This is a genomic window from Microvirga calopogonii (assembly GCF_003347665.1).
Lineage (GTDB): Bacteria > Pseudomonadota > Alphaproteobacteria > Rhizobiales > Beijerinckiaceae > Microvirga > Microvirga calopogonii.
This window is the reverse complement of record NZ_QDGA01000007.1, coordinates 1-115343: the sequence shown is the minus strand read 5'-3', so window position 1 is coordinate 115343 and position 115343 is coordinate 1. Positions and strand designations below refer to the sequence as shown.

Genomic DNA, 115343 nt, shown 5'->3' with positions numbered 1-115343 from the left:
TCGCCGGCGTGGGATATTCCACGAGATGATGATGGAGCGCGACGATCCAGCCGGCGCGTGGATAAAGCGCCATCGCGGCGGCCAGATCCTTCGCATGGAGGGCCGATATCAGGCCGAGCGCATTCGTGAAGGAGAAATGCGACTCAGCATTCGAGTTGAGAAGCAACACGCCCATCCCGTCATCGGTCGCCGGCGGAAGGATCATGGGGAACACGTCGTCCCAGATCCGCGTCAGCCGCATGGACCGGCGGATGCCGCCGTCGTCCGCAAAGGCCGCGATGTCGTCCCGATACGGCGCGAGCGTTTCGCTCAGGGTGAGGCCGAGGCGGCCGGTCCCGGTGTCGAAGCAGAAGACCCGGTCGCCTTGCAGGGCCTCCATGACGGAGAGCGTGCGCAGCTGGCGAAGGCGCTTGCCGGGGCTCGTCGGCAGCTCGAGCCGCGCCGGATTGGCGCGGTCGACAACGTTCACGTCATGGTTGCCCGGAAGGATCAGCAGACGCTCGGCCAGGGCAGGACGGGCCGCAACGGCGTCCATGAAGTCCGCCCATTCGCCGGATCGGCCGGCGTCCGTCATGTCTCCGGTGACCAGAACCAGATCCAAGGGTTGCCGTGCATGCAGCGCGTCCAGCCTGTCGAGAACCTGGCGCATCCGGTCGTTGCCCTGTGGTCCCGTGCGGCCGCTCTCGATCCGGAATCCGTAGCGCTCTCCGACCGCATGGAGATCCGACAGGTGTGCAATGCGCCAGATCCGGGTCCCTGACGGCAGGTCGTCGAATGCCATGAGATCGGCCGGTCGCCCCAGTGCCGCGTCGGTCCAGGACCACACCAGCGCGGCCCCGGTGACATAGCCTCCGACGATGACGACCGCGTTGGCGAGGGCTGGGACGATCAGGTGGAGCGGTGTCAGGATGTCCCTCGCGTCGCCGACCCAGCGCGACGCAGGCCAGGCGAGGACGACCAACCAGCACGACAGGGCGCTCACCAGAAGGCCGCCACCGATGGCGGCGATCGCGTAGAGACGGCTCCGCCGGTCCGGTCGGCTATCGGGGGCAAGTCTGCCGGCGATGTGCCGCAACCCTTCGCGGAACAGAGTGTAGATCGGCTGGACCGCCAGGGCATTGAGCGACCAGAAGCTCCGTTCGGCTGCGCGCAGCACCGGCTTGCCACCGATCCATGCAAGGACGGCGAGGCCGGCAAGGATCACCAGCGGCCAGAAGCCTGCCAGCGCGGTGGCCACCTGCCCGGAGAGAGTGGCCGCCCATCCCAGAACGAGAAGGGGTGCGAGCCCCAGGAGAAGGGCAGGGAGGCCGATCAGCATGATCCAGGCCAGGATGAGCTTCGGAATGCTGATTTCCGCCAGAAGCCGCCCGCCGATGGCCAAGAGGGACCGGCTCTTGGTGCTCGCGATATCGTCCTCCACGTCGCCGCGACGAGGATCGATCAGGAACGGCATCGAAGGGAGCGAGGTCGGCTCCTGCGACTTCCCTGTTGGCTGGGTGAGCTGAGACTTGATCGCCATGGCCGTCTCCCGCCGCCTGACGAGGGCTGCACGGCCATCATAAAGACTGCCTGCGGACAGGACTATGGCGCTTGGCCGATCACGGGCTCCATGTGACGCAGCGGTCGCGGCCTTCCTGTTTGGCCCGGTAGAGGGCCGCGTCGGCGCGAGCCACCAGAGCATCGGCGCTGTCCACGTCCTCAGGGCCGACGGTGGCGAGCCCGATGCTTGCCGTCAGGCGCCCGCCGATGCCGCCGGGGTGCGTGATCTTGGCCGACGCGAGCGCATCCTTGACCGTGCGGGCAACCGCCAAGGCACCGGCGGCGGCGGTATCCGGCAGGACCAGGGCGAATTCCTCGCCGCCATAGCGTGCCGCGAAATCGTCCGGCCGGCTGGTCGTTTCCGACAGGATCCGGCCAAATTGCCGAAGCGCCTCGTCACCGGCCGGATGTCCGGCGCGGTCGTTGAGGATCTTGAAGAAGTCGAGGTCCAGCAACAGGAGGGACAGGGGCTCTCGCGTGCGCTGGAGCCGCCGCCACGCCAGGTCGAGCGCCGTATCGAAGGCGCGCCGGTTCGCCAGGCCGGTCAAGCCGTCGGTCGTGGAGGCCCGTTCGAGTTCCCGGTTGAGCCGCCAGAGTTCGAGCTCATCCATGGCAATCGCCCCGAGATCCTCCAGGGGAGACAGGTTGAACCCGTCGGCGGCTTGCGGCTCGCGCTTGAGGATGCACAGCGAAGCGACCGCGGCACCTTCATCCGTCACGAGCGGCACACCGGCGTAGAACCGAAAGGGCAGGAGGGGAACGACCGGATGCCCCTCGAGCCGTGAATCGGCCTGCATGTCTCCGATGACGAGAGGTTTTCCCGACGAGATCACGATCTGGCAGACCGACCGATCCCGCTCGATCCAGGGACCCACGCCTTCCCCTTGGATGGACTTCATCCATTGATAGCGATCGTCGATGAAGCCGATGAACGCAGCATCTGCTTGATAGAACTGGGCGGCCAGGCGCGTGATGCGGTCGAAGCGCTCGTCGGGAGACGTGTCGAGGATCCCGCAGGAAAAGAGGAAGTCGAGCCGTTCGGCTTCGTTGGACGGTGGCTGGGGCACGGCAAACACTTCAAAGTTCCTGTCAGGTCGCAAGGCAAACCAAGCTGCCGTCTCCTACCTCAGCAATGCACGAGCGGCTACTGCGGCTCTGACGGATTCCGCGAAAAATCGGTTGCATGGTCGGCGCGGTGCGTCAGACGCGATGGCATGATGGCATCGAAACGATACGATACAAAATTATACTTTAAGAGGTTCAGCCTTCAGGTCGTCCGAGGCGCCCGTCGCGATGCAACCCGCCTGAGCCGCATGTGTTGAACGGGTGATCCCAGACAGGAGCCCGTTATGGCAGAGACAGTGGCCGATTTCATATGGCAGCGCTTGCAGGAGTGGGGCGTACGCCGGGTCTACGGCTATCCGGGCGACGGCATCGGCGGCTTGATCGCGGCACTGGCGCGCGTGGAGGATGCTGTCGAGTTCGTCCAGGCGCGGCATGAGGAAATGGCCGGGCTGATGGCCTGCGCCGAGGCGAAGTTCACGGGCGAGGTCGGGGTCTGTATCGCGACCTCGGGGCCCGGGGCCATCCATCTCCTGAACGGTCTCTACGATGCCAAGCTCGATCACCAGCCGGTCCTGGCCCTCGTCGGGCAGCAGGCCCGCACGGCCCTTGGGGCGCATTACCAGCAGGATCTCGATCTGCAGGCGCTCTTCAAGGACGTGGCCGGCGCCTTTGTCGAGACGGCCTCGACGCCCGAGCAGGTGCGCCATCTGATCGACCGGGCCTACCGGATCGCCAAAGCCGAGAGGCGGGTCACGTGCGTGATCCTTCCCAACGACCTCCAGGCCGAGCCGATGGTTCACCCCACGCGCGAGCACGGGATGACGCATTCGGGTGTCGGGATCGAGATGTCGCCCGTCGTTCCGAACGCGGCGGCGCTCGGCCGGGCGGCGGAGGTGCTGAATGCGGGCAAGCGGATCGCCATCCTGGTCGGAGCCGGAGCGCTTGGGGCGACGGACGAAGTCATCGCCGTCGCGGAGCGCCTGGGCGCGGGCGTCGCCAAGGCGCTTCTCGGCAAAGCCGCGGTGCCGGACGACCTTCCATTCTGCACCGGGTCCATCGGCCTGCTCGGCACGAAGGCCAGTTGGGACCTGATGACGGAATGCGATACCTTGCTGATGGTCGGGTCGAGCTTTCCCTACACGGAGTTCCTGCCGAAGGAAGGCCAGGCCCGGGGCGTTCAGATCGATCTCGATGCCGGCATGCTGGGCCTGCGCTATCCCATGGAGGTCAACCTCGTGGGCGATGCGGCCGCCACCTTGGCGGCCCTGCTGCCGCTCCTCGACGAGAAGTCCGACCGGTCCTGGCGCGAGACCATCGAGACGAACATCGAGGACTCGCGCAAGCAGCTCGCCGGCATGGCCGCGGCGGCCGCTCAACCGATCAATCCTCAGCAGGTCGCGACGGAGCTGTCGCCGCGTCTGCCCGACCGCTGCATCGTGACCGCCGACAGCGGCACGACCACCGTGTGGTATGCGCGCGACCTCGCGTTCCGGCGCGGCATGATGGGCTCCGTCTCCGGAACCCTGGCGACCATGGGATGCGCGGTGCCCTATGCCATCGCGGCGAAGTTCGCCCATCCGGACCGGCCGGTGATCGCGCTCGTCGGCGACGGCGCCATGCAGATGAACGGCCTTGCCGAACTCATCACCATCGCGAAGTACCGCGACCGGTGGACCGATCCGCGCTTCGTCGTCATGGTCCTGAACAATCGCGACCTCGCCTACGTCACCTGGGAGGAGAGGGTGCAATCGGGTGACCCCAAATGGGAATCCTCGCAGGCGCTGCCCGACGTGCCTTATGCCCAGTTCGCGAAGTCCATCGGCCTCGACGGGCTACGCGTCGAGGATCCGGAGCAGATCGGCCCGGCGTGGGACAGGGCGCTCGCGGCGGACCGGCCCTTCGTGCTCGACATGGTGACCGACCCCAACGTGCCGCCTCTTCCGCCTCACATCACCCTGAAGCAGGCGCGCCACTTCATGGGAGCGCTCGTCAAGGGCGATCCCGATACCGGAAGCGTGCTGGCGAACACGGCGCGCGAGATCGTCGGATCGATCCTGCCGTCGAAAGACAAGTCTTAAAGCCGCCGGTCGCATCATCCGTTTTGGTCGGGTGCCCGGGAGGTATCTTCCCGGGCGCCTGCGCTTGTCTTACGCAACGGCGCGACCTAACATGCTAGTTGGTCCAGGTTCGCGACAGACGAACCAGATCCGGGAAGAACGCCATCCTAGGAGGATCATATGGCACGCGCTGCTCGCCTGTCTGTACTCGCATTTTCCGGCCTGTTGCTTTCGTCCGTTGCGTCCCTTGCCGCGCCGAAGAACGTTTCGGGCCCGGGGCCCGATCCGGGCTGCTTCAAGCCGTGGAATGCCCAGACCAAGTACATGCAATGGGATAAGAAGCCGGGTCCCTATCGCATCGCAGTGGTGAACGGCTTCGTCGGCAATACCTGGCGCATCCAGATGATCCAGACCGCCAAGGCCTACGCCGAGCAGCCTGGCATGAAGGACAAGATCAAGGAGCTGAAGGTCGTTTCGACCGGCACAGACGTCGCCGCGCAGCTCGGCGCCATCGAGGATTTCATCAACCAGGGCTACGACGCCATCATCACCATCGCGGTGGCGCCTGAGGGCTTCGACCGCGTGATCCGTCTGGCGGATCGCAACAACGTGGTGATCGTGCCCTTCGACAACGTGCTCGACACCGACAAGGTCATGCAGGTGAACGAGGACCAGCTCGAGATCGGTCGTCTCTCGGCGCGGCATCTCCTGAAAGAGCTGGGGCAGAAGCGCGACGGCAAGATCCTCGAGGTGCGGGGCCTGCCCGGCAACTCGGTGGACCGCGACCGCCATCTCGGATTCCGCGAGGTGATGGAGAAGGAAGGGAAGTTCCAGATCGTCGAGGTGGTGGGCAACTGGGACGACGGCACGGCCCAGAAGGCGACCGCCGACGCGCTCGCCGTGCACGGCAAGTTCGAAGCCGTGTTCACGCAGGGCGGGTCGACGGGATCCGTGCGCGCCATGATGGACGCGAAGCATCCCTTCGTGCCCATGGCGGGCGAGGGCGAGAACGGCTACCGCAAGCTCATCGCGCAGCATGCGGGCGAGGGGCTGAAGGGCTTCTCCTACAGCCAGTCGCCGGGTCTCGTGGCCATCTCCATGAAGGCTGCGCTCTCGGCGCTCGAAGGCAACCCGATGCCTCAGCTCATCTCGGTGCCGATTCCCGCTGTCGACTACACGACCCTCAAGGACAACGTGAACTACTGGTCGAACCTCTCCGACAATTTCTTCGCCGCCAATGAATTCCCGGCCTGCGGCGTGAACGTGACGGCGCCTGAGATCATGTCGAAGGACGCCAAGAACACGCAGTAGGAGGCATGCGGTCAAAGCACCCTGGGTCCTGTCCGGACGAACGTTCGGGCAGGACGCTCCTCTGATTGTCGAAGAGGCCCCATGCCCGCACCAGCGCCTTTCTTCGCCCTCGAGAACATCTCCAAACGCTATGGCGGCGTCCATGCCTTGCGGGATGTGGATTTCGCCTGCAGCCGCGGATCGATCCACGCCGTCCTGGGTGAGAACGGGGCCGGGAAGTCGACCCTGATGAAGATCATGGCGGGCGTCGTCCAGCCGGACGAAGGCCGCATGATGCTCGAGGGCGCCCCCGTCTCGTTTCCGAACCCGTCGGCGGCGAACCGGGCCGGGATCGTGTGCATCTTCCAGGAGCTCTCTCTCATGCCGGAGCTCACGGTCGCCGACAACATCACCCTGTCGAGCCCGCCGCGCCGGTTCGGGTTCATCGACGGCCGCGCGCAGCGCCGGCGATCGGAGGAACTGCTCGCCCGCGTCGGCTGCGAGGACATCAACCCCTTGAGCCGCGTGTCGGACCTGCCGCTCTCCCGGCGACAGATGGTCGAGATCGCGAAGGCGCTCGGCCGCGATCCGAAGCTTCTCATCCTCGACGAGGCGACCTCGGCCCTGACCTCCGCCGACGTGGACCGGGTCTATCGCATGCTGTTCGAGCTGAAGGCGCGGAACTTAAGCATCCTCTACATCTCCCATCGCATGCACGAGATCGACGCGCTGGCGGATCGCTGCTCCGTGTTTCGCAACGGGCGGCACATCGAAACCTTCGCCAAGGGTGCCCGAAGTCCCGACGAGATCATCGGCCTCATGATCGGGCGCGAGATCGAAGGGCAGTTTCCGCCAAAGCCCAGGCGGCCGCGTCCGCCGCCCCTCGTGACGATCCGGGATCTATCGTGGGAGAACCGCCTCAACGGCGTCGGACTCGAGGCGGGGCGCGGCGAGATCGTGGGGCTGGGCGGTCTCGACGGGCAGGGTCAGAAGGAACTGCTGCTCGCTCTCTTCGGCGTCCTGCGCGGCGTCCGGGGCACGGTGACCCTCGAAGGCGAGCCCATGGCCGCGACATCGCCGAAGGCCGCCAAGAGCGGACGGGCCCGGATGGCGCTCGTGCCGGAGGACCGCAAAAGCGAAGGGCTCATTCTCTCCATGTCGATCGCCGACAACATCGCCATGGCCTCGCTCGATCGTCTCTCGCACGGAATGTTCATCGATGCGGGCCGCACCCGGCGTGCCGTGGAGCGGGCCATCGAACAGCTGCGGATCAAGATCGGCAATGCGGGCGATCCGGTTTCGACCCTGTCGGGCGGGAACCAGCAGAAGGTGGTGCTCGCCAAGTGGCTCGCGACGGAGCCCGACGTGATCCTGCTCAACGACCCGACCCGCGGCATCGACGTCGGAACGAAGCAGGAGATTTACCGGCTCATGCGTGAGCTCGCGGAGGAGGGCGCCTGCATCCTGTTCTACTCGACCGATTACGAGGAACTGATCGGCTGCTGCGACCGGGTCGCCGTCATGTATGACGGCCGCATCATCCGCGAACTGGAAGGCGAGGACATCACGGAGCGCAACCTGATCGCCAGCGCGCTCAACATCGCCGAGCGGCGGGAGCCGGCTCATGTCTGACACGGTGCTCACTCCCGCCGCAGCAGAACCGCAGGAGAAGGCCCGCCGGTGGGGTGCCGACCTGGGTCTGAGGTGGCGGCAGCACGCCGGCATCCTCGGTGCGCTTGCGCTCTTCCTCGTGCTCTACCTGTTCTACCAGGTGAGCCATCCCCGCGGTTTCACGGGGCAGATCCTGATCCAGAACGCCAACGAGGTCTTCGCCCTGGCGCTCGTGTCCATGGCGCAGACGGTGCCCGTGCTGATGGCGGGCCTCGATCTTTCGGTCGGCGCCGTGATGACCCTCGTGGGCTGCATCGCCAGCCACCTCGTCGACGGCAGCCCGGCCGAGATCGCGCTCGGCATCGCGGCCTGCATCGCATCAGGCGCCGCATGCGGCTTCGTGAACGGATGCGTGGTCGTCTATGGACGCATCCAGCCCATCATCGCGACGCTCGCCACGAGCGCGATCTATATGGGGCTCGCCCTCATCCTGCGGCCGACACCCGGCGGCAAGGTGCAGGAGGACCTGTCCTGGGCCGTAACGAGCGACGTACGCGAGTTCGCGTCAACCTTCGGGCTCTTCGACGGCGGCGAGGTCGCCTGGCTGCAGCCCTTCGCGTGGATCCCGGTGCCGCTCGTCCTGCTCGCGCTGATCGTGCTCGTGATCTGGGTGCCGTTCACCCGTTCCGTCACGGGGCGCACGGTCTATGCAATCGGATCCTCCGAGAGCGCCGCCTACATGTCGGGCCTGCCGATCAACCGGGCGAAGCTCGCGGCCTTCACGTTGGCCGGCCTCTTCGCCGGTCTCGGCGGCCTGTTCCTTGCGCTCCAGACCTCGTCGGGCAACGCCGACATTCCCCAGGCCGGAGCCTATACGCTGAATTCCATCGCGGCCGTGGTCATCGGCGGCACCTCGCTTCTCGGGGGCACCGGCAGCGCCGTCGGGTCCATGATCGGCGCGATGGTGCTGCGCACGATCTCCTTCAACTTCCGCATCTTCGACGTGGCCCCCCTTCTGCAGCCTCTCTTCGAGGGGCTCGTGCTTCTCGCCGCCGTGAGCCTCGGTGGCCTGAAGCTGCTGCGTCTCAAGAACAAGCTCGAGGTGTTCCGGTGAGTAGAGCCGCCGACATGACCATCGCGCCGAGGAGCCTGCGCCTCGGGCCCGACGACAAGCCCGTGGTCTTCGCGGCCGGCTTCGTCCTGCTCATCCTGCTCGTCGGGACAGGCTACACGCTCTACACGCAGGGCAGCGCGCCGCTCCTTCAGCCGCAATATCTACTGCAGCAGCTGCAGGTGGGGTCCTTTCTCGGCATCGTGGCGGCAGGTCTCATGGTCGTCATCCTGCTCGGCCATATCGACCTTTCGGTGCCCTGGACCCTGACCGCCGCCGCCATGATGGCAACCGCCTTCGGCGGTCCCTGGGCGATTCCCGCTGGTATCGGCGTCGGCCTCCTCGTCGGCATCGTCAACGGGCTCGGCGTCGCGTATCTGCGCGTGCCCTCCATGATCTTCACGCTCGGCATGAATGCCGTGATGCGCGGCCTCATGGTGGCGCATACCGGCGGCTTCGCCCCGCAGACGGCAGCGACGGACCTGATGCAATATCTTGCGGTCGCCCGCGTCGGCGGCGTGATCCCGATGGCGCTCCTCGTGTGGCTCGCCGTCTCCGTGGTGGTCGTGGCGATCCTGACGCGCACGACTCTCGGCCGTTCCATCTATGCCATCGGCAATCGTGAGCGAGCCGCCTTTCTCTCGGGCATCGACACGAACCGCGTGATCCTCATCGCCTTCGCACTTTCGGGCGCGGCAGCGGGCCTTGCCGGCGTGCTGCTGGCCGGGTACTCGACCAAGGCCTACCAGGGCATGGGCGATGCCTATCTGCTGCCGGCGATCGCGGCCGTGGTCATCGGCGGCACCAACATCCTGGGCGGACGAGGACGCTATCTCGGCACCCTCGTGGGCGTCATCCTGATCGTGCTGTTGAACTCGGTCCTCTCCATCATGCAGATGCCCGAGGCCGGACGCCAGATCATCTATGGGAGCGTCATCATCGCCATGCTGCTCGTCTACGGGCGTGGCGCCCGCGTCACGGGGTAGGTCCGCCACGTTGCGCGGAGTGCCGAGATCAACGCTCTACAGCGCACTCAAATCCCGCTGGAGCTGAGCGGGGTCGATGGCCACTTTCAGGACCGTTCCGCCGAAATCCAGGACGAGCACGGGCTTCTCGCCGCCATGCTCGATGCGCGTGCTCAAGGGCTGCACCGGCACGCTCTTGAAATGGTTCGGCCCGGCATTCGGGGCGAACTCCCTCGGCGGCTTGCCCCGGTGTGTCCGCACCATCTCGCCGAGCAGGTCCGTCACGATGGGCGTGGAATCCACCGCGCTGAGGAGAACCTCGTATTCCCGGTCCGTCTCGGTGCGGACCCCTAAGCCGATGATCGCGCCGTCGTCCGACACCTGGACCCGCCAGGCCTTTGAGCCGATTTTCTTGACCAAACCCGTTCCTCCCGAAGCACTGCCATCCGGCGCGCCAACCGATAGCCTGCACCACCGGCTCCCTGTCAATCCCGATGGGGCGGGCGTCGAGCACCTCGCAGCCCCAAAGTTCAGGTGGCGGTTCACCTCTCCTTGAGGGAGAGGTGAGGGCGCCGCGTCCCTCTGAGCCCATCTCCAAAACAGGAACAATGCCTAAGAAAAAATGGCCAAACGGGGCGCAATTTAAGATCTTTTTAGGCATGCTGTGGGATCCAGAGCCTCCTTGTCAGGAGACTTTCATGCCTCTCGGTTTGCGTCCGTTCAACTCAACCCATGCGAAGGTTCGGGCGCTCGACACGACGTTTGCGACAATCACATTCGACCCGGCCGGCAATATCATTGAGGCAAACGACGGTTTTCTGTCACTCGTCGGGTATCGCCTGGAGGAGATCCGCGGCCGGCATCACCGCATCTTCGTCGATCCGGCCGAAGCTGAAGCTCCCGCCTATGCGATGTTCTGGCAGGATCTGCGTCGAGGACATCATCAATCGGCCGAGTTTCGCCGCCTCGGAAAGGACGGACGCGAAATCTGGCTGCGGGCGAGCTACGTGCCCATCCTCAATCGAAAGGGCACGGTCGCGCAGATCATCAAACTTGCCACGGACATCACGGCCGAGCGGCTTCGTCAGGCAGATTTCGACGGCCAGATCGCCGCGATCAACCGTTCGCAGGCCGTGATCCATTTCGCTCTCGACGGAACGATCACGGACGCGAACGAACTCTTTCTGCAGACGATGGGCTATGAGCTCGATGCCGTGAAGGGCAAGCATCACCGCATGTTCGTTCCGGCGGAATACGCTGCGAGTTCCGAATACCAAGAGCTGTGGCAGAAGCTCAATCGAGGCGAGTACCTGTCCGGCGAGTTCAAGCGCGTGGCGAGGAACGGCCGGGAGGTGTGGCTTCAAGCGAGCTACAATCCGATCTTCGACGGCAATGGCCGTCTGTTCAAGGTCGTGAAATACGCGTCGGACATCACGGTGGCGAAGCGGCGGGCTGCCGAGGCGGCCGCTCAGGTCGCCGCGATGAGCCGGTCACAGGCGGTCATTCACTTCGACATGAATGGCGTGATCCTCGACGCGAACCAGAACTTCCTCAACACGATGGGCTACACGCTGGAGGAGATCCGCGGGCAGCATCATCGCATGTTCGTCTCAAACGCCTATGCGGCAAGCCCTGAATATGCGGGTCTCTGGGAGTCCCTGCGCGCCGGCCGGTATTCGGCGGCCGTCTACCAGCGCGTCGCCAAGGGCGGGCGCGAGGTCTGGATCCAGGGCAACTACAACCCCGTCCTCGATGCGGAAGGGCGGCCCTTCAAGGTGGTCAAGTTCGCGACCGACATCACCCGGAGCATGAATGTCCGGGGCGAGGCGATCCAGACGGCCGAGCAGACGCTCGGCAACGTCCAGGCGATCGCGACGGCAGCCGAGGGCATGAACGTCACGGCGGGGGCGATCTCGGGGCGTATGCAGGAATCGCGCAGCGCCGTCGACGAGATCCATGTCAGGACGCAGGGCGCCGACGCATCGACGACCAAGCTGCGCGACGCCGCGCAGTCCATGGACGGCGTCGTTCAGGCGATCACAATCATCGCCGAGAAGATCAACCTTCTGGCCTTGAACGCCACCATCGAGGCGGCCCGCGCGGGCGATGCGGGCCGGGGTTTCGCGGTCGTGGCGAGCGAAGTGAAGAACCTCGCCAATCAGGCCGCGCAGGCGACCGCGCGCATCTCGGGCGAGATCCTGTCGATGCAGACCGTCTCGGGAGACGTGGAGCAGGCGCTCGCCTCGATCAGCGCGGCCGTCACGGAGGTGAGGGGCTTCATCGTCGAAACCGCCGATGCCATCGAAAGGCAGAGCGCCGTGACGACCGAGGTCTCGCGCAACATCAAGATCGCCGCCGGCGGCGTGGCGGGGATTGCGCGCAGCCTCGACGAGTGGGTCGTGGGCGTGGAGGAGCGCCGTTCGAGCGAGCGCACGCGCGTGAGCCGCCCGGCGCGGATCAGGCTCTCAGCTCTCTCGGGCAAGGCTCAGGAGATCGAATGCATGGTGCTGAACATGTCCGAGAGCGGCGCGAAGATCAGCGTCGCGACGGTCGATGTTCCGGATCGCTTCGTTCTCAAGATCGACGGTGAGGATGTGCCGCGGACCTGTGAGGTGGTGCGACGGAGCGAGCAGGAACTCGGCGTCCGGTATCTTTAATCCGTATTCCGTTCCGGCGCGACGCATGGTGCCAGGTTGCACCATGCATCGGCAGGGATGATCGTTATCGCTCGGCCGACCTGCGCGCGCCGCCGTCGATCTGCTGGCCGATCAGCGCGATGGCCTGCTGGTAGACCGATGCGGCGTTCCAGGCCTGGATCGCCCGGAAGTTGGGCTCGCCCGGCTGGTATCCGGCGCCGGCGCGCCAGCCGTGGGCCTTGAGGAAGTTGGCGGTCGCCTCGAGGGCGTCGGCGGTGTTGTCGAGATTGCCGCCCCGGCCGTATTGCAGGATGTTCTTGGGCATGAACTGGGTCTGGCCGATCTCGCCATGCATGGACCCGCGCGTGCTGCCGGAGAGGACGCCGCGGTCGATCAGCTCAAGGGCCGCATAGAGCTGGTCGGTGAAGAATTCCGACCGGCGGCAATCGTACGCGAGGGTCGCCACGGCCGAGAGCGTGTTCTGGTTGCCGCGCTGGGTTCCGAAGGCCGTCTCCATGCCCCAGATGGCGATCAGCGGGCCGGGCGGGACGCCGTAGCGCTGCTCGAGCGATGCGAAGAGAGACGCGTTCGACTGCTTGAGCGAACGCCCGCGCGAGACGATCACCGACGCGCCGCGCTTGGCCATGAACTGGTCGAGCGTAAGCCGGAAGCTCTTCTGGCCCCGGTCGGCCCGGATGGTGGCCGTCGCGTAATCCGTGTTCATGAGCGCGGAAATCGCCGTCTGGCCGACGCCGTTGGCTTTCGCTTCCTGCGAGAATTCCCGTTTCCAGTTCTCGAAGCCGGCCGCGCTGTTGCCGCATTGCGCGGCCTGTGCCGTGTGGGTCATCCCGACGAGCGACGCCAAGGCGGTGAAAGCGGCGATCCTGTACTGCCAGCCCCTGATCATTCGTTTTCCCTTCCGGATCGGTTGCGCCGGACCGATGCTGTCGCATCATCCCGGCCAAGTTGAGGCATAATGGTCAAGCTTCGTAACGCTTAGTCAAGGTTGACGGTTCCCAGGCCGAAGCCGGTCTTGTCGGGCGTGATCCAGACCGCTCCCCCTCCGACCACCATGCCCCTGTCCCGCACGAACACGCTCTCGAAGGTGGACTTGGCGACCGCCTCGCGCACGGCGGCGTTCAGGACCGTCTCCTTCGCGGCGACCAGTTGCGCGCGGTTGCGCAGGGTGCGCCTGACCCTGCCGGTGACGGCGAGGGGATAATGGGTCACGCGGGCGAGAAGTTCGATATCGCCCGACCGGAAGGCGGCCTTCACGCGCCTGAAGCCGTAATAAGCCTCGTAGGGATCGAACTTCTGGGCGCGGTAGCTCGCCTCGATGTCCGGATTGAGCTTCGGCCGCGAGAAGCCGGATTCCGGCGTCCTGACCGGCAGGTCGAGGGAGCGGCGCAATTCCCGCGCGAGGAGGTTCAGGGCCCGGTAGCGGTCGTAGACGGCCTGGAGGTCCGGGGAGCGGCCCGGGCCGGTTCCTGATGCGAGCGAATTCGTGATCTCCTGCTTGGCGGCTTTGGTGTCCGATGACGCATTGCGCCCGCCGCGGGACTTGGCCGCGTCCTCCAGCTTCGCGTCGAGCTGGTTGCTGGCGATCCAGAGCCGTTCCTCGACCTCGGCCAGAACCTCTTCGTGCGAGGGCCGGACGGCGGGACCCTTCGCCAGATCGGCCGGAAGGGCCTTCATGGCATCCTGGGGATCGGGGCCCTTCTCATCCGACGGGTAGTGGGGATCGATCTTGTAGGTCCGCCCGTAGACCTTGACGAAGAAGGGATCGGCCCGGGCCGGAAGCACGACGGACAGCGCGAGCCAACAGCAGAGCGCTCCAAGGATCCGGGCCGAGACGCCGTTCATGACCGTGCTGGCTCCATGGAAGGTGCTCGCAACATGATACGATGCGTGGGGCGAAGAAGGAATGAGGAGAGGGGGTATGGCCAGGGTTACGGCGACTGCAGCCAGGTTATTTTGCGCAGTGCCAAACACCCTGAGCCCTCATCCTGAGGAGCCGCTGCAAGCGGCGTCTCGAAGGACGAGGGCGTCTCCAGTGCTCTCTGAACGATCCTTCGAGACGGTGCTTCGCACCTCCTCAGGATGAGGTAGGTGAGTGAGCAAATGGTTGGGTCACCAGCGCGTGGTCGTTATGCTTCCCTACCGCCCCTTGCGCCGCGTGCTCCGGGACGGCGCGCGCAGGCTGTAGCGCTGCAGGTCGTTCCGGTCGCGATTGGCGATCTTGTCCTGGCGCTCGCCGGACAGGACGGCGACGATGTCGTCCCGCACGGCCGGAAAGATCCGGTAATAATTATGGCTCTCGAAATCCTGGCTCGGATCGATGGCGTCGCTCACGTCCACGGCCGTGACCTTGTCGCTGATGGCCGCCATGTTCTCCGGTCCGTTCACGCCTAAGCGCGGCCCGTTGAACTTGGTCACCGAACTCAAGGTGGAGAGGATCCAGTCCTTCCGGGTGTGGTACACGGTGACGCGGTTGCCGAGGCGGGGCAGGTAGCGCAGCTCCTTGACGTCCTCCAGTGCATCCTCGTCCTCGTCGGCGGCGGCCAGGACGATCTGGTCGAAGGTCTGGCGCAGGCGGTTGGGATCGGGCGCCTCGGTCGGCAGGGCGACGAGGGCCGGGACGGGGCGCTCCTCCACATCCGGCGCCGGCAGGTCGGCCGTGCGGACATATTCGCGCGGCTCGCCCTGGGGCACCTGCATCAGGGCCTGCACGGCATAACGGAACGCGTAGTTCCCCATGCTGTGGCAGATGAGGTGCAGCGGCTGGCGGCAGACCGCCCGGCGGGGCAGATTGTCGATGAAGTCGTAGAGAATGCGCATGGTGCGGGCAATCGCCACGCCGGAGCCGCGCGCGGTGCCGCGGTCATGGAAGTAATCGGTGTAGGGCAGGGGCGTCGGCAGGGGCGTTCCAATGGACGGCCAGGTGAACGAGAACACGTTGGCGTCGATGCCGTAGAAAGTGAGAATGCCGGCGGCCCGCTCGATGGCGTCCTCGAAGGTGTTCGAGAAGCCGTGGATCACCACGAGGGTCGGACGTCCGCCATCCTGCATGTCCTGCCGCAACTTCTCGAAGATGTCGCGGCTGCCCCGCTGGATGTTCGGCCCGATCAGCTGCTCCGGCGCCACATAGAGCGAGCCCGGCACGAAGCTGGACTTCGTGCCCGTGACGCTCGCCTGCGCGGACCCGAACCGCACCGCCGTGCCGTCGATGGGGCCGGGCTCCGAACCGAAACCGACGATCGTCTCCCCCCTCCCGTCGGTGAGCGGCATGCGGTTGGTTGCGAAATAGACCGTCACGTTCTGCGCCATGGCCCGTCTCTCCAGCCGGAGCAGTGTGTCATGCGGGAGGTGCGGTGTCAGCGACAACGGCGGGGTATGGGATCGACGCCAACCCTTGTTTTCCATCGGCGATCCCGGATAACTCTGGGATGAGCGGCAGGAAGGCAGGCGCATGCGTGTTCGGATCGGCTATCAACCCTCGATCACCGCGCTTTTCGTGGCGGTGGTTCTGGCTGTCGGCCTGTCCCTGGTTTACCTGAGCTTCGAGCGGGCCCGGTCGATCACCCGCTCGGCCGCGTTGTCCTTCATCGACCGCGTCGCCGATCAAACGACCGACCGGGTGGACGGACAGTTCAAGGACGTCCTCGATATCCTGGCCGTGCTGCGTCAGCTCAAGCCTGTCGAGGCCGGCGCGATCCAGGACAATCCGGAACTTTACGCGATCCTGGCCGCGCTCCTGCGCCAGCACGAACAGCTTTACAATCTCTATGTCGGATATGCCGACGGCGGCCTTGTCGAACTCGATGTCCTTGATCGCGCCGGACCGGGATTGCGCGCCCGGCTCAAGCCTCCGGCGGGGACGGTGTTCCGGCTCACGATCATCGATACGCCGAAGGACGGGACGTCGAGAAGACGCTTCACGTCTTACCTGTCTTCCAACCTCGAGATTCTCGCCCAGGAGCAGCGGGAGGCGGATTACGATCCGCGCGAGCGGCCCTGGTATCGGGATGCGTTCGAGCCGGGCGCCGGTGCCGTCACGGAGCCTTACGTCTTCGAAATCGCCAACCTGATCGGCTATACGGTGCGTGCGCCGTTCACGCAGGGACGGGGCGGGATCGCCGCCGGGGATATCCTGCTCGTCGATGCCGAAGCCTTTCTTCGATCCCAGAAGCTCGGGACCTCCGGTGTCGTGTTTCTCTTCGACGACAGCGGCAAGGTCGTCGCACATCCGCGCATGTCGGAATTCCTGTCCACCCAAGGGGCGAATGTTCCGCTCGACCTGCCGCCCCTCGACCGGATGCTGGGCGTCGACATCACTCAGCCCTTGGATGCATGGCAGCGGGGCGGCTCGGCGCAGCAGATCTTCGACGATGCCGACGGGCGAACCTATGTGGCGGCCTTCCGGCCGATCAAGACCTCCGGCTCCTCCGGTCTCCGGCTTGCCGTCGTGGCGCCGCTCGACGAGTTCTTCGCGGAAATCGAGGAGAGCCGGCGCAGCCTTGTTCTCCTGGCGCTCGGCTTCGTTCTCGCGTCCCTCCCGATCATCGCGGGAATCGGCTTGCTGCTCTCCCGATCCATGAAGGCGCTCGCGGCCGAAACGGATCGCATCCAGAGATTCGACACCAACGGTCCGGCCACGGATGTGCGTTCGATCATCCGCGAGATCGACGATCTCGGGCGGTCGGTCTCCACCATGCGAACCGTGGTGCGGACCTTCGCGACCTTCGTTCCGAAGCGCCTGGTCCAGCAGCTCCTCGCGACGGGCGATGCCCTCCGGCTCGGCGGCTCGCGACGCGAGGTCACGATCCTGTTCACCGACATCGCCGGCTTCACGCAGATCACCGAGAAGGCCGATCCCGAGCAGGTGATGCTCCGCACGTCGCATTATCTCGCGGCTCTCTCGGCGGTGATCATGGAGCATGGCGGCACGGTGGACAAATTCGTCGGCGATGCGGTCATGGCCATCTGGAACGCCCCGGCGGACGATCCCGATCATGTCGCCCGTGCCTGCGCAGCCGTGCTGGCCTGCCGCGAGGCCAATCGGAAGCTCAACGAGGAATTCGAAAAGGAAGGGTGGCCCGCTTATCGGACGCGCTACGGCCTCCATACCGGAGAAGCGGTCGTCGGCACCATCGGATCCTCCGACCGCATGGCCTACACGGTCCTCGGCGCGGCGGTGAACCTGGCCGCGCGGCTGGAGCCGCTCAACAAGGATTACGGCACCGAAATCCTGGTCAGCGACGCCGTCCGCGAGCGCGCCGCCGACCTATTCGCGTTCCGGATGGTGGATACGATCCAGCCGAAAGGGTTCGAGGCCACGGTGCGCGTGTACGAACTCTGCGGCGCGTTGGAGGAGAGGGTTGGGGATGGCCGGGAGTGATTCCATTCATTGTCATTCCGGGGCGAGCGTTAGCGAGAACCCGGAACCCATAGCCACGACATAGAAGGAAAGAGCGATCAACGTCACGCCGCTTACTGCACTGTCAGCGGTTATGGGTTCCGGGTTCGGCTCTTGCGAGCCGCCCCGGAATGACAGGTGCGTTGAACGAAGAATATCAGGGCTCATGCTGCGCGCCGCTGTCATCCTCAGGCCGAGCGAATTGAGGGAGGGGGATCCATGGCGTTGTGCTTGGTCGTGGATTCCCTTCCCCTCCGCTGATGCTCCGGCCGGGAATGACACCGATGGTGCTCTCCCAATCGACATCACCGGCACAAGGCCGGTGATGACGTGGCGTGTTATGGAGTGGGCTCGATCTGCCCCCCTAATTCACCTTCCGCAGCACGGCGTTGCCGTCGTCGAGAAGATGCTGGGCTGCGTCGGCGATCGACATCTGACCGAAGGCGACCTGGTCGGCCACTTTGCGCATGACGTTGTTGTCGAACTCGACGGCCCCGACCGGGACGGGCGGCGGGTAGTCGCTCACCTTGTCGGCCAGAAGGTTGACGTAATCGACCGTCGCGCGCTCGACCTCGTTCAGGTTCGGCAGGATGGCCTCGCGGACCTTGGGCGACATGGGCACGCCGCGCTCGACGCCGAGGATCTTGCCGGCTTCCACGTCGTTGACGAAGAAGCTGATGAAGGCCGCTGCCTTGTCCGGGTTCTTGCTCGTCGCGCCGATGCTCCAGATCAGGGCCGGGCGATAGTAGTGGCCGGATTTCGTGCCGGGGCCGTTCGTCGGCACCATGGTGATCCCGAGCTTGTTCTTGGTGAGGAGCTGGTAGCCGATGAGCTGGTTCGAGTAGGTGAGGCCCATGGCCGACTTGCCGAGCGCAAGCGCGTTGCGCTCGATCTGAGACTGGTCGAGGGTCTGCACGTCCGCCGGGACGCAGCCGTTTCGTTTGCGCAGGTCTTCCCAGTAGCTGAACCACTCCTTCGCATCGTCCACGGTGAAACCGAGCTTGGCGTCTTCCGTGAACAGGCGCTTGTCGCGCTGGCGCAGCCATACGTCGAACACGTAGTGATAGCGGGCCCCGTAGGGAGCGCCCCAGTAATCGGGCCGGCCTACCGCCTTGGTGAGATCGACCGCCGTGTCGGCAAACTGCTTCCAGGTCGTCTCGTGGGTCGGCGGCTTGATGCCGGCCTTCTCGAACACCGTCTGGTCGTAGAACAGCGAGAACGAGTTGAGGCCGAGCGCGACGCCCCAGAGCTTGCCGTTTGCCCGGCAGAGATCGACCATCTTGTCGCCGAAGGTGGAAATGTCGAGCTGCTTGCCGACATACTCGTCCATGGGCTTCGCCGCGCCGCGTCCGGCATAATCGGCAAGGCTGTTCGGCTCGAGCTGGAACACGTCGGCGATGTTGCGCCCGGCCATCTGCGTGCCGATCTTCGTCCAGTAGTCGGCACCGACGGGTTCGCCGGCGATCTCGATTCCGGTGCGCTCGGTGAAGAGCTTGCCGACCTCAGTGGTGCGCTTCGCCCGGTCCGGCGATCCCCACCAGGTGGCGCGCAGCCTTCCGCCTTCCGCCTGCGCCCAGCTCATGCCGGGAGCATTGACGGCCGCGGCACCGCCGAGGGCAAGGGCCGATTTCAGCAAGGTACGACGATTCAGATCAGTCTTCATGGCTTCCTCCCAATCGCTTCTCAAGTCATTCTTCGGCGAGGGAGCGAGAAGCACGCTCCTCGACGAGTGTCGTTATAGAGATCGGGCCGCGCCGGACGGGCGGTTCTCGATCTCTTCCAACATTTGATGAAACACGGCGGCGTCGGCGCGGAACTGCTCGGGGCTGTCGTCGCGCACGAATTCCAGCATGGCGAAACGGTCTCCCGGCCAGCGTGACGCCGGGGCGTTGGACAGGATATCGATCCAGTATGCTTTCTGGTCCGACAGCGGATAGCGCGCCTTGTCTTTATCCCACGCGAAGACATGCACATGCGATGTCTCGCGACCGACGGCGCGCAACTCGCCGAGCGCTTCGGCAAGCGGCAGGCCGGGGCGCGGCTGCCAGTAGAGAAACACGTTCGGGTCGTCGATCTCCGCCATGAGCCGTTGCGCCGAGGCAAGACCGTCCGTGAGGGAATTGGGGTGGTACTCGAGGCCGAGCGTGACGGATGCGTCCGCCGCCTGCCTCGCCATGCGCCGGATCAGCGATGCGGAGTGCCGACGCTCTTCACTGGTATAGGTCGCGGAATCGCGGTTGCGCGTTCCTGGCCAGATGCGGATGTTCGGCGCGCCGAGCGCCTGCGCGGTCTCCAGCACGACCGCGAAGGCTTCTTCACCGTCGCTCGGCGGCGCGACGTATGAGCCGTACGAGACGACTGCGAGACCGGCGCTCTCGGTCAGCCGTCGAACATGGCGAGCAAGATCGGGTTGACCGGGAGGAACATGTACATCGCCCGCCCATTCGATCCCTTCGATGCCACATTCGGCAGCGAGCCTGACGATGGTCCTAGGCGCGAGCTTGCGGAACGTGACGGAGCACAGGCCTGGGCGGAACGACGTCATGCCATCGTCTCCAACGCAGCCGCGGTAATGGCGGAGCGAAGCGGACGGCCCTCGACGAACCGCTCGATCTCCTCGACGATGTACTCGCCGAGAAGCTCGCGCTCGTTGCCGATGGCGCCGGCGATATGAGGCGTGAGAAACACGTTCGGCAGGTCGTAGAGCGCGGAGGATTCCTCCGGGACTTCCGGATAGGTGACGTCGATGATCGCATCGATGCGGCCCGTGCGCAGTTCGTCGATGAGATCGTCCTGTTTGACGATGATGCCGCGCGCCGTGTTGATGAACGTGGCCCCATCGCGCATGAGCGCCAGATGCCTGCGCGTGATCATGCCCTGCGTCGAGGGAAGGGCGGGCGCGTGGAGGGAAACCACGTCCGAGCGCCGCATCAGCTCGTCCAGAGACACACTCTCCATGCCGAGCGCCGCTGCATCCTGCGTGCTTACATAGGGATCGTGGAGCAGGACGCGGAAAGCGAAGGGCTTCAGGAATTCGATGACGCGCCGTCCGATACGCGAAGCGCCGATGATGCCGATCGTGCGCTTGAAGTTTCCGAGCGGATGCGAGGTCATCGGGAATGTGCGTGAGCGGTTGCGGTCCGCGCAGTAGATGTCGCGGAAGCGGAAGACCTGCTTGTTGGCGAAGAGGATCGCTGCCAGCGTGAACTCGGCCACCGGGATGGCGTTGGCCTCGGCCGCATGCGTGACCGCGATCCCGGCGTCGATCACGTCCGCCGACAGGAACCCTTTGACCGTGCCGGCCGCATGGGCGATCAGCCGCAGGTTCGGCGCCAGCTCCAGAATGTCCCGCCCGATGGCCGGGCTTCCCCAGCCGGTGATCAGGATCTCAGTCTGCCGGAGCACGTCCGGAGCCTGTCCTTGCGTAAACGACTGGAGAGGCTCCGGCGCCAGGATCGTGCATGAGCGGGCCAGCCGGTCGAGCAGGTGCCGGGTCAGGACACCTTCCGTACGGACAGGGTCCATGGCGAGTGCAATTTTTTGCGGACGGGTCATGAGCCCATTCTCCAGGCCAGAGCGCCGACCCTTCGGCCGTCCTGCCTAATGAGAGCTTCCAGCTCGTCGATTGCCGGTGCCGGTGGAATGTCCTTCCAGACATCTGCCACTCGGGCCGTACCGGGCAGGGCGACGGCCGCCGTCAGCAAAACCGTTTCGCCACTTGGGATGTCGCCGCGGAGCTGCGGGACGAAAGTCTTGGCATAGAGAAGGTTCGTATTGGGAGGAGCTTTCAGCGCGATACCACGCCGCTCAATCGTGGAACCGAGATCCGCGATGCCGCTGAAATCCTCCGCGCCGATCACCAGGGCGGTCCCGTTACGTTCGTCGATCCGCTCCAGCTTCCGGTACGCATCCGCACGCGGAATCGCGAAGCCCCCCTCGGCGGTGCTCAAGGGACGCGGCGTCCTGATCCGGTGGACCCGGACATGCCATCGGGAGGCGGGCAGAAGCCAGGTCTCCACCTCCACGTCGGACCAGGGGCGCCAGCGGGCATAGAGAACATTTCCGGCCATGCGGGCGTCCTCGTTGGTCTCGCGCACCCGGAAATGCCGGCCGTCGTCGCTGAAGGCGAGCATCCCGTCCAGGGCCGCGCCCTCGAAGATCCGCTCGTCGCTCTCGACGCTGAAGGCATAGCGGGACGAATAGGCGAACTTGGCATATTTCTCGCTGCCGAACCGCATCTGGAGGTTTTCCTGACCGGACGAAAGCGCGATCACGTTCCCGGGCGTGTGCATCATCACCATGCCGGGCTGTGGCTGAGGAGCCGGTTCGGAGAACACGGGAGCCGGCGCCTCCTCGGCCGTCCAGAACGGGTGCGAAGCCGGCAGCGCGAGGGGCAGGAAGGCCTTGAAGGCCCAGTAGGGCGAGCCCGCCGAGTTGTAGTTTTCCGACATGAGCAGGTTGGCATAGCCGAACCCGACCGTGAGAACGCCGCTCCTGTCGGTGATGGGAAGCTTCGCCCACCAGCGCAGGTGCCGGAGATAATAGCCCTTCACCTCGCCCCAGGGCAGCGCCTCCTCGTCGGCGAAGGCCAATGCGGCCCAGAAACCCGCGCAGGCAAAGCGGTACGTCATGCTGCGACCGAAGACGAGCGCGCCGCCATCCTCCGCGAACCAGTGCCGGATGTTCGGGGCGAACTGGCGCGCCCAGTCCCGGAACCGGCGCTTGCGCTCCTCGTCGGACGCCGCCAGGGCTGCATAGATCAGCCCGTAGAAATGCATGGCGAAGGGGATGTAATGGTCGACGCGAGGTACATTGCCGTCGCGGTACCATCCGTCCCCGAGATAGAAAGACTCGAGTTCCTGGAGATATTGCTCGGTGATGGTCCGGTTGAACGTGACCCCGGCCTGTTCCAGGCCGAGATCGATCATGACCCGGAAGAATTTCCAGTTGTTGTCGGCGAATTCGTGCGGCCGGGCCTCCAGCAGGTACGTCGCGACGTTCCTCTTCGCCCGCTCGTCCAGGGGCTCCCAGAGATGCTGGGGGACGAGGCGCAGCGCAAAGCCCAAAGCCGCCAACTCGACCATCCTCTGGTCGCGGTCGGTGACCTTGCCCCAGTACTCGGGATGCTCCGGATCCGTTCCGTTGGCGAGACCCTTCGCGTAAAGCGGCCAATAGGGGAAGTCTCCACCGCCCGCTGCGTAGGGCGCCAAGCCCCAAAGCGGCCGCGCGAAGCCTTCCAGATCCGCCGCCGCCTGATCAAAATGGGCTGCCGTCGCGCTGAGGCTCACCCGGGCGCCGCCTTCGGAAAAGGCGGGCAGGAGCGGCGCGAAGAGATCGAGGAGCGCCTTCTCGACGTCGGCTCGGGTTTTAAGCGGATTGCCGGTCAGGGGATTGGCGTAAACGGCCGCATAGGTCATGCCGGGATCTCTCCACTTTCGGGCTGGTGGTGGCGGGCCTGCACGGTCGCCCCCTCGACGAGCCTGACGGCCAGTTCCACCTTGCGGGGATCGGCGCTCGGGTCGGCAATCCGCCGCTGCATGAGGTGATAGGCTTCCTGACCGATCGCCTCCCGGTCCACATGCATGGTGGTCAGGCGGGGCATGGTCATGGCCGCGCAGGGAAGGTCGTCGAAGCCCATGACGGCGAAGACCTGGGGGATGGACAGGTGATGGTTGGTGATCGCCTCCATGACGCCGACCGCCATCATGTCGTTCATGCAGAGGGCGGCGGTAAAGCCTTGATCCTCGAGGAGGATCGCCTCCATGGCCTCGCACGCCTCGGTGCTGGTCCGGGATGCGGAGGGGAGCTGGACGATCCGCGTGGTCACGCCGTTCTTCGCAGCCGCCGCCTCGAAGCCCCGGACGCGCTCGCGGATGGTGTGGCGGTGGGACATGGTGAAATGGAGGATCCGCCGATGGCCGGCATCGATGAGATGCTGGGTCGCGAGCCGGGCTCCGTAGAAATTGGCCGGAGACACGCAGTCGAATTGAAGGTTCGGGTCGTTGCCGTTGACCCAGACGGTCGGGAGCTTGGATTCGAGCAGCCAGCCGCACAGATCCTCCGGCGGATCGATGCCGACCAGGAAAACCCCCGTGGCGTCTGTCTCCGACAGGGTCTGCTTGAGATCGGAGAATCTGAGGGAGGAGGAGCGGACCAGTCGCGGCAGGAGAGTACCGCCCGACCGGGCCGCCGCGCCCCGCAGGCCGCTGAGGATACCCTCATAGAAGACCCCAAGACCGCCGGTCGCATGATCGACCGGGATGAGCGCCACCGCCCGCTGGTTCTGGGGCTGGACCGCCGGAACTGGGCGTATGCTGTAGCCGAGTTCGGACGCGATCCGGATCACCTGGTCCCGCACATTCGTGCTGATGCCGGGTTCATTCGCAAGAACGCGGGAAACGGTGCTCACCGAGACGCCGGCGAAGCGGGCAATGTCCGTCTGGCGCGGACGTCGGCTGAGGCTCACTCTCGTCATATCCTCCCACCTTTTCTCGTTGCATGAATTTGTTGCGCAGAGGCGCGTGAGTTGCAATCCTCACGCAAATGCAAATTTTTGCGTTACTAGGCGCTGGAATTGCGCGAGCCAAAGCTGGCCGAGGGCCGGATTCTGCAGGTGGTTGAGGGTTTCAGCGTCGCGCAACGGCGACCTGAGTACCCATGAAGGCCGCCAGGATGATCACCAAGCCGCCCACGATGAGAGACAGGGTCGGGACGATGCCGAAATAGAGATAATCGGCGATCGAGGAGAACACGATCACCACGTAGCTGAGCGGGGCTAGGATGCTCGCTTCTGCCAGCTGGTGGGAGCGCAGGAAGCAGAATTGGCCAACTTGAGCGAGCGCCCCGATGACGAGGAAGGCGGGCAGGTCGCTCAAGTGGGGCGGAACCCAGATAAAAGCCGCCGGAACGGCCGTCAGGACGGCAAGGCCGATGGTGTAGAAGACCATCAGGACGACGGCGTGTTCGCCGGTAAGGCGCCGGGTCTGGATGACGCTGAAGGAGCCGAACAAAACCATTCCCAAAGCCGCCAGAAGACCCCAATCCCAGCTTATCGAGCCCGGCTTCACGATGAACAGCACGCTGGCGAAGCAGATGACGGACGATATCCAGTGCCGTCTCAGAATGCGCTCGCCCAATATGACGGCGGCAAATCCCAGGATCACGAACGGACGGGTGAAGCCGATCACGGTAACGAGTGTCAAAGGCAGCGCGGCCGTGGCGGCGTAGTTGCAACTCAGGGCCATGGTGCTGCAAAGCACCCGCCCGATATGCCCTTTCATTTGCCGGCTGTTGAAGACGTCGGATCGATAGCGCCAGATGAGCGGTGCGATGAGCAGAAGCCCGACGAGGGCACGAAAGAAGACCAGCTGAATCGCGGGAAAGGTCGCTCCAGCCTGCTTGATGATGCCCATCGAGATGACGACGAGCACCATGTCGGCCAAGGCAAAGACCGCCCCCTGTCGATTGGCGACATGCCGGTCTTTCACATCGGTTGGAGGCATCATGGGGAGGGCCCGACCTTGGCAGGCTCATCGTGAAGCCGGCCGGTCCGACAAGTCTCGACCGATGCCCTTAATATTGCATTAGCGTTGTCGACAAGAGGCCCTGACGGCCAGGTGCTCTCCAGGTGCTCTCCGGACCCATACCTTGGCGGGAGATTACGGGTCGCGCCGCTCGACGATCGTATATTCCGCGTCGATGATGCCATCCTGTGGGCGAGGAGGCTGAGCGGGCCGCACCCTGCGGCGGAGATAGAAGTACAAGGCCGCGCCGCCAGCGAGCACGAGAGGAAGTACGACGAAGATGCCGACGAGCAAAATCGCCAGCATGGCGATGCCTGCTGCCGCCACGGCCAGCAGCCTCACCAGAAGTGACAGGAAGCCGCCGCCCCGGGAAGCTGTCGTTTGGGTGCGAAAAACTACGTAGTCCACGATGGATCCTCCAATGCGGGAGCGCTCGTCGGCGCAAGAGCAAAATGAGGTGTCCGACATCGCGAGCGGCGCCCCCGCCCGCCAGAGGGGCCCGGACCCCTAGTCCACGCTAATGTGGGTGGAGAAATGGGCGGATACAAGACGAAGGATACAATACGGTGGCGCTCGCCGGACTTTCCGTGAAGGAGAAGCTGCATCCGCACCTTGTAGAATAGCGACGGTCAGCGTGATCGATCTGAAACAATATATCTATCGATTTTCGAAGTGTTCGGATGTTTTGACACCCCCTTTCGCATTGAGTCCCGGAACTGACCGGATGAAAATCTCGAAATACCGAAACAATGTACAGGATGAAGTGAGGCTGTTCTGTTGAAGCGGTTCATCAAGGCCCCGGTGACACCTGATGCGCGGCTTGCAATCTCTCGGCGATATCTCGTTTAATAGCGCAACGTTGCGATGGTGAGACGGTGCGGGACTGAAGGGCTGGCAATGAATTGTCCACACTGTGCACAACCTGCTCCGGCCGACGCGGTTCTGCAGCCAGTGTGGAGCGCCTCTCGCCCCGAATGTGCCCACGATGGGCATTCCCGCGACGGAACCGGGCAGTACCGAGGAGTTCAAGCCGGTCACGATCCTGTTTGCGGACATCGTCGCTTCTACGGAGCTGGTCTCGAAACTTGATCCTGAGCAGGCGATGAGGCGTCTGGCACCGGCTATCATGCTGATGCGGCGAGCAGCGGAACGCTTCGGCGGAACCCTCATCCACAGTCTGGGCGATGGTATCATGGCCCTTTTCGGCGCGCCGCATGTCCAGGAGGGGCATGCCTTGCTGGCGTGCCAAGCTGCCCTGGCCATCCAGGCTGAGATCAAGAGCGTGCTAGGGGCAATGGCCGTCCGAATTGGCCTGCACTCGGGACTCATCGTTTCCGAGACGAGATTTGCCGGGCCGGTCAACGAACGGGAGGCGTACGGAGTTGCCATCCACATCGCAAGTCGGGTGCAGTCCTTGGCGGAGCCGGGGACGATCTATCTCAGTGAGGATTGCTACCATCTCGTCGAGCGGTTCTGCTCTGCCAAGCAGATCGGGCGCCGCTCTATCCGGGGACTGCAGGACGAGATAACCGTTTATGAACTTTTAGGCTTTCAGCTCCCGTCACCCGGAACGCTTTTCTCGGATCCAAACCTCACGCTCTTCCAAGCCCGCGAGCGCGAGATGATGGACCTGGAAGCTTCCTTCCAGGCCGCTTTGCGCGGCGAAAGCCATATCGTGGGGATATGCGGCGCAGCGGGAAGCGGAAAGTCACGGCTTTGCTTCGAATTTGCCCAACGATGTCGGAGAGATCGGATCCCGGTTATCGAGGTCAGGACTCAACCCTATGGCAAGGCTGCGCCGATTCAGACCATTCTCGAAGTCGTGCGGCTTCTGCTCGGGGTTGCCGCGAGTGACGAACCCGCCGTGGCCCGTAGGCTTGTCCAGAATTACTTGGAAAGGCTTGGTTCTCCTCCCGAGGACGCACTGCCGATCCTGTACGACTTTCTAGGCATCACTGACGGCGCTCCGGCGCAGACCGTGACTCCGAAGATGCGTCATGCCGCGCTTCTGGACATCATCTCCTGGCTGGTCCGTAGCCGTTCCTCTGAACCGTGTGCCATCATTTTGGAAGATCTCCATTGGCTGGACGAAGCGAGCGAGAGCTTCCTGGAGGTCCTTTGCGCCTCGATCGTGGGATCTCACGCCCTGATGGTCGTCAATTACAGGCCTTCGTATCAAGCCTCCTGGATGCAGCGGGATGACTTTCATCTCCTGGAGCTGAAAGAATTCGATCGTAGTCAGATAAATCAGTTCATTTCTTCCGTCGTTGGGGACCATGCGGACGTGGTCGAGATACGAGACCGCATTTCCGAGCGGTCGGGCGGCAATCCGTTTTTCGCCGAAGAGATCATCCGCTCATTGATCGAAAGCGGGGTCCTGATCGGCAAACCCGGAGATTACCGTCTTGGGAGCAAGATCAAGGACAATCCGCTTCCAGTGACGCTCCAAGCCGTCATAGGCGAGCGCATCGATAGGCTTTCCCCGTCCGATCGAGCGATCCTGCAGATGGCTTCCGTCATCGGAAAAGAGGTGCCGTACGCGGTCTTGGAAGCCGTCAGTGCGCAGGAACTCGCCGCTGATATCAAGCCAGCGCTTCTCCGACTATGCGCGGTCGAACTGCTGCATGATCAGGACAGACCGGATGGGCGCTACTATTCCTTTCGCCATCCCCTCATTCAGGAGGTGGCTTATTCAAGCCAGCTGAAATCCCGCCGGAGCCGGCTTCATGCATTCGTTGCGCCTGCCTTGGCAGGCTACTATGCGGAAAGACAGGACGAGGTGGCGGGTCTCATCAGCTTTCACTATGAGGCGGCGGGCATTCTTTCGAAAGCTGCGGAATATGCCCGTAAGGCGGCTGAATGGATCGGGTCTATGCATCCTGCTCAGGCGATCAGGCAATGGCAGGTCGTGCATCGCCTCGTCCACACCCAGGGACCAGCCGTGCGAGACAATGCCTTGCTCATCCTTTCGAGCGCTCAAATCGCATGGCTTGGATGGCGCGAGGGCATGGGGGCTAAGGATGCCGCTCCCTATATCCAAGAAGCGTTGACTGTCGCAAAGGATACGGACGATACGATGGTTCCTTTGCTTCTCTTCGTCGAAGCCAGGATAAGCGGCGCTAGCGGAGGGGCAGCGGATCATTATGTCGCTCGTGTCACGGATGCATTGGCGGTGCTGGATGATGCGGCTCATCAAAGCCGGGCCGCGACGCTCTATGCCTCTCTCAGCCAAGCCTATGGCTGGGCCGGTCTCTTCAACGAGGCGCTCGAGGCCAATGATCGCGCTCTTGCCCTGCTGCAACATGTACAGGACTTCGAAAACCGTTTCCTGGGATATAGCGTCGAGCATTGGGCACTCAGCCTGCGAGCGAGGATCCTGATCCATCTCAACCGGATCGACGAGGGAAGGGCATGGCTCGACCACATGCTTGCGATTGAAGACGGCCGGATCGATCCGACTGTGCAATTCATCAGCCATCTTGGATATGTGGATCTCGCCTGGTTTTCAGGCGATGCGGATCTCGCTCTACGGCACGCGAAGCGCGTAAGCCAACTCGCGGAGCGCCACGGCACTCCCTACCTAAGGGTCTTCGCATATGCGTGCATGGCAATTGCTAAAGGACTGGCGGGAGATGCGCAGGAAGCTATCCGGGAACTTGAGGAGGGGCTGGATTTCATGCACTCCGCAAGGGCTGCCCTCGACTATGAACCGGACATGATGGCCATATTGGCCGAATGCCAGGCTCAAGCCGGCCAATATGGGGAGGCTCTACTGACAGCCGAACGTACGATCATCTTATCCCGGGATCGGGCGACCCGTCTCCCTGAATGCCGCGCCTTGATCGTCGCCGGGGAAGCCATGGTCGCACGCCGCGGAAAGGATGCCGTTCATCTCCTCCAACAAGCCGAGGCACTGATTCAAGTGACCGGAGCAACTGTTCTAGAACCTCGGCTACGGGCCGCTCAGGAGAAGCTGTTGATCAGGAGTTCCTGAAAAGCGAGCCGCTTTCGCGAGCCTCTGCCGGAGGTCGCTCAGCAGCTGCGAGGCTCGACGAGCAGCGTAAACTCGCTCATGCCATAGTCATCGATGACGCGGACATGGGAGCGCAAATGCGTTCTGCAGAATTCGCGCCATCGCTCTGGCTCCGTGCAATAGAGCCCCATCCTGGTTCGTTTCCCGGATGCTGGCGCATGAACGAAGTTCACGGAAAAGCCCTTCCGGCTCGTCCTCCGGAGATGAGCCAAAGTCTTCTCGATGAGTTGCTCCCAAAGCAGGATCGGCTGATCGAGCATGACGTTGAAGATTCCGCTCGCGATGCTGTAATCCGCTGAACGCGGGCTCTCGACGCCTCGGTGAAACCGGATCGTCTCTCCGGCCCAGCGCCTGTTTGCGCTGCGGACCATTGCCGGCGACAGGTCGATTCCAAGATAATCGACAGGGGTTTGTGGATGATACAGCGCCAGATAATCAAGAAGGGCGCCATACCCGCATCCTAAATCGTTGAGCGAGAACGGGTTCGCGAAATCGCAGAGCGTGAGAAGTTTTCGAAAACGAAGAGCTTGCGTCGGCACGCAGCTCCAATCGACGCCTAAGGGGCTGGGGCCGTAACGACGGAGCTTCTGCGTGTAATACTGCTCGACTTGCCGATAGGCCTCGTCGAGTTCGGCTGAGTGAAGGCTGACCATCCGGGTCGAGGGCTTACCGTCCTCGTGGAGCCTTTCGCGCGGTCTTGGACACTGACTTGGCTGCCTTGGTCGGAGCCTTACGGGCTGTTTTCGAGGCTTGGCGGGCCATCCGGGGAGCCGTTTTCGGAAGCATCGGCAGCGACACGATAATGTAGGGTTGCTCCATATAGAAGAAACCGGTTCTGGAATCCCTCACGACGACCCTGCGCCCGTCTTCGCTACGGGAATCATGAGCCTGGAATAGAACCGGAAGAGGGCGGCCCGATTCAAAATTTTCCACCATCATGTTCATGATGCGGTCATTGCCGTTCACGCCGGGCTCGTCGGAATCGTATTTGTCCAGTTCGCCGATGAGTTTGAGCCATCTGTTCCTCGCTCGTGCGTTCCAGAAGCCCCCGAGATTGAGGAGGGCGACGCAATCCCGAAAAGAGCGCCCTCTTTGAAAAATCTGAAACTCTTTTTGCAGGCTGCTCATCTCATCGATGCCGCCGAATGCCTCTCCGGGGCCTTGTGACGGACCGAAGCGAAGGTTCATGAGGTCGAACAATCCCGAAATGAAGATATCGTCCTCTTTCATGATGCGGCCCATCACACCCTCCACTGTCGTAATACGAAGATATTCCGTGGGGCAAATCGCATCAGCCGGTCTAATAAATGTCAAGCTTACCTCATTGGTTACTTTGGGGTATGAGAGTATTAGCGCACAGAGAAATGCGTTTCTGCCTCCCTCGCATGCTGCTCTGGACAGACGGCGCACATTATCGGCTGGGCTGTTCTAAAAAGGTCCCTTGATTCGTACGACGACAGGAGGAGAAAGATGGCCTTCCATTATTGCGCTGACGAAGGGTTAGGATTAAATATCGATGCCGTGATCTGAAATTTTGTTGCATTTCATTCTGTAGATCCTTTTCTCCTAAGTGGAGGGCAGGCGAAGCGCGTCTCCTCTCTCCAGTCGGGACTTTGTCCGGCACATATCTGAAAGTCTCCGGTAACCGGCTATGGCTGTCGTCACGTTCACTAACTACATGCGGCCTGGGCTCCGACTGCAGGACTTCCTTACCGTAATTGTGGGCTCGATCTCCTACGGAGCGGACGGCGGGCTCGAAACGGCGACGTTCAAAGTCGATGTCGATCACATGATCCTCGACATCGTCTATCGAGGTCTGACCCTGGACAGGACTTCCGGGCAGGTCTCATCGATGGAAGTGCGGCGCGGTGGTGAACTATGGCTAACCTACGCGAGTGACGCGTTCCTATTCGACTATGATGGGGGCCTCGCGAGTTTCCATGAGAGAGGAGCCGTGGCTGCGGCTTCGATCATGCAAGGGAGCGACCATCTCACCGGCACCTCTCAAGGCGACTATCTCGAAGGTTATACCGGGGACGATCATCTCGATGGCGGGCAGGGGGCGGATACGCTCGATGGTGGAGCCGGCAACGATACCTACATCGTGGACAACCGAGACGATCGGGTCTTCGAGACTGTTAGCGCAGGTTACGACGTCGTTTACACCAGCGTCAGTTTCGCCATGGCGGCCGATGCCGAGATCGAGGAACTGAGAGCCGCCGCAGGAGCGAGTTCTCTGTCCCTGATCGGCAACGACTTGTCGAATTTCATTGTTGGTACGTCAGGAAACGACGAGCTCGATGGCAAGGGAGGGGGCGATACCCTGATCGGCGGTGCCGGCGACGATCTCTATTACGTCGATTCCTCCTTCGATGTCGTCGTGGAGGATGCAGGACAAGGGCGTGACACGGTCATCGCCTATGCCTCATTCGCGCTGAGCGAAAATGTCGAAGTCCTGAAGGCGGCTGGCGGCTACCTCTCCATCAGCCTGACGGGAAATGCGCTCTCGAATGAAATTTTCGGCAATTTGGGCGCGAACACGATCGACGGCCGCGACGGAGATGATTTCCTCTACGGCGACGGTGGCAATGATGTCATCTACGGCGGAAACGGGCAGGATGTCCTCTATGGAGGGATCGGAGAAGATTTCCTGTCCGGTGGAGATGGAGATGATTATCTCTACGGAGACGTCGGCAACGACACGCTCGACGGCGGTGCGGGCCATGACGTCCTCTACGGCGGAACCGGACGAAACCGACTGCTCGGGCAGGGCGGCAACGATACGCTTTATGGAGGAATGAACGCCGATACCCTGTTGGGCGGCGACGGCAATGACAGGCTCTACGGCGACGCCGGAAATGATTCGCTTGATGGCGGAGCGGGCAATGACACCCTGTCTGGCGGCTGGGGACGCGACATCTTCACGTTCAAGGACAAGCTGAACGCCAAAACCAATATCGACACGATCACGGATTTCAACGTCAAGGACGATACGATCCGCCTGGAAAACAGCATCTTCAAGAGGCTTGGTAAGGCTGGACAGCTGAAACCTGACTTCTTCACCATCGGCAGCAAGGCGCAGGACAGCAACGATTACCTGATCTACAACAAGAAGACAGGGCACTTGTATTACGACGCGGACGGGTCCGGATCCAAGTCAAAGGCCACTCTCTTCATCAAGCTGAAGCCTGGTCTCGCCCTGACCGATAAGGATTTTTACGTCATTTAGGCCACGGGATCGAAACCCTCCTACTTCGAGCATGCCCGTTGGACGGGCATCTGTGGTGCTATTGGCAAACATCGACCCAATCGGCGCCCACAAGTTCGGCCATACGCTGAGGATGGATGCGAACGGCCGTATGAATCGAGCCTGCCGCCGGAACCACCTCGTCGAAGGCCTTCAGGGATATGTCGCAATAGACTGGAAGCGGTGTTGCCAATCCAAAGGGGCATACGCCGCCGACAGGATGTCCCGTGAGCGCCTGAACCTGTTCCGCGTCCAGCATCGAGGCCTTGCCGCCGAAGGTCGCCTTGACCTTGCGGTTGTCGAGGCGCGCGGTACCGCTCGTCACCACCAGGAAGCTTTTCTCGCCCACGCGCAATGACAGCGTCTTGGCAATTCTTTCAGGCCCGACACCGTGTGCCTCCGCCGCCTGGGTTACAGTAGCGGTGCTGGTCTGCATCTCGATGATCTCGATATCCGGTGCGTTTTGGGCGAGGAAGGCGCGAACGGACTCAAGGCTCATTGTCGAGAAGCTCCTGTGGTGGAAGGCGAGGCAAGCGACATACCATGACTGAGCCGCCTGATGCGATACTGTCAGGATAGCAGCTGCCTCGTTGATTGGGTCAATTGTGGCCTTAGCGTTCGCTTTCGGGATAATCGGCTCCACGGCTCGTCTCGGCCCAGGCCTCGACTTCCGCGAGAGTCTCTTTCAATTTTTCCCGGACTCCGTCGAGCGCAATGGCGCCGAGAACCAGATGCTTGGGCGGATCTTTCGCCTCGACGGCCTTGATGATGGCTTCCGCCGCGCGGACAGGATCGCCCGGCTGCTTGCCACTGTAATTCGCGGTGGTTTCCAGCCGCGCGCCGACCGTATCCTGATAATCGGAAATCGTCGGACGCCGCTGCTGAAGGGAACGGCCTGCCCAATCGGTGCGAAAGGGGCCGGGCTCGACGCAGGTCACCTTGATCCCGAGCGGGGCGACCTCCTTGGCGAGCGCGTCCGACAGACCCTCCACCGCATGTTTGGTCGCCGCATAATATCCGGAGCCCGGATAGCCGATGAAGCCCGCCTGCGACGAGATATTGACGATGTGTCCGTGCCGACGAGCGCGCATGCCGGGAAGCACCGCGCGGGTCATGGCGGCGAGGCCAAAGACGTTCGTCTCGAACTGCGCGCGGATCTCCGCATCGTCGCCCTCCTCGATGGAGGCCTGATAGCCATAACCGGCGTTGTTCACGAGAACATCGATTGCACCGAAGCGCTCTTCGGCCGCATTGACGGCGGCAGCGATCTCGTCATTCCTGGTGACGTCGAGCGATAGGGCAAGCGCCCTGTCCTCGTATCCACGGGTCAGGTCCTGGACCCGGCCCGCATCGCGGGCGGTCACGACGGCACGCCAGCCTCGCTGAAGGACGAGCTGGGCGAGTTCCCGCCCGAATCCTGTGGAGCAGCCCGTAATGAACCAGACGGGATTCTCATTGAGCGGCATGGGACATTCCTCTTAGCGGCAGGTTCGCGACGGGTGGGATATAGGCGCTTCCCAAGGCAGGGGAATAGCCCCAGGGAAACGGGCGCCATCGCGCCGTTCCCGCCGCGTCGGGGTTTTCGTCACTGTCAGATTCGTCCGAAGTCGACGAGAGGCTCGTCGTAGATCGCCGTGAGCAACCTTCCGTCGCCCTTGACCATGCCGCGATACATGCCCGAGCAGTTGAAGGGCAGAGAGACGTTGCCCGCATGGTCGACCGCGACGATTCCGCCGGACCCTCCGGCCGGTGCGAGCATGTCGATCACCACGGCGCGCGACGCTTCTTCCAGGGACTGGCCCGCATAGCGCATGCGTGAGGCAATCTCATGAGCCGCCGCATAGCGGATGAAGATCTCGCCGTGGCCCGTTGCCGAAATGGCGCAGGTCTCGTTGTCCGCCCAGGTTCCGGCGCCGATCACGGGGCTGTCACCGACGCGTCCCGGAGCCTTCGCGGTCATTCCTCCGGTGGAGGTCGCTGCAGCGAGATCCCCGTGGCGGTCGCGGGCGACTGCACCGACCGTGCCGTGCTTGCGCGACTCGTCCTGGTCGTCGGCGCCGCTCTTGCGCATGGCGAGCGTCTCTTGCAGCGCATTCCAGCGCTGTTCGGTGTAGAAATAGGAATCTTCCTCAAAGGCAAGGCCCTGCTTGCGGCAGAATTCCAGGGCGCTTTCGCCGATGAGAAGCACGTGGCCGGAATGTTCCATCACGGCGCGGGCGGCCAGAACCGGGTTGCGCGGGCCGCAGATGCCGGCGACCGCGCCGGCCGAGCGGTCACGGCCGTCCATGACGGCAGCGTCCATCTCCTGCTTGCCGGCCGAGGTATAGACCGCGCCGCGCCCGGCGTTGAAAAGAGGCTCGTCCTCGAGCGCCATAACCGCGGCCGATACGGCATCGAGCGCAGCGCCGCCATCGGCCAAGACGGTGCGACCGGCGTCCAAGGCCCGGCGCAGGCCCGCATGGTAGGCGGCTTCCCGCTCGGGCGTCATCTTGCTGCGAAGGATCGTGCCTGCCCCGCCATGGATCGCGAGGGCGAAATCGTTATCGGAGGTTGTGCTGCCGGTCATGGTGTTCACGCTTCAGGTGAGAGGGATTTCAGAGTGTCAAACAGGCCCGGACGATGATGGCCCGAGCGACCGGTCATGGAACCTGCGGCGATGAGCGCGTCGAGTACGGCCTCCTGCGTTGCATCGGCCATGGCCTCGAAGAGGAGATCGATGCGATTCTCGTTGAGAACCTGGAGACCGACAAGAGCCGCCTTCTCGTCGTGAGACAGGACGTTGGCGGTGGTGAAGCCGAGCGCGATGTCCCCACTGCCATGCCCCCAGAAGGATCCCAGGCGCGCCAACCCGACGCCGGAGCGGCGGATGATGCGCTTGATCTGCCGATCGCTCAGCGGAATATCAGTGGCGGCAATGATGATGATCGAGCCCTTCTCCGTCACTGTCCTGTCGAGGGCGCCTGAAGGCGAAACGATCCTGCCATCTGGCAGACGAAGGTCTCCGGGGCGTCCGAAGTTCGACAGCACGAGAACACCGAGGTGATAGCTCCCGTCGTCGAGGTCCAGACGGCGGGATGAGGTACCGATTCCACCCTTGAACCCGAAGGTGCTCATCCCGCAGCCGGCTCCTACGGAGCCGACATCGAATCGTGATGAAGCGCTCTCCAAAGCCGCGTAGGCGTCCGCTTCCGTGACCGCCAGAGCCTGAATGTCGTTCAGGTAGCCGTCATTGCACTCGAATACGACCGGGTTCACCGTGGCGGTCTCCCGGCCGATATCCGGGTTCTGCGCGATGGCATGGCGTACGAGGGCGGTGCAGCATGTGCCGACCGAAAGAGTGTTGGTGAGGAGGATGGGCGTCTCGAGCGTACCCAACTCCTCCACCTGCACGAGGCCCGCGCTCTTGCCGAAACCGTTCAGGACATGAACGGCCGCAACCGGCTTCCTCCGATAGAGGTTGTCGGCATGCGGCACGATTGCAGTCACACCGGTTCGGATGTCGCCGTCGATCAGCGTCCGATGCCCGACACGCACACCCGGGACATCGGAAATGCTGTTGAGCGCGCCAGCCGGCAGGTTGCCGCAGACGAAGCCGAAGTCCCGGGCGCGGGCAGGGCGGCTCATCAGGCGCATTCCGCTTTTACGAAGGCAGCGATCTCCGCATGCGTGGCGATCCACACATCCGAGCGGCGGGTAATCTCCTCAAGGAGCTTTTCGAGGATCCAGATACGTGAACGATAGCCGGTCACATGCGGATGCATGGTGAGCAGAAAGAGGCCGCCTTCCTCGTACGCCCGCTCGAACTCACGGAAGAAGATGTCGTAGACGGCGGTTGGCGGCGTGTGCGGACGCAGTCCATTGAAACGGTGCATGTTGAAATACACAGCATCGTCGCGGATCCATTCCACAGGCAGTTCCACGATGCCCGTGGGCTCTCCCTGTTCCACCAGCTCGTAAGGATCGTCGTCGGCCATGAGCGACGAATCGTAGAGGAGGCCGAGCTCCCGCTCGATGCGCAGCGTGGTGGGGCTGAAATCCCAGGACGGCGTCCGCAGGCCCACGGGCCGCACGCCGGTGATCCGTTCCAGGGTATCCGCCGCGCGGAACATCAGGTCACGCTCGATCTCGTAAGGCAGCTGGCTGTTGAGTTCGTGAATCCAGCCGTGAATGCCGATTTCGTGGCCTTCCGCGACGACACGGCGCTGCTCGTCCTCGTAGAGGAGAGCCGCGACGGCCGGGACGAAGAAGGTCGCCTTGGCGTCGTACTTCGCAAGCGCATTGAGAATGCGCGGCACACCCTGGCGATTGCCGTATTGCCCCTGAGACATGCGGCCGATGGACTTGCCGCCATCGCGCAGCTCGTTCGTCTCATGGTCCGAATCGAAAGAAAATGCGACGGCGCAGCGAGCACCGTTCTTCCACTTGGCGGGCTTCATGGAGCGGCCGGCGCGCACATGGTCCACCTTGCCGCGCCATGTCCGCTCGTCCCAACGCCAGGGTTGGCTGCTGATATCGTCCATCGTTCTTCCTTAAATTTCTTCGTTCAAAATCTGTCCGCGTGGTTCAGTCTCAGGAGCGGCCGCCATCGGCCGAGATGATCTGTCCCGATATCCACGACGCTGCATCCGAGACCAGGAACATGACCGCATTGGCGATGTCCTGCGGGTATCCCAGGCGTCGTGTATGGATGCTCTCCACCAGGCGAGCCTGCCCTTCGGGGCCGTAGCTTTCCCATTGGCGCTGCGTTGCCGGGTTCGACAGCACGAAGCCGGGAGCTACGCTGTTGACGGTGATGCCATAGGGGCCGAGTTCGAAACTGAGTTGCTTCGTCAACCCGACAAGCGCGTGCTTAGAGGCCGTGTAGGCCTGGATGCCGGTCAGGCTCGGGCGCAGGCCGGCGCCGGACGAGATATTGACGATGCGGCCGAACTTCTGTCGCTTCATATGCGGGGCCACAGCCTGGGAGCACCAGAACGCGCCGTGCACGTTGGCTTCGAAGAGGACGAGCCAGTCTTGCTCGCTGACGTCTTCGATCGGCTTCGCCACCTGTCCGCGAACGCCGCCGGCGCAGTTGACGAGAATGTCGATGCCGCCGAGGTCTTCCGCCATTTCGTCGAAGACACGAACGACTGCAGCGCGATCGGCAAGATCGAGCGTGCGGGTCGCTTTGGCTCCGGCTTCCGCGGCAACGCGCAGCCCGGCCTCGTCCATGTCGAGAGCCCAGACATGGGCACCCTCGGCCGCGAGGCACTGGACGATGCTTCGCCCAATCCCCTGGGCGGCACCGGTCACTGCAACCCGTCGATCGGTAAAATCCAGATTCATGGCGTCAGCATCTCGTCGAGTGTGGACCAGGATTGTTCGCGCCGGCCATCCTCGATGTCGTGGATGAGCTCGACCAGCCTGCCGATGGCAGGCGTGGGAATGCCGGCCTCCTTCCCGAGGGTCGCGATGATCGCGATCTGGGCATCGACTTCGGTCTTGCGCTTGCGCACCGCGAGGTCGCGCCAGATACCGGAATGGGTCTTTGCCGTATGGCGGTTGAACTCGGCCATGTCGGCGACGGAGCGTCGCGCGGCTGCTTCATCTGCTCCCGGCATGAAGGCGTCGGGATCGAACCCGTTGAAGCCCAACGGCTTCACCCCGCGTGCCTTCGCGACCGCCATGACCTCCTGGCCGAGGTGGTGGTAGACCGGGAAGTGACGCTCGGAGGCGAGGTTTTCCGACATCGAGGCATTAGTCAAAGCCGTGGCGAAAAGCAGCGAGCCATAGCCGAGCTTCCCCCACAGATAGCCCCAGATGTTGTCCGTGAGCACCGCCTTCGGCTCGAAGATCGACAGCAGGCGATGGTAATCGCGCACCGCATCCGTCACTTGCCCATCGAGCCCGCCGACTGCCACCGCGGCGCGGTTGCCGAAGAGAATGCGGCCAGGCTCAAGCCAGTCCGCTCCGAAATTGACGAAACAGCCGATGGTGCGCTCCGCGCCGATTTCGTCGGCGATGACAATCTCGTTCAGGCCGTTTTGCGCCGAAAGTACCGTGCCGTTCTCGGCAAGGTGCGGCTTCAGGGCCCGCACGGCATCGCGGGTATGATGTGCCTTGACGGCCAGGATGATGCGCTTGAACTGTCCTTCGACTTGGCTGGGAAGAACGGCTTTCACGGATTGCCGAAAGGTCTCGACGGGCCCTTCGATGAAGAGGCCGTCCCGGTTCATGGCGTCCACGTGAGGCTCGACGATATCGACGAGCAGAACGTCCTCGCCGGCACGCGCGAGGTAGGCGCCGAGCGTTCCGCCGATGGCGCCGGCACCCCAGATCAGAATGGTGTTCTCGTTCATGACCAGTTCTCGATCAGCGTGCGGGTCTCTTCGATGGCGACAGCCCAGATTGCGTTCATGTCTTCGTCCGACCGCTGAAAGTAGCCACCGAAATTGCCGTCCTGGAGGATTTCACGGACGCCTTCCGGGCCGAAGGTGCGCATGCGCTCCAGATCGACCATCGGCTTCTGGTGGGACGGCTGCTCGATGCCGGGCAGTCGGGTCCAGGGGAAGTTCTCCATCCAGGAGGCGTGGGAGGCGACCGGGTCGATCTGCTTCACCTTCTCGAAGGTGCGCGGAGCATTCCACCAATTGTGGAACTTCACGCGGCAATCGGGGTTCGCGCCCATCCATTCGATGGCGGCTGTCTGGCCGGGCGTGTTGCCGCCATGGCCGTTGACGAAGAGAATCCGGCGGAAGCCCGTGCGCTTCAAGGACTCCAGAATGTCGGTGATGATGCTCAGATAGGTATCTGCTTTCAGCGAAATCGTGCCTGGATAGGCCATGAAATAGGGCGTGATCCCATAGGCCTGCACGGGGAAGACCGGCACGCCCGTCGGGGCGGCAGCTTCGGACGCCACGCGCTCGGCGAGAATGCTGTCGACGGATAGGCTCAAATAGGCGTGCTGCTCCGTGCAGCCGAGCGGAATAACGGCGCGATCATCCGTCTTCAGGTATTCTTCCACCTGAAGCCAGTTCATCTCACTGATTTTCATGAAGGATCTTCCTCTTGCGTAACGATGGACGAGCGCAGTCGCTCTAAAACGGGGAGCAGGGTGGCCCGGATCGCATGGGGGTCCGGCACGTAGCGGAACTCCATGGCCTGACTATTCTTCGGCAGCATCTTTTTGACGGTTGCTTCGGCACCGCTGGCGTAGATCGCCACGTCGACCCGGGACAGAAAGGATTCCAGATCGGGTGCCGTGATCAGGCGCACATCCACATCGGAGACATGGGGTGCAAAGCGGAGCACGCCGGGCTTCATCAGGGCGGTGAACTCGGGGAAGATCGACACGATGCCAATGCGGGCCATGGGGTCGATCATGGCGAGCTGTGTCCGCGTCTCTTCCGCCGGGATGAAGCTGAGACCAACGACGGGAATGCCGGTGGGGACGAGATGCTCGACCTCGCCGCGCCGATGAGCGAGCGTAACGCAGACGTCGCAGGGCAGGGGAAAGGTCTCGCCCGCATGCAGCGCATCGACTGTCGTAACGGTGATGGTGTCGCCCGTGCCGAGATATTCCTGAATCCTATTGGCATATTGCCGTGTCGTCTCGACGAAGTTGCCCACCATGACGAGCCGCAGCGGGCGCGACGGCGTCGGGCCTCGCGCAGCGCGGGCGTTCACCAGCGAAGAAACCACGGAGGGCGCTAGCCCGAATTGCTCGGCCTCATTGAAAAGCGCTTCGATTCGGTTCTGGATCTTACGGATCGCGGAAGAGCGCAGGCCGTCGCTGCTGTGTCCGTCGCCCACATAGGTGCCGGCCCCGGGCTTCGCCTCGATGAGACCGGCTTCGCGCAGTTCGCGATAAACCGTTGCGACCGTCATGTGCGCGATACCCGCTCGTTCGGCCAGTTCGCGCACCGAAGGCAGACGTTGGCCCGTGGGTAATTCACCCAGTGCAATGCCGAACTCGATCAGGCCGCGCAGTTGGATACCGAGCGGGACCGGGAGAGAACGGTCGAGCGCTGCCGCGAGATTGGCAAGAATGCGCTCATCTGGCGTCTGTTCCGTTTCTTTATAACGGATGCCTTCATAAGCGTCAGATGTTGGTTCAGGTTTGGGCACGGCGCTGTTGACTTTTCGTAACCGAGTGACCTACCGTTCTAATCGATAAGAACACCTTGGACGAAAAGCCAGGGTCTTAGCAAGAGGGGAAGTGAAGTGAAACAAAACTTCAAACTTGGTGGATCGCTCGTTGCGGCTCTCGTTCTCGGCACGGTTCTCTGCGGGTCCGTTTCAGCGCAAACGCTGACCATGGGATTGCGCGCCGGACCCGACTCGATCGATCCGCATTGGTCGACGCTCGGCAGTCAGGCGGAAGCCCTGCGCCACATCTTCGATACGCTCGTGATGTCGGATGAGAATCTGGGACTGAAGCCCGGTCTCGCTACGTCCTGGAAGCCGATCGATGACACGACCTGGGAGTTCAAGATCCGGGAAGGCGTGAAATTCCACGACGGATCGGAGCTGACCGCAGAGGACGTGAAGTTCTCGATCGATCGTATTCCGGTCGTCACCGGCCCCATGAGCATGACCATCTACACGAAGCAGGTCGCGGAGACGAAGGTCGCCGACAAGTACACCCTGCACGTGAAGACCAAGGCGCCTGCGCCGACCCTGCCGAACGATTTCATCCGTCTCTTCGTCGTATCGAAGAATGTCGGCATGGAGGCTCGCAACGAGCAGTTCAACTCCGGAAAGGCCGCCATCGGCACCGGCCCCTACAAGTTCGTGTCCTGGGAACCGAAGGGTGATCTCGTCCTCGAGCGCAACGACGATTACTGGGGCGGAAAGCAGCCGTGGCAGAAGGTGATCCGCAAGGAAATTCCGAGTGATCCGGCCCGCATGGCGGCGCTGAAGTCCGGCCAGGTCGATCTCGTCAACTACGTGCCGGCCACCGACTACGCGGCGATGCAGAAGGACAAGTCGGTCGACACGTTCGTGGCCGACTCTGTGTACTTCCTGAACATCACGCCGAACGTGAAGGAGACCCTTCCGAAGAAGGTGAAGGTCGACGGAAAGGAAATCGACGCGAACCCGCTGCGCGACCCGAAGGTGCGCGAAGCCCTGGATCTCTCCATCGACCGCAAGACTCTCGTTCGGGTCGTGCTCGAAGGTCTGGGGCGCCCGGCCAACCAGCTGATGCCGTCCAACTTCTTCGGCGGCAACAAGAACCTGCCCGAGAAGCCCTACGATCTGGCCAAGGCGAAGCAACTGCTCGCCGATGCCGGCTACCCGAAAGGCTTCGAGATTGACTTCCACTGCACCAACAACCGCCTGCCGGGCGATGGCGCGGTGTGCGAAGCGCTCTCGCAGATGTGGGCCCGCGCCGGCCTGAAGGTGAACGCCAACGCGCTCAACGGCACGGTGTTCTTCCCGGCTCAGCAGAAGGGCGAGTTCTCGCTTTGGATGAGCGGTTGGGGCACGCTGACCGGCGAAGCGAGCTATACCTACGGATCGCTCGTGCATACGGCGGATCCGTCGATCGGCCTCGGCGCCTTCAACAAGCAGGGCTACTCCAATCCGGAAGTGGACAAGCTGCTCCAGGAAGGTGCCCGCACCATGGACGATCCGAAGCGTCGCGCTCTCTTCGAGAAGGTGACGGAGGTCTCCATGAATGACCGTGCGCTGATCCCGACTGTTCAGATCCAGACGGTCTGGGCCGCTAAGAAGGGCATGCTCACGATCCCGGCTCGCGTCGACCAGGAAACCCTGGCCTACGAGATCAAGCCGAAGAGCTGATCGTATCGATGGCTGGCCGGGCGTTTGGGCCCGGCCCGTTCTCTCCCGGAGGGAAGCTCCTTTCCCTCCGGTTTTCTGATTGATGGATGCCCGGGAGCATTGGCGCGCATGTTCCTCATTCCCTGGCATTTCGACACCATGCACGAGACAGCATGATTGGTTTTCTCATTCAGCGCGTTCTGCAGGCGCTCATGGTCGTCATTGCGATGTCGATCATCGTGTTCCTCGGCGTCTATGCCATCGGGAATCCCATCGACGTGATGATCGACCCCGCGTCCGATCAGGCGTTGCGCGAGGCCCTGATCCATCGCTACGGGCTCGATCGCCCTCTCTACGAGCAGTATTTCGTGTTCATGAACAACATGCTGCACGGAGACCTCGGCGAGTCGTTCATCTATCGTCTGCCGGTGTTGAACCTGATCTGGTCGCGCTTCCCGGCGACCCTGGAGCTTGCGCTGACGGCCATGCTGATCGCTACGGGCCTCGGCATTCCGCTCGGATTATGGGCCGGATACAAGCCGGAATCGTTCTCGGCCAAGGCGATCATGGCGTTCTCCGTTCTTGGCTTCAGCGTTCCGAGTTTCTGGGTCGGTCTTCTGCTCATCATGGCCTTCGCGGTCGAACTCGGCTGGCTGCCGTCGGGCGGGCGCGGTCCAACCACTCAGGTGCTTGGCATGAACCTGTCGATCACCTCGTTGGAGGGCTGGAGCTACATCATCCTGCCGGCGTTCAATCTCGCGCTCTTCAAGCTCGGTTTGCTGATCCGACTGACGCGCGCGGGCACAGCCGAGGTGATGAGTTCCGATTACGTGCGCTTCGCCCGCGCCCAGGGGCTCTCCGAAAGCAAGGTTGTCGGCCTGCATGTGCTCAAGAACATCTCGATTCCGATCGTAACCGTCTTCGGTCTGGAGCTCGGCTCGACTCTGGCCTTCGCGGTGGTGACGGAAACGGTCTTCAACTGGCCTGGCATGGGCAAGCTCATCATCGATTCCATCACCGTGCTCGACCGTCCCGTGATGGTCGCCTACCTCATCCTCGTGGTCTTCCTCTTCGTTATGATCAATCTCATCGTCGATCTGGTCTATGGCCAGCTTGATCCACGCATTCGCGTGAAGGCGGCATCATGAGCAGTTCTCCCGCTCTCCCCCTGCCGGCAGAGACCCGCTGGAGCCGGCTCTCCAATTTTTGGGCAGATTTTCGCCAAAGCCCGGTTGCCGTTGCGGCGCTGGTCGTCGTCGCGGTCGTGGTCCTCATGGCCGTCTTCGCGCCGTTCGTTGCCCCACAGGATCCCTATAACCAGGAAGCGCTCGATCTGTTCGATGCCCGCCTCGAGCCCGGTGAGGTCGGCTCCGGTGGGTACGTCCATTGGCTCGGCACCGACGCGGCCGGACGCGACATTTTCTCGGCCATTCTTTATGGACTGCGCACGAGCCTGATCGTCGGCGTCATGGCGGGCAGCCTGGCGCTCGTGCTCGGCACGACGGTCGGGCTCATCGCGGCCTATTATGGCGGCCGCGTCGAGGCGCTCATCATGCGCATCATCGACCTGCAGCTCTCCCTGCCGGCAATCCTGCTCGCACTCGTCCTCGTGGCGATGCTGGGGCAGGGGCTGATGCAGCTCGTCGCCGCCCTCGTCGCCGCGCAATATGCCTACTTCGCCCGCACGACACACGGCGCGGCCAGTGCGGAACGGCGCAAGGACTATATCGAGGCGGCACTCTCGACGCCTCTGCCCGCGCGCCACGTGCTGTTTCGGCATCTCCTTCCCAATGCGCTGCCGCCGCTGATTGTGGTGGCAACCGTGCAGGTGGCGAACTCCATCGCGCTGGAAGCAACGCTGTCGTTCCTGGGGCTCGGACTTCCCATCACACAGCCTTCGCTGGGGTCGCTCATTTCCAACGGCTTCCAGTTCCTGCTGTCCGGCCGTTACTGGATCTCGATCTATCCTGGCATCGCCCTGATGCTGACGGTCGTCGCCATCAACCTCGTGGGCGATCAGGTCCGCAACGTTCTGAACCCGAGGCGCAGCCGATGAGCGAAGCGGTTCTTCGTGTCAAAGACCTCCAGACGCAGTTCCAGACCAGGGCAGGCGTTCTGAAGGCAGTCGACGGCGTCAGCTTCGAGGTCGGTCGCGGCCGTATCCTGGGTCTCGTCGGCGAGTCCGGTTCCGGCAAGAGCGTGACGGGTTATTCCATTCTCGGCCTGATCGAGGCGCCCGGCAAGATCGCCGGCGGTCAGGTGCTGCTCGACGGCAAGGATATTACTCGTCTGAAAGGCGAGGCCATGCGGAAGGTCCGCGGTGCCCAGATCGCCATGGTGTTTCAGGATCCGATGATGACCCTCAACCCGGTCCTCAAGATCGGGACGCAGATGATCGCGGCCGTGCGGGCGCATGACAATGTCTCCCGCAAGGTGGCCCGTGCCAGGGCGCGCGACGCGCTCGCCAAAGTGGGTATTCCGAGCCCCGAGGAGCGGCTCGACGCCTATCCGCATCAGCTCTCGGGCGGTATGCGTCAGCGCGTGGCGATTGCCATCGCTCTGCTGCACAGCCCCGCCGTCATCATCGCGGACGAGCCGACGACCGCGCTCGACGTCTCCATCCAAGGCCAGATCCTGGCCGAAGTGCGCCGGCTGGCTGACGAGACCGGGACGGCCTTCGTATGGGTGACGCACGACCTCGCCGTGGTTTCGAGCCTCGCGGACGATATCTGCGTCATGTATGCGGGCAGGGTCGTGGAAAGCGGCCCGGCTGCGGATGTAATCGCATCGCCGCGCCATCCCTACACCGCAGGCCTTCTCGCATCCGTCCCGGCCGAGCACGAGCCCGGGACGAAGCTTCCGCAGGTTCCGGGATCGACGCCGTCCCTGGCCAACCTCCCACCGGGCTGCGCCTTCGCGCCCCGCTGCGCCAAGGCGGGACCCGCCTGCACCACGACGCCGCCCATCCGGACCTTCGAGGACGGACGCACCGCCCTATGCCATTACCCGATCGAGCCCGTTTCATGCCAGCCGCTCTCCTTGACATCGACCACGTATCGAAGCGCTTCGTAAAGCAGCCGAATCTCGGGGAGCGCATCGCCGGTCTCCTGGGGGCTGGGCCGAAGGCCGAGACCGTGCGCGCTGTGACCGATGTCAGCCTCTCGGTCGCCAAGGGCGAGGTCGTGGGCCTCGTTGGCGAATCCGGCTGCGGGAAGTCGACGCTCGGGCGCATGATCGCGGGCATCTACACGCCGAGCGACGGCAAGATCCTGTTCGACAAGGTCCCCGTGGCCAAGTCGCAGGGACGGCGGACGCAGAAGCTGACGACCCGCGTGCAGATGATCCACCAGGATCCGTTTGCCAGCCTCAACCCGCGCATCCGCATCGGCGACACGGTGGCCGAGGGGCCGGTGACGCATAACGTCGTCAAGGGGCGCGATGCGGATTCCTATGTGGCGGATCTGCTCGGGCGCGTCGGGCTCGACCCGAGCTACCGCAGGCGCTTCCCCCACCAGTTCTCCGGCGGCCAGCGCCAGCGCATCGCCATCGCCCGCGCTCTCGCCATGAAGCCCGACCTTCTGGTCCTTGACGAGCCGGTCGCGTCCCTCGACGTGTCGATCCAGGCGCAGGTGCTCAACCTGTTCATGGATCTGCGCCAGGACCTCGATCTCACCGGCATCTTCATCAGCCACGATCTCGGCGTGGTGCGGCATGTCTCCGACCGGGTCGCGATCATGTATCTCGGCCGCATCGTCGAATTGGCGCCCACGTCCGAGCTCTACGCCAATCCGAATCATCCCTATACGCGCGCGCTGTTCGAGAGCGTCCCGCGCATCGGTGTGGGCAAGAAGAGCTTTCGCCCGATCGCCGGCGAGATCCCGTCGCCGCTTCATCCGCCGAGCGGATGCCATTTCCATCCGCGGTGCCCCTTCGCAGGTCCGCGCTGCAAGCGGGAAACGCCTTCGCTCACCGGCATCGGCCCCGGCCGCTTCTCCGCCTGCCATCTCAACACGGGCGGCACGGACTAATCGAGACGACTGACAGAATGACCCAGCAAGCCTCTCTCGTGGCGCTCCGTGAGCGCATCGCCGCCGTCAATGACGTGCTTAATGCAACCTCCGTGCTGACATGGGATTCGCGCACCATGATGCCCGCAGGCGGAGCGGAGACCCGAGGGCATCAGATCGCGACTTTGACCCGGGTCGCACGCGATCTGCTGCTCGCGCCGGAAACCGAAAGTGCGCTCGAGGAGGCCGAACGGGCGGTCGAGGGACTTGCCAACGATTCCGCCGAGCGGCGCATGGTGGAGCAGACGCGGCATGCGCTTGATCACCACAAACGGGTGCCGGCTTCACTGATCCAGGAACGTGCGGCTCTCCGCACGGTCGCTCAGGCGGCTTGGATCGAGGCACGCGCGAAGAGCGAGTTTTCTGTTTTCTCGCCCCACCTTGCCAAGACCGTCGAATTGTCTCGCGCCTATGCCGATTGCATCGGCTGGAGCGATCATCCCTATGACGCCATGGTGTCGATCTACGAGCCGGGCGAAACGGCCGCGAGCCTCAAGGGACTTTTCAAGGAGCTGCGGGCTGGGCTTCTGCCGATCCTGGACGTCGCGCGGTCCCGACCGAGCCCCCGTTCCGACTTCCTGTTCCGCGACTATCCGGAGGCGGGGCAGCGTGCCTTTGGACTGAGCCTCGCAGAAAAACTCGGATATGATCTCCAGCGCGGACGCCTGGACACGACGGTCCATCCGTTCGAGGTTTCGTTCACACGCAACGATGTCCGCATCACCACCCGCTACACCCGCAACTACCTTCCGGCCTCCATGTTCGGCACCGCCCACGAGGTCGGGCATGGACTCTATGAGCAGGGCGTCGACCCTGCCTATACCCGTACGACCCTCGCGACCGATCTCGTGGGGCTCTATGCGGTTGGCGGGACCAGCTTCGGTGCCCATGAGTCTCAGTCGCGCCTGTGGGAAAACCACGTGGTCCGCAGCCGCACCTTCTGGCAGCTGCACTTCCCCGATCTGCAGAAGCACTTCCCTGATCAGCTCGGCGATGTGAGCGCGGAGGAGTTCTATCGGGCCGTAACACGCGTCGAGCCCGGATTCATCCGCGTCGAAGCGGATGAGCTGACCTACGACTTCCACATCATGCTGCGGGCGGATATCGAATGTGCGCTCATGGAAGGCTCGCTGACCATCGCCGAGCTGCCCGAAGCCTGGAACGCGGCGGTGAAGCGCGATCTCGATCTCATCGTGCCGAACGATGCGAAAGGCGTCTTGCAGGATGTGCATTGGTCGACGGGCTATATCGGCTCCTTCCCGACCTATACCGTCGGCAACGTCATGGGTGCCCAGGTGATGGACACCCTGCGCCGACAGAACCCCTCGCTCGATGCCGCCATCCAGGCTGGCGAGTATTCGACCCTGGCGGAAGAGCTGCGCACCCGGATCTGGCAGCACGGTCGTCGGTTCAGGCGTGACGAGCTGCTGGAGCGGGAATCAGGACGAGGCCTCGATCCTTCACCGTACCTTGCCTATCTGCGCGGCAAGTATGCAGTATGACAAACCGGCTCACTCCGTTTCCTTGTTCTAAATGTCTTGACTATAGTCCTATAATCGGAATGGAGAATGGTGAATATACATATAACTCGGTAGGGCTGGATTAACTATTCCGGCAGTATTGTGGAGGAATTCATAATACAAGCTGGGGCTCTATAGTGTTGAAGAGGGTTACATTGCCTGTGAAGATCATGGCGTTGGTCGCCATCGTTATCTTCTCGACGGCTGGAACCATGTGGTTGGCAGCGTCGCGCCAGATCTGGTCCGATCTGGAGGCACAGCAGCAGAAAAAGGCAGAGCAGTATCTGCGCAGTCTCTCGCTCGTCTATGCGGCACGCATGTCGGGCGCCGAGGCGAGGATCGAGGGTGGACGGGTCGCACGCGTCATGAGTCCCTCGCTGGCAGATTACAAGGACTTTTCCGTCGTCGACGATTCCGTGTCCTATGTAGGCGGCAACGCCACGATCTTCACCTTCGATGCGGCTCAGGACAAGTTCATCCGTCGTGTCACGACTGTCAAAAAGGAGAACGGAGAGCGAGCGGTCGGTACGGCGCTTGCACCCGACAGCCCGGCTCAGACCTATATCCGTCGCGGCGAGGCGTATTACGGTCCAACCATCCTGTTCGGTACACAGTTCTACACGGCCTATCAGCCGACCTTCGACAGTGCCGGGAAGGTAAACGGCGTCCTCTATGTGGGCGTGCCTGTCGCGGACCTGCATGGAGCCTATTCGTCGACTATGACGATGCTGACCATCGCAGCCGCTGCAATTGCCGTTCTCGCCTGCATCGGTGCCATGCTGATCGCCACGCGTCTGTTTCGTCCGCTGCGAGCGATAACCGTCCGTGTCGAGAGACTGGCTGAAGGTGACCTTGAAAGCTCTATCGGCTACCAAGACAGAAGCGATGAAATCGGCGCTGTGGCCAAGTCTCTGCAGATCTTCAGGGATGCCTTGATAGCTCAGAGAACGGCAGGCGAAGCGGTTGCCGTCGAGCAGGAGGCGAAGGCACGCCGTGCCCAGATGCTGGACAAACTTGCGCAGCACTTCGAAGCCAAGGTGTCGACGCTCACGCATAGCCTAACCGTTGCGGCATCGGATCTGGAAGCAACCGCACAGTCCATGACGTCGGTGGCCGACAAGGCGACGCACCAATCCGTCGGTGTCGCTTCAGCCTCGCAGCAGACTTCCGCCAATGTGCAGACCGTCGCGGCTGCCACGGAGGAGTTGTCCATCTCGATTCGCGAGATCTCGTCCCAGATTGCTCAATCGTCCAGCATCGCCGAGCGGGCCGTCGTCGATGCAGAGCGCACGAACGGCATTGTGCAGATGCTGGCAGGTTCTGCCGGGAAGATCGGTCACGTAGTGCAACTCATCAGCAGCATCGCTTCTCAGACCAACCTGCTGGCGTTGAATGCCACCATCGAAGCCGCTCGGGCCGGTGAAGCTGGCAAGGGCTTTGCGGTAGTCGCCTCGGAAGTCAAGGAACTCGCCAATCAGACGTCGCGCGCAACCGATGAAATCTCGGCGCAGATCGCCAACGTGCAACATGTCACGGCCGAGGCCGTGCAGGCCATCCAGGCGATCGCCGGGACCATCGGTGAGATGTCCCAGATCTCGGTAACGATTGCGGCCGCGATAGAAGAGCAAGGTGCGGCCACAGCCGAAATTTCCCGCAATGTGCAGGAAGCGGCTCGCGGCACCGAGGTCGTGACGGGAAGCATCGGGGAGGTTCGCCAGGCGGCCGGCGACACAGGCGTAGCGGCATCCCGGGTGCTCTCGTCAGCGCAGGAGCTGGCGCGACATTCGGTCAGCCTCGGACAGGAGGTCGGTCACTTCCTTTCCGGCGTCAAAGCCGCCTAATTTCGATCATCGACTGAAACGAACAAACCGCAGCGGATCGATCCGCTGCGGTTTGCCTTTAATGCTCGACTTTATCGGCCGAATGGCCCGTACGCCAATAGGCGACGACCTGATGCTCCGAGGTCGGGACCTTCCATTCCTTGCGCAGGAGCCGCTTCAGGCAACGGCAGCTTTTCTGCTCGCAGCCGGCCCAGATGAAGCGGCGCGCTTCGTTCGACGGCACGCCAACCTCGCGAACGGCGTTCTCGAGCAGGGATGTCGTTCCCGCCGGAGCGCCGTTCCGATGCATCCAGCGGATATCCAGCGCGGCAGCCGAACGAAGAGGTTGCTCCTCGCTTGCATCGGCAACTTCCAGAAGGACCGTGGCTCGACAATTGGCCGGAAGTTCCGCCAGGATCCGGCTGATGGCCGGAAGCGCCGTTTCATCACCGGCAAAGAGGTACCAGTCTGCCTCCGGAAGTTCGCCTCCCGCTGGTCCCATGGCCCCCACGATGTCTCCCGGAGATGCTTGCCGGGCCCAAGTCGCGCCGGGCGTCTCGTCACCTTCGTGCAGGACGAAATCGATGTCGATCTCGCCCCGCTCTACGTCGATTTCGCGGATCGTATAGATTCGCATCACCAGCCGGCTGTCTCCGCTCGGCCAGACGGGCCGCCCGTCTTCACCCGTTACCGGCCATTGCGGAGCGATGTCGGGTTTCGGGGGAAACAGGAGCCGGACATGCATGCCGCCAGTGGCGAAGCGTGCTAGATCCGGGCCCTGCAGGCGCACACGGCGCATGCGCGGCGTCACGTTGGTGGTGCTGACGACACGCATCTCACGGAAGTAAGGCAAGGGTGATCCGGCAGCCCCATCGCCGGTCCAGGAGATACGAGGCGTCTCACCCTCGGCAAAGCCGAGGATATGCTCCGCGAGGCTCCACTTCACATAAGCGAGGCCGGTTGGGTCAGCTCCTTCGGCGCGAACAACGAGACTCCCGTCGTCCGCTTCGACGGCTGCGCTGCCGTACACGAAGTCCAAACGGGCGGAGCGCTCGAAACGTTCCACTCGGCCGTGTTCGACGAAGTGCCCGCAGAGTTTGTCCATGACCTGGATCGCCCCGGCCAGTGCAACTCTGGCCTCGGCGCGAAGGAAGGATGATGTCATCGTTCGTTCCATGACAATGGCGCTCCAACTATCGGTTTCGACGTAGGAGCCAGATCAGATACGGCCCGCCGATGAGCGACGCGAAAAGACCCAGCGGGAGTTGGTAGGGGAAGGAGACGACCCGGGAGAGCCAATCGGCTCCGGTCATCAGCCCGGCGCCGATCAGAATCGCGGCCGTGAGCTGATGATGGGCTCGGCTGAAGCCGACAAGGCGCGCCATGTGGGGTGCGACGAGCCCGACGAAGCTCAAAGGACCGACAATGAGCGAGGCCGCAGCCGTCAGGCCCGCGGCGAACAGGGTGAGTGTCATGCGGCTCGTTTGAAGTGGGAGGCCGACCGCGCGCGCTTGGCTGGAGCCAAGTGGGAGGATTTCGAGCCAGCGGGCCGTGAGAGGCAGAGGACCCAGCAGGACAATGGCGGCCGTCATGGCGATCGACGCCTCCGTCCAAGTGACCTGTCCGGTCGAGCCGCTGATCCATGCCAGGAGCTGGAAGGCGCGGGCGTCTCCCGTGATCATGGCGGCATTGACGAGGGCGTTGCAGAAGGCTCCGGCGGCAAGGCCTCCGAGCAGGAGGCGTTCTGCGTTGCTCTCCTGGCGCCTGGCGACCGAGAGCAAGCCGATCAGGGCAGCGAAGACGCCGATCATTGCGCCGATCAGTCTTGCACTCATGGTCGGCGCGGGAATTGTAAAGAGAACGGCGGCCAAGCCGACGCCGGCACCGGCGCTGATGCCGAGCACTTCCGGGCTCGCCAGGGGATTGCCGGTCATCCGCTGCAAAATCATGCCGGCCGCAGCCAGCATGGCCCCGGCCGCAGCTGCGGCCGCTATGCGTGGCGCACGGAAAGGGAGGAGGTCATGGAGAAGCTGCCCCGTGGCGAGGTTCCAGCCGTCAGGCCCGCGCCCGATGAGGAGCGCCACGGCGACCATGCCCAGGACCAGGAACAGGATCGCAAACAGAGGAGCGAGCGGCTTGCCAATCCGCCGAGCCGGTCGGGGAGGGGCGAACGTGGAAGCATGGTGGGCGAGCCGTAGGCGCGGAAGCAGATAGAGGAGCAGCGGGCCTCCGAGCAGCGCCGTGGCTGCCCCCGTCGGCACCGTCTCGGCCGATCCGCCGGCCGCGAGCTGAACGAGGCCGTCCGTGAGCCAGAGGATAGCAGCCCCGATGAGCGGTGCGGATACAAGGATTTCGCGCTGCGTGCGTGCGCCGCATAGCCGGGCGAAAGTTGGTGCCGCGAGCCCGACGAACCCGATGACGCCGACCTCCGCCGTGACGGTCGTCGCGAGCCAAACGGCGACGGCGAGAGCCAGGAGACGCAGGAGCAGGAGGTTGATGCCTAGGCCGCGTGCGCTCGCATCATCAAGGCCGAGGATCTCCAGCGGCCGGACCATCAGGAAGGCTGCGATCAGGCAAAGGGCGAACGTGAGCGCAATGGTCTGAGCATGGTCCCAACCCTGCTGCGTGAGCGAGCCGCTGCCCCAGATGAGCAGGGACATCATGTACTCGCCGTTCGCGAGGATCAACGTCGCGCTCAGGGCCATGGCGATCAGAGACATCACCATTCCGGCGAGGACGACCGTGATCGGTTCGAGCCCGCGCTTCCAGGTCAGGAACATGATAATCGCAACGATGGCCACTCCACCGACGAGCGCGACCGCCTCGCGCGCGGTGTCCATCAGGGCGGGCGCAAACAGGGTGGCAGCCGTCATGGTGAATTGCGCGCCCCCCGAGATTCCGAGCGTCGATGGATCCGCAATGGGATTGCGCAGCACCTGCTGTAACAGGGCTCCGGAGAGTCCGAGCGCGGCACCGGACAGCAATGCCACCGCTGCACGGGGGAGAACGCTGTTGATGAGGAGAATGCGATTGAGATCGAAGCCCTGGCCGCCCGACAAGGGAAGCAGGCTCAGGATCTGATACGCGCACAGGTCCAAGGCAAGGAAAGCCATCAAAAGCCATGCGAACGCGGAGGGGGCCTTTGCCATGGTCCTAGCCATGTGTGATCTCGCGGTTCGATAGCGCTTCGCTGAGGACCCTTGCGAAACGCCGTGCGGCGGGGAGCGCGCCGAATGGATTGACGGGCGGCAGCGTCACCACGCGACCTTCGCTAACGGCCGGAAGAGCCCGCCACAAAGGACTGTTGTCAAGCGTGCTGCGGGCGTCCGGAGGAACCGGCGGTATGACCACAATCGATGCCTCAGGCACCTCTGCGAGAGCCTCAAGAGGCATGGGAGCCGCTGCCGCATAGCTGGTAGGCTTGGGCCACGCATTCCTGAGGCCGAGGCGCTGAAGCACGTCGCCGAACATGCTGTCGGGACCGAAGACTCTGAAGTGGCGCGCGTCGCCGAGATTGATCAGGAAGACGGGATGCGTCTTATCGGCAATGCGCTGGTTCGCTTGGGTGATCTCAAGGTTCGATGCAGCCACATAGGCTTCTGCCTGCGGGCTTCGTCCGAGATATTCGCCAAGTGCCAGTGTGACCTGCTCCGCTGGTGCATAGGGAGGACGGCCAGGTTCGTAAACCGAATAGGACGCGACAGGAGCGATCCGTTCCAGGTTGTCCTGCACCCATGTGAACCAGCCCGAGCTGACGATCAGATCGGGATTCGCGAGGCGCAGCATTTCGAAATTCGGCGAGCCTCGAAGACCGAGATCGGCCACTTGCGGCGGCACGGCCGGCTCGACTGAAATCTTTTGAAACTGCACGAGTTCGGTTGCCGCGACTGGCACGATATCCAATGCGAGCAAAGTCTCGAACATGGCCCAATCGAGAACGGCAATCCGCCGGAATGTTCTCGCCCGCGCCTTGACGACGAAGAGGGAGCCGATCGCGGCTCCAAGAATGCTGCGGCGGGGCAGCGCGAATGCATTTTGTGCGGAATCGGGCTGCATTGGCATTTGGCGTACCGGGAGCATTCCTTGATATTCTGTGGTTTGTATCAATACTTATAAGTACATAGATATTACTGCGTGGCCTGGGCGTGGAGACGAGGTTAGCTTTCCTATTGCTACTATCCTTTGCCTGGGTCCAGTGAGCCGGTCTCAAGGCTCGCTCGACACCGGGTTGATGGACTGGGAGCCCGGAGGCGTCAATAGATTTTTCGATAAACCATAATTATTGCAGAAACTTAGAAAATTTCTAAATAACCCGCTCCTCATGGGCGAGAGCAGCATCACCTATGTGAATTGGCTCCTCACGTCGCGGCGCAATGGGTCATGGCCGACGTTTCCGGATGATTCCAGGCACCCGTCGTCTGGTGGAGTTCACGAGTGTAAGCCGCAGTTTATAACAGCTGTAAAGAGTGTATCGGCTGATTAAAACTTTTCTAAGTTGCAGTTTAGAGTAATTGAAAAACATAATTCTTGATTCGACTTTTCGGAAACCATAGTGGGGAGGCGGAGCCGCAATCCGGTGATTGCGCATGCACGGGGCCGAAAGGATCTCCCTGTGATCGAAAGCCTTGGGGGCATTCATGAATGGTCGTTATGCGTTGAACATGGGGGTGAGCCTTGTCTCGCTTGCCGTGATGGTGGCATCGAGTGGGTCCTCCCTGGCCCAGACACGGCCCGCGCCCGGCGAAATCGCCTTGGAAACGGTCACCGTCGAAGGGCAGGTCGGTAGTGGGACCGGGCCGGTGAACGGTTATGTCCCCAACCGCACCACGACAGGTTCCAAGACCGATACGCCCATCGAGGAGATTCCGCAGTCGGTATCGGTGATCGGTCGCGAGGAGATCGAAGATCGCCAGGCGCAGAAGGTCGACGAGGCTCTGCGCTACACCTCCGGCGTCTTCGCGCAGCCTTATGGGCTCGATTCGGACACCGACTGGTTCTTCATCCGCGGCTTCGATGCGGGACAGACCGGCGTCTTCCTGAACAGCCTGCCGCTTTACCAATATGGATTCGGCGGGTTCTACATCGATCCGTTCGTCCTGGAGCGTATCGAAGTGCTCAAGGGGCCGTCTGCGGCTCTCTATGGCGGCTCGTCCATCGGCGGTCTCGTCAATCTCGTGAGCAAGCGTCCGACGACCGAGCCGCTGCGCTATGTCGAGACAGGCATCAACTCGTGGGGCAACGGCTATGCGGCGTTCGATTTCGGCGGCGCGCTCGACAAGGATCGGATCTGGTCCTACCGCCTGACCGGAAAGGTCTCCGGCGGCGGCTGGGAGACGGAGAAGGCGGACGATTTTCGCGGCGTGATCGCGCCTGCTCTCACGTTCCGGCCCGATGCCGGTACTGAGCTTACCGTGCTGGCGTCCTACCAGAATATGGACCTCATGCACACGGGCGGCTTCCTGCCCTATGTAGGCACGGTCGTTCCCGCACCTTACGGCCGCATCTCTCGCCGCTTTTACTACAGCGAACCCGACATCGATCTCTACCGCCGCGATCAGTCGATGATCGGTTATGAATTCGAGCATGCGATCAACGACGTGTGGACGCTCAAGCAGAATTTCCGCTACGCGCACACGGATTCGAAGGAGCGCGGTCCCTATCCCTACGGCTATCTCGACCCGGCGACCGGCTTCCCGGTCGCGGCGCCTGTTTCGCCCGAGTTCCTGCTCTATCGCATCGGGTTCAACCACCACACGGTGGTGAACACCCTCTCCATCGATAACCAGGCGGAGGCGAAGTTCGTCACGGGGCCGCTCGATCACACGCTGCTTCTCGGGCTGGATTACAAGTACTACAACATCGATCATATCCAGGCGTCCGGCGGCGGCACGCCGATAAGCCCCATCAATCCGATCTATGGCGTGCCTCAAGGGCCGTCGGTTCCCTATCTCGATCAGAACCTGACCATGAACCAGGTCGGCTTCTATGCCCAGGATCAGATCCGCCATGGGGGCTGGATCGCAACCCTCAACGGGCGATACGATCACGTGTCCACGAAGAGCACCGACAGGGTGGGCGCGGCCAATTTCAGCGAGGAGGCCGGCGAGTTCAGCGGCCGCCTCGGATTGGGCTACGAGTTCGCCAACGGCGTGGCGCCCTATATCGCGGTGTCGCGCTCGTTCAATCCGGTCATCGGGGCCGATTTCTTCGGTCAGGGATTCGAGCCCGAGATCGGCCGGCAATTCGAAGTCGGCGTCAAGTACAAGCCAACTTTCTTCGACGGCCTGATCACCGCCTCGCTGTTCGATCTCACCCGCCAGAACGTCCTCACGTCCGATCCCGAGCATCTCTTCTTCGAGGCGCAGCTGGGCGAGGTTCGCTCGCGCGGATTCGAATTCGAGGCGCAGGCCAACATCACGGCGGGCCTCAAGGCCGTTGCCGCCTTCACGGCCTACGACATCGAGATCACCGAGGATTCCAATCCCCTGCTGATCGGCAAGCGCCCCAATGTGGTGCCGGAGATCCTGGCGTCGGGCTGGCTCGACTACACGATCCAGGAGGGTGCATTCCAAGGTCTCGGGTTCGGCGCAGGCGTTCGCTATGTCGGCTTCTCCTATGTCGACAACGAGAACACCCTGAAGGTGCCCGCCGCGACCGTGTTCGATGCCGCCATCCGCTACACGCGCGAGAACTTCACGGTTGCACTCAACGTCAACAACCTGTTCGACAACGAGTATGTCTCGTCCTGCGATACCCAGTACACGTGCAATTATGGTGCCGGTCGCGTCGCAACCCTGAAGGCGAGCTACAAATGGTAACGTCCGGGGCGCCGTCTCGCGGCGGCGCCCTCACGCTTGTGTCGAAGTCCATGATCAGCGGTTCTCGTCCCACATCCGACACCGAGGCTCCGCGGTTCGAGCTGACGGATGCCAGTTTCGCGATTCCAGAACGTACGTTGCTGCATCCGCTCAGCCTGACTTTGCCGGGTCGGCGTGTGATCGGGCTGATCGGCCACAACGGTTCGGGAAAATCGACGCTGATCAAGCTGCTGGCCCGCCAGCAGTCGGCGACCGGCGGCACGGTGGCGTTCGAAGGAAGGGCTCTGGCCGAGTGGGGCGAGCGGCCTTTTGCCAGGCGGGTCGCCTATCTGCCGCAGCAGACCCCGCCCGCGTCCGGTATGCTCGTCAAGGAGCTCGTGGCGCTTGGCCGCTATCCATGGCATGGCCCCCTGGGCCGGTTCGGACCGGCCGACCGCGAGAAGGTGGGGGAGGCTATGACTCTCGCCGACGTGGAGCCCTTCGCCGAGCGTCTTGTGGACACGCTCTCCGGGGGCGAGCGCCAGCGGGTCTGGCTCGCGATGCTGGTGGCGCAGGATGCTCGGTTCCTGCTCCTCGACGAGCCGATTTCGGCGCTCGACGTCACCCATCAGGTAGAGGTCCTGGCGCTCGTCCAGCGTCTCTCCCGTGAGCGCGGGCTCGGCGTGGTCGTGGTCCTGCACGACGTCAACATGGCCGCGCGCTTCTGCGACGAGATCCTGGCCCTGAAGGCAGGACGATTGATCGCTCGGGGCATGCCCGACGAGATCATGACGCCATCTCGGCTACAGGCCATCTATGGCATCGCCATGGACGTCATCGCCCATCCCGTCACCGGCCAGCCTGTCAGCTTCGTCCGTTGATCTCTGTCCCCAGCCCGGCTTGCCCTCGATGGCAGCCGGAAGTACCTCTCCGATATGCACCCCTTGCTCAAACGCTTCTTTGCTTATTACCGGCCGCATCGCGGCCTGTTCGTGCTGGACTTCTCCTGCGCGGTCGCCTCGGGTCTGCTCGAACTCGGCTTTCCGATCGCCGTCAAGCTGTTCATCGACACCCTGCTTCCCACCGGCCAATGGGGGCTCATCACGCTGGCCTCGGCGCTGCTGCTCGCGGTCTATGTCCTCAATGCGGGCCTGATGGCCACGGTGACCTATTGGGGGCACATGCTCGGCATCAACATCGAGACGGAGATGCGGCGCAAGGCCTTCGACCATCTCCAGAAGCTCTCCTTCGGATTCTTCGACAACCAGAAGACCGGCCATCTCGTGGCGCGGCTCACCAAGGATCTTGAGGAGATCGGAGAGGTCGCCCATCACGGGCCGGAGGATCTGTTCATCGCGCTGATGACGCTGGTGGGCGCCTTCATCCTGATGTTCACGGTCAATGTGCAGCTCGCCGTGATCACGGCCCTCGTGGTGCCGCTCACCGCCTGGCTGACGACCCGCTATGGCGGCCGCATGACGCGCAACTGGCAGGCCCTTTACGGGAAGGTCGGAGATTTCAACGCTCGCATCGAGGAGAATGTGGGCGGCATCCGTGTGGTCCAGGCCTTCGCGAACGAGGATCACGAGCGGCGCCTGTTCGCCGTCGACAACCAGGGCTATCGCAGGACGAAGCTCGAGGCCTACCGCATCATGGCGGCCTCGACCTCGCTCAGCTACCTGAGCATGCGCCTGATCCAGATGGTCGTCATGGTCGCCGGCAGCTATCTGGTGATCAAGGGTGATCTCAGCGCAGGCGGCTTCGTCGGATTCCTGCTGCTGGTAGGCGTGTTCTTCCGGCCCATCGAGAAGATCAATTCGGTCATCGAGACCTATCCGAAGGGGATTGCCGGTTTCAGACGCTACATGACGTTCCTCGATACGCGCCCCGACATTGCCGACCGTCCCGGTGCCCGGGATGTGGGCAAGCTCAACGGCGACATCGCGTACAGGAAGGTGCAGTTCGGTTACGCCCCGGAGCGCCCCATCCTCAAAGGCCTCGACCTGACGATCCGCGCCGGCGAGACCATTGCCTTCGTCGGCCCTTCGGGCGCGGGCAAGACGACCATCTGCTCCCTGCTGCCGCGCTTCTACGAGGTCGACAGCGGCTCCATCGCCATCGACGGGATCGATATCCGGGATATGACGCTCCGGTCCCTGCGCAGCCAGATCGGCATCGTGCAGCAGGACGTGTTCCTGTTCGCCGGCACGATCCGTGAGAACATCGCCTATGGTCGGCTCGAGGCCAGCGATGCCGAGATCCGGGAAGCAGCGCGAAGGGCCCGGCTCGACGAGGTGATCGCCTCCCTTCCGGCAGGTCTCGACACCATCATCGGCGAGCGCGGCGTCAAGCTCTCCGGAGGGCAGAAGCAGCGCCTCGCCATCGCGCGGATCTTCCTCAAGAACCCGCCGATCCTCATCCTCGACGAGGCGACGTCGGCCCTCGATACGGAAACCGAGCGGGCGATCCAGCAGGCTCTCGCGGATTTGTCGAAGGGGCGCACGACCTTGGTGATCGCCCATCGCCTCGCGACCATCGTGAATGCGGATCGGATTGCCGTCATCGACCGTGGCGTTATCGTGGAGCAGGGCAACCACCAGGAGCTTCTGGCCCATGACGGCATCTACCGGCGCCTGAGCGAGGCGCAGTTCGCCTGAGGTCAGGCGCCCGCCGCGTCGGACCAGTACGTGCGGCTGCGGGCATTGACGGGCGATCCGGCCACCTCGTTCAGGGCGAGGATCGCCTCATGGAAGCGTCGCGCCTCGTCCGGGCCGATCAGGATTCTCAGGCTGTGGATGATCCGGGTGATGCGCAGGTGGTTGTGGTCGTAGCCGGTGAGCCACCAGCGCGTGTCCCGATAGAACCGGAGCATCCGCTCGGTCGCCCGCTCAAGAGTGTCCTGGGCGGTCCGGTCTGCCCTGATCGCGTCGATCTCGGCCTGCGTCAGGACCGGGGCGCCGGGTTGGGCGGCGCTGCGGGTCGGAAGCGGGAACAGCCACTGGATGTAGTCGTGCACCTCTTCCAGCCGATCGTCGGTAAAGGCCAGCACATCGGTGACAAGGCGTCCTCGACCGTCGCGCCCGGTTCCGGCGAGAAACGCGTGTAGTGGTCCTGTCGTGGATAGAGCCATGGCCGTGCCTCCGGTGAGAGGCGGAGCTTAGACCGCCGGGCGATCTCAGGCCAGAAGACTGACGAAGAAGCGGGCGCAGACGAGCAGGAGGAAGATGCCGAAGGCCACCTCAAGCCGGCGCTTCGACAGCCGATGTGCAAGACGTGCGCCGACCGGTGCCATCCAGGTGCTGGTGGGGATGAACAGCACGAAGCCGAGAAGCGAGACATAGCCCAGGGCGAGCGGCGGTTGGAAGGCAATCACGTTCGGGTAATCGGCCATATGTGGCCAGCCGGCGTAGATGTAGCCGATGGCGCCGGGAATGGAGATCAGGATGCCGAGTCCGGAAGAGGTCGCCACGGCCTGATGGATCGGGCGATTGTAGAAGGTCATGAACAGGTTGGAGAGCTGGCCGCCACCGATGCCCATGAGCGCCGAAAGGATGCCGATGAGCCAGCCATAGGCCACCATGATGGGCTTTGCCGGCATGTCGAGACCGAAGCGCCACGTGTCCTTGCCGAAGAGCAGGCGAACGGCCGAGATGCCGGCCACGACCACGAACACCGCCTTGAACAGATCCGCCGGGGCAAAGCGGGCGATGATGCTGCCGATGATGACGCCGAGAACCACCGGCACGGCCCACACCCTTAGGATGCTCATATCGACGGCGCCCTTGGCCTTGTGGGCCGAGAAGGAGCGCAGCGAGGTCGGGATGATGATGGCAAGCGAGGTGCCGACGCAGAGCGGCATGCGCACTTCCTCGGGCACTTCCAGAATACGGAAGAGCTCATAGAGGATCGGCACGGCGACCGCGCCGCCGCCGACGCCGAACACGCCGGCCAGCAGGCCCGTGATCGCACCGGCTGCCAGGAGCGCGACCACGAGCCACGCCAGATCGAACAGGGGAATGCCAAACATCGGAAGATCCATCGGAGGGAAGCAGATCGCCGTAAGATCTTTTCGATCCACCGGCAAGCTACACTATGGCAGGGGATGCCTTACGGCTTCGAGCTTGCGGCTCTCCGCTCCTGATACTTGAGCGCCCGCTGGTCGATCCACGACCTGTCCGTGATGCCGCCCGGGTTGGCGCGGGTCGCCATGGCGTCCATGAAGGCGAGGAAACGTTCATGGGCGACGCCGTACAGCCGGCGCAGCTCGTCCAGCGGTTCCGGGTGATCGTCAACGCGCAGGTCGAGCATGGGATAGGGCTCGTCCTGCCAGACCTTGATCGCGGCGGATTGCTTGCCGCGTTTGTCGCCGCCTTCGGCTTGACCGGCATCGAGCGCAGCCATGAGGCGATCGGCGAAGGGCATGTCCATGCGCCGCTTGTAGGTTTCGAGCGTCGCCTCGATGACGGTCGGACCGGCCAGCATGTTGCCGGCGACCGAGACACCTTCATCGGTCAGATGCCCGCACCAGTCGATGCAGTCCGACCCCGTATGGGCGGCCGTACGGCCGTCCCGGTCGATCACATGAAGCTGGCGCGATCCACGGCCGGGGTCCTGGGCCGTGAGGATCGTGACGATCTCCTCGGCGCTTCGTCCCTCGGCCAGAAGCCTGATGCCGTCGATGCCGTAGAGGGGATTGACGAGAGCCTGCGTGGCGAGCGCACCGATCCGCGCCGCGCCGTGGGGGCAGAGCGCTCCCACGGCGAAGAACTTGGTGGTGACCGCGACGCCGAAGGCGCCGGTTTCAGGATCCTTGGCGATGATCGACCAGGTCATGGCATGCCCTCAGCGTCCGACCGCGTAGGCCTGCATGAGCCGCGGAGTGGCGGCGCCGTGCAGCAGGCCGTCCTTGTCGCGGCTCGCCGCCACGAGGCGGCCGACCGTCCAGGCGGGCGCGACCTCGACCTCGTGGCCGCGTGCGCGCAGATCGTCGAGCACCTCCGCACCGAAGGTTTCCTCGGCCATGAGGTGTCCGGGCTTCTGCTCGCGCGGATAGAACGAGGAGGGGAAATGCGCCGTGTGCGACATCGGCTGGTCGATGGCCTCCTGCAGGTTCAGGCCGTGATGGGCATGGCGCAGGAAGAGCAGGAGCTGCCACTGCTCCTGCTGGTCGCCGCCCGGAGAGCCGAAGACCATGTAGGGTTCGCCGTCCTTCTCCGCGAGGGTCGGGGTCAGCGTGGTGCGCGGACGCTTGCCCGGCGCGAGGCTCGCCGGAAGGCCCTCTTCGAGCCAGAACATCTGGGCGCGGGAATTGAGCATGAAGCCGAGTTCTGGAATGACCGGCGAGGATTGCAGCCAGCCGCCGGACGGCATGGCCGCGATCATGTTGCCGAACCGGTCCACCACATCGATATGGACCGTGTCGCCGCGGCGCGCCGAGCGCATGGATTGAAGGGTCGGCTCGCCGCCCGACACCTTCTTGTCCGTGGTCGACAATTCGCGCAGCGCCTTGAGCGTACGCTCCACCTGGGCTTCATAGCCCTCGACACGGCCGGGGCGGAGTTCGAGAGAGGCCTTGTCGGTGATGAGCTTGCGCCGCTCGGCGTTGTAGGCATCTGACAGCAGGGTCTCGATCGGCACATCGACGAAATCCGGATCGCCGTAATAGGCCTCGCGGTCGGCGAAGGCGAGCTTCATGGATTCGACCACCGTGTGGATGAATTCGGCGCTGGTCGCCCCCATGGCGGCAAGATCGAAGCCCTTCAGGAGCGCCAGCGTCTGGAGGAAGACCGGGCCCTGGCCCCAGGGTCGAATCTTGTTCACCCGGTAGTTATGGTAGTCGTAGGTCTGCGGCGCGTCGTAGCTCGCGGACCAGTTGGCCATGTCGTCGGCGGTCAGCACGCCGCGATGGCGCGAGCCGCTCTGGTCCATGACTTCCGTCTTGCGCACGAAGGCGTCGATGGCCTCGGCCACGAAGCCCTTGTAGAAGGCGTTGCGCGCCGCTTCGATCTGAGCCTCGCGGTCGCCGCCCTTGGCTTCGCCCTCGCGGATGATGCGCTTCCAGGTATCCGCGAGTTGCGGATTACGGAACAGCTGGCGCGGCTTCGGAACCTCGCCGCCGGGCAGGAAGACGGCGGCCGTCGTGGGCCATTCCGTCTCGAAGAACTCCTTCAGGCCCTTGATGGTGTCGGCCACGCGCGGCAGCAGGGGATGTCCCTGTTCGGCATAATAGATCGCAGGTTCCAGCACGTCCCTGAGCGAGAGCAGGCCGTGGTCGCGCAGGAGCAGCATCCAGGCATCGAAGGCGCCGGGCACCACCGTGGCGAGGAGGCCGTTGCCGGGAATGAGCTTGAGGCCCTCGTTCTTGTAATGCGCGATGGTGGCGCCTGCCGGAGCCGTGCCCTGGCCGCAGAGTACTTCGACCTTCTTGGTCTTGGCCGAGTAGAACACGGCCGGCACTTCGCCCGACGGTCCGACCAGATGCGGTTCGACCACCTGCAGCACGAACGCGGAGGCGACGCAGGCGTCGAAGGCATTGCCGCCCTTTTCGAGCATGGACATGCCCGCGGCGGATGCGAGCCAATGGGTCGAGGTGACGATGCCGAAGGTGCCGAGGATCTCTGGCCGTGTCGTAAACATGATGCTTTATCCGAGGTTGGCGTTATTTTTTACTGTTCGCGGGGGTCGAGCGCGTCGCGCAGGCCGTCGCCGAGGAGATTGAAACCGAGAACGATCAGGAAGATCGCGGAGCCCGGGAAGATCGACATCCAGGGAGCCTGATCCATGAAGTTCTTGGCAGTGTTGAGCATGGAGCCCCAGGAGGGGTTCGGCGGCTGCTGGCCGAGGCCGAGGAACGAGAGGCTCGCTTCCGCGATGATGGCGGTCGCGATGGTGAGCGTTCCCTGGACCAGGATCGGCGGAAGCACGTTCGGAAACACGTAACGCACCAGGATCCAGAAATCGGGCAGCCCGATGGCGCGTGCGCCCTCCACATAGTCTTCTGCCTTCACGGTCAGCACCTGTCCGCGGGTGAGACGGATGAAGATCGGCATGGCGGAGAGACCGATGGCGATCATCGCATTGGTAAGACTGGGGCCAAGGAAGGCGGCCAGCGCGATGGCGAAGATCAGGAAGGGGATCGCCAGCATGGCATCGGTGGCGCGCGAGATCGCGGCGTCGACCCAGCCGCCGAAATAGCCCGAGATAAGACCGAACGGCACGCCGAGCACGATGGCGATGGTGACCGACACGACGCCGGCCATGATGGACGCCCGGGCGCCCCAGAGCATGCGGGAGAGAAGATCGCGCCCGAGTTCGTCGGTGCCGAACCAGAACAGGGCCGAGGGTGCCTTGCGGATGCTCGTGAAGCTCGGCTTCACGGGATCGTACGGGGCGAAATAGGGCCCGACGAGGGCGACGAGAACGAAGAACAGCACGATGGCGGCGCCGAGCACGGCACTCTTGTTCCTCAGGAACTTGGCGAGGACGCGACTGCGCTTCTTGGGCAGCGCGACCTCGTCGGCGATAACGGCTGTGGCGGTCATGCGGCGTGCCTCAGGCGGGGATTGACGAGAACGTAGAGGACATCGGCCAGCAGGTTCATGAAGATGAAACCGACCGCCGTGCAGAGGACGACGCCCTGCACCACCGCGTAGTCGCGGTTGAACACCGCATCGACGATGAGCTTGCCGAAGCCCGGGATGGTGAAGATCTGTTCCGTGAGCACGGCGCCTGCGAGAAGCTCGCCGAAGAGCAGGGTGGACAGGGTCACGATGGGCACGAGCGCGTTGCGCAGCGCGTGTTTCAGGATGACCTTCCTGGACAGGAGACCCTTGGCGCGAGCGGTGCGGATGTAGTCGGAGCGCATGACGCCGAGCATTGCGCTGCGGGTATGACGCATGAGGCTGGCTGCGAGACCGGTGCCGAGTACGAAGGCCGGCATGAGCATGGTCTTGATGTTGAGCCACAGGTCTTCGGTCGGCGGCACATAGCCGGAAGCGGGCAGGAGCTTCCAGCGCACCGAGACCAGCATGATGAGCATGATGCCGAGCCAGAAATTGGGAATGGACAGGCCCGACAACGCGATGACGTTGGCCGTGTAGTCGACGGCCGTTCCTTTTCTCACTGCCGAGATGATGCCGGCCGGAATGCCGATGGCGAGCGCGACGATCATAGCCATGATGGCGAGTTCGATCGTGACCGGCAGCTTGCTCATGATCAGGTCGAGCACCGGGATGTCGGTGCGCAGCGAAATCCCGAGATTGCCGGTCAGGGCCGAGCCGATCCAGGCGAAGTACTGGACCGGGATGGGATCGTCCAGGCGGTACTTTTCGCGCAGGAACGCGAGCACCTGCGGATCGCGCTCCTCGCCCGCCATGGTGAGAACCGGATCGCCCGGCAGGAGCTTCTGCAGGGCGAAGACCAGGAGCGACACGATGATCAGTGTCGGAATGGCAATCAGTATTCGTCGTCCGATGTAGCGCAGCATCCGCTCGTGGAACCCATATCGAGGAAGGGCGGGGGCGTGCCCGGCTCGAAGGCCGGGCACGCTGCTTTTCAACTAGATCAAGAGGCGAACTTCACGCCCTTCAGGCGTATCATGCCGTCCGGATAGGGCTTGAAGTTCTGGACCTTCTTCGTGTGAACGAAGGGCCAGGGCTGATAGTAGGTGTAGATGATCGGCAGATCCTGCTTCAGGATCTCCTGAGCCGAATCGTAGAGCTGCTTGCGCTTGGCCTCGTCGTTCGTGACGCGGGCGTCGTTCAGCAGCTTGTCGACCTGCTCGTTGCAGTAGCGGCCATCATTGAGCGCGCCCTTGCAGGTGACGAAGGGGTGGATGTTGCCGTCGGGATCGACGCGACCGGACCAGCCGATCACGTTCACGTCGAAGTTGCCCGCCTGAGCTTCCTTCTGCATGGCCGCGAACTCGGTCGGGCGCAGCGAGATGTCGAAACCAGCTTCGGCCGCCATCGCCTGGATGATCTCGGCGATCTGCTGAGCCGTGGTTCCGGTGCCGAAAGTCAGTTCGAGCTTCACCCGGTCGACACCGGCCTCCTTCAGGAGCTGCTTGGCCTTGGCCACGTCACGCTCGTTGGCCTTGAACTTCGGGTTGTTGTAAGGGCTCGCTTCCGGGAAGGGCTGACCCGCGGGCGGATAGATGCCAGCGCCGACCACCTCGTTGATGACGTTGCGGTCGATGGACAGCTCAAGGGCCTGCCGGACGCGCTTGTCCTGACCGAGCGGGGTCTTGGAACGCTCACCGTTGTTGGTGTTGATCGTCAGGCCCTGGTAGCCGATGCCGGAGACGGGGGCAAAGACCAAGCTCGAGTCGCTCTTGACGGCCGGAACGTCGCTCGGCGCCAGACGCTCGAGAAGGTCGAGGTTGCCGGAGCGCACATTGGCGAGGCGCACGGTCGTATCCGGAATGGGCTGGAACACGACGCGCTCGAAGTTGTAGTTCTTCGCGTCCCAGTAATCGGCGAACTTCTCGAGCACGATGCGGTCGTTCTGAACGCGCTCGACGAACTTGTAGGGACCCGAGCAGACCGGCTTCTGGCCGAAGTCGGCGTTGCCGAGCGCCTTCGGCGACATGATCATGCCGGCGCGGTCGGAGAGTTGGGAGAGCAGGGTCGCGTCGGCGCGGGAAAGGTTGACCTTCACGGTCAGGTCGTCGACGACCTCGACATTGTCCACCGATGTCAGCTCGCTCTTGCGCAGGGAGTCCGGCAGGGTGCGGGCGCGGTCGATATTCGCCTTCACGGCAGCGGCGTTCATGGGCTCGCCGTCATGGAACTTGACGCCGGGACGCAGCTTGAAGGTCAACGACTTGCCGTCGTCGCCCCAGTTCCACTCGGTGGCGAGTTCGGGTGTGAACTTCAGGTCGGGCGTGATGTCGACGAGCTTGTTGCACAGCGACGTGAATACGATGCGCCCGACGAAGGTGCGCGCGCGGTGCGGATCGAGCACATCGGGATCTTCGTTCAGGCCAATGCGCAGGGTCTGCGCGGAGGCTGCGGTGCTCGCCAGGAGCCCCGCGGCCAAAGCAAGGAGAAGTCTCTTCTTCATTCCATGTCCTCCAGTTGTTCTCTGGTTGTCGTCCTCTGAGTTCAAGGGCTCGTCGCGACGGGCTTGTCCTGCCGTTCGCGCCAAGTTCGGTAGAGCGCCAGGCGCTTCGCGAGCGCAGCGCTCGGGGGCGGCGCGCTGATGGAGCCGGCGCCCGCTCCCTGAATTTCGCGCCAGAAATGGCAGGCAACCTGCCGTCCGTCCGGCGCGGTTTCGAGCGCCGGATGCTGCTCCTTGCAGAGAGCCCGGGCATGGGGGCAGCGGGTATGAAAGCGGCAGCCTGAGGGGGGAGCGGCGGGGCTCGGCACGTCGCCCTGGAGCAGCGCCTTCGGCTGGCGGTTCGTGGGGCTCGGGATCGGGATCGCGGCGAGCAGCGCCTGGGTGTAGGGATGCAGCGGATTGTCGAAGAGAGCGTCCGTGTCCGACAGCTCCACGATCTCACCGAGATACATCACCGCGACCCGGTCGCTCATGTGACGGATGACGGCAAGGTCATGGGCGACGATGACGAGAGTCAGGCCGAAGCGGTTCTTCAGGTCTTCGAGCAGGTTGATGATCTGCGCCTGGATCGACACGTCGAGCGCCGAGACCGGCTCGTCGCCGACGATCAGCTTGGGATCGCCCGCGAGCGCCCGGGCGATGCCGATGCGCTGGCGCTGGCCGCCGGAAAACTCGTGCGGATAACGGTCCGCATGGGTCGGCAACAGGCCGACCGTGCGCATGAGGTCCGCGACGCGTTCGCGCTTCTCGCGCCCGCTCGCCAGATTGTGCAGCCAGATCGGCTCGGCGATGATGTCGCCCACGTTCATGCGCGGGTTGAGGGACGCGAAGGGGTCCTGGAAGATGATCTGCAGCTCGCGCCGCAGCTTGCGCAGCTCGCCCTTGTCGAGCTTCACGATCGAGCGGCCCTCGTAGCGCACGTCGCCTTCGGTCGCTTCGATCAGGCGCAGCAGGAGGCGGCCCAGGGTGGACTTGCCGCAGCCGGATTCGCCCACGACCGCGAAGGTCTCGCCGCGCCGGATGCCGAGGGACACGCCGTCCACGGCGCGCACTATGGTCGGCTTGGACAACAGGCCGCCACCGCCGAAATGCTTCTTCAGGCCGATCCCTTCGAGCACGATGTCGTCAGCGGGCATCACGCTCATAGGGCGGCTCCACGGTGGATTTCGAGAGGGGCGTACCAGCAGCGCGCCTTGTGGCCGGGCTTGATCTCAGTGAGCGGCGGCGGATCATTGGCGCAATGGCTGTCGGAGAACGGGCAGCGCGGCGTGAAACGGCAGCCCTTGGGCATCAGCTCGGCCGGTGGAACGGTGCCGCGGATCGTGGCGAGGCGTCCCTGGCGCTTCCCGAGCGACGGAACGGAGCCCATGAGCCCGATGGTATAGGGGTGCTGCGGGTCATCGAAGATCGCCTCGACGGGCCCGCTCTCGACTACGCGCCCCGCATACATCACGGCGACCTCGTCGGCGACTTCCGCCACAACGCCGAGGTCGTGGGTGATGAGGATCATGGCCGTGCCGGTCTCCTCCTGCAGGCGGCGGATGAGCGTGAGTATCTGCGCCTGGATCGTCACGTCGAGCGCGGTGGTCGGCTCGTCGGCGATCAGGAGCTGCGGGTCGTTGGCGAGCGCCATGGCGATCATCACGCGCTGGCGCATGCCGCCCGACATCTCGTGCGGATAGGCGCGCAGGCGCTTCTCGGGCGCGGGGATGCGCACCTTCTTGAGCATGTCGAGCGCCCGCTCCCAGGCTTCGGCCTTGGACACCTTGCGGTGGCGGACGATGCCTTCCGCGATCTGGTCGCCGATGGTGAAGGCCGGGTTGAGCGAGGTCATCGGCTCCTGGAAGATCATCGCCATCCGGTCGCCGCGCAGGTCGGCCCGCTCGCGCTCGTCAAGCGTCAGAAGGTCTTGGCCACCGAACATGGCCGAGCCGGCGACGATCCGGGCCGGCGGCGTCGGCAGGAGGCCCATGAGGGCGAGCGACGTCACGCTCTTGCCGCAGCCGGATTCGCCCACGATGCACAGTGTCTTGCCCTTGCGCACGGAGAAGGACACGTCGTCGACGACGTTCACGCCCTTGGGCGCGCCGTCGAAGCGGACGGAAAGACCTTGAACGTCGAGCAACGGCGGCTCCGCGTCCAGCCCGATCGTGCCCGGCTCGTGAATATGCGTCCTCGATTGCTGCGTTGCCTCAAGTCCCATGGAGACGTTGATCCTCGGTGTTTTCGGATATTGCTTGTTGTGGATCCTTGCCGTCGGGCAGGGGGCTCATCATGACCTTCAACAACCCGTCACGCACCAGTTCGAGGTGTTCGCGCATGGCCTGTTCCGCCGCATGGGCCTCCCGCTGGGCGATGGCCGCGATCACGCGCCGGTGCTGGTCCACATAGACCTGCTGCCGGGCTCCCGAGCGGGCCCGCTCGCGCAGAAGGCGCCATGTGGCGTCCTGGCGAATGCGGTCGACCATGTCGAAGATCGCCAGGAGAAGCGAATTGCCCGCGACCTCCGCGATGGCGCGATGCAGGGCGCTGTCCCAGAGTTCACGGCCATCGGCATCGGACATCGAGGCGGTCTTGTCGGCCAGATGCAGGAGCCTTTCGATGTCGCCGTTCGAGGCGCGCAGGGCCGCGAGACGGGCGAGTGCCGGCTCGATCTCCAGGCGCACGTCCATGACTTCGAGCGGATTGGTTCGCCGGGACAGCTCGTCGAGATCTGACGGCTGCTCCGGAGGGCGGGGACCGAGAAAGGTCCCTTTTCCCTGGTGGCGCCAGATCCGCCCTTCGGCCTCCAGCACCTCGAGCGCCCGCCGCAGGGCGCGCCGGCCGATGCCAATCTGCGCCGCCAGAACCCGCTCCGACGGGAGCCGCTGCTCCCCGTCGAAGGAGCCGTCTTCCAGCAGGGCTCGAAGCCGCCCGAGGGCGAAGTTCGAGCTATCCAGCAATGGATCGAGGTTGGACATAGAGATCCGGCGATGGTTGAACCAATCTTGCTAGTGGTCCATAGAAGACGATCTATTGTTTCGTCTCTTTGGGCTGCCACGAAACAAGGCTAGCTCAAGGCTGAACCAATTTGCAACTGGTTCAGTGATGGTTCTCTGCTCACCGGGTGCCGGAACATTGGCCAGAAGGGGCCGAAAAGCGGCTTTTCCACTCTGCGCGATCCTCGATATCTGCCTAAAGTTTACGCAACGAAAGTCTAAAAGCCCGCAGCCACCCAGGGCAGACGGATTTGGCCCGAAACTTGCATCATAGTGTCGAGGTTCAACAGGCGTGCGCAACGAGAGCATTCAGGAACTTGACCAACGATACACAAACCGGTCAGCGGCCTCTTCGCGTTGCGATCATCGAGGAAAACAGCATCCGGGCGGCCATTCTCGTCGATGGATTGCGCGAGGCCGGGATCCTCGACGTGGAGGTCATCGAGACCATGACCAACATGCTCCGGCGCCTGAGCACCATCGATCCGGATGTGATCATCATCGGCATCGAGAACCCTAGCCGTGACGTGCTGGAGCAGATGTTCCAAGTCTCCAAGCTGGTATCGCGTCCCGTGGCCATGTTCGTGGACCGCTCCGACGGCGCCATGATTCAGGCTGCCGTCGAGGCGGGCGTTTCGGCTTATGTGGTCGACGGGATGCTCTCCGGATCTCTCGGCCGTTATGGTGTCGAACGTCTCGCGGAGCGACCAGCGCTGGAGCGGATCTCTCGTGGCTCTCGGCCGGGCCAGCGAATGCCGGGATCCGTCGAAGCCCGTCATCATCGGCGTGGGGCGCGTTTTCGGGCGGACCTCTCGTGCGAAATGCCGGATGCCCGAACAGCCTGTCCTGCTCGACGCGACGGCTTGAACATGCTGGAAGGACGCCGCATCACCGTACCCGAGAGCCGGGAACTCGATCTGTTCACGCGGATGCTTGAGCGGCATGGCGCCATTGCGGTGCGTTGCCCGCTCGTATCGATCCACGATGCGGAGGATCCGCGTCCTGTCGACGCTTGGCTCGAACGGCTCGTCGAGGACCGGCACGACATCGTGGTTCTCTATACGGGGGAAGGATTATCCCGCCTTCTCGGCCTCGCGCGGCGAAGGGGCATCGAGGCGGATGCGATCGCCGCGCTGAGCAAAGTCCTCAAGGTCGCGCGCGGCCCCAAACCGGCCAAGGTCCTGCGCGGCATCGGTCTCGCGGTGGACGTGATCGCCGAGGAACCGACGACGGCCGGGTTGATGCGGACCATGTCCGGTCTTTCCATCGCGGATAAACGGGTCGGCGTGCTGCTCTATCCGGGCGGCGAGGAGGCCTTGCCGCAATTTCTCGAAGCGGCAGGCGCGCAGGTCGATCCCGTGCTGAGTTACGGCTATGCGTCGGATGAGGAGGACGAACGTGTCCTCGGGCTCATCCGGGAACTCGCATCCGGCGGCATCGACATCATAGCCTTCACCAGTACGGCCCAGGTCCGGCGGCTGCAGGATGTCGCGCGGCGGTTCGGCATGGATGCCGACTTGAATGCGGCCATGAGGCGGACCCCGATTGCTGCCGTCGGACCCGTCACGGCGGAGGCAGTCGCGAAAGCCGGATGGCCTGTCGGCGCGATGCCGCACGACAGTTATCACCTCAAGCCGCTCGTGACAGCCTTCGGCCGGATCTTGTCCTGAGAGCCGGTCGTCAGCGCTCCCCTTTGAGGCCCTCATCGGATTCGAGAAGCGCCCGCAGGCCTTCGCGATAGGTCGGGTAGCGAAGCGCCACGCCGAGTTCCGCCTTGATGCGCGTGTTCCGCACGCGCTTGTTGTCGGAGTAGAAGGAACGCGCCATCGGCGTCTGCTCGGCCTCGTCGAAAGATATCTCCGGGGGAGGCTCTCGACCCAGCAACTCTGCCGCATAGGCGATGACATCCTGCGGCGGGCCGGGTTCGTCGTCCGCGACGTTGTAGATGGCGTTCCGGCTCGGGTGCTCCATCGATGCCATGAGAACCCCTGCGATGTCGGCCGTGTGGATTCGGTTGAACACTTGACCCGGTTTGACGATGCGCTTGGCGGTGCCCTCCGCGACCTTCACGAGAGCATTGCGGCCCGGGCCGTAGATGCCGGCCAGTCTGAAGATCTGTACGGCGAAGGGTGCACTTTCGCCGAGGGCGAGCCATTCCTGTTCGGCCGCTATTCGATGGCGCGAGCGGATCGTCGCCGGATCGGGCGTCGTCGTCTCGTCGACCCAATTGCCATCCGCATTGCCATAGACGCCCACGGTCGACAGGTAGCCGACCCATCGCAGGCGGGGTGCCGACGCGATGGCTTGAGAAAAATGCGCGAGCACGGGATCGGTCTCGCCCAGCGGCGGGATGGAGACGAGCAGGGCGTCCGCACGGGCGATCCGGTAGGGGATGCCGGGATCGTAACCGGCGCCATCGAACACATAGGCCTGAAGACCTTCCGCTTCCATCGCCCGCGCCTTCTCGGGCGAGCGAACCGTGCCGCCGATGGCCATGAACCGCTCGCGATGGAGGTGGATGAACTGGCGGACCGAATAGCCGAGACCGAAGACGAACAGGTTCATGAAATATCTGTAGCTGATTTCTGCGGGAGCGTCGGGCGACCCTAACGCATCGTGCGGAAAAGGGGAGACAGTTTTTCCTCGTTGTTGTGGCGAGAGGCGCTCTGCTGTGACGTGCCGAGAGTGACACCGCCTGTCATTCCGGGGCGAGCGTGAGCGAGAACTCGGAACCTATATCCGCTGACGATGCAGGAAGACGCGTGACGCTGATCGCTCTTTTTTGCGTCGCCGTGTCTATGGGTTCCGGGTTCGCCTGCGGCGCCCCGGAATGACAGGGGGTTATCTCGCATTCACCTGAACGCGCGATCCTCCATCTCTTCTCTGACGACGACTGCAAGTGTGTTTCCATCCTCACATCCATCATTCGATGACTTGATCGAAGCACCTACATGGGTCCATAACGTCGGGCCGAAACAGGCCGGACTGTCGTCGGTTGAGCTATTCTGCTCCCATCTGTTCCGGCGTGGAGGCGATCCATGGTGTTGACCAATGAGGACGTGGTCGATCTGGTGGCGTTTCGGCACAAGCTTCACAGCGCCCCCGAACTCTCCCGGCAGGAGGTTCAGACGGCACGGCACGTTCGTGCCTTCCTGGCTTCCACACGCCCGGACCAGATCATGACCGGCCTCGGCGGGCACGGCATCGCGGCGGTCTACGAGGGCAGGGCTCCGGGGCCCACCGTCCTGGTCCGAGCGGAACTCGACGGCTTGCCTATCGAGGAAATCTCCGATCGTCCCTATCGCTCCGCGACGCCCGGCAAGGCGCATCTCTGCGGCCATGACGGGCACATGGCGATCCTGGCCGGTCTTGCGCGCGCGCTCGGCCGCAAGCGCCCGCAGCGCGGCCGCGCCGTCTTGCTGTACCAACCGGCGGAAGAGGACGGTTCGGGAGCCGCTGCCGTCGTGGCCGATCCTCGATTCCGCGAGATCAGTCCGGATTATGCCTTCGCCCTGCACAATCTTCCCGGTCTGCCGTTCGGCCATGTCGCATTGGTGGAGGGGCCGGTCAGTTGCGCGTCCCGGGGCATGCGCATCGTCCTGAACGGCAAGACCGCTCACGCGTCGATGCCGGAGACGGGCCTTTCTCCAGTGGCCGTCGTGGCCGAACTGACGCCCGCTCTGACCGCACTGGGCCGGGGCGGCACCTTGGACGAAGGGTTCTCCATGGTGACGATCACTCACGTGAAGATCGGCGAACCTTCCTTCGGGGTGGCCCCGGCCCGCGCCGAGATCTGGGCGACCCTGCGCACCTTGACCGATGCCGGGATGGAGGACCTCTGCGTCAGCGCCGAGCATCTGGTCCTGAGCGCTGCACGGGAGAAAGGGCTGAGCGTCGAAATCTCCCATGACGACATCTTCGCGCATTGCGAGAACGCACCGGAAGCCGTCGCTGAGCTTCGCCGTGCCCTCGACGAGGAAGGCGTGCCGCACGGCAGCGGCCATCTCCCCATGCGGGCGTCGGAGGATTTCGGGCGCTTTGGCCAGAAGGCGCCCGCCGCCATGTTCTTCCTCGGGGCCGGCGAGAACCATCCGAGCCTGCACAACCCCGACTACGATTTCCCGGACGACCTGATCCGCATCGGTGTCCGCGTGTTCATGCGGACCTTGCGGAATTTGTTGGGATAGAGCTCTGCGGTGTCATCCCCGGCGCACGAAGTGCGGGAAGGGGATCCATGGCGTTGCGCTTGATCGTGGGTTCCCTTCCCCTGCGCTTCGCTCCGGCCGGGAATGACATCCGCGACGTCATCACCGGCCTTGTGCCGGTGATCCCGGTTGGAAAAGCGCCGCGCTTCACATCATCGGGATGGCCGGGACAGGCCCGGCCATGACGTGGCGGGCATTCTCGCCGACGAACCATGCGTCGGGTGACGCACCCTAAAGCGGCAGGTCCCGCAGTGCCGACACGGCCTGCATGACGCCGCGCAGTTCGGCGAGGCCTCTCATGCGGCCGATGGCGGGATAGCCGGGGTGCGTGGGCTTGCCGACATCGTCGAGGAGTTCGTGGCCGTGGTCCGGCCGCATGGGGATGCGCCAGTGCGTCTCGCCCGCATCCTTGCGGCGCTTCTGCTCTCCGAGAAGCACCGTGACAAGGGCCACCATGTCCGTGTCGCCGCCGAGATGGTCGGCTTCCATGAAGGTGCCGTCCGGCTCCTTGGCGACGTTGCGCAGATGAGCGAACCAGATCCGGTTCGAGAAGCGTTTCGCGATGGCCGGAACGTCGTTGACGGGATTGGCCCCGAGGGAGCCGCTGCACAAGGTGAGGCCGTTGGCGGGGGAATCGACGGCATCGAGGATGAACGCGATGTCGTCCGCGTTGGACACGATGCGGGGCAGTCCCATGAGCGGACGCGGCGGATCGTCGGGATGGATGCACATCCGGATGCCGACTTCCTCCGCGGTCGGAATCACCTCGCGCAGGAACCGGGCGAGGTTCTCGCGTAAGGCGCGGGCGTCGATATCCTTGTAGCGCTCGAGCATGACGCGCAGGCCCGGCACGTCATAGCGGTCATAGGCGCCCGGCAGGCCCGCCATGATGTTGGAGAGAAGCTTCCGCCGGTCGGCTTCGGACGAGCGGAGATGCCAGTCCTTCGCGCGCGTCAGCACATCGGGGGCGTAATCCGCCTCGGCGCCCGGGCGCTCCAGCATGAAGCAATCGAAGGCCGCGAATTCATGAATGTTGAAACGCAGGGCCGTCGCGCCGCCCGGAAGAGGATAGGCGAGCTCCGTGCGGGTCCAGTCGACCACCGGCATGAAATTGTAGCAGATCGTCGTGACACCGCATTGCGCGAGGTTGCGCATGGACTGGCGGTAATTGTCGAAAAGGCTCGTCAGGTCGCCTTCGCCGATCTTGATGCGCTCGTGGATCGGCAGGCTCTCGACCACGCTCCAGCGCAGGCCGAGCGAGGGATCGGCGGCAATCAGCGCCTTGCGCTTCTCGATCTCCTCGACGCTCCAGATCACCCCATAGGGAATCTGATGCAGGGCCGTGACGATGCCCGTCGCGCCCGTCTGTCGGATGTGGGAAAGCTGAACGACGTCCTCGGGGCCGAACCAGCGCCAGGTCTGTTCCATGATTGCCTCTTAGTGGTGGTGCCGAACATGGGCGTCGGCGGAAGTTCCGAATTCTTTCGTCGTGGAGGTCACGCGCTGAGCACCTCCGGCAGAGCATCGGACTCAGGCTCGAACAGGTCCGGATGCTTCGCGGCGAGCTCGGGCAGGGAGCGAAGGATTTCGCTCAGGTGCTGATGCATGGCCTTTTCGGCCGCCGCGGGATCGCCGGCCCTGATGGCCTCCACGATTTCCGCGTGCTGCGCGACGATGAGGTGGCGCGGGGTTGCCTGCGTCACGTCGAGATAGCGCACCCGGTCCATCTGCGGCTTGACGTCCTCGATCATGCGCCACGCGGCGGGCCGCCCGGCCGCTTCCGCGAGAAGCCGGTGAAACTCCTCGTCGAGGGCCATGAAATCGTCCGACGAGGTGGCGCGTTGGGCACGACGCTGCCGGGTCAGGCTGGCATTCAGCTCGGCCAGAAGCACGGGCGTGGCCTTCAGGGCCGCCTCCCGTACGACGGCGCATTCGACCGCCACGCGGATGAAGCGCGCATCCTCGACGGCGGCGCGCGAGATCTTGACCACCTGCGTGCCCCGTTGCGGCAGGACCCGCACGAGGCCGGCCTCGCTCAGCTTGATCAAAGCCTCGCGCACCGGCGAGCGGCTCACGCCGAATCGCTGCGCCAGATCCTGCTCGGAGAGCATTTCACCGGGTGCGATCTTCATGCTGACGATGGCTTGACGAAGGGCGCGCGTGACCTGCCGGGCCATGGGTTCACGGCTGCTGTCGAGCTTCGCGAGGGCTGGTCTATTGGTCATAAGTGGCACACTACCATACTAGTAGACCGTTGCAAAGGATCGGCGATGGGCTTAAGGTTTGTTCCATGAGGCGCTCGCAACCGGTTCGCGAAGTGGACATTGGGCGAAGCGTCGAGGGAGTACGCCATGTTGATCCACCCGGACCGGCTGTTTCCTGTCGAGCCCGCCGCCCGCGATGTGGCGCGCAGGCTCTATGCGCAGGTGCAGGACCTGCCAGTCGTCTCCCCGCATGGCCATACGGATCCGCGCTGGTTCGCGGAGAACGAGCCGTTCCCGGATCCGGCGACGCTCTTCGTCATCCCCGACCACTACATCTTCCGCATGCTCTACAGCCAGGGCGTGCGTCTGGAAGACCTCGGGATTCCGGCAAAGGACGGCTCTCCCGGCGAACGCGATCCGCGGGCGATCTGGCGTCGCTTCGCGTCGCATTACCACCTCTTCCGCGGAACCCCTACGCGCCTGTGGCTCGACCATACCTTCGCGACCCTGTTCGGCTTCACGGAGCGGCTCTCGGCCGCGAACGCGGACGCCTATTACGACCGCATCGACGCCGCGCTTCGCACGCCCGAGTTCCGCCCGCGCGCACTCTTCGAGCGTTTCCGCATCGAGGCCATCGCCACGACGGAAAGCCCGCTCGATCCGCTGAAGCATCATGAGACGATCCGGCAGTCGGGCTGGAAGGGCAGGGTGGTGACGGCCTATCGCCCGGACCCGGTCGTCGATCCCGAATTCGAAGGCTTCCGGCAGAATCTCGCGCGCTTCGGTGAGATCACAGGATGCGACACCTCCACCTGGAGCGGTTATCTGGATGCGCACCGAAAGCGGCGCGCGTTCTTCCGCGACTACGGTGCGACGTCCACTGATCACGGCCACCCCACCGCACGGACGGCCGATCTCTCCCCGGCCGATGCGGAAGCCCTGTTCCGCCGCGTCTCGTCCGGTGACGCGACGCCGGAGGATGCGGAGCTGTTCCGCGCCCAGATGCTGACCGAGATGGCCGCGATGAGCGTCGAGGACGGCATGGTGATGCAGCTCCATCCCGGCTCCTTCCGCAACCACAACGACGCGCTCTATCGCCGTTTCGGCCGCGACATGGGGGCCGACATCCCGCTGCAGACCGATTACGTCCGCGCGCTCAAGCCGCTGCTCGACCGCTTCGGCAACGAGCCGGACTTCACCTTCATTCTCTTCACGCTCGATGAAACGAGCTATTCGCGCGAGCTGGCGCCGCTCGCGGGGCATTACCCGGCCTTGAAGCTCGGTCCCGCCTGGTGGTTCTTCGATGCGCCGGAAGGCATGCGCCGGTTCCGCGAGCTCACGACGGAGACGGCGGGCTTCTACAACACGGTCGGCTTCAACGACGACACGCGCGCCTACCTGTCCATCCCGGCGCGGCACGACGTGGCCCGCCGGGTGGACTGCGCCTATCTCGCCAACCTCGTGACGACCCATCGCCTCGACGAGGACGAAGCGCACGAGCTGGCCTACGATCTCGCCTATCGCCTCGCCAAAGAGGCCTACAAGCTGTGACACGGGACATGGCCGGCCATGATGAGCCATGTCGCACAGAACGGGAGGAAGACATGACGAACCTGATCACCAGGCGGACTTTCGTCGGCGGTGTCGCCGGCGCCGCCGGCGTTGCAACCCTCGGCGGCAAGGCTTTCGCGCAGGCGACCCTGCCCACGAGCCCGGTTACCCTCAACATCATCGACGTCGCCGGCAACCTGGCGCTGACCCAGAAGGCCATCGAGAATTACCGCAAGGCGAAGCCCAATCTCGTTTCGCGCATCACCTTCACCAAGGCGACGGCGCCGGAACTCGCGGGCAAGATCAAGGCGCAGCAGGATGCGGGCCGGGTCGACATCGACCTCGTGCTCACCGGCACCGACGCGCTCTCCGCCGGCATCGAGCAGAAGCTGTGGGTCGACCTGATCCCCGGACAGGCGAACTCCCTGCCGAAGCTCGACGACATCTACCTCGCGCCCGCCGCCAAGATGCAGGGGCTGGCCAAGGGGCAGGGCGTCGTCGTGACCTATTATCCGTCGGGCCCGCTCCTCGAATACATGCCCGACAAGGTCAAGAACGTGCCGACCACGGCCGAGGAACTCCTGGCCTACACCAAGGCCAATCCGGGACGCTTCCTCTATGCGCGCCCGGCGAATTCCGGTCCGGGCCGCACCTTCATCATGGGCCTGCCCTACATCCTCGGCGACAGCAACCCGCAGGATCCGGCCAAGGGCTGGGACAAGACCTGGGCCTACCTGAAGGAGCTCGGGCAGAACATCGAGTATTATCCGTCGGGCACCGGCGCGGTCATGAAGGAACTCGGCGAAGGCTCGCGCGACATGACCGTGTCGACCACCGGCTGGGACATCAACCCGCGCGTCCTCGGCGTCGTGCCGAAGGAGGCCAAGGTGGCGGCGCTCAAGGGCTTCCACTGGGTGGCTGACGCCCACTACATGTGCGTGCCCAAGGGCCTGCCCAACGAAAAGATGGCGGTTCTCCTCGATCTCATGAGCTTCCTGCTCACCAAGGAGCAGCAGGCCTACACCTACGATGAAGGCTACTTCTATCCGGGTCCTGCCGTGAAGGGCGTGACCCTCGACATGGCGCCCGCTGAGAGCCAAGCGGCCATCAAGGAATTCGGCCGTCCCGAATACGAGAAGTGGATCGCCGAGAACCCCATCGAACTGCCGCTCCAGCCAGACCAGATGGTCGTCGCCTTCCGCATGTGGGACGAGCAGGTCGGCGGCGGCAAGCGCAAGTAAGACGAAGAACAAGGACCCGCGATGACCATTGCCCTTTCCCAGTTCGACGAAGTGCGGCTCGACCATGTGAGCCGCGACTTCGGGGCGCTCAACGCTCTGCGCGACATTTCCCTCACGATCCGGCGGCGCGAGTTCATCGCGCTGCTCGGGCCTTCGGGCTGCGGGAAATCGACGACGTTGAACTGCATCGCGGGCCTTCTGCCTGTGACCGGCGGGGCGATCTGGCTCGACAAGAGCCGGGTCGACACGCTGCGTCCCGAGGAGCGCGGGTTCGGCATGGTGTTCCAGAACTACGCGCTCTTTCCCCATCTCAACGTGCGCCAGAACATCGGCTTCGGCCTCAAGATGCGGGGCAAACCAAAGGCCGAGATCGACCGCAAGGTGGACGAGGCCCTGAACCTCGTGCGCCTGAAAGGGCAGGAAAACAAGCTGCCGGGCCAGCTTTCCGGCGGCCAGCAGCAGCGCGTGGCGATTGCCCGCGCCATCGTCATCGAGCCGCCGCTGGTGCTGATGGACGAGCCCCTGTCGAACCTCGATGCGAAGCTGCGCCTCGAAATGCGCGCGGAGATCCGGCGCATTCACAACGAACTCGGCGCCACCACCATCTACGTCACTCACGACCAGGACGAGGCATTGTCGCTCGCCGACCGCATCGTGGTCCTGCGCGACGGCGTGGTCCGGCAGGTCGGGACTCCGAAGGAGCTTTACGAGGCGCCGTCCCATCTCGACGTGGCCGATTTCATGGGCTTCCGCAACAAGCTGAAAGGCAAGGTGGTCGGAACCGAAGGCGGCCGTGCCGTTCTCGACGTGGAGGGGGCACGCATCAGCGGCGTCGCCCGCGAAACCCTGTCCGCTGGCGCGACGGCCTATGCGGCCATCCGCCCGGACGACCTCATGGTCGGCGAGGCGGGGCTGAACGCCATCACGGTGACGGTCGACACCATCGAGTATCGCGGCCGCGAATTCGTCGGCACGGCCCATTCGGCCGGCGGCCTCGATTTCGTGTTCCGCTCCCATCAGCCGGTGGAGCCCGGATCGAACGTGCATCTGCGGGCGGACGACCAGCGCGTTCTCGTCTTCGCGGAGCCGATCCAGGGGAGGCATTGATGGATGCGCTGACCCACGCGACTCCTGTCGAGCACGGGCCCAGCCTGCGCCAGCGTCTCGCGGCCCGGGGCTTCGATGCGGTGACCCTGCTCGTCATCCCGGCGGCGATCTTCAGCCTGCTGCTCTTCGTCTATCCCTTCGCCTTCGGGTTCATCCTGTCCTTCGAACCGAAGGCCGGGGGCGACTGGCTCGCCAATTACAAGCGCTTCTTTTCCGATCCGTTTCTCTACGACACGATCGGGAACACGCTCCGGCTCGCGATCCCCGTCACGCTCCTCAACCTGCTGCTGGCGGTGCCGATCGCCTTCCGTGTGCGCCTCATGCGCCGCCAGCGCCTTCTCACCACGATCCTCGTCCTGCCGATCACCCTCGGCACGGTTCTCGTGGCCGAGGGCCTGCTGAACTATCTCGGGCCGCAGGGCTGGTTCAACCGCACGCTCATGACCTTCGGGCTGATTTCGCAGCCCTTGAAGCTCGTCCACAATTACTGGGGCGTCTTCGCCTCGCTGGTGATCACGGGCTTTCCGTTCACCTTCCTGCTGACGCTCTCCTATGTCACGGGCATCGACCCGGCCCTCGAACAGGCGGCCGCGACGCTGGGCGCCAGCGCGTGGCAGCGCTTCCGCCACGTCTACCTGCCGCTGCTCATGCCGGGCTTCGCCATCACCTTCTGCCTGTCCTTCGTGCAGGCCTTCTCGGTGTTCCCCTCGGCGGTGCTGCTGGGCGAGCCCGCGGGCGTCACCCGCGTCATCTCGATCGCGGCGGCGACGGCGGCCTTCGAGGAATACGACTACTCCATGGCCTCTTCCATCGCGATGATCATGGGCTTCGTGCAGCTCGCCATCGTGGTGGCGGTGCTCGCCTCTCGCGGCCTGTTCTACCGTGGCCCCGCTTCCGGCGCGAAAGGGTAAAGCCGATGATCCGCGACACGACACTCGGCTCCAAGCTCTGGGCGGCGGCCATCTGGTTCCTCGTCGGCTTTTTCGTCATCAACCTGTTCGCCATGATCGCCACCGTGGTGACCAGTTCCTTCGCCACCCGCTGGCTCGGCACGTGGCTGCCGGTCGGTTTCACCACGCGCTGGTATTCCTCCGCCTGGAGCGAGTTCCAGCTCTGGGACGTGCTGGTGGTCACGTTCCAGGTGATCGCCGCCGTGGTGTTCGTGTCAGGCGCGCTCGGCGTGACGGCCGCTTATGCTCTCGCCCGCCGCGAGTTCGCCGGAAAGCGGCTGCTTGTCCTGCTCTTCCTGCTGCCGCTGATGATCCCGCCGATCACCTTCGGCATCCCGCTGGCGACCGTGCTCTACCAGACTGGGCTGGCTGGCACGTTCTGGGGTGTGGTGGCGGCCAATCTCGTGCCGACCGTTCCCTTCGTGATCCTCGTCATGATCCCCTTCATCGAGCAGATCGACCCGAAGATCGAAGCGGCGGCTCGGGTGTTCGGCGCCAACACGTTCAAGCTCTTCATCCACGTACTCCTGCCGCTGCTCCTGCCGGGCATTCTGGCGGCTCTGCTGCTGGTGCTGGTGCGCACCATCGCCATGTTCGAGCTGACCTTCCTAGTGGCGGGCCCGACGAGCCAGACCCTCGTGGTGGCGCTCTACTACGCGGTCTTCGCGGCGGGCGTTCGTGCCGTTCAGTCCATCGATGCCATGGCGGTGATCTATATGGTCACGACCCTGGTCTGGCTGATCATCGCGCTGCGCTTCGTCAACCCGACGCAGATCGTCACCCGCGCCAAGCAGCAGCCGGCGCATTGAGGGTTTGTTCATCGGGCGGGGGGGCGTTGGAGCGTAAGCTCCATTGCTCCCACGTCATCACCGGCCTTGTGCCGGCCATTCCGATCGGAAGAGCGCTGTGCCTCAATCAATCGGGATCACCGACACAAGGCCGGTGATGACAACGGACGTGAGCACCCGTAATAACTTTTCAGGCCAGACCTCGAGGACATCATGTCGGATCGCTTGAACCAAGATTCGCTCGCCGATCTGCCGGAGGGCATCCGCCGTCCCGCCTATGACCGCAGGGCGGTGAGAACCGGAATCGTGCATCTCGGCGTGGGCGCCTTCCATCGGGCGCATCAGGCGGTCTACACCGACGATGTGCTCGCGCTCGATACCGGCTGGGGCATCGTGGCCGCAAGCCTGCGCAGCCCCGATACCTTCGACGCGCTGGCTCCGCAGGACGGACTCTATACGCTCTCAGTGCGTTCGCAGGGCGGCGAGGCGCTGCGCATCATCGGGTCCATCGGCCGGGTCATCGTCGCGCCGCGCGCGACCGAGGAACTCCTCGATGCCATGGCCGACCCACGGACCAGGATCGTCACGCTGACGGTGACCGAGAAGGGCTATTGCCACGATCCGGCGACCGGCGCGCTGAACGAGGCCCATCCCGACATCGTGCATGATCTCGCCTATCCGAAGACGCCCCGCTCCGCGCCCGGCTTCATCGTCGAGGCCTTGCGCCGCCGCAATCGGGCGGGCGTGCCGCCCTTCACGGTCCTCACCTGCGACAACCTTCCCTCCAACGGGCGCACGGTGAAACGGGTTCTCACGCGCTTCGCCGAACTGGTCGATCCGGAATTCGGCAGGTTCGTGGCGAACGAGGTGTCCTGTCCCTCGACCATGGTCGACCGGATCGTGCCCGCGACCAGCGACCAAGACCGCCAACGCATCGCCGAGGCTCTGCACGTGGAGGATGCCTGGCCCGTCGTGACCGAGCCGTTCACCCAATGGGTGATCGAGGACCGCTTCCCGCAGGGTCGGCCGGCCTGGGAGAAGGCGGGAGCCGAGTTCGTCGCCGACGTGGAACCCTATGAGCACATGAAGCTCCGGCTGCTCAACGGAAGCCACTCGACGCTCGCCTATCTCGGCTATCTCGCGGGCTACGAGACGGTGGCCGACACGATGGCCGATCCGGCTTTCGTTCGGCTCATCGAAGGGCTCATGGACGAGGAGGTCACCCCGACGCTCCATATGCCGCCCGGAGCCGATCTCGCCTCCTACAAGCGCGCACTGGTCGAGCGCTTCAAGAACCCGGCCCTGAAGCACCGCACCTGGCAGATCGCCATGGACGGCTCGCAAAAGCTGCCGCAGCGCCTTCTCGGCACCGTCCGCGACCGCCTGCGCGACGGCGCCTCCATCGCGCGCCTCTCCCTCGGGGTGGCGGCGTGGATGCGCTACGTGACGGGCACCGATGAGAAGGGCTCAGCCATCGACGTGCGCGATCCCATGGCGGCGCGCCTGCGGGAGCTGGCCGACCGGGCAGGGGGCTCGGCAGAGAAGCTGGCCAGTGCGCTGTTCGGCGTCCGCGAGATCTTCGGCGACGACTTGCCGAACGACCCGCGCTTCACCGGAGCGGTGACGGCGCATCTGGTGCGTCTTTACGAGAAGGGCGCCAAGCGAACGGTTGCGGAGTTCGGCGCGGAGTAGGCCGGCGCTTCGTGCTACATCCCGCCATAGGGCGACCGGAGATGATACGTCGCTGTCATTCCGGGGCGCCGCAGGCGAACCCGGAACCCATAATCACGACGCGGAAGGAAAGAGCGAGCAGCGTTGCGCCTCTTCCTGCACCGTCAGTGGCTATGGGTTCCGGGCTCCGCTTCGCGGCCCCGGAATGACAGCGATGCATGCTCTCCAACGTCATGGCCGGCCTTGTGCCGGCCATCCCGCTTCTGTGAGGCGCGGCGCTTTTCAAATCGAGATCACCGGCACAAGGCCGGTGATGACGTGAGAGGCCGCCATTGATCGCCTCCGACCGCAATCCTCACTCAGCCGCCAGCTTCGCCCGCTTGCGCTCGCATGATCTGCACCGGCATCCCATCGGCTTGATGAAGGTCTCGAAGTAGTTCTTGCCGTAATTGTAGGTGATCTCGTCGCCCGGCTTGATGCGCTTGATCGCCTTGATGCGGATCCGGCCGCGCGACACGGTGGCCTCGGCGTTCGGGCGGCAGCCGTGATTGATGTAGCGGGCGGTGTTCCAACGCGGCGAGCCGTCGATCGTCCAGCGCTCGCTGATCTCGAACAGGTAGCGCGTGTTGCGACGGCGCTGGACTTCCTCGTTCGTGATCTTCGGCCCGACATACTCGATGATGAAGGCGCCCTTCTCGATCACGTCGGTCGCGAAGAGGCCGAGGCCGGTTTCGGATCTCCCGATGCGAAACGGTCCTTCTGCAGGTTTCATGTTCATCTGAGACGAGGACTCCGAAGCACGCAAACCTCCACGCGGCTCTATTATCGATAAACCCGGAGCAATGAAATTGGGTCCGGACCGAAACTTCTCCAGATCCCGCGCAAGTTTTCGGCATCAAAGCGCGGACGTGCTCATCGCCGCGGTCTCGCAATCGAGCGGCCTCTACACGACTTCCGACGGATCCGAGGCTGAAGCCAGGGCGCGGCGCAGGGTGTCGGCGAAGTTGTCGTACGAGAACGGCTTCGACAATGTCGGGGAATCGCGGAACCGCTCGGGAAGGGAGCGGAAATCGTAGCCCGTCGAGAAGATGAACGGGATGCCGCGAAAGCGCAGAACGTCGGCCACGGGAAAGACCACCGAACCGTCGACATTGATGTCGAGAATGCCGATATCGATATCGGCCTGGAGCGCAAGGGTCAGGGCATGGTCCAGGCGCGCCGCCGGACCTACGATCTCGCATCCGAAATCGAGAACCATGTCCTCGATCAGCATCGAGATCATCGCCTCGTCCTCGACGATCAGGACCCGCTTCCTGCGACCCTCGAACATAGCCCCTCCAAGCCGGATTGCATCTGCATGGCGCCTGGCGGCGTCGCTAAAGCGAATCAGGTGCAACAACTATAGTCGATGGTACGGTACGCCATCACTATCTTAGGTTATTATGACTTGACGCATATCGTAATGCCGACGACCAGCCGAAGTAAAGAGTCTGGGGCATTCCGCTTATAGTTCGCCAAGCACGCGATTTCCGCCCGCACAACCCGCGTCGCCTCTGTGCTGGCCGGTTCGATGGAGACTATCGTCCGCACAGGCAGACCGGGGGCCATGAAGGGTCCGAAATGCTCCGCGCTGTCTCCGGCGCGGCTTCTTGCCTCACAGTCAAGTGACATTGGTCGGGCAAAGCGCTCCACCGGTTGTCTGGGACACGGTTGGTGGCAGGACCTGTCGACGATCTGCCAATGGCATTGGTACCGCGCTCCATCCGTCTTCCATTCGACTGCCGCGAAGGGAAGGGGCTATGGCGACCGCCATGTACCGAATGTCAGGAAGCAGGAGTCAGTGCCTGAGCAACTTTTGGATCAGGGCATCCGCAGCGTGGCTGGTCAAGCCCCAGGCGACCGGCCGGTCGCCGAGATAAACCGTAAACGTCCCGTCCTGCGTGGCCTGCTTGGCTATATGGATCATGAGTTATCCTCATCATGGGAGCCCGGACCCGAGGTCCGTTGTGGAGCCATGATGAAACGAGAGGCGTTTTGCGGGAAGCTTAAATTATGGGCAGTGACATGCCGATGACGCTGCAAAGCGTTGCGAACCAACGGCGGCACAGGCCGTTGGCGTGATGGCACGGCCCAGCCTTGCGGGTACGGGCCGATGGCCGCAGAACGGCAGGATCGATCCATGAAGCTTTTTGAGTGCCAAGCCTGCGGCCAGCCGCTCTACTTCGAGAACAATCGCTGCGAGAGCTGCGGCCGGCGGCTCGGCTGCCTCGCGTCCATTCAGGAAATCAGCGCCCTGGAGCCTGCCGAGGAGGGCCGCTGGAAGGCTTTGGCCCTGCCCGGCACGTCCTTCCGCTTCTGTGCCAATGCCCAGCACGATGTCTGCAACTGGCTGATCCCGGAAGAGGACCCCAACCCCTATTGCCGGGCCTGTCGGCATAATCGAACAGTGCCGGATCTCTCCAGCCCGCGTAACCTCGGCCGCTGGCGAAACCTGGAAACCGCCAAGAGGCGCTTATTCTATACCTTGCTGAAGCTGGGGCTGCCATTGGCGACCCGAGCCGAGGACCCGCAGGGGCTGGCTTTCGACTTCCTGGCCGATCCTGCGGAGAATTCCCCCGACGGTCCCTCCATCCTCACCGGGCACGACAATGGCCTGATCACCATCAACATCGCCGAAGCCGACGATGCGGAGCGGGAAAGGCGGCGCCACAGCATGGGAGAGCCCTATCGGACCCTCCTGGGGCATTTCCGGCATGAGGTTGGCCATTATTTCTGGAATGTGCTGGTCCGCAACGATCCAAGTCTTGAGGGTTTCCGCCGGATCTTCGGGGATGAGCGGCAGGATTACGGCGAGGCCCTGAAGGCTCACTATACCCATGGGCCTAGGGAAAACTGGCAGGAGGAATTCGTCAGCTCCTACGCGGCCTCACATCCTTGGGAGGATTTTGCCGAGACCTGGGCTCATTATCTTCACATCGTCGATACCCTGGAGACCGCCAATGCCTTCGGCCTGAAGGTGCGTCCCAGGATCGTCCGGGGCCCCGAGCTTGCGACGGAAATCGACTTCGATCCGCATCGCGAAACCGATCTGAACCGGCTGGTCACGGCGTGGCTGCCCCTGACATTCGCCGTCAATTCCCTGAACCGCAGCATGGGGCAGCCGGATCTCTACCCTTTCGTCCTTGCTCCTGCGGTCATTGCCAAGCTGGCCTTCATCCATGAGCGGATCCATGGCTCGAGCGCTGGCAAACCGGGGGACCAGAACGGCCATCATGTTCTCAAAGCGGTGATCGGAGGGCTGAATTCTCGCATCGGAGCGCCATAATCCGCATAACACGCCCTTTTGGGACCTTGCGTGAAATGTCTAGGTGTGAGTAGTTATCGTCTTGCCCTCAATGGTTGGGGGCGTTACGCCTATAGCGTTTACGAAACTTGAGACTTTAGAAGGCAGTCCTGATGGGCCGGGGAAATGATCACCGTGATCGCCGACGTCAATTTGGCGGTCAACCCGAAGATCACTGGGGCGATTTCGCTCCTCCAACATCTTATGAACGGCCCATGCGGCAGCAGACATCTTATGGCGCCTCAGCTTCGGGACCAGAGACCGAAGCGCGCGTGAAATGGTTCAATCCTGAGAAGGGCTTCGGATTCGTCGAGATGACCGACGGATCGGGCGAGGCCTTCCTGCACGTCCGGCAGGTCGAGGCGGCGGGCTATTCCGCGCTCGAATCCGGCACGACCCTGGTCATCAAGGTCGGCGCGGGCCAGAAGGGACCGCAGGTCCAGGAAATCGTCAGCGTTGACGCCAGCACGGCCGAACCCGAGCCGCCGCGTGCCGCTCGCGGTCCTCGGCCGATGCGTTCGGGTGGCCCCGGCCAGTCTGGCGGGTTCCCATCTCGTCCGAGCAGCCCGCGGCCCGTCGCCGGCCCGCCGGAGGTTCTGGCCACCGTGAAATGGTTCGATTCCGTAAAGGGCTACGGCTTCGTGTCGGTGGAAGGTGAGAGCAAGGACCTGTTCCTGCACATCTCCGTCGTGGAGCGTGCCGGCCTCAGCCAGCTCGAGCAGGGACAGGCGGTTCGTGTCGCCATCGTCGAAGGCCGCAAGGGCCCCGAAGTCGGCGCCATAGAGCTCGCCTAAGACACATCCAGCCTTTTCGGCGTGAATTAACCCGGGTCTGTGGCCTTCTCCTGTCGGGGAGGGTCGGCCCGGGTTTTTGCGTGTCGAAAGCATGTCGTCCGGGGACGCCATACCCGGTCTCAAAGTGGACCGCACCTTGAGACCGTTCTTCGGGCATTGGACGCGTGATCGGATCCTGAAAGCGCGTCCCGTTCTGACGTTGATCCTTCAGCAGTTGATGCTTCAGCAATGAACCTCTTCGAAGGCCCGCACCCACATCTCGCAGACACCGGACCGGACGATCTCATTGAGTGTGAACTCGATGATCGGAACGGGAAGCATCTGCGACTTGATCAGGTGAATGACCGTTCGTAGGCCCGAGGTCTCGCGCAGGTCGCACTGGCTTACGTCGCCGTTGATCACGACCGTGCAATCCTCCCCGATGCGGGTCAGAAAGGTTTTCATCTCGGCAGGAGTGGCATTCTGCGCTTCGTCCAGGAGAATGAAGGCGTCGCGCCAGGAGCGTCCGCGCATCACCTCGAAGGGCACCATCTCGATATCGCCGTTCTTGACTGCGATTTCGTAAGCGGCCGAGCCGATCCGCTCCTTGATGGCCTCGATGACCGGGGCAGCCCAGGGACCGAACTTCTCCTCCAGGCTGCCGGGGAAGAATCCGAGGGAGCGGCCGCTCGGGACGTTGGGGCGCGTGAGAATGATCTTGCGAATGCGGCGTTGGCGGAAGAGGTCCGCCGCGTATGTCGCTGCAATCCAGGTCTTTCCGGTCCCTGCCGGCCCCAAAACCACGACCTGGGCATTGTTTTTCAGAGCGTCGAGATAATCGTCCTGCGTTGCATTGAGCGGCTTGATGGGAGGGAGGCTGCGCTCGGCCTGGAACTTGGATCCGGTGAGGTCGAAGACCTGCGCTGTTTCAAGGGAGCGGCGGGTCTTGCGTCTCTGCTTCTCATGATGCTTGCTCAATGACCAACTCCGGGTTTGAAACTGCGCACAGAGACCTATCCAGGCGCCGCGCAGAGGCGTCTGGAGGAACTTGCAAGAGAAGGGTTGTTACGAGAGCGAGTCGTTGCGGGCGGTGGATTTCCGCGATCCGGACGGTGAGGATCAACCTGCCTGCCCATCAAAGCCTGTTCTTCAATCTGCCAGTGGCAAACTATCTTTGATTCTGATGACAGTTTACCGCTGCTACGCCTACCTGCGAGTCAAATGTTGAGGCAGCCTGCTTGGTTCCCAGGCATAATCCCTCTGCGAAACGCAGGGCAGAAATAGCTGTGGATGGCGTGGGAGGTGGCTCCCAGGAGGAAAGCCGACACGTCAAATCCTCGCCAATCGCCCCTGCCGGATGGTAAGGATGGCGCCTCGAAAAAAGGCAGTGCGGCATGATCGTCATCTTCGGCTCCATCAATATGGACCTCGTGGCACGGGTTCAGCGGATCGCTCGCCCGGGCGAGACCGTCCTGTCCCGCCGGGCCGACAGCTTCTTCGGCGGCAAGGGCGCCAACCAGGCCGTCGCAGCCGCGCGGGTCAGTCATGGCGGTCCGCTACGGGTCGCCATGGTCGCGGCCATCGGCAACGATCCATTCGGAACGGCTTGCCTCAAGAATCTCGAAGAGAATGGGGTGGACGTGAGCGCCATCCGGGTCACGGACGAGCCTACCGGCTGCGCCTTCATCACCGTCGATGAGACCGGGGAAAACGCCATTACGGTCGCCAGCGGGGCAAACATGGTGTTGAGCGCGGCCGACCTGCCCCAGAGCCTCCTTGCCGAGGCAACTGTTCTGGTCCTTCAGATGGAGGTGCCCATTGCGGATTCGCTGGAGGTCGCCGCACGAGCACGCCGGGCGGGCGTCAAGGTCCTGTGGAATTTCGCCCCGGTGCCGGCCGTCAAGGAGCGATCGGCCATCGCCGAACTCCTGGCCGTGACCGATGTGCTCGTCGTCAACGAGCACGAGGCGCTTGCCATAGCCAACATCGTCGGAGAGCCTTCGGGCGACGATTATCTCAAGGCCGGCGCTGAGATTTCCCGTTCCTTCGGACCGACCTGCATCGTCACGGCGGGATCGCGTGGTGCTTATGCCATGACCCCGGATGGTGCTCAGACCCATGCGACCGCGCGTCCGATTCTCCCGGTCGACACCACCGGCGCCGGGGACACCTTTGTCGGTGTCCTGGCCAATGGGATTGCCGAAGGGCTGGAGATCGGTCCGGCCATGGAGAGGGCCTGCGCTGCGGCATCACTATCCTGCCTTACGGCAGGGGCTCAGGCGGGCATGCCGCAGCGGAAGGCTCTGGAGCAGCACCTTCATCAGGCCTGAGCAACAGCCTCTGGAATGACCTTCGTCAGACTGCCGTTCGCGGGAAACAGCGGGATCAGGCAGGCCTGCAGGGCATGGTAGAGGTCGGGCTTGCCGGTGAAGAGAGACGTCCCGGGCTTCAGGTCTTCCGTCAGCTCCGGCTGCCATCCGCCGTGCCTGTGGTCGATCAGGTGTCGGTCCGCAAAGCCCCAGAGGGTGCGATACCATTGCTCGTGGTAATCGCTCGGGCTGTGATCGCCGAGGAAAGCTGCAGCACCGATGGCCTCCGCGCAGGGCCACCAGAGTTTGTGGGGCAGCCTCGGCTTGTCGTCCCAGTCCAGGGCGTAGAAGAAGCCGCCCTTGTTCTTGTCCCATCCGAGCTCGATGGATTGCCGGAAGAGTTCACGGGCGGCCTCCAGCATCCAGGCATGGCGCTGACCGCCGAGGGCCCAGAGCTGGAGGATGAGACGCGCCCATTCCAGCCAATGGCCCGGTGTGGTGCCGTAGGGGCGGAACACGTCGTAGCCCCGATATTCCTTGTCGAGGCTCCAGTCAGCATGGAAGTGCTCAGCCACGCGGTAGCCGAGAGACGCGGCATGACGGCCAATGATCAGGCTCGCGATCCGCTCGGCCTTGTCGAGGTAAGACTTGTCGCCTGTAGCCTCGAAGGCGGCCATCAGCGATTCCGTCAAGTGCATGTTCGAGTTCTGGCCGCGGTACTGGCTCAGGGGCTGCCAATCACGGGAGAACTCCTCCGTCACGGCTCCGTGCTTCTCTTCCCAGAAGCGCTCTTCGAGAACTTGGGTGATGTCCTGGATGAGACGGTCGGCGATCGGGTGCCCGACCACCTTTGCGCTGGAGGCGGCGAGCAGGACGAAGGCGTGCCCGTATGCCTGCTTGGTGTCGTCCTTCGGACCATCGTTGTCGAGAGACCAGACATAGCCGCCGTTCCGGGCATCGCGATGCGCATTCCAGAGGTAGGTCATGCCGTGATCGACGACGGCATCGCATCCGGGGCGGCCGAGCAGAGTGCCGATGGCGAAGCAATGCACCATGCGGGTGGTATTGTGGATCTGCCTTACGGGATTGGCAGTCTCGATCGGTTGGCCGGCATCGTCGAGATCGAAGAAGCCTCCGGCCGGGTTGATGATGCCGGACTGGAAGAAATCGAAGAGGTTGTTCGCTTGCTCCAGCAGCCATTGTCTGTGGAAGCGATTGGAACGCCAATGCGGGCCGAGTGGAGGAAGGACGGGCTGTGACATCGTCATGAGAGGTTCCATTGTGGTCAGGCGCGTGAGGCCATGAATTGTTCGACTTCGGCCCATGAAGGCGGATTGGCGCCGCGGCGGGTGCAAACGATGGCGGCCGCGGCGGCTGCGAAATCGAGGGCTTGCGTGACCTGCTCGGCCGCCAATCCAGCGATTCCTGCAGGCGTGAGCAGGTTGTTGGCATCGAGCCAGGACAGAAGGCCGGCATGGAACGTGTCGCCCGCACCGACCGTATCCACCACCTCGATCTTCGGAGCGGGGCGCTCCACGACCAAGCCGCCGAAGGCTGCAAGGGGGCCTTTCTCGCCACGAGTCACGATGACGAGCTTCGGTCCGAGCTGAAGCCAAGCGCGGGCAGCAGAGGCCAAGTCGCGGGTGGCGTAAAGGGTTTCGACGTCCTCGTCGCTCGCCTTCACGATGTCGGCATAAGCAAGCAGGCGCTCGAAGCGTTCCCGGTACGCATTCAGATCGCCGACGACCCGCGGGCGGACATTGGGATCGAGGGAGATCACGCGAGATCCGGCCTCGCGACGAAGCAGAGTCTCGATGGCGCTCGCGATGGGCTCGACCCCGAGGGCATAGGAGCCCGCCGCGATGGCATTCACATCAGGCGGCAACTGGGCCGGAAGCGCCTCGGGCTTAAGGGCCCTGTCCGCGGAGTTCGGAGCATAGAAGGAATATTGCGGCTGCCCCGAGGCGTTCGTCGCGACCACACTAAGTGTCGTGTGGTTCGGGCAACGCTGGAGGTAGGCGGAGCTGACGCCGGATTCGGCGAGTTTCTCCGCCAGGAAGCTGCCGAACACGTCCTCCGACAGAGTGGAGAGGAAGGCCGAGGGGCGGCCGAGGCGCCCGATGCCGATGGCGACATTGTAGGGCGAGCCGCCTGCAACGGCTTCCGCAGGAAAGCCGGTCGGGTTGGACGCTCCTATAAAGAGATCGATCAGGGCTTCGCCACAAACCAGGATCATCAAAAGCCTCCCGACTAAACCTCAACGAAACTCATGGACCCAACCGGCTCAGTCCGCCCAGAATTACGCGGGCATCGCATCGGGAGGAACCGGCTCCGAGGGAAGAGCCGCGATCCGTTTGAGGTCGCGCAATATATGATCCAGGGAAACGGGTCCAGAGACACCGCCGAAGCCGAAATAGAGCGTTCTGTAATGGGCAAAGAGCTGCTCATAGACGGCATGGGCCTTCGGGTCCGGCTCGAAGGTCCGGAAGGGCAAGCAGATCGCCGCCTGTGCGCTATCGAGATCAGGGTGCGATCCGGCCGCGAGGCTCGCGAAGATGCTGGAACCAAGGCCCGTCGGGATTCCGCTCGGTACCAGCACAGGCCGGCCGAGCACATTGGCGTAGACCTGGTTCAGGACCGCGTTGTGCTGGGGAATACCGCCCGCATTGATGACCCGCTCGACCGGCACGCCGCCCTCGGCCATGCGCTCGAGGATGATACGGGTGTGGAAGGCCGTGCCTTCGATGGCGGCGAACAGCTCGTCCTGGGCTGTGTGCAGCAGGTTCCAGCCGAGCGTGATGCCGCCGAGATCCGCCTTTACGAGGACCGTGCGGTCGCCGTTGTCCCAGGTCAGGCGCATGAGGCCTGTCTGGCCGGCACGGTATTGCTCCAGGCCCTTGGAGAGTTCCTTGACATTCGTGTTGGCGCGCCGGGCAATCGCTTCGAAGATGTCGCCGGTGGCGGACAACCCGGCCTCGATACCAACGAGCTTGGGATCCACGCTGCCCGGCACGACACCGCATACGCCCTGGATCAAACTGGTGTCCTCGGCCATCGCGATGATGCAGGTCGAAGTGCCGACGACGTTCACTACGTCGCCGACGCGGCAGCCTGCGCCGATGGCGTCCCAGTGGGCATCGAAGGCGCCGACCGGAATCGGAATGCCGGCTTTCAAGCCGAGTCGCTCAGCCCAGTACCGCGTGAGGTGGCCCGCGACGACATCGGAGGTGACGTATTCGCCCGCAAGCTTCTCGCGAATGCCGTCGAACAGCGGATCGACCTTGGAGAGGAATTCCTGCGGGGGCAGGCCACCCCAGCGCGGATTCCACATCCATTTGTGGCCCATGGCGCAGATACTGCGTTTGAGCTGTCGGGGATCCGTGACGCCGGTAAGGGTCGCCGCCACCATGTCGCAATGCTCGAGGGCCGTCACCAAGCGGTCGCGTTTGCCGGGATTGTTGCGCAGCCAGTGCAGCAGCTTGGAGAAGCCCCATTCGTGCGAATAGACGCCGCCGCACCACTGAATGGCTTCAAGTCCTTCCAGATGCGCAATCCGGGTGATTTCCTCGGCTTCGGATTTCGCCCGGTGGTCGCACCAGAGGTAATATTCGTCGAGGGGCTCAAGGCCTTCCCCTACCATCACGACGCTGGAGCCCGTGGTGTCGATGGCGAGGGCCGCCACGTCCTCTGCCTTCACGCCTGCCGAGTCGAGGGCACCGCGCATGGCGCGCGCCAGCGCATCCATGTGATCGGCATGTGCCTGGGTGGCATAGTCAGGATTTTCGCGCTTGCGGTGAAGCGGGTATTCCGCCGTGGCAAGGCCGAGCGGGCCCTTGCGATCATCGACGAGGGTGACCCTTACGCTCAGAGTGCCAAAATCGACACCGGCTACAACGGCCATCTATATCTCCCAAAACGGGGCATATGCGGTTCAGAAGGAAGCGGGAGGCTATTTCTCGGATTGGCCATAGGTCGCCGTCGCGCCATGCTTGCGGAAATAATGCCGGTCGAGCAGCGCCTGTGAGACGCCCTGTACGTTCGGCTGCAGGGAGAGTGTGTACATTGCCATGCGGGCGACCGCCTCCAGCACGACGGCGTTGTGGACGGCATCGTCGGGCGTCCTGCCCCAGGCGAAGGGGCCATGCCCGGCGACCAGGGCTGCGGGCACCTCCATGGGATCGCGATTGCCGAAAGCGTCCGTGATCGCAACACCCGTTGCGCGGACGTAATCGTTCTTGATCTCGTCGGCGGTGAGCTCGCGAGTGATCGGAACCGGGCCGTAGAAGTAGTCGGCGTGAGTGGTGCCGAGAGCCGGAATCGGACGGCAGGCCTGAGCCCAGGCCACGGCGTGTTCCGAATGTGTGTGCACCACCCCGCCGATCTCGGGGAACGCCTTGTAGAGATGGATATGGGTGTCGAGGTCGGAAGAGGGGCGCAGCTCGCCCCAGACGATCTTGCCCTCAAAATCCGTAATGACGAGGTCGTCGGCCTTCATGCGCTCGTACGGAACGCCGCTCGGTTTGATGACGACGAGATTGTCCTCGCGGCTGATGCCGCTGACATTGCCGAAGGTGTAAAGAACAAGCCCGCGCCGAACCACTTCCAGATTGGCTTCCAGAACCTGTTCGCGCAGCTGCTTCAACATCGGATGCGTCCTCAAAAGGCCCATGAACGGAAAACGGCGGCCACAGCTCGCGCCATGGCCGCCGGATGTCAAACGAAATCAGCGGACGGCCTGCCAGCCCTTGTAGTCCTTGATGTTGTCCGCGGTGATCAGCTTGGGCTCGAGCAGGATCACGTTCTTCTCGGGCTTCTTGCCGTTCACGATGCCGACGGCGAGTTCATAGGACTGAGCGGCCATGACGTATGGATCCTGGGAGGCCGAGGCCTTGATCAGGGAATTACCCGACTTCAGCTCCGTCTCGATATCCGGGGCACCGTCGACCGCCGTGATGATGAACTCGTTGCGGTTGAGCTGCTTGGCCGCCAGATTGATGCCAATGGCGGTCGGGTCGTTGATCGCAAAGACCGCATCGATCTTCGGGAAGCGCGTCAGCAGGCTCTGGCCGACGGCGAAGCCGCCTTCACGGGATCCCTTGGCATCCTGGTTGTCCGAGAGGACCTTGATGTCCGGGTATTTCGAGAAGACGTTCTTGCAGCCCTTCACGCGGTCCGTGATCGAGGAGACCTGCGGGCCGTTCACGATGAGGACGTCGCCTTTGCCCTTGATGTTATCGGCGATGTACTGGCAGGCGAGTTCGCCGGCCTTGACGTTGTCCGTCATCACCGTCACGTCGGCACCTGCGGCAGCCACGTCGAAGGCGGCCACGACCATGCCGCCCGCCTGAGCGCGCTTCACGGAGGGCTCGATCGCCTTCGGGTCGACCGCATTGATCATCACGATGTCCGTTCCGGCCGCCGTGAAGTTGTCCATCTGGGTGAATTGCTTGTTCAGGTCGTAATCCGCCGACACGGACGTGATCTTGGCGCCGGGAGTGATCTCCTTCGCCTTGGCCTCGATGCCTTTGATGGTCGCGACGAAGAACGGGTTGCCGAGCAGGCCGACCGAGATGCCGACGTTCTTGACGTCCTTGGCATAGGCCGGAGCCGCCAGGACGGCAGCGACGGCAAGGCTCAGCGTAAGACGGGAAAGTGCCATTGGTTCCTCCAAGTATCCTTGCAAGTGTCTTTGCAGGTGTCTTTGTGCTCCACGCCTCCCGGAGCCTGTGCTTGCTGTCCGGGAGGTCGTTCATACAAGCGCCCGGGCCGGGCGCTGGTATCTCTTGATCAGGTGCGCGCCGAACCCTTGAGGCGGTAGCGGTCGAGCGCCACGGCCCCGATGATCACGAGCCCCTTGATGATGAACTGCCAGATGTCGGAGACGCCTACGAGGATGAGGCCGTTCGACAGGATGGCGATGATGAGCGCACCGATGAGCGTGCCCCAGATCGACCCAATGCCGCCGACGAAGCTGGTGCCGCCGAGGATGACAGCCGCGATGGCGTCGAGCTCGTAGGATTGTCCGAGCTGCAATCCATTCGCGGCGAACAGGCGCGCCGCCGACATGACGCCGCCTAGACCTGCCGCCAATCCCGAGAAGGCATAGACGAACAGCAGGACGGCCCAGACCTTGATGCCGGTGAGCCGAGCCGCGTCCGGATTGCCGCCGACCGCATAGATATGGACGCCCAGCACCGTCCTTCGCAGGATGAACCAGGATAGGATCACCACGGCGAAGGCGATCCATACCAGCCAAGGCAGGCCGAACAGGGTTCCGTTGCCGATGAAGGCGAAGGGCAGTTCCGGGTTGAACTGGGTCGTGTCTTCACCGAGCAGGCGCGCGAAGCCGCGCACGGCCGTCAAGGAGCCCAACGTAACGATGAAGGGCGGCAGCTTCGCGTAAGCGATGAGAGCACCGTTCACGAGGCCGAGGCCCAAACCCATCAGCAGGGCCGCGGGAATGCCGAGCATGCCCCAATCCGGGATCTTCGAGGCCAGGATCGCCACCATGGCGGCGGCGGCCAGGATGGATCCGACCGACAGATCGATGCCGCCGGTCAGGATGACGAAGGTCATGCCGGCCGCGAGCACGGTATTGATCGAGGCCTGCTGCATCACGATCGAGAGGTTCTGGAAACTCAGGAACCGGCCCGACATGAGCTCGAACACGACGCCGAGAATGATGAGCACCGGCAGCATGCCGATGGCCTGCAGAGTGGAGCGCCAGGCAAGGCGGCGCTGAAGGCTTTCGGATGCCGGGTCGGCGCCTTTGACTCCGGTCGCTTGCATGCCGGCGCTGGTCTCGTTGGGGGATGTCATTCGGCAGCTTCCCTTACGCCTGTGGCGATAGCAATGATGTTTTCCTGTGTCATGGGCGGATGGCCGGCTCCGCCGACCTCACCTTCAAGTCGTCCTTCCCGCATCACCAGCACGCGGTCGCAGATGCCGACGACTTCCGGCAGCTCGCTGGAGATGACGATGACGCCGACGCCGTTGCGGGCGAGGCTGTCGATCAGCCGGTAAATTTCCGACTTGGCGCCGATGTCCACGCCGCGGGTTGGCTCGTCGAGGATGAGGACCTTGGGTTTCGTCTCGAGCAGACGCGAGAGAAGGACTTTCTGCTGATTGCCGCCGGAGAGGCTGCCGACCGGCACCACGTCGCCCGCCACACGGATGCCGAGAGCCCGGATCGCAGCCGCAGCTCGCTGCCTGGCGGCTTTCAGGTTGAGAACGCCGCCGGCACGGGCATCCCGGCTCAACACGTTCACATTCACATTGTCCCGCACGGTCAGGTCGAGGAAGAGACCGAGATGCTTGCGGTCCTCGGTGAGATAGACCACGCCGGACTGGATGGCATCTTCGGGCTCGTTGATCGAAAGCGGCTTGCCCTGGAGATAGACCTCGCCGCTGGTGCGCGGATCGGCTCCGTAGATGAGACGCGCCAGCTCCGTGCGACCTGCACCGACGAGGCCGGCGATCCCAAGGACTTCCCCTTCATGCAGCTCGAAGGAGCAATCGCGCACGCGCACGCCGTCACCCATGTTGCGCACCGCAAACATCACGGGCCCGCGGCTCTGATGGGCATCGTGCTCTTTCTTGTAGAAGGACGACAGGTCGCGGCCGACCATCATCTGCACGAGTCGCTCGGCCGAGATCTCGTCTCCCACGAGAGTGCCGACATAGGAACCGTCCCGGAGCACCGAGACGCGTTCGGCCAGTTCGTAGATCTCTGCCATGCGGTGGCTGATATAGATGATGGCAAGGCCTTCCGCCCGCAGCTGCCGGATGAGCGCGAACATCGCCTCCGTTTCGCGGGAGGAAAGGGAGGTCGTGGGCTCGTCCATGACCAGGATGCGGGAGTTCGCGATGAGGGCGCGGGCGATCTCCACGAGCTGCCGCTCGGCCATCGACAATTCGCTGACCTTCGTGGTTGCCTTGAAGTGTACGCCCAATCGTTCGAGGACCGTCCTGCAGGCCTTCTCCATGGAGCGCCTGTCGACCATAGGGCCGGACTTGTGCTCCCGCCCGAGAAGCATGTTCTCGGCGACCGTCAAGTTCGGGGCGAGGGAGAGTTCCTGATAGATGATCGAGATGCCGTGATGGCGTGCCGTCAGCGGGCCGTCGATGACGACGGGCTGGCCGTTGATGCGGATCTCTCCTCCCGGGTCTGCCTGATAGGCGCCGGAGAGGATCTTCATCAGCGTCGATTTGCCGGCGCCGTTCTCGCCCATCAGCGCATGGATTTCTCCCGGATAGACGGTCAGAGAGACGTTCGTCAGCGCCTTGACGCCTGGGAACGTCTTGGAAATATCTTTCATTTCGAGGATCGGAGTGGATCCTGTCATGGGCGTTTCCCTAAAGGCGCGTTATTGGGGCGGCAGTTTTCAGCCTTGAACCCTGAAGACTCTATCATGCCAAATTTCGGACCGGATCAGAAGGGATCTTGACTGCCCTAAATGTCTCAATTCAATCGGGTTTCAATCCCTCCTTTATAGCCGTGGAACACAGCCCACAAAAATTTGCAGGCAATGTCACTGCTCATGACGTTAGTTCGTCGACATTAGGATACATTGTTTCTAATTCGCGCGTCCTTCAGGACCGCACGAATTCCGGCTTCAGCGCGCGATACAGGTTGCGAAAAGCCTCAATCCTGGGACGATAAAGGTCTACGAGCTGCGGCTGCGGCTCGATGGTTTCGAGGATGTCGGGTGGCGTGCACACCGTTTCGGGAGATTCTCCGGTTACTGCCAGGCGTGCCAATCGCGCCGCACCGAAGGCAGGTCCCTTGTCGCTGCCCTGATAGCGCAGCATCGGAACGTCCAGCACGCTGGCGAAGATCTTGGCCCAGAAGACGCTTCTCGACCCGCCTCCGATCATACCCGCATAAGTGAGCGGCGTGCCCGCCTGTGCGAGACATTCCTTAGCATCGGCGAAACTGAAAGCCACGCCTTCAAGGATTGCCTGGACGAAGTCCGTCTGCTGCGTCTGCGGCGAGAGCCCAAAGAACACGCCGCGTGCGTAAGGATCGTTATGCGGTGTCCGCTCCCCCGCGAGATAAGGCAGGAAGAGAAGGGGCGACGGCTTCCGATAGGCGGCTTCGGTCTCCTGCAGCAGCTCACCGATGTCCCGCTTCAGGAGCTGGGCTCCCCAGGCCAGGCAGCTTGCGGCGTTCAGCATCGCGGCCATCTGGAACCAGCGGCCGGGCACTGCGTGGCAGAAGGAATGCACCACCGCCTCGGGAGCCGGGCTGAAATCCTGAGTGGTGACGAAAAGCTGTCCAGATGTGCCGAGCGAAATGAAGGCCGATCCATCCTCAATGGCGCCGAGGCCCACGGCCCCGGCTGCCGCATCGCCCGCGCCGCCGGCCACGACCACATCGCTGCGCAGACCCCACCGCCCAGCGACATCGGCCCGAACGATACCTGATGCCTGCGAACCTTCGACGAGCCTCGGCATCTGATCGCGTCCGAGCCCTGTCGCGGCCAGCGCCAAGTCGGACCAATCGCGCTTTGCCTCGTCCAGCCACCAAGTGCCGGCGGCGTCAGACATCTCCGTCATGATCTCGCCGGTGAGCTTGAGGCGGATATAGTCCTTCGGAAGCATCACCTTGCGGACGGCGCGGAAGACTTCCGGTTCGTTGCGGGCGAGCCAGACGAGCTTCGGTGCGGTGAAGCCGGGCATCGGGATGACGCCCATGGCGTGGGATAGCTCCGGATGCTTGTCGCCGAGCTCCTGCGCCTCCTGAAAAGATCGGCCATCGTTCCAGAGAATAGCGGGGCGGAGAGGTCGGTCATTCTCGTCAAGAAGGACGGCGCCATGCATCTGTCCCGAGAGACCGATGCCGCGTACATCTGCCAGCGCCGACGCGGACCGGGTGTGCAGTTGATCGAGTGCTGCCTGAACCGCCTCCCACCAGATGTCCGGATCCTGCTCGGACCAGAGATCGTGTGGCCGCGAGACATGCAGGGGGACGTCCGCTTCCGCAACCGCTGTCTGCCGCTCGTCCACGAGGATCGCCTTCACGGCTGAAGTGCCGACATCGATACCGAGATAATGGGGCACGCCGCATGCTCCTTGAAAGGTTAATGGCCTTGGTTTGGCCTCATGTTCGAAAGAGCATATAGCTCAGCCCTGCCGCTTAGGCATACAGGTGATAAAATCCAGAGGCGAGGCCATGAAAAAATCTCATGGTCGAAATGTCGCTCGGATATTTAAATGGCAACGGCATGCACCAGATAGTCCGGCATGCCACAGAATTCCAAAATCCAGTCTGAGTTCACCCGCCCCGATGCTGCTCACTCGGCGGCCGCGCTGAGCGCTGCCGTGCGGCTGCATCTTGGGAAACAGTTGCGTGCCCTCTACGGCGATCCCGCAGAGGACAAGCTGCCACGCGATCTCGCGCGCCTGGCCGATCGCGTGGCCCAGGTTATCCGCGCTCATACGGAGCCGGTCGACCAGGAATTCATCAACGGCGTCATGGATGCGCTGCCGAACCTGCGGGCCTTCGCTCTCTCTTTGACCGGCAAGGTCGATCAGGCGGAGGATCTGGTGCAGGACACGGTTCTGAAGGCTCTCACCAAACAGGACACGTTCGAGGCCGGCACGAACCTGCAGGCCTGGCTCTTTACGATCCTGCGAAACGGCTTCTATTCAACCCACCGCAAGACCAGCCGCGAGGTGGAGGACGGCGATGGCACTCATGCCGCTAGCATGATCGCGATCCCCGACCAGGAGGACAAGCTCGCCCTTCAGGATCTCTCCACGGCGCTCGAGAAGTTGCCGCAGGAGCAACGTGAGGCGATCATCCTCATCGGCGCCGAAGGCATGTCCTACGAGGATGCTGCGGAAGCCTTGGGCGTGAAAGTCGGGACGATCAAGAGCCGCGTCAATCGCGCCCGCAATCGGCTCGCCGAGCTGATGGGAACGACCCGCGCCGATCACGATCACTCGGCAACGGTCTGACGATCCATTCACTATGTGCCTGAGTAACGTGCGGAAAAGTGCATTTCACTTTTCCGCACGATGATCTATGCCTTCGCCTCACCAATTTGTGAGCAGGCGCGCAGTACATCCTTGCGGAACCCTGCCGCTCTCCGGCGGCGGCTCCCGGCACTCGGCGGTTTGAAACCCGTGCGAGGCTGTCAGGACATCCGACTGCCCGAAGGACTTTGAGGCATGTCGTTCGTCGAGCTGATCGGATTTCTGGCGCTGACCGGAATTGCCGCCTACATCCAGACCCTGACCGGCTTTGCCTTCGGCCTGATCACCATGGGTGGCGTCGGTCTCACGGGCCTCCTGTCCCTTCCTGATGCGGCGATGCTCGTGAGTGCGCTCACCTTCGTGAACGCCGTTCAGATGCTCCACAAAGGCTGGCGCGACGTGGCGTGGCGAGAATTCCGCGTCGTCATGCTGACCAGCATTCCCATGCTTTTCGTCGGCTACTGGCTGCTGGAATGGCTTGCCGGAACGCGGGCCGACATTCTGCGCCTTATCCTCGGCTTCGTGATCATCGTCTCGAGCCTGCAGCTCGCCCGAAAGCCCGAGCCGCTCCCCGGGAGATCCAGCGACGGTTCGTTCATGTTTTTCGGCAGCATCGCGGGCCTGATGGGTGGGCTGTTCTCGACCGCCGGGCCGCCGCTCGTCTATCACTTCTACCGGCAACCCATGCCCCAGGTGACGATACGGGAAACCCTGGTGACGGTGTTCGCGCTCAACGCGGTGTTCCGGAACGGTCTCGTGATCTTCTCCGGCAACCTCCCGTCGCCGTCGACTCTGACGGGACTTTTCGCCGTCCCGGTCGTCATGGGGGCAACCCACGCGGCCCGCCGCTGGCCTCCGCCGCTCTCAGCCGCTACGATGCGTTTGATCGTGCTTGGCCTGCTCTTCCTGTCCGGAGTGTCGCTTGGAATGCCAGCTGTCGTGCATTTGCTGAAGGCTCATTGACGACGTTGGAATGCACAAAAAATCAGCGCTCGCGTATGGGCTTGTCTTCGAACTTTTCCATAGGCTTCAGGTTGAGCTTGTAGCTGGTGGGTGCTCGTAGCCGCTCTTCTGCAAGGAGGGGAGCATGGAACACAGGCCTCTGTCCGAACTCAGTAGCGTTGCCGATCTGAAGATTCCCGGGGAAGTCAAAGCGCCGGTCCTGTCGAAGCGTGAACGGCTCGACCGCTGGGTCGAGCTCCTGGAACAGGATCCGGATCGCATCCTCAGAACCCTGGATGAAATCGAGTGGAAGCCCAAGGCCCAGCGTCTCGCCCTTCGGGCCGACGGCTCGGCCCTGTCGGTGGCCTATTCCGATCCGGTCCTCCGTCACGCGGGACTGGGCAGCGATACCTTCGGAGATGCGGTGGATTTCTTCCAAATCTCCGAGCACGACGCCCACATCGTACTGTGCTCGTGCCATGGCGGCGAGGCCATGCGGGCGGACGAAGCGGCCCGTCGGGTGCGCGGAATCCGTTCCCCCAGTCTCTGGGCGCTTTATTTCGGCTGGTTTCGATAGCCTGGGTAGCAGGTTCTCACCGATTAGGCAGATCTGGTGGGCTAGTCCATGGGAGGATTAAGCCCACCAGGGCAGGGCGTTGCTTGAATTACTACGTGCAAAGGTGATGCTCAAATTTGCATTCTGATCACATGACAGAGCATCCAGGTTATTGCCAGCAATTGAGAGTGGTACTCAATCGGTAGTTATACATAAACGCAAACATTGTTACTACTTGCTGATTATCCAGAAGAAGGGCGCACGGCGATAACTGCTAGTCAATTCAAGGGGAATTGAAATGGCAGTCACCGCTCCCGTGGACAGAACTTACGATCAGGACATCGATGGTGTCCTGTCCGGGGAACGTTGGGACAGCCTCGATCTGACCTACAGCTTCCCCTCCGCGGCCAACATCTATGGAGGCCGTTACGGTAACGGAGAAAATCAGAACAATTTCCAACCGCTAACCGCTATTCAGAGCGCAACGGTCCGCAAAGTCTTCGCGATGATCTCGGACGTGACTGACCTGAGCTTCGTCGAAATCCAGGAGACATCGAGCCAGCAAGCCGATCTACGTTTGGCACGATCCGATGAGCCCAATACTGCATGGACATACCTTCCGACGAAGGCACCGGAAGCGGGCGATGCTTGGTTTCGGACGAGCGGCGGTTGGTTCGATCTGCCGATTCCCGGAAACTATGCCTATTACGTCTTCATCCACGAGATACTTCATCAAATCGGCCTGAAGCATGGCAATGAGGCAACCGGCTTCGGAGCCATGACGCCGGACCGTGACTCCATGGAGTATTCGCTGACGACCTACAGGTCCTATGTCGGGGCGGCCGGACGCTACGTCGAGAATGAAGGTTGGAGCTTCGGGCAGACCCTGATGATGTACGACATCGCCGCGCTGCAACGGATGTATGGCGCGGATTTCTCCACCCGCAGTGAAGACACGACCTATCGTTGGAGCCCGTCCACCGGTGAGACCTTCATCGACGGGGTGGGGCAGGGTGCGCCGGGAGGCAACAGGGTCTTCATGACCCTCTGGGATGGGGGAGGGAACGATACCTTCGACTTCTCGAACTACAGGGTCGGTCTGAGCGTGGACCTGCGGCCCGGCGAGTGGTCGACAACCTCGGCCCAGCAGCTTGCCGATCTCGGCGGCGGGAGGCCGGCCCGACGCAGTATTGCCAACGCTCTCCTGTATAACGGGGACGTCAGGTCGCTTATCGAGAATGCGGTGGGCGGGACGGGCAGCGATGTGCTCGTCGGCAATGCGGCCCCGAACACACTGAGGGGAGGACCGGGCGCAGACCGCCTCAGCGGCCTCGACGGAGCCGACACGCTTCATGGCGGCGCCGGCAGGGACGTTCTCACCGGCGGAGAGGGAAAGGACGTCTTCGTCTTCGACACGAACCCCAGGAAGAGCGCCAACCTGGACCATATTGTGGATTTCTCGGTGACGGACGACATTATTTATCTCGAGAATGCAGCCTTTTTGCATCTCAGCCGTGCCGGCAAGCTTCCATCTGCGGCATTCTGGACCGGGTCCAAGGCCCATGACCCGTCCGACCGGATCATTTATGACAAGAAGACAGGCGCACTCTATTACGACGCCGATGGGACCGGAGACAGCAGCCCGATCAGATTCGCTCAGCTGGACAAGGGGTTGAAAATGGCCGCTGGCGACTTCCGGATCATCTGAGGCCGCGCCCGGGCCCGGACCACCTGCTCCTGGACGCTCAGGGAGCACCGCTACATTCCGTCAATTTGACTTCCCGCCGGGTTTAGAGGACATCACGCGGTTTGATGAACCTGTGCCTATGGGAAACCTTGCCGGCACGAAGGATTGCCCGCCTCCGGAGTGATTGATGGACGGTTCTGTCCCCCAGCAGCGGATGTCTCTGCGCTACCTCTCCGTTGCCCAGCTGACGAGTGTCGTCGAGCGGAGCCATGCCCGCCTCTGCGCCGTTCTCGTGCTGCTGTCGCTTGCCTGCTTCCTGCCGGGCTTTACGACCCTGCAGCCCATGGACCGGGATGAGCCTCGTTATGCCCAGGCTTCCAAGCAGATGCTGGAGACAGGGGATTTCGTCGACATTCGCTTCCAGGACGAGGCGCGGAACAAGAAGCCGGTCGGCATCTACTGGATGCAGAGCGCCACCGTTTCAATCGGGCAGGCGCTGGGCGTGCCGGAGGCGCGGACCACGATCGCTCTTTACCGGATTCCTTCCCTGTTCGGCGCCATCGCCACGGTTCTGCTGACCTATTGGGCGGCGCTGGCCTTCTTCGGACGGCGAGGGGCGTTCCTGACGGCAGCGCTCATGGCGACCTGCGTCATCCTGATGGTCGAGGCGCGCCTGGCCAAGACGGATGCCATGCTGACGGCCTGCTCGGTGGCGGTGATGGGCGGTTTGGCCCGGGCCTATCTGAGTCGTGGGGCAGGGACCCTGCCGAGACGGGCATTATGGCTCTTCTGGACCGGCTTTGCCTTAGGGATCCTCATCAAGGGCCCGCTCGTCATCATGTTCGCGGGCCTCGCCGCTGCCGTGCTGTCCTACAAGGAGCGGTCGGGCCGCTGGCTGATGACCCTGAAGCCCTGGCAGGGGCTGGCCTTCACGCTCGTTGTCGTTCTTCCCTGGTTCATCGCCATTGCGATCAACACCGGGGGCGCATTCTACGCGGAGGCCATCGGACACGACATGCTGGGCAAGGTCGGCGCGGCTCAGAAGGTCCATTGGGCGCCGCCCGGCTTCTACCTGATCTCGTTCTTCGCTACGTTTTGGCCTGGGGCCATTCTGGCGGCCATCGCGGTGCCCTTCGCATGGATCCACCGCCGCGAAGAGCCTGTGGCTTTCGCCCTTGCCTGGGTCGTGCCTTCCTGGATCGTGTTCGAGGCGGTTCCGACCAAGCTCCCGCACTACACGCTGCCACTCCTGCCGGCGGTTGCGATCGTGACGGTCATGGCCATCGCGCGTCATTTCGTCGGACCCCACCGTCCTGCTGCCAAGTTCGCGACAGTGCTTATCCCCTTCATTCCGGTGGGGCTGACGATCGGCCTGTCCGCGATCGGATGGACATTCGACAGGATGATCCCCTTCCGGGCCCTTCCGTTCCTCGTCATCTCCTCGCTGCTTGCGCTCTGGGCCTGGTGGTCCTTCGTGAAGAACCGGATGGTTCCGACCCTCTGGGCGAGCTTCGTGTCGTCCATCTTCCTGGCGATAGGGGTCTTCGGTTTCGCCCAGCTCGACCTGCGCTCCCTCAAGGTTTCGGGCCGGCTCGCCGAGGCGGCTCACAACGTGCCGTGCATGGATCCGCAGGTTGGAACCCTCGGCTACCGCGAGCCAAGCCTCGTCTTTCTGACGGGTACGAACCTTGAGATGATCGATTCGGGAGTCGAGGCCTCCGCATTCCTGAAACAGGGCGGGTGCCGTGTCGTATTCGTGGAAAAGCGATACGAGGCGGAGTTCCGGACGGAGAACGAGCGGCTGAAACAGCAGCCCACGCTCTCGACCCGGATCCAGGGATTCAATATCAACAGCGGGCGGCGGGTCGATATCGCCGTCTATGGGACGGGGTTCTAGAGCTTCGTCCCCTCTTCGAAGAGGCGGCCAGGAATGGCCCGTAAAGAATGACTGAACTTTCCCCGGGACCCCGCATCAGCGTCGTGGTGCCCGTCAAGAACGAGGCGCTCAACATCCTCCCGCTGGTCGAGGAGATCGAGCGCGCCTGCGCACCGCTCGGGCCCTTCGAGGTGGTTTATGTGGATGACGGCTCCACGGACGAAACCGTGGAGATGGTCCTCAGCGCCCGCGCCACGCGACCGTGGCTGCGCCTCGTCCGGCACGAGGCGAGCTGCGGCCAGAGCGCGGCCGTTCGCACCGGCGTTCATGCCGCTCGGGGTCCCATCGTGGTCACCCTTGACGGGGACGGACAGAACGATCCGGCTTTCATTCCCCAGCTCGTGGCGGCGCTCGACGATCCGCAGGTCGCTCTCGTGGCAGGGCAGCGGGTGGGGCGCAAGGACGGCGCCTACAAGAAGTGGCAGTCCCGGATCGCCAACGGGATTCGCGGGCGAATCCTGAAGGATGGGACGCGGGATACGGGCTGCGGGCTCAAAGCCTTTCGGCGGGACGTCTATCTGCGACTGCCATATTTCGACGCCCTGCACCGCTTCATGCCCGCCCTGGTCAAACGCGAGGGGTTCCGTATCGCCCACGTGGATGTGGTCGACCGGCCCCGGCATGCGGGCCGCTCCAATTATGGCATGTTCGACCGGCTATGGGTCGGCATCCTTGATTTAGCCGGAGTCTGGTGGTTGATCCGGCGCCGCCGCCGCGTTCCCGCTGCTCAGGAAATCGTCTGATGTTGATGCGTCTTTCCCATGATCTGGGACTTTTCTTCTACGATGTGGTCATCGCCCGCTTCGACCTGTGGGCAGCCTTCGGCGTGCTGGCCCAGTTCGTGTTCGGCGCGCGCTTTCTGGTGCAATGGGTCGCCAGCGAGAAGGCGGAAAGGAGCGTTATCCCTGTCGGATTCTGGATCCTCTCCATCGTGGGTGGCTTGATGACGATGGTCTACGGCATTGCCCGGCGCGACATCGTCATCATCCTGCCCCAGGTCTTCTCCATCTTCATCTATGTCCGCAACATGATGCTGATCGCGAAGCATAAAAGGAAGGCCCAGGGTCAGATCGTCTCCAGCTCCGAGGTGGAGGCTTCGGCAGGGTAGCCGCCGAAACCGGGCGATCCTTAAGCTGCCTTCGCGTTCGTTTCCCTGAGCCGCGCGAAGCCTGCATCGAGATCCCGCTTCAGATCCTCCAGATCCTCCAGCCCGATATGGAAGCGGAGTGCATGGCCGCCCGGCTCCCATTTGGTCGCCGTACGGTAGGTCGCACAGTTGAAGGGAATTACGAGGCTTTCGAACCCGCCCCAGGAGTAGCCCATGCCGAAGAGGGAAAGTCCGTCGAGCATGGCAGCAAGCGCTTGGTCGGAGCAGGGCCTGAGAATGACCGAGAAAAGGCCGGACGAACCCCTGAAGTCGCGTTTCCAGATCTCGTGGCCGGGGTAGGTCTCCAGGGCCGGGTGCAGCACACGCGCCACCTCGGGCCGCGCTTCGAGCCATCGGGCCAGCTCGAGCGCCTGCTTTTCGTGCTCCCGCAGACGCAGGGCCATGGTGCGCAGGCCTCTCAGTCCGAGGAAGACGTCCTCAGGTCCCGGGCACATGGCAAAGGAATCGTAGGCTTCCCGCAGGCGCTTGAAGCAGCGCTCATTGGCTGAGACCAGGCCGAGCAGCAGGTCCGATCCCCCGCTCAAATATTTCGTGCCGGCTTCGATGGCGAGGTCCACGCCGCGCTCGTGGGGCGGGAAGAGCAGGGGCGTCGCCCAGGTGTTGTCCATCAGGACCACCGCCCCATGCCGGTGCGCCACCTCGGCAATGGCGGGGATGTCCTGCATCTCGAGAGATTGCGAGCCGGGAGCCTCCGTGAACACGGCCGTGGTGTTCGGGCGGATCAAAGCCTCGATACCGGCGCCGATCTGCGGGTCGTAATAGGTGGTTTCCACACCAAAATTTTTGAGGATTCCGTTGCAGAACTGCCGGGTCGGCAGGTAGACCGAATCCGTCATCAGAAGATGGTCGCCCGCCTTCAGGCATGACATAAGGGCAACCGTGACGGCGGCGAGCCCCGAAGGAGCGAGCACGGTACCGGCCGCGCCCGTCAGCTCCGTCCAAGCAGTCTCCAGGGAGTTCGTGGTCGGAGTCCCTTTCGTTCCATAGGAATAGCGCCCGCGGCGGTGCAGCAGATCGTCCGTCGTCGGATAGAGAACGGTCGAGCCGCGATAGATGGGCGTATTCACGAAACCGTGCTGCTCGAACGGCTCCCGGCCGGCATGGACGAGGCGGGTGCGTTCGGAGATGTTCTGGGGCTTTGGAGGGAGTTTTGACATTGCTTCAAGGGCTTGCTGAGGAGACCTGGATCAGAGACCGGGCAGCCTCTGCCGTCAAGTCAGGCAAGAAATGCCTTTCATCAAGACTTGACCAGTGATTAATCATGGAATGTGATGGATCTCGATGCCGTCTCAACCGAGGCGGCGCGGAACGGTCTATCCGGGCGCGGCTGGGGGGTAATAACCAAAAACGGCCGAGCCATGTCGAACTATTGGGAGAAGATACCAACATGAAAAAGGCTCTCGTATCGATTGCCTTCGGCCTGACGGCCAGCCTGTTCGCAACGGGCGCTTCGGCACAGGCGACACTCAACAGCGTGAAGCAAAAGGGCTTCCTGACCTGCGGCTCGAACACGGGCCTCGCCGGTTTTGGCCAGCCGGACGCTCAGGGCAACTGGACGGGCCTCGACGTCGATCTCTGCCGCGCCATCGCCGCGGCCATCTTCGACGACCCGACCAAGGTTCGCTTCATCCCGCTCGCCGCCAAGGACCGCTTCACGGCGCTCCAGTCCGGCGAGGTGGACGTGCTGTCCCGCAACTCCACCATGACGATGTCGCGCGACACGCAGCTCGGCCTCGATTTCCCGGTCATCAACTACTATGACGGCCAGGGCTTCATGGTCCGCAAGAAGCTCGGCGTTTCCTCCGCCAAGGAGCTGAACGGCGCTTCGATCTGCACCCAGCAGGGCACGACGACCGAACTGAACCTTGCCGACTACTTCCGTGCCAACAACATGAAGTACGAAGTGGTGGCCTTTGCAACCTCGGACGAGACGTTCAAGGCCTATGACGCCGGCCGCTGCGATGCGTTCACCACGGACGCCTCCGGCCTCTATGCCGAGCGTCTGCGCGCTTCCGCTCCGGACGATCATATCGTTCTGCCCGAGATCATCTCCAAGGAGCCCCTCGGCCCGGCGGTCCGCCATGGCGACAACCAGTGGGGCGATATCGTCCGCTGGACCCACTATGCGATGCTGAACGCGGAAGAGCTCGGCGTGACCAAGGCCAACGTCGAGCAGATGAAGAGTTCTGAGAATCCGGAGATCAAGCGTCTTCTCGGTACGGAAGGCAAGTTCGGTGAGGCCACCGGTCTGACCAACGATTGGGCCGTGCGCATCATCAAGCACGTGGGCAACTACGGCGAGATCTTCGAGAAGAACGTCGGCGAAGGTTCCAGGCTGAAGATCAAGCGCGGCCAGAACGCCCAATGGACCAAGGGCGGCCTGCAATACGGCATCCCGGTTCGCTAAGCCTGTCCAAGATCAGGACGCCCGGAATTTCCGGGCGTCCTTCTCTCAAAGAACAACAAAAAGCCGCCCGTTCGTGACAGCATTGGCCGCATGAACAGGGGAGGACGGCAGGTATAAAATAAAAAGCCGTCAGAGGATGAACTCAGTGCAGACCGTTGTCAGTCAGACATCGCCCCCCCAAAAATCGTTCCTGTACGATCCGAAGGTTCGTGGGATTTTCTACCAGGTCGTTGTGGTCGCAGCGATCGTCTTCCTGTTCTATGTGGCCGCGACCAACGCCATCGAGAATTTGCAGCGGGCCAAGATCGCCTCGGGCTTCGGCTTTCTCAACAACACGGCCGGCTTCGACATCAGCCAGACGCTGATCCAGTTCAGCGCGGCCGGCGGCACCTACGGTGACGCCTTCATCGTCGGCCTTCTCAACACGTTGATCGTTTCCGCCATCGGGATCTTTTTCACGACAATCCTTGGCTTCCTGCTCGGCATCGCCCGTCTGTCCAAGAACTGGATGGTGGCCAAGGTCGCGATGGTCTACGTCGAGACACTGCGGAACATTCCTCTGCTGGTGCAGCTGCTGTTCTGGTACATCGCCGTCCTCGGCGCCCTGCCGCAGCCGCGTAATTCCCTCGAGATGGGGGCCGGGTTCTATCTGAACTCCCGCGGCCTCTTCATGGCCAAGCCCATTTGGGGCACCAATATCTCGGTTCTCGTTGGGGCCTTCGTGATCGGTCTCGTCGGTACCTTCGTTTACCGCCGCTGGGCCAGGAAGCAGCAGGAACAGACTGGGCGGCAATATCCGGTCGGAAAGGTCACGCTGGCCTTGGTTCTCGGCTTGCCGATCCTCACTTGGATCGTTCTCGCCCTGATCGGCGCGAATCCCATCACCTTCGAGTTACCGCGCAAGGGCACCTTCAACCTTGCGGGCGGCATGCAGATCCTGCCGGAATTCGTGGCGCTGCTGCTCGGCTTGGTCACCTACACGGCAGCCTTCATCGCCGAAGTCGTCCGTGCAGGCATCCTCGCCGTGTCGAAAGGGCAGTCCGAAGCCGCCGGCTCCCTCGGTCTGACCCCCGGGCAGACCCTGCGGCTCGTCGTGATCCCGCAGGCCATGCGCGTCATCGTTCCGCCGCTGACCAGCCAATACCTGAACCTGACGAAGAATTCCTCCTTGGCCGTAGCCATCGGCTATCCCGACCTCGTGCAGGTCTTCATGGGAACCGTGCTCAACCAGACGGGGCAGGCCATCGAAGTCGTCGTCATCACCATGGGCGTCTACCTGACGATCAGCCTCGTGACCTCGTTCATCATGAATATCTACAATCGCCGCGTGGCGATCGTCGAACGGTAGGAGATCGCATGAGCACCGCCGTCGACGTGCCCCGTTTCGTCCGCGCCAAGCAGGTGGAGGCGCTGCCTCCGCCCAATCTTGCTCGCGGTCCCATCGCCTGGGTTCGGGAAAACCTGTTTTCCGGGCCGTTCAACACCGTGCTGACGCTGGTGGTCTTCTACCTCCTGTACGTCAGCGTCCCGCCGCTGGTGCGCTTCCTCTTCATCGATGCGGTCTGGACCGGCACTGACCGGGCCGCGTGCCGGGCCGATTCAGGCGGCAGCGAGACCGGAGCCTGCTGGGCCTTCATCTGGGACAAGATCAACTACTTCATCTATGGCTCGTACACGATTTCCGAGCGCTGGCGGGTCGACGTCTTCTTCGCCCTTCTGGCCATCGGTGTGGCTTGGCTGCTGTGGCTCAGGGCGCCGCGCCGGGATTTGGGGGCTGTCTACTTCTTCTGGATCTTCCCGGTCGTATCCTACGTGCTCCTGACCGGCGGCAATGCCGATTTCGGTGTTCGTTTCTGGATCGGCTTCGCGATCTTCGGGGCACTGGTGATCGCCCTGTTCGCCTTCCTTGCCGCCTTGCTCAAGACGTCGATGCGTCCGGCGCTCATCATGGGCGGCGGCATCGTGGCGGTCATCGGCATTACCCTGGCCCTTGTCGACATCGATTTCGGCCTCGCCCATGTGCCCACATCCTTGTGGGGCGGCATCCTCGTGACGCTGCTGGTGGCGACTGTGGGCATCGTGGTGTCGCTCCCCTTCGGCATCGTGCTGGCCCTTGGGCGGCGATCCAAGCTGCCCATCATCCGGATGGCCTCGGTGATCTTCATCGAGTTCGTGCGCGGCGTGCCGCTGATCACCGTGCTGATCATGGCGAACACCATGCTGCCGCTCTTCCTTCCCGGCGACATCACGGTCGACCGCCTGCTGCGGCCCCTCATCGGCACTGCGCTCTTCGCCTCAGCCTATATGGCCGAGGTGGTTCGCGGCGGCCTTCAGGCCATGCCGAAGGGCCAGTATGAAGGGGCCATGTCCCTGGGGCTGAACTATCCGCAGATGATGAGCCTCATCATCCTGCCGCAGGCGCTGCGGATCGTCATCCCGGGCATCGTGAACACCTTCATCGGGCTGTTCAAGGATACGTCGCTTGTGGCCATCGTCGGCATCTTCGACCTGGTGAAGACCATCGAAGCCTCCCGTATCGACCCGAACTGGGCGGCTCCCACCATCGGCATCACGGGCTATGCCTTTGCGGCCCTGTTCTACTTCATCTTCTGCTTTGGAATGTCCCGGTATTCGCTCGGAGTCGAGCGGCGCCTTGCGGCTGGTCAGAAACGGTAAACACTCATGGCTACGACAATGTCATCCCAAACCGCCCGTTCCGTCGATATCGACCCCAAGGCCGAGGCCGCCGTTCAGATGATCGACGTGCACAAATGGTATGGGGAGTTCCACGTCCTGCGGGACATCAACCTGAACGTGGGCCGCGGTGAGCGCATCGTGATCTGCGGGCCCTCCGGCTCCGGCAAATCCACGATGATTCGCTGCATCAACCGCCTGGAGGAACACCAGAAGGGCCGTATCATCGTCGACGGTGTCGAGCTCACCAACGATCTCAAGCGCATCGACGAGGTGCGTCGCGACGTCGGCATGGTGTTCCAGCACTTCAACCTCTTCCCGCATCTGACGATTCTCGAGAACTGCACTCTGGCGCCGATCTGGGTGAAGAAGATGCCCAAGAAGGAGGCGGAAGAAATCGCGATGCACTACCTGAAGCGCGTCAAGATCCCCGAGCAGGCGAACAAGTACCCGGGCCAGCTCTCCGGCGGTCAGCAACAGCGTGTGGCAATCGCCCGTTCGCTCTGCATGAGCCCCAAGATCATGCTGTTCGATGAGCCGACCTCGGCGCTCGACCCGGAAATGGTGAAGGAAGTGCTCGACACCATGGTGGGTCTCGCCGACGAGGGTATGACCATGCTCTGCGTGACCCATGAGATGGGCTTCGCCCGGCAGGTAGCCGACCGGGTGATTTTCATGGATTACGGGCAGATCGTGGAAATGAACACGCCCGACGAGTTCTTCAAGAACCCGCAGCACGAGCGTACCAAGCTCTTCCTGTCTCAGATCCTGCATTGAGACGCGCCCATCGGAATGCAAGAGGCCCCGGCAATGTACGGGGCCTTTTCGTTAGAGCATCGGACGCAAATTCGAACTCACGTCCGATGCTCTAAGCTTTTGCTTTCCTGCATCTTTCCACGCAAAACCGGTTCCCACTTTTGCGTTCGATGCTCTTGGCCGGAAGCGGATGCATCGAACGGAAAAACAGGTCGGCTTTCGGGATCCTATCAGATGCTGCACCCTCTTGCCGCGGCACCCTTGGCAAGGGTAGCCCGGGCCCACCCTTCACTGACGGGTCCGCGGGCCACCGGTGCGGCCTTCCGGTGGCACGATGCGCCGATCTCTCAGACCTCCGCGACGCCGTATTCATCCGCATACAGATTGGCGACCCGGGTCTGCCACAGGCATAGCGCCGGCGCGACGATGAGCTCGACGATCAATCCGCCGACCATGAACAGGGAGGGCAGGCCGGTCAGCCCAAGGCCGATCAGGCGGCCCACGCCACCAATAACGACCAGCAGGGTCAAAAGCCGGAACCTGCCCGTCCTGATTTCGATGGAGGGCAGGGTGCTCCAGAAGCAGAGACCGATGCCGAGGAGCAGTCCGGACAGGAACCGGAAGTGGCTCTCGGCCGAAATGCTCACGGCGTCGCCCGTGAGCGCCTGCCCGAACAGCACCCCATAAAGCCCGGTCGCGATGGGTATGGTGGCGACGACGGCCACGCTCTGCTGCAACAGTTTCCGCTCGCGTTCCATCCTGGTCATGACCTCCTTTTCCATGAGATTCTGCTCCTTCCCGGACGCGAGACAATCGATTAGGGTCTCCGGCCACAGAATTTTCTCATGTGGGTATGCATTATGCCGACACGGTTCGAATTGCACGGGTTTGCCTTCTCGGGACCGACCTACAAGGTTGCTCTTGCCCTGTCGCTCCTGGGTGAGCCCTTCGACTACGTGCATGTCGACTTGATGGGCGGCGAGCACAAGCAGCCTTCGTACCTGTTCAGACAGCGCTACGGTCAGGTGCCCATGCTGGTCGATCGCAACAATGGTCGACAGCTGTGCCAGTCGGCGGCAATCCTGGAATATCTCGCTGACATGATGGGCCGGTTCGGGGGCGCCAATCTCGACGAGCGCCTGCAGGTGCGTGAATGGATGTACTGGGATTTCGATCGTCTCGCGGCGCCATTGTACAAGGCTCGCGTGATCAAGATCGGCTTCCGTCAGGCCTCCCCCGACGTGTTCGAAGATTGCGTTGCTGCGGCCAAGAACGCCCTGAGCGTTCTGGAGAACCATCTCGCGGGTCGCACATGGCTCGTCGGCGAGGCTGTGAGCATCGCCGATATCGACATCTATGGGGTTGTGACTTTCTCCAACCAGGCGGGGATCGAACTCGCGGCCTATCCCCGGGTGAGTGCATGGACGGGGCGCGTCGAGGCTCTGCCAGGTTTCAAAGCCCAGAAAGACCTGCTGCCGATGGAATCCCGGGTAGCCGCATGACCGACCTGTCGATCCGCGAAGCGCAGGCAGGCGACCTCGAAGCGATCATCCGCCTGCACGAGGAGGACGAGCTGGGCTCGCACGGCGATGTCTGGTCGGACGAGACGCGGCCAGTCTATGAGGCTGCTTTCAGGGCCATTCAGAAGAGCCCGGACAACAGGCTTTTCGTGGCTGTCGACGGCAGCGAAGTCGTCGGCACCTTTCAGCTCACCTTCATCCCCAATCTCACCGCGCGCGGCACAACCCGCGTGAAGGTGGAGAGTGTGAAGGTGAAGGCGGCTCGCCGTTCCGGCGGCATTGGTGCGCAGATGATCGCATTCGCCGCGGATCATGCCCGCACTCAAGGGGCTGCCGCGATGGAGCTGACCTCGAACAAAACCCGCAAGGATGCACACCGCTTCTACGAGAGGCTGGGGTTTGCCCGCAGCCACGAGGGATTCAAGAAAAGGCTTTGATCCGAGGCAGCTCGCTACATGCCGTTATTCCATGGCGAGCAAGGCGATATCCCGATAACCACCAACACGACCTCTCCCGCGCGATACTCCTGTCTCCCGATTGGGGACTGCTTTCGCAGGAAAGCGGGGAGGGGGCTTCTTTTGGTATGGCGAGATTGCTCGTGTGCCGGCTATTGACAAACGGGATTGGACTGGACATATCGGCAGCCCCGCCGGACGGCTGGTTCGGGCGGGCTTCAAGCACGAGCGACGCGGGCCGGGGCGGGATCGTTGGATCCGGCCGCTGGGTCGGGTCGGGATTGCGGATCCTGCGGGATCCCGATCGGCGCCACGAGCCGGGGCGGCCAGTATCTGGCCAGGTTCCAGGGCTCCTCTGACGACACTGGGAAGCATTCGGCTGGCATCGGCTGGTCCGGATGATGATCACGCGGAGGCGAATACGCTTCTGCGAGCGATGAAGCTTGTCCGAATACTATGGACGACGGCGGCGGCGCCGGTTTCGAGAGAAAATCTTCGAAACAGGTGTTGACCTTCGGCAGGGGTTCGGGTAGATCCTCTGCATCGGCGGCGGGGTTCTTCGGGCCTGGCCGCCTTGGACCTTCGAGGCCTGGCGCTCCTTCGG

At 63.3% G+C, this 115343-nt stretch carries 97 protein-coding genes and 2 pseudogenes; 45 read left to right on the top strand and 54 right to left on the bottom strand.

Annotated elements, in window-relative coordinates; genetic code table 11:
• Positions 1–346: 346 nt before the first annotated feature.
• A pseudogene (locus DDF70_RS38995) lies at positions 347–781 on the bottom strand (metallophosphoesterase family protein); the annotation flags it as partial.
• Positions 782–1598: 817 nt separating this feature from the next.
• A complete protein-coding gene (locus tag DDF70_RS09215; RefSeq protein ID WP_245435421.1) occupies positions 1599–2606 on the bottom strand; it encodes a sensor domain-containing diguanylate cyclase in 1008 nt (335 codons plus the stop codon).
• 282 nt (positions 2607–2888) lie between these two features.
• Here DDF70_RS09215 and DDF70_RS09210 point away from each other — a divergent pair, with 282 nt between their 5' ends.
• The 5 genes from DDF70_RS09210 to DDF70_RS09190 all read left to right on the top strand — a co-directional run bounded on the left by DDF70_RS09210 (position 2889) and on the right by DDF70_RS09190 (position 9659).
• Positions 2889–4682: a thiamine pyrophosphate-requiring protein gene (locus DDF70_RS09210; RefSeq protein WP_114944571.1), complete on the top strand. Its 1794-nt coding sequence runs from the start codon at positions 2889–2891 to the stop codon at positions 4680–4682.
• 159 nt (positions 4683–4841) lie between these two features.
• Positions 4842–5972 (top strand): sugar ABC transporter substrate-binding protein, encoded by a 1131-nt coding sequence (locus DDF70_RS09205; RefSeq protein WP_114944570.1) that lies wholly within the window; start codon positions 4842–4844, stop codon positions 5970–5972.
• Positions 5973–6053: 81 nt separating this feature from the next.
• Positions 6054–7583 carry a sugar ABC transporter ATP-binding protein gene (locus tag DDF70_RS09200; RefSeq protein ID WP_114944569.1) on the top strand — a complete coding sequence of 510 codons (1530 nt, stop codon included), beginning with the start codon at positions 6054–6056 and terminating at the stop codon, positions 7581–7583.
• Positions 7576–8676, top strand: coding sequence for an ABC transporter permease (locus tag DDF70_RS09195; protein WP_114944568.1), 1101 nt, complete (start codon positions 7576–7578; stop codon positions 8674–8676). The genes DDF70_RS09200 and DDF70_RS09195 overlap by 8 nt, the downstream gene beginning before the upstream one ends.
• Positions 8677–8690: 14 nt before the next feature.
• Positions 8691–9659 (top strand): ABC transporter permease, encoded by a 969-nt coding sequence (locus tag DDF70_RS09190; protein ID WP_114944567.1) that lies wholly within the window; start codon positions 8691–8693, stop codon positions 9657–9659.
• Between the two features lie 36 nt (positions 9660–9695).
• On the opposite strand, the gene DDF70_RS09185 is transcribed toward DDF70_RS09190, so the two are convergent.
• Complete coding sequence (locus tag DDF70_RS09185; protein ID WP_114944566.1) at positions 9696–10058, bottom strand: hypothetical protein; 363 nt, start codon at positions 10056–10058, stop codon at positions 9696–9698.
• 278 nt (positions 10059–10336) lie between these two features.
• Between DDF70_RS09185 and DDF70_RS09180 the strand changes: the two genes are divergently transcribed.
• Positions 10337–12295 (top strand): methyl-accepting chemotaxis protein, encoded by a 1959-nt coding sequence (locus DDF70_RS09180; protein WP_114944565.1) that lies wholly within the window; start codon positions 10337–10339, stop codon positions 12293–12295.
• A 64-nt stretch (positions 12296–12359) separates the two neighbouring features.
• Here the strand turns inward: DDF70_RS09180 and DDF70_RS09175 are convergent, their stop codons facing one another.
• The 3 genes from DDF70_RS09175 to DDF70_RS09165 form a co-directional block, all read right to left on the bottom strand.
• Positions 12360–13181: a lytic murein transglycosylase gene (locus DDF70_RS09175; protein ID WP_114944564.1), complete on the bottom strand. Its 822-nt coding sequence runs from the start codon at positions 13179–13181 to the stop codon at positions 12360–12362.
• A gap of 89 nt (positions 13182–13270) precedes the next feature.
• Positions 13271–14137 (bottom strand): hypothetical protein, encoded by an 867-nt coding sequence (locus tag DDF70_RS09170; RefSeq protein WP_114944563.1) that lies wholly within the window; start codon positions 14135–14137, stop codon positions 13271–13273.
• Between the two features lie 294 nt (positions 14138–14431).
• Positions 14432–15601 carry an alpha/beta hydrolase gene (locus DDF70_RS09165; RefSeq protein WP_245435420.1) on the bottom strand — a complete coding sequence of 390 codons (1170 nt, stop codon included), beginning with the start codon at positions 15599–15601 and terminating at the stop codon, positions 14432–14434.
• Positions 15602–15743: 142 nt separating this feature from the next.
• Between DDF70_RS09165 and DDF70_RS09160 the strand changes: the two genes are divergently transcribed.
• Positions 15744–17672: an adenylate/guanylate cyclase domain-containing protein gene (locus DDF70_RS09160; RefSeq protein WP_114944562.1), complete on the top strand. Its 1929-nt coding sequence runs from the start codon at positions 15744–15746 to the stop codon at positions 17670–17672.
• Between the two features lie 382 nt (positions 17673–18054).
• On the opposite strand, the gene DDF70_RS09155 is transcribed toward DDF70_RS09160, so the two are convergent.
• From DDF70_RS09155 to DDF70_RS09125, 7 genes are all read right to left on the bottom strand, one after another.
• Positions 18055–19353, bottom strand: coding sequence for an ABC transporter substrate-binding protein (locus tag DDF70_RS09155; protein WP_114944561.1), 1299 nt, complete (start codon positions 19351–19353; stop codon positions 18055–18057).
• A 72-nt stretch (positions 19354–19425) separates the two neighbouring features.
• Positions 19426–20235 carry a sugar phosphate isomerase/epimerase family protein gene (locus DDF70_RS09150; RefSeq protein WP_114944560.1) on the bottom strand — a complete coding sequence of 270 codons (810 nt, stop codon included), beginning with the start codon at positions 20233–20235 and terminating at the stop codon, positions 19426–19428.
• On the bottom strand, positions 20232–21245 hold the full coding sequence (locus DDF70_RS09145) for a hydroxyacid dehydrogenase (protein WP_114944559.1): 1014 nt from the start codon (positions 21243–21245) through the stop codon (positions 20232–20234). The genes DDF70_RS09150 and DDF70_RS09145 overlap by 4 nt, the downstream gene beginning before the upstream one ends.
• Positions 21242–23107 carry a DUF2264 domain-containing protein gene (locus tag DDF70_RS09140; protein ID WP_114944558.1) on the bottom strand — a complete coding sequence of 622 codons (1866 nt, stop codon included), beginning with the start codon at positions 23105–23107 and terminating at the stop codon, positions 21242–21244. Before DDF70_RS09140 ends, DDF70_RS09145 begins: the two co-directional genes overlap by 4 nt.
• Positions 23104–24165: a LacI family DNA-binding transcriptional regulator gene (locus DDF70_RS09135; protein WP_114944557.1), complete on the bottom strand. Its 1062-nt coding sequence runs from the start codon at positions 24163–24165 to the stop codon at positions 23104–23106. Before DDF70_RS09135 ends, DDF70_RS09140 begins: the two co-directional genes overlap by 4 nt.
• A 151-nt stretch (positions 24166–24316) precedes the next feature.
• A complete protein-coding gene (locus DDF70_RS09130) occupies positions 24317–25195 on the bottom strand; it encodes a DMT family transporter (protein WP_114944556.1) in 879 nt (292 codons plus the stop codon).
• Between the two features lie 153 nt (positions 25196–25348).
• On the bottom strand, positions 25349–25621 hold the full coding sequence (locus DDF70_RS09125) for a hypothetical protein (protein WP_114944555.1): 273 nt from the start codon (positions 25619–25621) through the stop codon (positions 25349–25351).
• Positions 25622–26198: 577 nt separating this feature from the next.
• Here DDF70_RS09125 and DDF70_RS09120 point away from each other — a divergent pair.
• A complete protein-coding gene (locus DDF70_RS09120; RefSeq protein WP_114944554.1) occupies positions 26199–29207 on the top strand; it encodes an ATP-binding protein in 3009 nt (1002 codons plus the stop codon).
• 38 nt (positions 29208–29245) lie between these two features.
• Here DDF70_RS09120 and DDF70_RS09115 read toward each other — a convergent pair whose 3' ends face one another.
• Together DDF70_RS09115 and DDF70_RS09110 are read right to left on the bottom strand one after the other, a co-directional pair.
• Positions 29246–29899 (bottom strand): class I SAM-dependent methyltransferase, encoded by a 654-nt coding sequence (locus DDF70_RS09115; protein ID WP_114944553.1) that lies wholly within the window; start codon positions 29897–29899, stop codon positions 29246–29248.
• A gap of 13 nt (positions 29900–29912) precedes the next feature.
• Positions 29913–30488 carry a hypothetical protein gene (locus DDF70_RS09110; protein ID WP_114944552.1) on the bottom strand — a complete coding sequence of 192 codons (576 nt, stop codon included), beginning with the start codon at positions 30486–30488 and terminating at the stop codon, positions 29913–29915.
• A 409-nt stretch (positions 30489–30897) separates the two neighbouring features.
• On the opposite strand from DDF70_RS09110, the gene DDF70_RS09105 reads away from it, so the two are divergent.
• Positions 30898–32475 (top strand): calcium-binding protein, encoded by a 1578-nt coding sequence (locus DDF70_RS09105; protein WP_114944551.1) that lies wholly within the window; start codon positions 30898–30900, stop codon positions 32473–32475.
• A 58-nt stretch (positions 32476–32533) separates the two neighbouring features.
• On the opposite strand, the gene DDF70_RS09100 is transcribed toward DDF70_RS09105, so the two are convergent.
• The 9 genes from DDF70_RS09100 to DDF70_RS09060 all read right to left on the bottom strand — a co-directional run bounded on the left by DDF70_RS09100 (position 32534) and on the right by DDF70_RS09060 (position 40599).
• The gene (locus tag DDF70_RS09100) at positions 32534–32992 is read right to left on the bottom strand and encodes a YbaK/EbsC family protein (RefSeq protein ID WP_114944550.1); all 459 of its coding nucleotides are present in this window, start codon (positions 32990–32992) and stop codon (positions 32534–32536) included.
• Between the two features lie 112 nt (positions 32993–33104).
• Complete coding sequence (locus DDF70_RS09095; RefSeq protein ID WP_114944549.1) at positions 33105–33959, bottom strand: oxidoreductase; 855 nt, start codon at positions 33957–33959, stop codon at positions 33105–33107.
• A 125-nt stretch (positions 33960–34084) separates the two neighbouring features.
• Entirely contained in the window at positions 34085–35059 is a 975-nt protein-coding gene (locus DDF70_RS09090) for an isoaspartyl peptidase/L-asparaginase family protein (protein ID WP_114944608.1), read from the bottom strand.
• A 5-nt stretch (positions 35060–35064) separates the two neighbouring features.
• Positions 35065–36117 carry a DmpA family aminopeptidase gene (locus DDF70_RS09085; protein WP_114944607.1) on the bottom strand — a complete coding sequence of 351 codons (1053 nt, stop codon included), beginning with the start codon at positions 36115–36117 and terminating at the stop codon, positions 35065–35067.
• Positions 36117–37013, bottom strand: a complete 897-nt coding sequence (locus DDF70_RS09080; RefSeq protein WP_114944548.1) for a polysaccharide deacetylase family protein — start codon at positions 37011–37013, stop codon at positions 36117–36119. Before DDF70_RS09080 ends, DDF70_RS09085 begins: the two co-directional genes overlap by 1 nt.
• A 49-nt stretch (positions 37014–37062) precedes the next feature.
• Positions 37063–37818 carry an SDR family NAD(P)-dependent oxidoreductase gene (locus DDF70_RS09075; protein WP_114944547.1) on the bottom strand — a complete coding sequence of 252 codons (756 nt, stop codon included), beginning with the start codon at positions 37816–37818 and terminating at the stop codon, positions 37063–37065.
• Positions 37815–38831: a ketopantoate reductase family protein gene (locus DDF70_RS09070; RefSeq protein ID WP_114944546.1), complete on the bottom strand. Its 1017-nt coding sequence runs from the start codon at positions 38829–38831 to the stop codon at positions 37815–37817. Before DDF70_RS09070 ends, DDF70_RS09075 begins: the two co-directional genes overlap by 4 nt.
• Positions 38828–39526: a creatininase family protein gene (locus DDF70_RS09065; protein WP_114944545.1), complete on the bottom strand. Its 699-nt coding sequence runs from the start codon at positions 39524–39526 to the stop codon at positions 38828–38830. The genes DDF70_RS09070 and DDF70_RS09065 overlap by 4 nt, the downstream gene beginning before the upstream one ends.
• Positions 39523–40599: a GntR family transcriptional regulator gene (locus DDF70_RS09060; RefSeq protein ID WP_114944544.1), complete on the bottom strand. Its 1077-nt coding sequence runs from the start codon at positions 40597–40599 to the stop codon at positions 39523–39525. Before DDF70_RS09060 ends, DDF70_RS09065 begins: the two co-directional genes overlap by 4 nt.
• A gap of 96 nt (positions 40600–40695) precedes the next feature.
• On the opposite strand from DDF70_RS09060, the gene DDF70_RS09055 reads away from it, so the two are divergent.
• The 7 genes from DDF70_RS09055 (at position 40696) to DDF70_RS09025 (ending at position 49683) form a co-directional block, all read left to right on the top strand.
• The gene (locus DDF70_RS09055; RefSeq protein ID WP_114944543.1) at positions 40696–42276 is read left to right on the top strand and encodes an ABC transporter substrate-binding protein; all 1581 of its coding nucleotides are present in this window, start codon (positions 40696–40698) and stop codon (positions 42274–42276) included.
• Positions 42277–42428: 152 nt separating this feature from the next.
• On the top strand, positions 42429–43403 hold the full coding sequence (locus tag DDF70_RS09050) for an ABC transporter permease (protein ID WP_114944542.1): 975 nt from the start codon (positions 42429–42431) through the stop codon (positions 43401–43403).
• A complete protein-coding gene (locus tag DDF70_RS09045) occupies positions 43400–44311 on the top strand; it encodes an ABC transporter permease (RefSeq protein WP_114944541.1) in 912 nt (303 codons plus the stop codon). Before DDF70_RS09050 ends, DDF70_RS09045 begins: the two co-directional genes overlap by 4 nt.
• Positions 44308–45327, top strand: a complete 1020-nt coding sequence (locus tag DDF70_RS09040) for an ABC transporter ATP-binding protein (protein WP_114944540.1) — start codon at positions 44308–44310, stop codon at positions 45325–45327. The genes DDF70_RS09045 and DDF70_RS09040 overlap by 4 nt, the downstream gene beginning before the upstream one ends.
• Positions 45279–46283, top strand: a complete 1005-nt coding sequence (locus DDF70_RS09035; RefSeq protein WP_114944539.1) for an ABC transporter ATP-binding protein — start codon at positions 45279–45281, stop codon at positions 46281–46283. Before DDF70_RS09040 ends, DDF70_RS09035 begins: the two co-directional genes overlap by 49 nt.
• 17 nt (positions 46284–46300) lie before the next feature.
• The gene (locus tag DDF70_RS09030) at positions 46301–47824 is read left to right on the top strand and encodes a carboxypeptidase M32 (RefSeq protein ID WP_114944538.1); all 1524 of its coding nucleotides are present in this window, start codon (positions 46301–46303) and stop codon (positions 47822–47824) included.
• Between the two features lie 179 nt (positions 47825–48003).
• Entirely contained in the window at positions 48004–49683 is a 1680-nt protein-coding gene (locus DDF70_RS09025; protein ID WP_245435426.1) for a methyl-accepting chemotaxis protein, read from the top strand.
• 58 nt (positions 49684–49741) lie between these two features.
• On the opposite strand, the gene DDF70_RS09020 is transcribed toward DDF70_RS09025, so the two are convergent.
• Genes DDF70_RS09020 through DDF70_RS09010 form a run of 3 tightly spaced genes read right to left on the bottom strand, consistent with a single transcriptional unit; the run spans position 49742 to position 53718 of the window.
• Positions 49742–50827, bottom strand: a complete 1086-nt coding sequence (locus tag DDF70_RS09020; protein WP_114944606.1) for a siderophore-interacting protein — start codon at positions 50825–50827, stop codon at positions 49742–49744.
• A gap of 28 nt (positions 50828–50855) precedes the next feature.
• A complete protein-coding gene (gene fhuB, locus DDF70_RS09015) occupies positions 50856–52811 on the bottom strand; it encodes a Fe(3+)-hydroxamate ABC transporter permease FhuB (protein ID WP_281024352.1) in 1956 nt (651 codons plus the stop codon).
• A 4-nt stretch (positions 52812–52815) separates the two neighbouring features.
• Positions 52816–53718 carry an iron-siderophore ABC transporter substrate-binding protein gene (locus tag DDF70_RS09010; RefSeq protein ID WP_114944535.1) on the bottom strand — a complete coding sequence of 301 codons (903 nt, stop codon included), beginning with the start codon at positions 53716–53718 and terminating at the stop codon, positions 52816–52818.
• 581 nt (positions 53719–54299) lie between these two features.
• On the opposite strand from DDF70_RS09010, the gene DDF70_RS09005 reads away from it, so the two are divergent.
• Genes DDF70_RS09005 through DDF70_RS08995 form a run of 3 tightly spaced genes read left to right on the top strand, consistent with a single transcriptional unit; the run spans position 54300 to position 59116 of the window.
• A complete protein-coding gene (locus tag DDF70_RS09005) occupies positions 54300–56480 on the top strand; it encodes a TonB-dependent siderophore receptor (RefSeq protein ID WP_114944534.1) in 2181 nt (726 codons plus the stop codon).
• Positions 56481–56530: 50 nt separating this feature from the next.
• Positions 56531–57340 (top strand): ATP-binding cassette domain-containing protein, encoded by an 810-nt coding sequence (locus DDF70_RS09000; RefSeq protein WP_245435425.1) that lies wholly within the window; start codon positions 56531–56533, stop codon positions 57338–57340.
• A 54-nt stretch (positions 57341–57394) separates the two neighbouring features.
• Positions 57395–59116: an ABC transporter ATP-binding protein gene (locus DDF70_RS08995; protein WP_162820298.1), complete on the top strand. Its 1722-nt coding sequence runs from the start codon at positions 57395–57397 to the stop codon at positions 59114–59116.
• Positions 59117–59118: 2 nt separating this feature from the next.
• Here DDF70_RS08995 and DDF70_RS08990 read toward each other — a convergent pair whose 3' ends face one another.
• The 10 genes from DDF70_RS08990 to DDF70_RS08945 form a co-directional block, all read right to left on the bottom strand.
• Positions 59119–59589 (bottom strand): opioid growth factor receptor-related protein, encoded by a 471-nt coding sequence (locus DDF70_RS08990; protein ID WP_114944532.1) that lies wholly within the window; start codon positions 59587–59589, stop codon positions 59119–59121.
• A gap of 45 nt (positions 59590–59634) precedes the next feature.
• Positions 59635–60486 (bottom strand): sulfite exporter TauE/SafE family protein, encoded by an 852-nt coding sequence (locus DDF70_RS08985; RefSeq protein ID WP_114944604.1) that lies wholly within the window; start codon positions 60484–60486, stop codon positions 59635–59637.
• 80 nt (positions 60487–60566) lie between these two features.
• Positions 60567–61292, bottom strand: coding sequence for a DUF1028 domain-containing protein (locus DDF70_RS08980; RefSeq protein WP_114944531.1), 726 nt, complete (start codon positions 61290–61292; stop codon positions 60567–60569).
• Positions 61293–61301: 9 nt separating this feature from the next.
• Positions 61302–63095, bottom strand: a complete 1794-nt coding sequence (locus tag DDF70_RS08975; protein ID WP_114944530.1) for a gamma-glutamyltransferase family protein — start codon at positions 63093–63095, stop codon at positions 61302–61304.
• Between the two features lie 29 nt (positions 63096–63124).
• Positions 63125–64000, bottom strand: coding sequence for an ABC transporter permease (locus tag DDF70_RS08970; RefSeq protein WP_114944529.1), 876 nt, complete (start codon positions 63998–64000; stop codon positions 63125–63127).
• Positions 63997–64944: an ABC transporter permease gene (locus DDF70_RS08965; RefSeq protein ID WP_114944528.1), complete on the bottom strand. Its 948-nt coding sequence runs from the start codon at positions 64942–64944 to the stop codon at positions 63997–63999. Before DDF70_RS08965 ends, DDF70_RS08970 begins: the two co-directional genes overlap by 4 nt.
• Before the next feature lie 77 nt (positions 64945–65021).
• The gene (locus tag DDF70_RS08960; protein WP_114944527.1) at positions 65022–66521 is read right to left on the bottom strand and encodes an ABC transporter substrate-binding protein; all 1500 of its coding nucleotides are present in this window, start codon (positions 66519–66521) and stop codon (positions 65022–65024) included.
• 41 nt (positions 66522–66562) lie between these two features.
• Positions 66563–67663: an ABC transporter ATP-binding protein gene (locus DDF70_RS08955; protein ID WP_114944526.1), complete on the bottom strand. Its 1101-nt coding sequence runs from the start codon at positions 67661–67663 to the stop codon at positions 66563–66565.
• The gene (locus DDF70_RS08950; RefSeq protein WP_114944525.1) at positions 67660–68721 is read right to left on the bottom strand and encodes an ABC transporter ATP-binding protein; all 1062 of its coding nucleotides are present in this window, start codon (positions 68719–68721) and stop codon (positions 67660–67662) included. Before DDF70_RS08950 ends, DDF70_RS08955 begins: the two co-directional genes overlap by 4 nt.
• Positions 68711–69478 carry a FadR/GntR family transcriptional regulator gene (locus DDF70_RS08945; protein ID WP_114944524.1) on the bottom strand — a complete coding sequence of 256 codons (768 nt, stop codon included), beginning with the start codon at positions 69476–69478 and terminating at the stop codon, positions 68711–68713. Before DDF70_RS08945 ends, DDF70_RS08950 begins: the two co-directional genes overlap by 11 nt.
• Before the next feature lie 335 nt (positions 69479–69813).
• Between DDF70_RS08945 and DDF70_RS39175 the strand changes: the two are divergent.
• Positions 69814–70155, top strand: a pseudogene (locus DDF70_RS39175) (ANTAR domain-containing response regulator); the annotation flags it as partial.
• Entirely contained in the window at positions 70153–71166 is a 1014-nt protein-coding gene (locus tag DDF70_RS37920; RefSeq protein WP_425374064.1) for a uroporphyrinogen-III synthase, read from the top strand. The pseudogene DDF70_RS39175 and the gene DDF70_RS37920, both read left to right, overlap by 3 nt.
• A 10-nt stretch (positions 71167–71176) precedes the next feature.
• On the opposite strand, the gene DDF70_RS08925 is transcribed toward DDF70_RS37920, so the two are convergent.
• A complete protein-coding gene (locus DDF70_RS08925; protein ID WP_114944523.1) occupies positions 71177–72061 on the bottom strand; it encodes an SDR family oxidoreductase in 885 nt (294 codons plus the stop codon).
• Positions 72062–72534: 473 nt separating this feature from the next.
• Between DDF70_RS08925 and DDF70_RS08920 the strand changes: the two genes are divergently transcribed.
• Entirely contained in the window at positions 72535–73683 is a 1149-nt protein-coding gene (locus tag DDF70_RS08920; protein WP_114944522.1) for an amidohydrolase, read from the top strand.
• A 47-nt stretch (positions 73684–73730) separates the two neighbouring features.
• Positions 73731–73886 (top strand): hypothetical protein, encoded by a 156-nt coding sequence (locus DDF70_RS36485; RefSeq protein ID WP_162820297.1) that lies wholly within the window; start codon positions 73731–73733, stop codon positions 73884–73886.
• A 46-nt stretch (positions 73887–73932) separates the two neighbouring features.
• On the opposite strand, the gene uxuA is transcribed toward DDF70_RS36485, so the two are convergent.
• Together uxuA and DDF70_RS08910 are read right to left on the bottom strand one after the other, a co-directional pair.
• Entirely contained in the window at positions 73933–75129 is a 1197-nt protein-coding gene (gene uxuA, locus DDF70_RS08915; RefSeq protein WP_114944521.1) for a mannonate dehydratase, read from the bottom strand.
• 68 nt (positions 75130–75197) lie between these two features.
• A complete protein-coding gene (locus tag DDF70_RS08910; protein WP_114944520.1) occupies positions 75198–75926 on the bottom strand; it encodes a GntR family transcriptional regulator in 729 nt (242 codons plus the stop codon).
• 126 nt (positions 75927–76052) lie between these two features.
• Here DDF70_RS08910 and uxaC point away from each other — a divergent pair, with 126 nt between their 5' ends.
• From uxaC to DDF70_RS08880, 6 genes are all read left to right on the top strand, one after another.
• Positions 76053–77456: a glucuronate isomerase gene (gene uxaC, locus DDF70_RS08905; RefSeq protein WP_114944519.1), complete on the top strand. Its 1404-nt coding sequence runs from the start codon at positions 76053–76055 to the stop codon at positions 77454–77456.
• A 53-nt stretch (positions 77457–77509) separates the two neighbouring features.
• Positions 77510–78697: an ABC transporter substrate-binding protein gene (locus tag DDF70_RS08900; protein WP_114944518.1), complete on the top strand. Its 1188-nt coding sequence runs from the start codon at positions 77510–77512 to the stop codon at positions 78695–78697.
• 21 nt (positions 78698–78718) lie between these two features.
• Positions 78719–79804 carry an ABC transporter ATP-binding protein gene (locus tag DDF70_RS08895; RefSeq protein ID WP_114944517.1) on the top strand — a complete coding sequence of 362 codons (1086 nt, stop codon included), beginning with the start codon at positions 78719–78721 and terminating at the stop codon, positions 79802–79804.
• Positions 79804–80715: an ABC transporter permease gene (locus tag DDF70_RS08890; RefSeq protein WP_114944516.1), complete on the top strand. Its 912-nt coding sequence runs from the start codon at positions 79804–79806 to the stop codon at positions 80713–80715. Before DDF70_RS08895 ends, DDF70_RS08890 begins: the two co-directional genes overlap by 1 nt.
• A gap of 5 nt (positions 80716–80720) precedes the next feature.
• On the top strand, positions 80721–81563 hold the full coding sequence (locus DDF70_RS08885) for an ABC transporter permease (protein ID WP_114944515.1): 843 nt from the start codon (positions 80721–80723) through the stop codon (positions 81561–81563).
• Between the two features lie 192 nt (positions 81564–81755).
• Positions 81756–83234, top strand: a complete 1479-nt coding sequence (locus DDF70_RS08880; RefSeq protein ID WP_114944514.1) for a mannitol dehydrogenase family protein — start codon at positions 81756–81758, stop codon at positions 83232–83234.
• 334 nt (positions 83235–83568) lie between these two features.
• Here the strand turns inward: DDF70_RS08880 and DDF70_RS08875 are convergent, their stop codons facing one another.
• From DDF70_RS08875 to DDF70_RS38705, 3 genes are all read right to left on the bottom strand, one after another.
• Entirely contained in the window at positions 83569–83991 is a 423-nt protein-coding gene (locus tag DDF70_RS08875) for an SET domain-containing protein (RefSeq protein WP_114944513.1), read from the bottom strand.
• A 165-nt stretch (positions 83992–84156) separates the two neighbouring features.
• Positions 84157–84543, bottom strand: a complete 387-nt coding sequence (locus DDF70_RS08870) for a response regulator (protein WP_009492562.1) — start codon at positions 84541–84543, stop codon at positions 84157–84159.
• 507 nt (positions 84544–85050) lie between these two features.
• Complete coding sequence (locus DDF70_RS38705) at positions 85051–85179, bottom strand: hypothetical protein (protein ID WP_281024350.1); 129 nt, start codon at positions 85177–85179, stop codon at positions 85051–85053.
• Between the two features lie 213 nt (positions 85180–85392).
• Between DDF70_RS38705 and DDF70_RS08860 the strand changes: the two genes are divergently transcribed.
• The gene (locus DDF70_RS08860) at positions 85393–86538 is read left to right on the top strand and encodes a zinc-binding metallopeptidase family protein (RefSeq protein WP_114944511.1); all 1146 of its coding nucleotides are present in this window, start codon (positions 85393–85395) and stop codon (positions 86536–86538) included.
• Between the two features lie 233 nt (positions 86539–86771).
• Positions 86772–87350 carry a cold-shock protein gene (locus DDF70_RS38700; protein WP_114944510.1) on the top strand — a complete coding sequence of 193 codons (579 nt, stop codon included), beginning with the start codon at positions 86772–86774 and terminating at the stop codon, positions 87348–87350.
• Between the two features lie 222 nt (positions 87351–87572).
• On the opposite strand, the gene DDF70_RS08850 is transcribed toward DDF70_RS38700, so the two are convergent.
• Positions 87573–88307, bottom strand: coding sequence for a PhoH family protein (locus tag DDF70_RS08850; RefSeq protein WP_425374062.1), 735 nt, complete (start codon positions 88305–88307; stop codon positions 87573–87575).
• A gap of 416 nt (positions 88308–88723) precedes the next feature.
• Between DDF70_RS08850 and DDF70_RS08845 the strand changes: the two genes are divergently transcribed.
• On the top strand, positions 88724–89659 hold the full coding sequence (locus DDF70_RS08845; RefSeq protein WP_114944509.1) for a ribokinase: 936 nt from the start codon (positions 88724–88726) through the stop codon (positions 89657–89659).
• Here the strand turns inward: DDF70_RS08845 and DDF70_RS08840 are convergent.
• The 8 genes from DDF70_RS08840 to xylB all read right to left on the bottom strand — a co-directional run bounded on the left by DDF70_RS08840 (position 89650) and on the right by xylB (position 99700).
• The gene (locus DDF70_RS08840) at positions 89650–90906 is read right to left on the bottom strand and encodes an AGE family epimerase/isomerase (RefSeq protein ID WP_170316046.1); all 1257 of its coding nucleotides are present in this window, start codon (positions 90904–90906) and stop codon (positions 89650–89652) included. The genes DDF70_RS08845 and DDF70_RS08840 overlap by 10 nt on opposite strands.
• Positions 90907–90923: 17 nt before the next feature.
• The gene (locus DDF70_RS08835) at positions 90924–91874 is read right to left on the bottom strand and encodes a carbohydrate kinase family protein (RefSeq protein WP_114944508.1); all 951 of its coding nucleotides are present in this window, start codon (positions 91872–91874) and stop codon (positions 90924–90926) included.
• Between the two features lie 63 nt (positions 91875–91937).
• A complete protein-coding gene (locus tag DDF70_RS08830; protein WP_114944507.1) occupies positions 91938–93539 on the bottom strand; it encodes a ribulokinase in 1602 nt (533 codons plus the stop codon).
• 48 nt (positions 93540–93587) lie between these two features.
• Positions 93588–94283, bottom strand: a complete 696-nt coding sequence (locus DDF70_RS08825; protein ID WP_114944506.1) for an L-ribulose-5-phosphate 4-epimerase — start codon at positions 94281–94283, stop codon at positions 93588–93590.
• 78 nt (positions 94284–94361) lie between these two features.
• Positions 94362–95297, bottom strand: a complete 936-nt coding sequence (locus DDF70_RS08820) for an ABC transporter substrate-binding protein (RefSeq protein ID WP_114944505.1) — start codon at positions 95295–95297, stop codon at positions 94362–94364.
• Between the two features lie 128 nt (positions 95298–95425).
• Positions 95426–96457 (bottom strand): ABC transporter permease subunit, encoded by a 1032-nt coding sequence (locus DDF70_RS08815; protein ID WP_114944504.1) that lies wholly within the window; start codon positions 96455–96457, stop codon positions 95426–95428.
• Positions 96454–97983, bottom strand: a complete 1530-nt coding sequence (locus DDF70_RS08810; RefSeq protein ID WP_114944503.1) for a sugar ABC transporter ATP-binding protein — start codon at positions 97981–97983, stop codon at positions 96454–96456. The genes DDF70_RS08815 and DDF70_RS08810 overlap by 4 nt, the downstream gene beginning before the upstream one ends.
• 247 nt (positions 97984–98230) lie before the next feature.
• Positions 98231–99700 carry a xylulokinase gene (gene xylB, locus DDF70_RS08805; RefSeq protein WP_114944502.1) on the bottom strand — a complete coding sequence of 490 codons (1470 nt, stop codon included), beginning with the start codon at positions 99698–99700 and terminating at the stop codon, positions 98231–98233.
• Positions 99701–99883: 183 nt separating this feature from the next.
• Here xylB and DDF70_RS08800 point away from each other — a divergent pair, with 183 nt between their 5' ends.
• From DDF70_RS08800 to DDF70_RS08770, 7 genes are all read left to right on the top strand, one after another.
• The gene (locus DDF70_RS08800) at positions 99884–100600 is read left to right on the top strand and encodes a sigma-70 family RNA polymerase sigma factor (RefSeq protein ID WP_114944501.1); all 717 of its coding nucleotides are present in this window, start codon (positions 99884–99886) and stop codon (positions 100598–100600) included.
• A 213-nt stretch (positions 100601–100813) separates the two neighbouring features.
• Positions 100814–101581 carry a sulfite exporter TauE/SafE family protein gene (locus DDF70_RS08795; RefSeq protein WP_114944500.1) on the top strand — a complete coding sequence of 256 codons (768 nt, stop codon included), beginning with the start codon at positions 100814–100816 and terminating at the stop codon, positions 101579–101581.
• Between the two features lie 124 nt (positions 101582–101705).
• Entirely contained in the window at positions 101706–102137 is a 432-nt protein-coding gene (locus DDF70_RS08790) for a hypothetical protein (protein ID WP_114944499.1), read from the top strand.
• Positions 102138–102414: 277 nt separating this feature from the next.
• A complete protein-coding gene (locus tag DDF70_RS08785; protein ID WP_114944498.1) occupies positions 102415–103824 on the top strand; it encodes a M10 family metallopeptidase C-terminal domain-containing protein in 1410 nt (469 codons plus the stop codon).
• A gap of 166 nt (positions 103825–103990) precedes the next feature.
• On the top strand, positions 103991–105700 hold the full coding sequence (locus DDF70_RS08780; RefSeq protein ID WP_114944497.1) for an ArnT family glycosyltransferase: 1710 nt from the start codon (positions 103991–103993) through the stop codon (positions 105698–105700).
• Positions 105701–105747: 47 nt separating this feature from the next.
• The gene (locus DDF70_RS08775; RefSeq protein WP_114944496.1) at positions 105748–106482 is read left to right on the top strand and encodes a glycosyltransferase family 2 protein; all 735 of its coding nucleotides are present in this window, start codon (positions 105748–105750) and stop codon (positions 106480–106482) included.
• Positions 106482–106847 carry a lipid-A-disaccharide synthase N-terminal domain-containing protein gene (locus DDF70_RS08770; RefSeq protein WP_114944495.1) on the top strand — a complete coding sequence of 122 codons (366 nt, stop codon included), beginning with the start codon at positions 106482–106484 and terminating at the stop codon, positions 106845–106847. The genes DDF70_RS08775 and DDF70_RS08770 overlap by 1 nt, the downstream gene beginning before the upstream one ends.
• Before the next feature lie 20 nt (positions 106848–106867).
• On the opposite strand, the gene metC is transcribed toward DDF70_RS08770, so the two are convergent.
• Positions 106868–108064 carry a cystathionine beta-lyase gene (gene metC / locus DDF70_RS08765; protein WP_114944494.1) on the bottom strand — a complete coding sequence of 399 codons (1197 nt, stop codon included), beginning with the start codon at positions 108062–108064 and terminating at the stop codon, positions 106868–106870.
• A gap of 230 nt (positions 108065–108294) precedes the next feature.
• Here metC and DDF70_RS08760 point away from each other — a divergent pair, with 230 nt between their 5' ends.
• From DDF70_RS08760 to DDF70_RS08745, 4 genes are all read left to right on the top strand, one after another.
• Positions 108295–109314: an amino acid ABC transporter substrate-binding protein gene (locus DDF70_RS08760; RefSeq protein WP_114944493.1), complete on the top strand. Its 1020-nt coding sequence runs from the start codon at positions 108295–108297 to the stop codon at positions 109312–109314.
• Positions 109315–109450: 136 nt separating this feature from the next.
• Positions 109451–110662, top strand: coding sequence for an amino acid ABC transporter permease (locus tag DDF70_RS08755; RefSeq protein WP_162820296.1), 1212 nt, complete (start codon positions 109451–109453; stop codon positions 110660–110662).
• Positions 110663–110670: 8 nt separating this feature from the next.
• Positions 110671–111990: an amino acid ABC transporter permease gene (locus DDF70_RS08750; protein WP_114944491.1), complete on the top strand. Its 1320-nt coding sequence runs from the start codon at positions 110671–110673 to the stop codon at positions 111988–111990.
• Between the two features lie 78 nt (positions 111991–112068).
• Positions 112069–112785 carry an amino acid ABC transporter ATP-binding protein gene (locus DDF70_RS08745; protein ID WP_425374063.1) on the top strand — a complete coding sequence of 239 codons (717 nt, stop codon included), beginning with the start codon at positions 112069–112071 and terminating at the stop codon, positions 112783–112785.
• Positions 112786–113111: 326 nt separating this feature from the next.
• Here DDF70_RS08745 and DDF70_RS08740 read toward each other — a convergent pair whose 3' ends face one another.
• Positions 113112–113522 carry a DUF4345 domain-containing protein gene (locus tag DDF70_RS08740; RefSeq protein WP_114944600.1) on the bottom strand — a complete coding sequence of 137 codons (411 nt, stop codon included), beginning with the start codon at positions 113520–113522 and terminating at the stop codon, positions 113112–113114.
• A 102-nt stretch (positions 113523–113624) separates the two neighbouring features.
• Between DDF70_RS08740 and DDF70_RS08735 the strand changes: the two genes are divergently transcribed.
• Positions 113625–114266 (top strand): glutathione S-transferase family protein, encoded by a 642-nt coding sequence (locus tag DDF70_RS08735; protein WP_162820295.1) that lies wholly within the window; start codon positions 113625–113627, stop codon positions 114264–114266.
• Positions 114263–114721 carry a GNAT family N-acetyltransferase gene (locus DDF70_RS08730; RefSeq protein WP_114944488.1) on the top strand — a complete coding sequence of 153 codons (459 nt, stop codon included), beginning with the start codon at positions 114263–114265 and terminating at the stop codon, positions 114719–114721. The genes DDF70_RS08735 and DDF70_RS08730 overlap by 4 nt, the downstream gene beginning before the upstream one ends.
• Positions 114722–115343 lie beyond the last annotated feature (622 nt).

Bases quoted from the DNA above. Each gene is read 5' to 3' on its own strand.
- DDF70_RS09210 (WP_114944571.1), top strand. From the start codon at position 2,889: ATGGCAGAGACAGTGGCCGATTTCATATGGCAGCGCTTGCAGGAGTGG.
- DDF70_RS09205 (WP_114944570.1), top strand. From the start codon at position 4,842: ATGGCACGCGCTGCTCGCCTGTCTGTACTCGCATTTTCCGGCCTGTTG.
- DDF70_RS09200 (WP_114944569.1), top strand. From the start codon at position 6,054: ATGCCCGCACCAGCGCCTTTCTTCGCCCTCGAGAACATCTCCAAACGC.
- DDF70_RS09195 (WP_114944568.1), top strand. From the start codon at position 7,576: ATGTCTGACACGGTGCTCACTCCCGCCGCAGCAGAACCGCAGGAGAAG.
- DDF70_RS09190 (WP_114944567.1), top strand. From the start codon at position 8,691: ATGACCATCGCGCCGAGGAGCCTGCGCCTCGGGCCCGACGACAAGCCC.
- DDF70_RS09180 (WP_114944565.1), top strand. From the start codon at position 10,337: ATGCCTCTCGGTTTGCGTCCGTTCAACTCAACCCATGCGAAGGTTCGG.
- DDF70_RS09175 (WP_114944564.1), bottom strand. From the start codon at position 13,181: ATGATCAGGGGCTGGCAGTACAGGATCGCCGCTTTCACCGCCTTGGCG.
- DDF70_RS09170 (WP_114944563.1), bottom strand. From the start codon at position 14,137: ATGAACGGCGTCTCGGCCCGGATCCTTGGAGCGCTCTGCTGTTGGCTC.
- DDF70_RS09165 (WP_245435420.1), bottom strand. From the start codon at position 15,601: ATGGCGCAGAACGTGACGGTCTATTTCGCAACCAACCGCATGCCGCTC.
- DDF70_RS09160 (WP_114944562.1), top strand. From the start codon at position 15,744: ATGCGTGTTCGGATCGGCTATCAACCCTCGATCACCGCGCTTTTCGTG.
- DDF70_RS09155 (WP_114944561.1), bottom strand. From the start codon at position 19,353: ATGAAGACTGATCTGAATCGTCGTACCTTGCTGAAATCGGCCCTTGCC.
- DDF70_RS09150 (WP_114944560.1), bottom strand. From the start codon at position 20,235: ATGACGTCGTTCCGCCCAGGCCTGTGCTCCGTCACGTTCCGCAAGCTC.
- DDF70_RS09145 (WP_114944559.1), bottom strand. From the start codon at position 21,245: ATGACCCGTCCGCAAAAAATTGCACTCGCCATGGACCCTGTCCGTACG.
- DDF70_RS09140 (WP_114944558.1), bottom strand. From the start codon at position 23,107: ATGACCTATGCGGCCGTTTACGCCAATCCCCTGACCGGCAATCCGCTT.
- DDF70_RS09135 (WP_114944557.1), bottom strand. From the start codon at position 24,165: ATGACGAGAGTGAGCCTCAGCCGACGTCCGCGCCAGACGGACATTGCC.
- DDF70_RS09130 (WP_114944556.1), bottom strand. From the start codon at position 25,195: ATGATGCCTCCAACCGATGTGAAAGACCGGCATGTCGCCAATCGACAG.
- DDF70_RS09120 (WP_114944554.1), top strand. From the start codon at position 26,199: ATGGGCATTCCCGCGACGGAACCGGGCAGTACCGAGGAGTTCAAGCCG.
- DDF70_RS09115 (WP_114944553.1), bottom strand. From the start codon at position 29,899: ATGGTCAGCCTTCACTCAGCCGAACTCGACGAGGCCTATCGGCAAGTC.
- DDF70_RS09110 (WP_114944552.1), bottom strand. From the start codon at position 30,488: ATGGGCCGCATCATGAAAGAGGACGATATCTTCATTTCGGGATTGTTC.
- DDF70_RS09105 (WP_114944551.1), top strand. From the start codon at position 30,898: ATGGCTGTCGTCACGTTCACTAACTACATGCGGCCTGGGCTCCGACTG.
- DDF70_RS09100 (WP_114944550.1), bottom strand. From the start codon at position 32,992: ATGAGCCTTGAGTCCGTTCGCGCCTTCCTCGCCCAAAACGCACCGGAT.
- DDF70_RS09095 (WP_114944549.1), bottom strand. From the start codon at position 33,959: ATGCCGCTCAATGAGAATCCCGTCTGGTTCATTACGGGCTGCTCCACA.
- DDF70_RS09090 (WP_114944608.1), bottom strand. From the start codon at position 35,059: ATGACCGGCAGCACAACCTCCGATAACGATTTCGCCCTCGCGATCCAT.
- DDF70_RS09085 (WP_114944607.1), bottom strand. From the start codon at position 36,117: ATGAGCCGCCCTGCCCGCGCCCGGGACTTCGGCTTCGTCTGCGGCAAC.
- DDF70_RS09080 (WP_114944548.1), bottom strand. From the start codon at position 37,013: ATGGACGATATCAGCAGCCAACCCTGGCGTTGGGACGAGCGGACATGG.
- DDF70_RS09075 (WP_114944547.1), bottom strand. From the start codon at position 37,818: ATGAATCTGGATTTTACCGATCGACGGGTTGCAGTGACCGGTGCCGCC.
- DDF70_RS09070 (WP_114944546.1), bottom strand. From the start codon at position 38,831: ATGAACGAGAACACCATTCTGATCTGGGGTGCCGGCGCCATCGGCGGA.
- DDF70_RS09065 (WP_114944545.1), bottom strand. From the start codon at position 39,526: ATGAAAATCAGTGAGATGAACTGGCTTCAGGTGGAAGAATACCTGAAG.
- DDF70_RS09050 (WP_114944542.1), top strand. From the start codon at position 42,429: ATGATTGGTTTTCTCATTCAGCGCGTTCTGCAGGCGCTCATGGTCGTC.
- DDF70_RS09045 (WP_114944541.1), top strand. From the start codon at position 43,400: ATGAGCAGTTCTCCCGCTCTCCCCCTGCCGGCAGAGACCCGCTGGAGC.
- DDF70_RS09040 (WP_114944540.1), top strand. From the start codon at position 44,308: ATGAGCGAAGCGGTTCTTCGTGTCAAAGACCTCCAGACGCAGTTCCAG.
- DDF70_RS09035 (WP_114944539.1), top strand. From the start codon at position 45,279: ATGCCAGCCGCTCTCCTTGACATCGACCACGTATCGAAGCGCTTCGTA.
- DDF70_RS09030 (WP_114944538.1), top strand. From the start codon at position 46,301: ATGACCCAGCAAGCCTCTCTCGTGGCGCTCCGTGAGCGCATCGCCGCC.
- DDF70_RS09020 (WP_114944606.1), bottom strand. From the start codon at position 50,827: ATGACATCATCCTTCCTTCGCGCCGAGGCCAGAGTTGCACTGGCCGGG.
- fhuB (WP_281024352.1), bottom strand. From the start codon at position 52,811: ATGGCAAAGGCCCCCTCCGCGTTCGCATGGCTTTTGATGGCTTTCCTT.
- DDF70_RS09010 (WP_114944535.1), bottom strand. From the start codon at position 53,718: ATGCAGCCCGATTCCGCACAAAATGCATTCGCGCTGCCCCGCCGCAGC.
- DDF70_RS09005 (WP_114944534.1), top strand. From the start codon at position 54,300: ATGAATGGTCGTTATGCGTTGAACATGGGGGTGAGCCTTGTCTCGCTT.
- DDF70_RS09000 (WP_245435425.1), top strand. From the start codon at position 56,531: ATGATCAGCGGTTCTCGTCCCACATCCGACACCGAGGCTCCGCGGTTC.
- DDF70_RS08995 (WP_162820298.1), top strand. From the start codon at position 57,395: ATGCACCCCTTGCTCAAACGCTTCTTTGCTTATTACCGGCCGCATCGC.
- DDF70_RS08990 (WP_114944532.1), bottom strand. From the start codon at position 59,589: ATGGCTCTATCCACGACAGGACCACTACACGCGTTTCTCGCCGGAACC.
- DDF70_RS08985 (WP_114944604.1), bottom strand. From the start codon at position 60,486: ATGTTTGGCATTCCCCTGTTCGATCTGGCGTGGCTCGTGGTCGCGCTC.
- DDF70_RS08980 (WP_114944531.1), bottom strand. From the start codon at position 61,292: ATGACCTGGTCGATCATCGCCAAGGATCCTGAAACCGGCGCCTTCGGC.
- DDF70_RS08975 (WP_114944530.1), bottom strand. From the start codon at position 63,095: ATGTTTACGACACGGCCAGAGATCCTCGGCACCTTCGGCATCGTCACC.
- DDF70_RS08970 (WP_114944529.1), bottom strand. From the start codon at position 64,000: ATGACCGCCACAGCCGTTATCGCCGACGAGGTCGCGCTGCCCAAGAAG.
- DDF70_RS08965 (WP_114944528.1), bottom strand. From the start codon at position 64,944: ATGCTGCGCTACATCGGACGACGAATACTGATTGCCATTCCGACACTG.
- DDF70_RS08960 (WP_114944527.1), bottom strand. From the start codon at position 66,521: ATGAAGAAGAGACTTCTCCTTGCTTTGGCCGCGGGGCTCCTGGCGAGC.
- DDF70_RS08955 (WP_114944526.1), bottom strand. From the start codon at position 67,663: ATGAGCGTGATGCCCGCTGACGACATCGTGCTCGAAGGGATCGGCCTG.
- DDF70_RS08950 (WP_114944525.1), bottom strand. From the start codon at position 68,721: ATGGGACTTGAGGCAACGCAGCAATCGAGGACGCATATTCACGAGCCG.
- DDF70_RS08945 (WP_114944524.1), bottom strand. From the start codon at position 69,478: ATGTCCAACCTCGATCCATTGCTGGATAGCTCGAACTTCGCCCTCGGG.
- DDF70_RS37920 (WP_425374064.1), top strand. From the start codon at position 70,153: ATGCTCTCCGGATCTCTCGGCCGTTATGGTGTCGAACGTCTCGCGGAG.
- DDF70_RS08925 (WP_114944523.1), bottom strand. From the start codon at position 72,061: ATGAACCTGTTCGTCTTCGGTCTCGGCTATTCGGTCCGCCAGTTCATC.
- DDF70_RS08920 (WP_114944522.1), top strand. From the start codon at position 72,535: ATGGTGTTGACCAATGAGGACGTGGTCGATCTGGTGGCGTTTCGGCAC.
- DDF70_RS36485 (WP_162820297.1), top strand. From the start codon at position 73,731: ATGGCGTTGCGCTTGATCGTGGGTTCCCTTCCCCTGCGCTTCGCTCCG.
- uxuA (WP_114944521.1), bottom strand. From the start codon at position 75,129: ATGGAACAGACCTGGCGCTGGTTCGGCCCCGAGGACGTCGTTCAGCTT.
- DDF70_RS08910 (WP_114944520.1), bottom strand. From the start codon at position 75,926: ATGACCAATAGACCAGCCCTCGCGAAGCTCGACAGCAGCCGTGAACCC.
- uxaC (WP_114944519.1), top strand. From the start codon at position 76,053: ATGTTGATCCACCCGGACCGGCTGTTTCCTGTCGAGCCCGCCGCCCGC.
- DDF70_RS08900 (WP_114944518.1), top strand. From the start codon at position 77,510: ATGACGAACCTGATCACCAGGCGGACTTTCGTCGGCGGTGTCGCCGGC.
- DDF70_RS08895 (WP_114944517.1), top strand. From the start codon at position 78,719: ATGACCATTGCCCTTTCCCAGTTCGACGAAGTGCGGCTCGACCATGTG.
- DDF70_RS08890 (WP_114944516.1), top strand. From the start codon at position 79,804: ATGGATGCGCTGACCCACGCGACTCCTGTCGAGCACGGGCCCAGCCTG.
- DDF70_RS08885 (WP_114944515.1), top strand. From the start codon at position 80,721: ATGATCCGCGACACGACACTCGGCTCCAAGCTCTGGGCGGCGGCCATC.
- DDF70_RS08880 (WP_114944514.1), top strand. From the start codon at position 81,756: ATGTCGGATCGCTTGAACCAAGATTCGCTCGCCGATCTGCCGGAGGGC.
- DDF70_RS08875 (WP_114944513.1), bottom strand. From the start codon at position 83,991: ATGAACATGAAACCTGCAGAAGGACCGTTTCGCATCGGGAGATCCGAA.
- DDF70_RS08870 (WP_009492562.1), bottom strand. From the start codon at position 84,543: ATGTTCGAGGGTCGCAGGAAGCGGGTCCTGATCGTCGAGGACGAGGCG.
- DDF70_RS38705 (WP_281024350.1), bottom strand. From the start codon at position 85,179: ATGATCCATATAGCCAAGCAGGCCACGCAGGACGGGACGTTTACGGTT.
- DDF70_RS08860 (WP_114944511.1), top strand. From the start codon at position 85,393: ATGAAGCTTTTTGAGTGCCAAGCCTGCGGCCAGCCGCTCTACTTCGAG.
- DDF70_RS38700 (WP_114944510.1), top strand. From the start codon at position 86,772: ATGCGGCAGCAGACATCTTATGGCGCCTCAGCTTCGGGACCAGAGACC.
- DDF70_RS08845 (WP_114944509.1), top strand. From the start codon at position 88,724: ATGATCGTCATCTTCGGCTCCATCAATATGGACCTCGTGGCACGGGTT.
- DDF70_RS08840 (WP_170316046.1), bottom strand. From the start codon at position 90,906: ATGACGATGTCACAGCCCGTCCTTCCTCCACTCGGCCCGCATTGGCGT.
- DDF70_RS08835 (WP_114944508.1), bottom strand. From the start codon at position 91,874: ATGATCCTGGTTTGTGGCGAAGCCCTGATCGATCTCTTTATAGGAGCG.
- DDF70_RS08830 (WP_114944507.1), bottom strand. From the start codon at position 93,539: ATGGCCGTTGTAGCCGGTGTCGATTTTGGCACTCTGAGCGTAAGGGTC.
- DDF70_RS08825 (WP_114944506.1), bottom strand. From the start codon at position 94,283: ATGTTGAAGCAGCTGCGCGAACAGGTTCTGGAAGCCAATCTGGAAGTG.
- DDF70_RS08820 (WP_114944505.1), bottom strand. From the start codon at position 95,297: ATGGCACTTTCCCGTCTTACGCTGAGCCTTGCCGTCGCTGCCGTCCTG.
- DDF70_RS08815 (WP_114944504.1), bottom strand. From the start codon at position 96,457: ATGACATCCCCCAACGAGACCAGCGCCGGCATGCAAGCGACCGGAGTC.
- DDF70_RS08810 (WP_114944503.1), bottom strand. From the start codon at position 97,983: ATGACAGGATCCACTCCGATCCTCGAAATGAAAGATATTTCCAAGACG.
- DDF70_RS08800 (WP_114944501.1), top strand. From the start codon at position 99,884: ATGCCACAGAATTCCAAAATCCAGTCTGAGTTCACCCGCCCCGATGCT.
- DDF70_RS08795 (WP_114944500.1), top strand. From the start codon at position 100,814: ATGTCGTTCGTCGAGCTGATCGGATTTCTGGCGCTGACCGGAATTGCC.
- DDF70_RS08790 (WP_114944499.1), top strand. From the start codon at position 101,706: ATGGAACACAGGCCTCTGTCCGAACTCAGTAGCGTTGCCGATCTGAAG.
- DDF70_RS08785 (WP_114944498.1), top strand. From the start codon at position 102,415: ATGGCAGTCACCGCTCCCGTGGACAGAACTTACGATCAGGACATCGAT.
- DDF70_RS08780 (WP_114944497.1), top strand. From the start codon at position 103,991: ATGGACGGTTCTGTCCCCCAGCAGCGGATGTCTCTGCGCTACCTCTCC.
- DDF70_RS08775 (WP_114944496.1), top strand. From the start codon at position 105,748: ATGACTGAACTTTCCCCGGGACCCCGCATCAGCGTCGTGGTGCCCGTC.
- DDF70_RS08770 (WP_114944495.1), top strand. From the start codon at position 106,482: ATGTTGATGCGTCTTTCCCATGATCTGGGACTTTTCTTCTACGATGTG.
- metC (WP_114944494.1), bottom strand. From the start codon at position 108,064: ATGTCAAAACTCCCTCCAAAGCCCCAGAACATCTCCGAACGCACCCGC.
- DDF70_RS08760 (WP_114944493.1), top strand. From the start codon at position 108,295: ATGAAAAAGGCTCTCGTATCGATTGCCTTCGGCCTGACGGCCAGCCTG.
- DDF70_RS08755 (WP_162820296.1), top strand. From the start codon at position 109,451: ATGAACTCAGTGCAGACCGTTGTCAGTCAGACATCGCCCCCCCAAAAA.
- DDF70_RS08750 (WP_114944491.1), top strand. From the start codon at position 110,671: ATGAGCACCGCCGTCGACGTGCCCCGTTTCGTCCGCGCCAAGCAGGTG.
- DDF70_RS08745 (WP_425374063.1), top strand. From the start codon at position 112,069: ATGATCGACGTGCACAAATGGTATGGGGAGTTCCACGTCCTGCGGGAC.
- DDF70_RS08740 (WP_114944600.1), bottom strand. From the start codon at position 113,522: ATGGAACGCGAGCGGAAACTGTTGCAGCAGAGCGTGGCCGTCGTCGCC.
- DDF70_RS08735 (WP_162820295.1), top strand. From the start codon at position 113,625: ATGCCGACACGGTTCGAATTGCACGGGTTTGCCTTCTCGGGACCGACC.
- DDF70_RS08730 (WP_114944488.1), top strand. From the start codon at position 114,263: ATGACCGACCTGTCGATCCGCGAAGCGCAGGCAGGCGACCTCGAAGCG.